Raw genomic sequence first — 113,460 nt, forward strand, 5'->3', positions numbered from 1 at the left:
TTCGAGAGTCATAAGTAATCCTGGTGGTAGTCGCAGATTTCGACCTGCGTGGCGCTGCGCAATTCCAAGCAGAAGCAAAGAGGGTTGCGATCTGCTGCCTAAAGCAGCGCCATCTTCAGCCTCACCGATCCTCTACCGTATCCCCGCGCTCTGCAATAATCCGTCCCAACTCCCGTGTTGACGGCACGCGGCGCATTGGATTCGTGGACCCCAGTTCATCGTCGGCCAGGTTTTCAATCAGCGCCAGCAACACCTTCCGCGCGATCTTGATGTCGTGCTCGCTCAGGCCCACCACGCTGACTTCATTGACTTCCTCGGCGAGCGGAACGAGCTTTTCTTTCAGCGCCCGGCCCTCGGCGGTCAGGAACACGTGCACGTTTTTCTTGTTGTCCGGCATCTGCTGGCGCTCGACATAACCCAGCGCTTCCATGGCCTTGACGGCGGCAAAGGTCGTGGGCTCCATCACCCCCGCCTGCGTGCTCAGCTCGCGCTGCGTCAAGCCATCCGTCTCCCACAGGATCCGCAGGAACGTCCAGTGCCCGTACGATACGGTGTGCTCGGTAAGGCGCATCTGCATCGCGCGCACGAGCGAACGCGCGGCGTCCTTCACGAGGTGGGCGAGCCGGTCGTTGGGCACGGCGTCGTGCCAGTGACGCAGGATTGCAGCGGTTTCGCGAGGCGCGCTGTCCGCAGGTTTCTTTCGTGTCATGACCGTGTTTCCCAAAGCTCGAGATGTTGCCCAGGCCAACATGATAGCCGCTCGGAACGAACCTGAAGAACGGCGCCGCGCGGTCCGGGCGTGAGGGTGACTCAAGTGTCAAAGTGTCATGGACCAGGCGCCTCGCCTGTCACAGCGCTCGCGGGCAGCATCCTCGCAAACGACACAGCCATGGACGCCAGCTCCTGCGCGACCGGCGTCAACGGCACGCCTGCACGGCGCAGCAGACACACGCGCGTACTCAACGCCTGCTCTTTGATCGGGACAATAGCCACATGGTCCCTGAAGAACGGATGTGCCGCGAGACGCACGGGTTCGAGCGATAGATAATCGCTGTTCGCCACGCAATGCAGCGTATCGAACACAGCTTCGGTCGTGGCCGCGATACGCGGCGGTTCAAGCCCCGCGTCCTCGAACAAAGTGGACAAGCGGTTCGCGACATCGCCCGCATGGCGCGGCCGGGTGCTGACCCACTCGCAGTCCTGCAGCGCCCGCAGCGATCGCGCGCGGCCTAGCGGATGACCACGCCGCGCGATGATGGCGACGGGCGATTCAAACAGCGTGGTCGCCTCGAGATCATGGATATCCGCTTCATTCGATACCAGCGCCAAGGCGAAGTCCAGGCTGCCGTCGCGCACCCAGGCCGTCAGGACCCGCGACGTGGCGCTGGTCAGGTGAACATCTATACGCGGGCAGCGCTCGCGAAAACTTGCCAGCAGCGCGGGAAATAATCGCATCATGGCCTCAGCCGCGACGCCGAGCGAAACCTGGCCGGTCAACTCGCCACGCAACTGGCGCATTTCGTTTTCGGTTCGCACGCACTCGCCAAGAATCACGTCGGCGCGAATCCGCAAGCGCTCACCAACCGAGGTCAGGCGCGCGCCGCGATGCCCGCGCTCGAACAAGGGCCCGCCCGCGCCGGTCTCGAGTTTCCTCAACTGTTGCGTCACGCCGCTTTGTGCAATGCCGAGCCTGCGCGCCGCCGCTCTAAGACTACCGGCTTCAGCGACAGCGACGAACACGCGAAGTTGCGTCAAGGTCAGGTCCACGATGTCAGGTCCATAATTTTCACCCGGCCGATAAGTAAAAGTGATCATGATAAGTAAATCGGCCCTGTTTGGTGGCATTTTGCACTCGTACCATGCAGGCGTGTTATCCCCATCACTGCCTTGACCACTGAGTAAGCGCCGATGAAACCCCTCTCTTCGTTGCTGGCCGCCGCCGTGATTGCGGCCGTGACCCTCTCCACGCCAGCCTTCGCGAAAGACGCGAACGTATTGCGCCTGGGCATTGATCCGACGTATCCGCCCATGGACGTAAAAATGCCGGACGGCCACGTGACCGGCTTCGACGTCGATCTCGCCAACGAGATCTGCCGCCGCATCGCGATGCATTGCGAATGGGTCGAGATGGAGTTTTCCGGCATGATCCCGGCGCTGCAGGCACGCAAGATCGACGCGATCATCTCGTCGATGGCAATCACCGAAAAGCGCATGCAGCAGATCGCGTTTTCGACCAAGCTGTTCCAGTTCAAGTCCCGTTTGATCACGAAGACCGGTGCTCCGCTGACGGTCAGCGCAGAGGGTCTGCGCGGCAAGCGCATTGGCGTGCAGAGCGGCACGCAGTTCGAAACGTATGCGCAGAAGAACTGGCAGCCGGGCGGTGTGGAAGTGGTCGCGTATCAAAGTCAGGAGGGCGTCTTTGAAGACCTGACGGCCGGCCGGCTGGACGCGGCACTGCTGGGGTCGGTGGAAGCGGATAACGGCTTCCTGAAGACACCCAGAGGCAAGGGTTTCGGTTTCGTCGGCGGGCCGCTTGAGATGGGTGATCATGGCACGGGCATTGGCTTACGCAAGGACGACGTTGCGCTCAAGGCCAGCATCGATAGCGCGATAGCCGGCATGCGTGCCGACGGCACTTACCAAAAGATCGCCCGCAAATACTTCGACTTCGACGTCTACGGCAACTAACAGATTTTCAGGAGCATTCGATGCGCATCCAAAGCACGCCGCTGGTTTCCACGTCCATCGGCACACGCCGCGAGTTCGTCAGCTTTCACTTCGGTACACCGGGTACGGGCGAGAAGATCTACGTGCAGGCGTCGCTGCACGCGGACGAAATACCCGCAATGCTGACCGCCTGGCGTCTTAAGCAACGCCTGATCGAACTGGAAAACGCGGGTCGCATTCGCGGCGAGGTGATCCTGGTGCCGGTCGCAAACCCGATCGGACTCTCGCAGCATGTGCTCGGACAGTTCCTTGGGCGCTTCGAGTTGAATAGCGGCCACAACTTCAATCGCAGCTTTCCGCTGCCTGCCGCCGCTGCCTTGGTCGAGCGCGTTGGCATCCAGTGGACGCAGGACGCTGACAGCAACACGCGCTTATTGCGGCGGGCGGTATGCGACATGCTCGCCGAGGTGAAGCCGAAGAACGAGTTCGAGTCCTTGCGCCGCGAGATGCTGTTCATGGCAGCCGATGCCGATGTCATCCTCGACCTGCATTGTTCGCTTGAGGCCACCATGCACGTGTACACGAGCCCTGCGAGCTGGCCGGCGGTTGAACCGCTCGCGCGTTATCTGGGCGCAAGCGGCGTATTGCTCTGTGCGGATTCGGGCGGACAGTCGTTCGATGAAATCTACGCGCCGCTGTGGAACGACGTTCGTGCGCTTGTGGGCGAGGGCACGCCGATCGCCGCGCCTAACATTGCACTGACGGTCGAGCATCGCGGCCAGCGCGACGTGTCCTATGAGTTTTCCGAGCAGGACTCCGAAGCAATTGTCGATTACCTGACGTATCGGGGGGTGATCGACGGTGAGGCGCGTGAACTGCCGCCGCTCAACCACCCCGCAACGCCGCTGGCCGGCAGCGAGCAGTTCATTGCGCCCGCAAGCGGTGTGGTGGTGTATCGCGCACAGGTGGGGGCCCATCTGAAAGCGGGTGATCCGGTCTTCGATATCGTCGATCCGATCACGGATGAAGTGACCACGCTCACGACGAAAAACGACGGCATCTTTTATATGCGCCGGGCGATTCGCTTCGTGATCGCCGGCGCACCGATGGGCCGTGTAACGGGTGCAGTCCCGTTCAGGACCGGGGTGTTGATCGGCGCGTAAATAGCGTTCGTCACTTGACCTCTTCCGCGCGACCCCGTGCGGACGCTCGCGAAGCAGAAATCCCGGCCCCTGCTTCAGCGGGCATCCGCAGGAACATCGGATAAGAAGTCATAACCACGAGCGCGGTAACAATGAACGCAGAGGCCAATTGCCATCGTTCGGCATGCGCGCCGGGGGCCACGATCATGGTGACTTGAATGGTCCCCGCCGCGACCGTCACACCGACCGCCTTCATCAATTGCTGAGCAGTGCCCTGGAATGACGTGGCGGCAGCAAGCCTGGTCTTGGGCACATCGGCGAAAGCGAGCGCGCCCATGGTGGCGAAGCTGAGCGAGCGCGACAAGCCGCCCACAAGCAGCAACAGGAAGATGGCGCCAGCGGGCCAGTTCTGCGACATGAACGAGCACACCACGAGCACGGCAGCAAACGACACACTCCCCGCGCACAGGACGGTCCGTACGGAGAAGCGCCTAAGTGCAAGCGATGTCATGGGGCGCATGCAAAATGATCCTAGCGCGCTGGCAAATGTGACGAGGCCGCTAGCGGAAGCGCTATAGCCGAAGCCGGTTTGCAACGTCAGCGGCACGAGAAAAGGCAGCGCGCCGGCACCGGCACGAAACAGACTTCCCGCAATAGTCGCAGCATGAAAAGTCGGAATCGCAAGCAGCGAGAAATCGACAGCAGGGTTGTCCACGCGGCGGCAGTGCCTGACGGCCATCCAGAACGTCAGCACGCCGGCAGCGACGCACGCAGGCGCGGCAAACGGCGGCAAGACCCCACGTCCTGCACATTCAATGCCGATCATGAACAGCGTCAGCGACCCGCCTATCAACATCATTCCACGCACGTCGGGCGGCGCATGATGTTCGGGAGGCGCGGCCGGCAGCAAGCGCCACGTCAGCAGCAAACCCACGATGCCTACCGGGACGTTGACCCAGAAGATACTGCGCCATGAGAGTGTATCGGTGAGAAAACCACCTAATGGCGGACCCATCAAGGGGCCGATAAGAGCCGGCATGGTGAGCCAGGTGGTGGCCTGCAACAACTCCTCGCGTTTGACGCCACGAAACAGGATCAGGCGTCCGACCGGCACCATCATGGCTCCGCCGATTCCCTGCACGATGCGCGCAGCAATCAACTGCGGAAGGTTCGCGGCCGCCGCGCACGCGAGCGAAGCCAGCGTGAAGGTTGCGATCGCCCACATGAAGACGCGCTTCGCACCGAAGCGATCAGCCACCCATCCGCTAGCGGGAATGAACACCGTCAGCGCAACCAGATAAGCGGTAATGGCGCTGCTCAAATGCACGGGGTCGACGCCAAGATCGCGGGCCATGGCAGGCAGGGCCGTCGCGACGATCGTACCGTCCATGTTTTGCATAAAAAGCGCGCTGGCTACAACGGCGGCGGTGATGCGGAAGTTGGCAGGTTTCACGAGGCGGTGAGCGTATTTCTGGTAGACCCAACGATGCACCTGCCAGCAAGGTGCCGAGGGTTCGATCGATTGCGTGGCACCAGAGTCTACTTGAACCGGCGGATACGATGCGAGAGCATTGCCGCGCCGAGTTCATTACAAAAGCCGTACAGGCACGGGGTGGGCGTGAAGCTTCAGTGCCTGTTAGCGGCGCGTTGCCACTCGATGAGAACCGATGAGACCGTTAGCCACTAGCGGCAATTGCTCTCTGGTTTACTTAGTGCTGGAACGTTAAACCCGGCGCCGGGAGTGCCAAGTCAGGGTAATTACTATGAATAACACCGTCGCGCGCGTCACGCTAATAGGACTAGGATGGCGTATGAAACTCAATTTTCCGAACCCAAGCCGTTCCTACGACGACTCCAGGCACTGCGTGTGCTTCTGGGGATATGACGGTTCACGCGAGATCTCATTCCAGATAGACGATGCGGCCCTCTCGAGTTTCAATCCGCAAATGGGGTCGGGCGAATCCGCCGTGCTCGCCGCCTTCGATCTGTATCGTGAACGCATTCTCCTGAAAGCCGAGGGCCTGTACGTACGCGGCTCGCAAAACATCTTCAAGATATCCTGAGCTTGATTGCACGCATTTGTTCCAGCTAGTTGCCGCGCGCTTTGGATCTGCGCTCTGCAGCTCTGTCTTGTCGCGTATAAAATCGCGGCATGTCCAAGCCGATTTCCTCGCAGCCTGAAAGCCGCACCCACCGCCAGATGCAAAGCCCGCCACAAGCGGGGGCAGAGCACGCGTTGCCTTTGCATACGCCGGGAACGGCGTCGTTATTGCTGGCCGCGTGCATTGCGGCAATAGCGTGGCTGGCGCTCGCTGCGCAAACCGATATCACGGTCCATCGAATGCTGGCCAGGGGCTTTAGCGTATTCGATGGATTTGAGCGCCTCAGCAGTTATCTGACGAACCTGACAGTATTTGCTGTTGCCCTTTGTTTTTCGTTTGTCGCTGCGCTTGGCCGCTCGCCGCTCGGGCGATTTTTTCGCAAGCCGCCGGTGGTGACAGCGGTCGTGGTGTACATCGTGTTTGTCGGACTGGCTTATAACCTGTTGTTGCGTTACCTGTGGACCCCGTCGGGGTATCGGGCGGTGCTCAACGAATGCCTGCACAGCATCATTCCGGTGTTGTCGGCACTCTACTGGGTGCTGTTCGTGCCGCGCTTTCATCTGACTCTGCGGCAATGCCTGCTGTGGCTGATCTATCCGCTAGGTTATCTTTGCATCACGCTTTGGCGCGGCAGCACGTCGGACTTTTATCCCTATCCGTTCATTGATGTCGGCGAACTTGGCTACCCGCATGTGCTGCTCAACGCGACCTTGCTCGTGCTGGCGTTTGTCACGCTGATGGGCGTGTTCATCGCGTTGAATCACAGGCGTGCGCATTAGCGCCGGACCGGATCGCCGCCGCTCGCCTATGGGCATGAACGACGGGTGTCTCCGGTGTCCCAGCGGTATCTCGTTACGTATGCGCGGCGACTACTTCGGCGCGTACTGCATGTCGCCATTGCCGAACGACCAGTCCTCGCGATTCACCTCGACCAGGCTGATCCAGACATCTTCCTTTCGTACGCCCGCCTTTGCGTGTACGCCGTCCGCCACCGCGCGGTAAAACGCTTTTTTCATCTCGATCGTGCGGCCGGTGTTCCATGTCACCTGGATAAATACGATCCCCGGCGTGTAGGTCACGCCCAGGTATCCCTGCGCCGGATAGATCAATTCGTCAGGGGCATGGCGCGTGATGATCTGAAACTTGTCGTGCTCGGGCACTTTGACTACATCGATCATTGCGTCGTACACGACGTCGCTGATTGCCTGAACGACTTCCGGCGACGCAGTCTGCGCGAGATTGATTCGAACGAGTGGCATGGCTTTGACCTCTGCTTAAGTGGGGAATAAGGGAATAGGGATGCGCTCGCCACGACATACGTGACGTGTTGTCGTGGTGAGAATGTGCGCACCGCGTTAAAAGACATCGCAGTCGCGTAGTTCGCCATTGAAGATTAGACTAGGTGGAAACTTGCATCAAGCGCATAGTTTTCATATGAACCATGAGAGTCAAGCATGTTATTCGAAGACCTTAGAACCTTGGTCGCGGTGCTCGACCATAACTCGTTGACGCGGGCGGCGGATGCACTGTCGCTGACGCAATCGGCTATATCGCGGCGGATTCAGCATCTTGAAGCTGTTCTTGGCGCGGAACTTCTGGACCGCAACAGCAAGCCTCCTCAAGCAACCGCGCTTGCGCGCCGGATCTACGAACATGCGGTCCCGCTGATGCGCAGCGTGAATCAACTGCTTGAGATTCCCCGGGAAGAGGCCATGCCGAGCGGGACGTTTCGCTTAGGCCTTTCGCAGGTCATCGCGGAGATTGTCCTGTTCGACGCGGTGATGCGTCTGAAAGCGGCGTTTCCGGCGCTGGAGGTTCAGTCGCATACCGAATGGAGCACGGGGTTGTTTCAGCAGGTCAGCCTTGGGAAACTGGACGCAGCAACGTTGCTGCTGCCATCTCCCAGCACGCTGCCGGCCAACGTGGCGGGCAGGCTTATCACGACGCTGGAAGTGCTGGTGGTCCAGAGCAAACGGCGGCCGGTGGTTGAGCGGCGCTCGACCATCAAGGCGCTGGCGGAGCAGGAGTGGATCCTCAACCCGCTGGGTTGCGGTTACCGCGCCGCACTGGAACGGGCGATGCAAGGGGCGGGGCGCGAACTCAGGTTAAGCGTGGATACACACGGCACCGAGATGCAACTGAAGTTGATTGCTGCGGGACTCGGTTTGGGACTTGTGCCGCGCACCTTGCTTCGCCAGAGTGTTTCGTATGCCGAACTATCTGTTGTTGACGTGAAAGACTTTTCACTCAGCCTTGATATCTGGCTGATCCATGCCGTCCAGCTGGGCAATTTAAAGGGGGCAGCCAGTGTGTTCGGGGATGCCGTAGCCGAGGGGTTCGCGAATGCCGCCGCTGGTCGCAGCCGTTAGGAAGCTGCGACCTTGCCATCGGGCATGCTTGCCGACGGCTTGACGAAACCTAAGGCTTGACGAAACGCAGCGTCATCCGGTCCGACTCGCCAATGGCGGCAAAGCGGGCGCGGTCAGTATCGCCGCCTCGATAGGTCGGCGGCAAGGACCACACGCCGTGCGGATAGTCCTTCGTATCGCGGGGATTGCTGTTGATCTCGCTGCGCGCGGCAAGCTTGAAGCCCGCTGCCTGTGCATGCTCGATCACATAGGCTTCAGTCAGGTAGCCGGTATCGATCATTTGCTGAACCGATGTACCCGGCACAGCGCGGTGCTCTTCCACACCGAGCACGCCGCCCGGTTTCAGGACCGAATAGAACGCACGCAGGTTGGCATCGACCTGACCGTCTTCTATCCAGTTATGAATATTACGGAACGTCAGCACGCGATCAACCTGCAGTCCTGCGGGCAAGCCGCTGAACTGCCCCGATTGCAACGTGCCGACCACAACCGTTCCGTAGATATCGGGCGCAGCAGCGAGCTTGCGCTCGAACGCGGCGTTACCCTTCGCTTCGCCAGCAGGGAGCGCCCCTTGCGGCGGCAGATACTGCGCTTCGTAAAGCGTGCCACGCCCCCGCAGATACGGCGCGAGGATGTCCGTGTACCAGCCGCCGCCCGGCGCGATTTCCAGCACGCTCTGGTTCGGTGCGAGGCCAAAGAATTCCAGCGTGTCTTTAGGGTGCCGGTAGACGTCGCGCGCTTGCGCCTTGTCTCCCCGATACGGCGCGGCAATGGCGGTATCGAGTGATGTCGATGCGGTGGGTGTTGCGCACGACGCTAGCAGCAGGGCTACGGGCAACGCCAGAAAAGCGCGCCGCATGAGACGGGGGGTAGGGAGCATTTTCATGCGGGTCATTATCGGGCAAAGCGCGCCGTTTGTCAGAGCGCGTCTGTTTTACCTCGCGCATATGGCCGGCTCGATATGAACCACGCAATCAAATGCTCAGAGCAACGTCCTGACGTGCCATAACTCGGGAAACAGCACGACATCCAGCATCTTTCGCAAATACAACGCGCCGCTGGTTCCGCCCGTGCCTTGCTTAAAGCCGATAATCCGCTCAACGGTGGTGACGTGGCGAAAGCGCCATTGCCGGAAAGAATCTTCAAGATCGACAAGCTCTTCCGCCATCTCGTAGAGTTCCCAATGCTGCGTCGGCTCGCGATACACCGTGAGCCACGCCGCTTCCACGCTGGCGTCGTGGGTGGTCGGCTGAGTCCAGTCCCGCTCAAGCCTCTCCGGCGCAATTGGGAAACCGCGGCGCGCAAGCAGGCGGATGACTTCATCGTAGAACGAGGGGGCCTCAAGCGTCGCCTTGACCTCGGCGAGCACGGTCGGCCTGTGCGCATGCGGCTTGAGCATTTGCACATTCTTGTTGCCAAGCAGGAACTCGATCTGCCGGTACTGATGCGACTGGAATCCGGACGATGCGCCCAGATAAGGCCGCATTGCCGTGTATTCAGACGGCGTCATGGTCGCGAGAACGCTCCACGCCTGGACCAGCTGATCGAGTATGCGCGAGACACGCGCGAGCATCTTGAACGCGGGCGGCAGGTCGTCGCGACGCACGGCAACGAGCGCTGCGTGCAGCTCATACAGCGCGAGCTTCATCCATAACTCGCTCGTCTGATGCTGCACGATGAACAGCATTTCGTTGTGGTCGGGCGAGAGCGGGTGCTGCGCCGAAAGGAGCGTATCGAGCGAGAGATAATCGCCATAGCTCATCGAACCGGAGAAGTCGAGCTGCGCGTCATGCCAGCCTTCGGGCTTCGGCTCAGCGTTACCGGCCGACCCGTAACCCATGGGACAGCCGCCCGTGCCTTCGCTTTCATGTGATTGTGTCATCGCGCGTTCTCCGCTTGCTCTACACTCGGGTCAGGTAACGGCGCCACGTTCGGCGAACTCGGGTGCACGCCATGCTTCGGTCGCAAGCACGTCGCGCAATGTTTCAACGGCATCCCATACATCTACATAACGTGTGTAAAGCGGCGTGAAGCCGAAGCGCAAAATGCGCGGCTCGCGGTAATCGCCAATCACGTTGCGCGCGATCAGCGCCTGCATGACCTCATAACCATGCGGATGTTCAAAGCTTGCTTGCGATCCGCGTTCGGCATGTGCCCGAGGAGTGACGAGTTGCAACGGGAAATTGCCGCAGCGTGTCTCGACCAGTTCAATGAACAAGTCGCTCAGTGCCAGCGACTTGCGGCGCAACGTTGCCATATCGGTCTGCCCGAACACGTCGAGGCCGCATTCGATCATCGACATGGAGACAATAGGTTGCGTGCCGCACAAGAACCGTCCGATACCGTCATCGGGACGATACTCGGGGCTCATTTCAAAGGGTTTTTTATGGCCCCACCAGCCGGACAGCGGTTGCGAGAATACGTTCTGTAGCCGCTTCGGCACCCAGATGAACGCGGGGGAACCCGGTCCGCCATTCAGGTACTTGTAGGTGCAACCGACGGCGTAATCCGCGCCGGCGCCGTTCAGATCGACCGGAACCGCGCCTGCCGAATGCGCCAGATCCCATACGGCGAGCGCGCCCGCCTGATGGATCACGCGGGTCAGTGCGGCCATGTCGTGCATGGCACCCGTGCGGTAGTTCACGTGCGTGATCATGGCGACGGCCGTGTTCTCGTCAATAGCGGTGGCGAGCTCGGATGCGTGATCCACGAGACGCAGTTCATATCCGCGATCCAGTTGTTCGATCAGGCCTTGAGCAATGTAGAGATCGGTCGGGAAATTCGAGCGTTCGGAGACAATGACACGACGCTTCGGGTCGCGCTCATTGGCTACCCGCAGCGCCGCCGACAGGATCTTGAAGAGATTGCTGGAAATGGTGTCAGTGACAACCACTTCGTCCTCGGCCGCACCAATCAACGAAGCCAACTGGTTGCCAAGCCGCTTGGGCAATGCGAACCATCCTGCCGTATTCCATGAGCGGATCAAACCGTCGCCCCACTCGCCGGTTATGACGGCGGCGGCGCGCGAGGCGGCGGCCTTGGGCGGCACGCCAAGCGAGTTGCCGTCCAGATAGATTGTGTCCTGGCCGAGCGCGAACTGGTCGCGCAAACTGGCTAGCGGATCGTCGCGGTCGAGTGCCGCAGCATCGTTTCTATGGTTCATTGAAGCGTATTCCGGTGAGATATTGTGTCCGTGCCTGACGGAAATCCGCGTCTCGCCGCCGTCTGGCAGAGCGCGTGCCCATGCCTGAAAGCTTAGCCGAGAACGGTCTTTAATTGATTGCGAAACAAACGCGGTGTATGAGTCCCGATGCAATTTTCTTCGATGAAAACCGCGCTTAAGCGCGATAAATTGATTGCCATCTGTTATGGGCGGCATTCGGGTGCGCTCACCAAGCCGCGCGCCGGGTCCGCTAAGCTGACGCCAGCTCGCCTGCAGCCGCGTTACTCGTTACCATGCTGCCAACCCTCAGCTTATTTATTTAGCTTAGTTATTTAGATCAAACCACCGCCCATGACTCACCACGTTCTTGCCTCGACCCTGACTGCCTGCGTCGATTATCACTTTGATCAGGAGGTCCAATTCCTTTCCGCGCTCGTGCAAAAACCGTCGGACAATCCGCCGGGCGATTGCGCGGGGCACGCGGAGATGGCGGCGCAATGGCTTGAAAGGATCGGCTTCACGGTCGAACGCCACGTAGTGCCGGCCGGCGACGTCACACGTGCCGGCATGATCAGCGCGACGAACCTGGTGGTTCGCCATCGCTTTGGCGCGGGACCGGTGATCGCGCTGAACGCGCACGGCGACGTGGTGCCGCCGGGTGACGGCTGGACCGCCGACCCGTACGGCGCCGAGATTCGCGATGGTTTCATGATCGGGCGCGGCGCGGCGGTATCGAAGTCGGACTTCGCCACCTATGCGTTCGCGTTGAAAGCATTGATCGAGAGCGGCGCGACGCTCGGCGGGACGGTGGAGCTGCACCTGACCTATGACGAAGAAACCGGCGGATTGATCGGGCCGGGGTGGCTGTTGAAGAAGGGCATCGTGAAGCCCGATTACGCCATCTGCGCGGGTTTTTCTTATTCGATCACGACCGCGCACAATGGCGCGATCCACCTGGAAGTCACGGTGCGGGGCAAGTCGGCGCATGCGGCGCGACCCGATACCGGGCACGACGCGCTGGAGGCCGCTACGGCCGTGCTGAATGCGCTGTACGCGCATCGGGCGGCATTGCGCGAGATCCACTCGCAGACGCCAGGAATCGATCATCCTACGTTGGTGGTGGGTCTGATCAAAGGCGGCATCAACACGAACGTGGTGCCTGACAAGGTGAGTTTGCGACTCGACCGGCGCGTGGTGCCGGAGGAGAATCCGCAAGACGTGCTCAAGCAATTGAAAACGCTGATCACGGCGTCAGTGAAAGGCTTGGCGGGTATTAGCGTGGAGATAGAAGAGGTGCTGGTGACGTCGCCGTTGCGCTCGCTTGACGGCGCAGAGCGCTTGTCGCAAGCGTTGCAACGCGCGGCCCGGGTTACGTTGCAACGTGACATTCCTACCGAAGGCGTGCCTCTTTATACCGATGCCCGCTTGTACTGCGAAGCGGGCGTACCGACCGTCATTTACGGTGCCGGTCCGCGGACGTTGCTTGAGGCTAACGGACATCGGGCCGACGAGCGCGTTGCGCTTGAAGACTTGAAGGTCGCGACGAAAACAGTTGCGGTTGCGCTTGCCGATTTGCTTGGGCAAAAACCCTAAACGTTTCTGTGTTTCGTTCCTTTGCCGGCTAGCAAAGGAACGAAACCTGTAGTGGTCGTATCCCGCACTGGCGCGGATAAAGGCCAAAGACGTATCGCGCTTTGGAAGCCAATCGCTAGCCTCGGTCTCCCCGATCGACCGGTATTCCTGGCGTCTCCCGCTTGAGTATTCAGCACGTCTTTAAAAACTCGAACATAATCCGCGGTGTCCTTATTTCGAGCTTCGCTACGCCGCCCGGCCGTCGCGAAGTGAGACGGGCCGAACCTCAATCTCGAATCAAACCACTATGAAAACATCCGAAGAGACAACGCATTCCTGGCTTTGGCTGGTCTTGCTCATTCCGTACATCGCCTTGCTCTGGCTGCCATTTTATAACGATACCCGCCCGTCTTTTGCAGGTTTCCCATTCTTCTACTGGTATCAGTTCCTTTGGGTACCGCTGACTTCGCTCATCATTTACATCGTGTATAGAGGTGTCAAATGAGCGATATCGTTCCGGTCAATCCGGTAGCCATGACGGTTTTCATCGCTTTCTTCCTGCTGGTGACGGTAGTGGGATTTTTCGCGGCGCGCTGGAAACGCGGCGACCTGACGCAACTGCATGAATGGGGTTTGGGCGGCCGCCAGTTCGGCACTGTAATTTCGTGGTTCCTGGTAGGCGGCGATTTCTACACCGCCTATACCGTCATTGCCGTACCCGCCCTGGTCTATTCAGTGGGCGCATATGGTTTCTTCGCGCTGCCTTACACCATCATTGTTTATCCGTTTGTCTTTGCCGTCATGCCGAAGCTATGGAAGATCGCTCACGCGAAGAACCATATTACGGCAGCCGATTATGTGCAGGGCGAATATGGCGGCAAGTGGTTCCCGGCGGCCGTGGCGGTGACCGGCATTGTTGCGACCATGCCGTACATTGCCTTGCAACTGGTGGGCATGCAGGTCGTGATCAAGGGTCTGGGCGTGAGCGGCGAGTTGCCGCTGATTGTTGCGTTCGTGATCCTCGCGCTCTACACGTACACCAGCGGCTTGCGCGCGCCAGCCATGATCGCGTTCGTGAAGGACATCATGATTTATATCGTGGTGATCGCGGCGGTCTGGCTGATTCCATCGAAACTAGGCGGCTATGCGCACGTGTTCGATGCCGCTGACCAGTTCTTCAAAGCCAAGGGCGGTGCGACCGGCATCATCCTCAAGCCGACGCAATTCACCGCCTATGCATCGCTTGCGTTGGGTTCGGCGCTTGCCGCGTTCATGTATCCGCATACCATGACCGCGGTATTGTCGTCGTCGTCGGCTGCGACCGTGCGCAAGAACGCTATCTTCCTGCCGGCCTACACGCTGCTGCTCGGCCTGATTGCGTTACTCGGTTATATGGCGATTGCTGCGGGCATCAAGGTGCAATCCGCGTCCGACGTCGTGCCCGCGTTGTTCGGTCAGTTGTTCCCTTCGTGGTTCGTCGGCTTCGCGGCCGCGGCCATTGCGATCAGCGCGCTCGTGCCGGCGGCGATCATGTCGATCGGCGCAGCGAACCTGTTCACGCGTAACCTGTGGCCGCTGATGGCGCGTGACATCACGCCCGAGAAGGAAGCGAAGACAGCTAAGCTGGTGTCGCTGGTTGTGAAGTTCGGCGCGCTGCTGTTCATTGTGTTCCTGCCAACCCAATATGCAATCGATCTGCAATTGCTCGGCGGCGTGTGGATCCTGCAGATATTCCCGGCCATTGTGTTCTCGCTATACACACGTCGCCTGAACACGCCGGGCTTGTTCCTTGGCTGGCTGGCCGGGATCGTGCTCGGAACCGGCATGGCGATCGTACAGGGTTTGAAGCCGGTGTTCGCGCTGCATGTAGGGGGCTCGACGTATCCGCTGTATATCGGGCTGATTGCGCTGGCATTGAATATTGTGGTGGCGTTTGTTGTATCGACGCTCACGCCGCGCCGCGCACACGTTCAGCAGGCGACGTAAGAAGAGGGCAAGCGCGCCATCGCGCAGGTCGATGTGTCAAGATTTTTTGCGCGTCGGCCGAGCCATCTTTACGGCGCTGGCGCGCGTGGTTTGTGCTTTCCGTGTCGGGCCTGTAAGCTTCGGCGACGAGCACTCCGTGCTCGTCGCTCATCCCTGTGATTCGCAACACCTCCGCAACGCTTTCCTCCGTTTTCAATCCGATGCAACATTCAATCGTTTACTCCCCGCGCCGCCGTTCATTGCTGACGGCTGCTGCCATGCTCCCCTTTGTCGGCGCGTGTACGTCGTGGCGTGCGAGCGCCGCCAGCTCATTAGCCGAAGACCAGTTGAAACAACTGGAAAGCACTGCTGGAGGGCGCCTTGGCGTAGCTGCGCTGAATACCGCTGATGGCAAGCAGGTGAACTATCGCGCGAACGAGCGTTTCCCGCTTTGCAGCACGTTCAAACTAGTGCTAGTGTCCGCGGTTCTCGAACAAAGCGCGCTTCAAAAGGGCTTGCTTGAGCGCCGGATCCGCTATACGCAGAGCGAACTCCTGTCGTGGGCGCCCATCACCAAAAAACAGATCGCTACGGGCATGACCGTCGCGGAACTCTGCGCCGCCGCGCTGCAATATAGCGACAACACGGCAGCCAACCTGTTGATGAAACTGGTCGGCGGCCCGGAAACGGTGACTGCGTTCGCCCGCTCGATTGGCGATAACCAGTTCCACCTGGATCGCTGGGAGCCTGAATTGAATACGGCGATACCGGGCGATCCGCGCGACACATCCACACCGGCAGCGATGGCGCAAAGCCTGCAACGCGTAACATTAGGCGATGCGCTAGGCGCTTCGCAACGCGGGCAACTGCAAACATGGCTGCTAGGCAATACCACCGGCGCTGACAAAATCGCTGCCGCTTTGCCGGCGCATTGGGTGATCGGCGACAAGACCGGTTCGGGCGACTACGGTACGACGAACGATATCGGCGTGCTGTGGCCACCCGGAAAACCACCAGTTATCCTGACCATCTACCTCACTCAACGAGAGCAGGATGCAAAGGCGCGTAATGACGTGGTGGCGTCGGCGGCGCGGATCGTCGTGGGCGTGCTTGCGTGAGGGGTGTCTGGCGCACCTCGTCCTGACCTTTCCCTGACCTTTCGATGACATCTTTGTCATCAAGCTTCGACACGTCTCCGGGCGCGCTAACATGACGCAAGAGGACGACGCTTAGGCTCCCGGCAGCCAAACGCCTGGCGGGCGCCTAAGCGTCGTCCTGAAACCCGGAGGCTCTCCATGATTTCCACGAAGCAAAATCCTGCCACGTTCCTGCGCTCACGCGGCGCGGCGCTGTTGGCGGCTATCGGCCTGGGCGTCGGTATCCTGTTCGCATCCATGCATCCGGCGCATTCTTCCGAAGCCGCGGTCGTCATTGCCCCGCCCGCGCTCGACGAACCCGCGAACGGCGCACACCAGGAAACCGCCGTGTTGGCAGGGGGCTGTTTTTGGGGCGTTCAAGGCGTGTTCCAGCACGTGAGCGGCGTGACGAAGGTTGTGTCGGGCTACTCTGGCGGTCAGCCCCAGACCGCGCAATATGAAACCGTCAGCGGGGGCCAGACAGGTCACGCCGAGTCAGTGCAGATCACTTATGACCCGACGAAAATCACCTACGGCAAGTTGCTGCAGATCTATTTCTCGGTCGCTCACGACCCGACGGAATTGAACCGGCAAGGCCCGGACAGCGGAACGCAATATCGTTCGGCAATCTTTCCGGCCAACGACACGCAAAAACGCATCGCGCAAAGCTATATCGCGCAACTCGACAAAGCGCATGTTTTCTCCTCGCCGATCGTGACGAAGACAGACCCGCTCAAGGGGTTTTATCCTGCCGAGTCTTATCACCAGAACTATTTGACGCTGCATCCGGATGCACCGTATATCGCGATCAACGACCTGCCGAAGGTCGAGAACCTGAAGCGCCTGTATCCGACGCTTTATCGCGACAAACCGGTGCTGCTGAGCGTGGCATCGCAGTAATAGACAGGCATAGACCAGGCGGCGGACTTAAAATCCGCCGCCTGACGGCTTGCGGGGTCGTGTTCGATCTCCGTTACCAGCGTCCATAGAGCTTCCGGAGAACGGATGCAATTCCTGGGAAAACAGCGGTGTTTTTTGCCACCGCAGTGAGTGCCGGGGAATTACACCTAGTACCCGCCGCTCACCCAATCGATGTCGCTACTCAGCCGTTGTCAATCAGCTTGTCGACGAGTTCGCGCCCCGCATGATAGGCCGCATCCAGCGCCTTGGCTTCAGTCTCAAAGACGTTGCCGAGTTCATAAAATTGCGTGCGTTGCCCGGCATGACGCAGGTCCGCGCCTGGTCGACATACGTACCCGTTGTAGTGGTAAGGGGTATCTGGCGTGGGAGGTCCGTATGCAAGGATCGGCAGCACCCAGATCTCAAAGCCTTTGTAATCTATTCTTTCCCACATGGAAACCTCCACCATCAGGAGCCGGCGTTAAAGAGTGAGCGCTAGACCGCGCCGCCCAGAACGCGGGCGACGAAGTGTCTACCCCATGCCTCGCCGTGAGCAATGGCGTCCGCCACCGTGACGTAGGGCCCGTGATTACCGGTCAATTCTCCAGAATCTTCCGCGTGCTTCGAACCTCGAACCGGCGTTCCATCATGGCGAGTCACGATCACGCGGACGTTAAAACCAATAATTTTTTCTGCGTCAGGTGGGTCGTATTTCGGCTCGACGTTTATGGTCAGAAGATAGTCGCCAACTTCAACGTCTTGATGCATGGCAGTCTCCCTGTTCGTCCAGGAATGTCATTATGATCGCGAATGCCTTCCTGACCGTGAGTTTGCGCACAGCGGCGGCGGACTTGAAAATCCGCCGCCGCTTTTGCCAAGACCAATACAGACTTACTGCGATGCCTGTGTGCTCTTGCGCAGCTTGGCAACATCAGCCGCCCCGACCGCGGGCGCACCGTTGTTCCATCCAGCGCGAATGAACGTGAGCACGTCGGCGATCTGCTGATCATTGAGCACCGGCGCGTACTTAGGCATTGGGTACGCGGCGGGAATGCCCTGTATCACGAGGTCGTGGGTCCCGTTCAGCGTGACGTTGATCAACGACGACGCGTCCTTCTCCATCACGTTTGGATTGCCCGCCAGCGGCGCGAGCAGTGGTGCGAACGCACGGCCATCCACACCGTGGCAATGCATGCAGTACGCGGTATACACCTTTGCGCCCGCGTCATTGGCCGGATGTTGAAGCAGCGACGCGGTAGCTTTCGGATCATAGGCATAGGCCGGTGCGTTTGTCCCCCCCGCCGCCGGCAACGACTTCAGATACGCCGACATGGCAGCCAGATCCTGATCGTTCATACCCTGTGTACTGTGGTTGATCACATCCGTCATGGACCCGAACGCCGACGCGTGCGCGTTCGCTCCGGTCTTCAGGAACGTGGTCAAGTCAGCATCCGACCAGCGACCCAGTCCGACGTTCTGCTCGCCCGTCAGGTTGGACGCAAACCAGCCGTCGAGCACACCGCCCGTGAGCCACGCGTTGCCGCTTTCATCGAGAGCTTTTTCCTGGAACGCAATACCGCGAGGCGTGTGGCATGCGCTGCAATGGCCCAGGCCCTGGATCAGGTAAGCACCGCGATTCCACGCTACATCCTTACCGTCCTTGTCGCGATAAACGCCTTTGTCGAGGAACACCATGTTCCAGAACTTGAGCGGCCAGCGCATGTTCAGCGGGAACGGAATATCGGATGGTCGGTTCGCCTGGTTCACCGGTGCAACCCCCTTCATGAAGTACGCATAGAGCGCCTTCACGTCGTCGTCGCGGACCTTTACATAGGATGTATAGGGCATTGCCGGATAGAGGTTGTGACCGTCCTTCGCCACGCCCTGGCGCAACGCTTTTTCGAAGTCTTCCTCGCTCCATTTACCAATACCTGTATCGGGGTCGGGCGTGATGTTGGTCGTGTAGATCTTGCCCATGGGTGTGGTCATCGGCAGGCCGCCGGCGAACGGCTTGCCCTTGGGCGCGGAATGACAGGCCACGCAATCGCCCACCTTCGCGAGATAGGCGCCACGCGCAACCAGCGGATCGTCGTTCGCAGCAGCATGAGCCAGCAGGGGCAGGCTGAGCGTGAGCGCAACAGAGGCAACAAGATGTTTGATCATTGTGTGTGCCCTCATGCGCTTTGCAGTTGACGGCCGACGGGCAATTGCCGCAAGCGCTTGCCGGTGGCGGCAAAAATCGCGTTGGTCAGCGCGGGCGCGAGTGCTGCTGTACCCGGTTCGCCGATGCCTCCGGGCGCCTCACCGCTCTTCACGATATGCACCTCGATAGGCGGCGTCTGATCAATCCGCAGCATCCGGTAATCCGTGAAGTTGGATTGTTCGACGCGGCCGTCCTTGATCGTGATCTCGCTATAAAGCGCTGCCGTGATGCCGAAGATAATGCCTCCCTGGATCTGCGCCTCGATGGTGTTCGGGTTGACCACCACGCCGCAATCCACCGCGCAGACCACGCGATTCACGGCCACTTCGCCGTCGCCGTTCACGGTCACATCCACCACCATGCCGAAGAAGCTGCCGAACGCGTGCATCACCGATACCCCGCGCCCCTGACCCTTCGGAGGCGTGTTGCCCCAGCCGGCTTCACGGGCGGCGACGTCGAGCACGTTCTGCGCGCGGGGGGTCTTGCCGAGCAGGTCGTGGCGATATTTCACCGGATCGACTTTCGCCTGCGCGGCCAGTTCATCCATGAAGCTCTCAACTACGAAGGTGCCGCGAGTCGGACCTACGCCGCGCCAGAAGGCGGTAGGCACGTCCATGGGTTCCTGGCGCACATAGTCGATGAACTGGTTCGGGAGGTCGTAGGGAAGGTCGGCCGAAACTTCCACCGCATCCGGATCAAGGCCGTTCTTGAATGCCGGCGGAGCGAATCGGGCCATCACGGACGACCCTACTATGCGATGCTGCCACGCGACCGGCTTGCCATTCGAATCGAGGCCGGCGGAGATAACGTCGTAGTAATACGGGCGATACATGTCGTGCTGGACGTCCTCCTCGCGCGTCCACGTGACCTTCACTGGCGCGCCCACCTGCTTGCCGACCTTCAGCGCCTGGCCGATGAAATCGGTTTCCAGCCGGCGTCCGAAGCCGCCGCCGAGCAAGTGGTTGTGCACGGTGATCTTGTCGGCGGTGAGGCCGGTGATCTTCACGGCCGTATCCACCGCACGCGTGGGGACTTGCGTGCCCACCCAGATATCGCAGCCATCGCTACGTACGGACACGGTGCAGTTCACCGGCTCCATGGTGGCGTGCGCGAGGAAGGGTTGCTGGTACACGGCGTCAACGCGCGTCTTGGCGTCATTGAAGCCTTTCTTCACGTCGCCATCCTTGCGCGCCACGGCGCCATCGCGCTTCGATGCATCGGCGAGTTGCTGGACCACCTTGGCCGTGGAAAAGTCCGCGCCGCGGCCTTCGTTCCATGTGATATCGAGCGCTGCCGCGCCGCGCTTGGCGGCCCACGTATGGTCGCCGATCACGGCCACGCCATTGTCGAGCCGGATCACCTGGCGAACGCCGGGGATCTTCTTCGCGTTGGTGTCGTCGACGGAGGCAAGCGACCCGCCGAATACCGGGCTATTCACGATGGCGGCATAGACCATACCGGGCACGCGGACATCGAGCCCGAACATGGCCGTGCCGTTCACTTTTTCGGGCGAGTCGAGACGCTTGGCCGCGGTCCCGATCAGCTTGAAATCCTTCGGGTCTTTAAGCGGCACGTTCTGCGGCGCGGGCAATTTCGCGGCGGCATCGACGAGCTGTCCGTAACCGATGCGGCGATTGCTCGCGGCATGCACCACTTCGCCTTTCTCCGCGTGGCACGAAGCCGGGTCGACCTGCCATTGCTGCGCCGCCGCGGAAATGAGCATCACGCGGGCGGTTGCACCGGCCTTTCGCATGGGCTCCCAGGCGTAGCGGATCGACGTCGATCCACCGGTCAACTGGCCGCCGAGCAGCGGGTCCATGAAGAGCTTTTCGTTAGGCGGCGCGTGATCGATCACCACGCTATCCAGCGGCACTTCCAGTTCTTCCGCGATCAGCATGGGGATGGACGTATAGATTCCCTGGCCCATCTCGACCTTGGGAATCACTAGCGTCACCTTACCCGTTGCGTCGATCTGAACAAACGCGTTGGGTTCGAATACACCGCTTTGCGGCGCTTCATTGCCGTCGCCGCCGATCACCGACTTGCCCGAGGGTGCTTCGCCCTGGCTTGCCGCTGGAAGGCTGAAACCCAGCATCAAACCGCCGCCAACTGCTGCGCCGACCGATATTCCCAGCTTTAAAAACGTGCGCCGATTCAGGCCGTCGGGTGCGCGGCGGTTCTGTGCTTCGAGTAATCCTCGCGACATGTCACGCCCCCTTGGCGGCGTGCTTGACCGCGGCACGGATACGGTTGTACGTACCGCAGCGGCAGATATTGCCCGCCATTGCAGCGTCGATATCGGCGTCCGAGGGGTTGGGGTTCGAGGCGATCAGCGACGCGGCCGACATCACCTGACCCGACTGACAGTACCCGCACTGCACAACATCGAGCGCGAGCCATGCGTCCTGCACTTTCTTGCCTGCGGGCGTGGTGCTGACGGCTTCGATGGTCGTGACCTTGCGCTCGCCTACGGCTGCGATGGGCAGCACGCAGGAGCGCACGGCCTGACCGTCGAGATGCACGGTGCACGCGCCGCATTGCGCGATACCGCAGCCGAATTTGGTGCCCGTGAGACCGACCAGGTCGCGCAACACCCAGAGAAGCGGCATGTCTGGCGGGGCGTCGATGGTGTGAGATTCGCCGTTTATGGAAAGGGTCGTCATCTGCAACTCCAGTTGTCGTGGGGGGATTTTTATAGTCCTTCTTAATCGCAAACCTTATACAAGATTACGACGATTCGTGCTGAATTGCCTATAACCCTTAGCTGCGCCTGACCGATGCCGTCTTGTACCGGCTGAGAAAAGATCGCGGAATAAATAGTTGCGGAAGGGGGCGGTGCAGGCATTGATGTCTTTCACGGCAGTTCTTCGGGATGAACTGCTATACCTTCCAATTTCATTACGATTCTGCGTGCCCGCTGCATGACTGCCGCTGCGGTCTCTATTGCCGCCGTTGCGTTGGAATCGCTTGAGTTGTTCACGATGAACCCGGCTGGTTCGGCGATCGTCAACGCGATCGGGAAGATCCGTCAGGTAGTCGTGCCGGGTACCGGTCATGCCGCCGACAAACGGCGATATCTGGTGATTGCGTCGCAAGTGTCAGGCAAGCCGGGCGCGCGGGTTCAGAGGCAAGCGCTCTAAGCGGTCTCGTTTTTCTCAAAGCAATTTATGCGGCCGCCGGAGTTCATGCCCCGGCTTTTTTGTTGGTGCCGCTATGTTTGTCTTAAGTGCCGGCGGTGTCGTGCAGGCATGCGTCTATTTAATTTTGACGGTTCAGGAATAAGTCTGGCGGGAAATGGGTTAGCCCTTGTACCAACCCGTTAAACACACTGGAGTCGAAAATGAAGAAACTTGCCTGGCTTACCTTGTCCGCCGCCGTCCTCGTTTCCTCGAGCGCTTTCGCGCAAGGACTGACCCGTTCCGAAGTCCGCCAACAACTGGTGGAAGCTGAGCAAAATGGTTCGGAGTACGTTTCGAATGCATCGTATCCGGATATCAGCCCGGTGTTTCAGGACCAGGCCGCGAATCAACGGAAAGATACGAGCGCGTATGGCGGTGTAGCCGCTGGCTCGAACGCGAGTGCGCCGCGTGCCACACTGAATGGCACGCAAAGTCCTGAAACCTGTGTCGGTCCTGTCAGCTTCTGCAATATCTATGCAGGATCGTGAACAGGGTGCGGCGGGCTGTTGGCTGTCGCGTGAATGCCAAGCGGCAAATGGCCTATACCTGACCAACGCCGGCAAGCCATGTGATTCAGCGTGGGAAGCACGGCGCAAAATGCTTCATCGTCTGCGCCATGCTGGTTTGATCAGACCGGCATCTTGCGGAACGCGATCGCAAAGCGGTTCCAACTGTTGATCTGCGACACCAGCAGCGTCAGGTCCACGATCTCTTCTTCAGTGAAATGCGGCTGCACGGCTTCCCAGACGGCATCGGGCACATGGTCGTGCGAGACCAGCGTGAGCGCTTCGGTCCATTCCAGCGCCGCGCGTTCGCGGTCCGTGAAGAACGGCGTCTCACGCCATACCACCACGGCTGCCAGCCGGCGCTCCGTCTCACCGCCCTTGCGGGCATCGGTCGTGTGCATGTCGACACAGAATGCACAGCCATTGATCTGCGATGCGCGCAGGCGGACTAGTTCCGCCAGCGACTTTTCCAGCGATGACTTACCGATGTACTCTTCCACTGCAACCAGAGTCTTGATGGCGGATGGCTTGGCTTTGTAGAAATCCAGACGAGTTTGCATGGTGGCTCCTTTGATTTAAATGATGCGCGATGCGGCGCGGCATGAGTAAGATTAGACGGTTGACTGGACCTTATAAATAGCCGATTTCGCCTAATTTCAGGTAACCAGCGTCAAAGCCTCCAGACTTCGTTGCCTTATGCGGGCCAGCCGATAGCAGGAGGCGGGCTTGTCCATCAGCCAGCCATCCGCGCTCTAGCAAAATGCTTAAAGAAAAAGCCGGAACCCGCGAAATAGTGCGGGTTCCTTGATGTGGATCATTGAACGTTCAAGCTCACTATTTCGACATGTTGAATCATCTCAATAATGATTAATAATGCGTGAAATCATGTGAATCTTAGCGCTCGGCAAATTGGCTTAAGTGCTTTAAGCTCACCTACCAGAGCAGTCGCGTGGTTATAAAAAATTAGCTGTAGCGAAATACTGCAGACACAAAAACCCGATCGAGGGATACAACGGTGGGCATACGCAGCGTCGTCTTAACACTAGTGTTGCTCGCAAGTTCCAGCCTGCATGCATTCGCCGCTGGCGAGGCGCCGGCCGAGAAGGCGCCTGACACCATGCAGGCGCGCGTGCTTGGTTGCGCGGCGTGCCATGGCGCGCAGGGTGAAGGCACGAGCAACGACTATTACCCCCGGCTCTCAGGCAAGCCTGCCGGTTATCTTTACAACCAATTGCTCGCCTTTAGAGACGGTCGTCGCAAGTACCCGCCAATGAATTATTTGTTGGCCTATCTTCCCGACCCGTATCTGATGAAAATTGCGGAGTACTTCGCCGCCGAGCATCCGCCATTTCCCGCGCCTGCGCCTGTGACTGCCGATACCGCGACGCTTGCGCTAGGCAAGACCCTGGTAAACAGCGGTGCTGCGTCACGCAAGATTCCCGCATGCGTTGCGTGTCACGGTGCGGCGCTGACCGGCATGGAGCCGGCCATTCCGGGCTTGCTGGGCCTGCACTCCGACTACATCAGCGCGCAGTTGGGCGCATGGCGTTACGGTACGCGCACCACGCTCGCTCCCGATTGCATGCATGACGTCGCCACGAAACTAGCCGACCGGGACATCACGGCTATAGCGGCGTATCTGGCTTCGTTGCCCGCGCCGGAAAATCCGGCGCCTGCTGCGGCAGGGTCACTCAAGATGCCGCTCGCTTGCGGCACTGTTCCTAATCAATAGGCGAGGAAATAGACGTGTTCAGTTTCCGTGCCCTAATGCTTGTTTGCGCTTGCATCGTGACGTTGAATGCACGAGCCGCCGATCCCACTGTGATTGCTCGCGGTGAATATCTCGCTCGCGCCGGTGATTGCATTGCGTGCCATACAGTACCCTCCGGCAAACTATTCGGCGGTGGACGTGCGATGGAAACGCCGTTCGGCACGCTCTATACGCCGAACATTTCATCGGACAAAGAGACCGGTATTGGCAAGTGGACCTCGGCTGAGTTCTACACCATGATGCATACCGGCAAGGCGCGCGACGGCGAGCTGCTTTATCCGGCCATGCCGTTTGCTTCCTACACCAAGGTCACGCGGGACGACTCCGACGCGATCTACGCGTACCTGTTGTCCACGCCGGCCATTCATCAGCCTAATCGTGCGCATGAATTGCGGTTTCCGTTCAACCAGCGCTCATTGCTGTACGGATGGCGCATGCTGTACATGAAGCCCGGCGAATACCAGCCTGACACCACGCAATCGGTGGAATGGAATCGCGGCGCTTACCTGGTTGAAGGGCTTGGCCATTGCACGATGTGCCATACCGCGATCAATGCACTGGGCGGTAATTCGCCCTCCAAGCGTTTCGAAGGCGGGTTGATCCCGGTGCAGAACTGGTATGCGCCTTCGCTGACATCGAATAAGGAAGCGGGACTGGGCGACTGGAGCATCGAGGACATATCGGACCTGCTGCAGTCGGGCGTGTCGAATCGTGGGGCAGTGTATGGGCCCATGGCCGAGGTCGTGTATGACAGCTTCCAGTATCTGACAGATCAGGACATTCGCGCGGTGGCTGTCTATCTGAAGACGCTGCCGGCGCGTGCGGGCGAAAAGCCCGTGCCTCCAACCGCCGCGGTCGCGGAACAACAGACCAGCCTTTCGCCGCTGGGGAAAAAGATCTACGACGCCCAATGCGCGCTGTGCCATGCGTCGCAAGGGCAGGGCAGGCTGCCGCATTTCCCGCCTCTGGCGAACAATCAGTCGATCCAGATGACGTCATCGGTGAATCCGATTCGCATGGTGCTGAACGGTGGATATGCGCCGGGCACGAAGAAGAACCCAATGCCCTACGGCATGCCGCCGTTCGCTCAATCGCTCTCCGATGTCGAGGTCGCGGCGGTCGTGACGTATATCCGCACGGCCTGGGGAAATCACGGTACACCGGTGAGCGTCAAGGAAGTCAACACGTTGCGCTCAGCCCCACTTTATTGAGGACGTCATGACTGATTCCGAGAAAGAAGATGCCGCCGTCGATGAGATCGTGCGAGACGGCCCGCACGGCGCCATTGCTTTGGCTGGCGCGGCAACGGCCATTGTGATCGGCTTGTGGTTTGCGTTTTATTTCCTGGTCTTCTTACCGCGCGGCGTTATCCAATGAGCACTGAACACCCGTCGCATGCGTCTGCCGACGTTGCCGCGCGCATCGAGCGCAAGTGGGCGCTTCTTGTCGTCATCATCCTCTGCGTGCTGGTCGCCATGACGATTTTCACCGGCCTGCACTGGGCCATGATGCCGCCATCCAGAGTGGAGACCGTGCGGCCTGAAACGCTCAATGTAAGCGGCGAATTCATTGAAAGCAACCTGGGCAGCGCGGTTGAAGCGGATGGCTCGGTCACTGTGCGAATTGTCGCGCAGCAGTACTCGTTCACGCCGCAATGCCTGCTGATTCCAACTGATACGCCCATCACTTTTCGCGCCACCAGCGCGGACGTCATACATGGATTCCTGATTACGAACACGAATATCAATTCGATGCTCGAGCCTGGTTATATCTCCACCTTCAAGAGTACCTTCACTCAGCCCGGCGAGCATCTGATGCCATGCCATGAGTTCTGCGGCACGGGACATCAGGGCATGTGGGCTCACGTGAAGGTGATCGATAAAACGGCTTTCCTCAAGATGGCAAACGCTAACGGTTCGCGGAGACTCAGCTGTGTTAAATAGCAAGCGACTCGTTCTCGCGCATTTCTGGCTTGGTTTCATCAGCTTCGGCGGCGCGTTGCTGCTCGGCGCGTGGCAAATGTGGGTGCGCAGTCCTCTGCATCCGTGGCTGAAGAATCCGGAACTCTACTATCGCTCGGTCACGGCGCATGGCTCGGCCATGGCCTACGTGTTTCCCACGTTGATCGCAATGGGCTTTGGTTACGCGGTCACCGAACTGGCGTTGAAGAAACCGCTGGTCGGAGCGCGCTGGGCGTGGGCCGGTTTTATCCTCGTGGCCGTGGGTACGGTCACCGCGATGGTCCCCGTCGCCATGGGCCTCGCCTCGGTCCTCTATACCTTCTATCCGCCAATGATCGGCAACGCGTTCTACTACATCGGCATCGTGCTGGTGGTGGTCGGTTCGTGGATCTGGGTCGCGCTGATGTCGATCAACCTTGCCGTGTGGAAGCGCGAGCATAAGGGCGTGCCGGTCCCTCTAGCCATGTTCGCCACCTTGGCCGGGGCCTATTTATGGGGCTGGACAGCGGTCGGTGCGGCCATCGAGATCCTGTTCCAGATCCTGCCTGTGGCGCTTGGCTTCAAGACGACGATCGACGCCGGCCTCGCCCGCGTGTTCTTCTCGTGGTCGCTTCACGCGATCGTCTACTTCTGGCTGATGCCCGCTTACATAGCGTATTACACGATCCTGCCGCGCGCGATCGGCGGCCGTCTGTACAGCGATTCGATGGCGCGCGTCTCGTTCATCCTGTTCCTGGTGGTGTCGATGCCAATCGGCATTCACCATCTGTTCGCCGATCCGCAAGTGGGTTCGGGTTTCAAGTTCATGCATTCGGTATTCACGGCGCTGGTCGCGGTACCGACCATGCTGACGGTGTTCACCATCTGCGCATCGGTTGAAATAGCGGCGCGTTTGCGCGGCGGCCGTGGCAGTTTTGGCTGGATCAAGGCGTTGCCCTGGGAAAATCCGTTGATGCTTGCGCTCGCATTTTCGTTCGTGATGCTTGGCTTTGGCGGGGCGGGTGGCATCATCAACATGAGCTACCAGCTCGACTCGACCATTCACAATACGCAATGGGTCACCGGTCACTTCCATCTGATCTTCGGCGGGGCGATCGTCATCATGTATTTCGCGATCGCCTATGATCTCTGGCCGCATCTCACTGGCCGCGCGATGACGCACTTGAAGCTGATGCGCCAGCAGTTGTGGCTGTGGTTCATCGGCATGATCGTGTTGACGTTCCCGTGGCATTTCGCGGGCATTCTCGGCATGCCGCGGCGCATGGCCTTCTTCGATTACACCGACCCGGAGATCGCTGCACAGGCAGTATCGGTGATCATCTCGACTATTGGCGGCTTGATCCTGGTTGTCTCGGCAGTGATGTTTTTCATCGTGCTGATTCGCAACCATCGTGGACCGCGCACTGTGGTTCCAGAGTACACGTTCAGCACGGCGGTGCATGAATCGAAGACCATTCCGGTCGCGTTGAACAGCTTTGGCCTGTGGCTTGCGCTGATGATCGGCCTGACGCTCTTTAACTACGGTTATCCGGTCGCGTCGCTGTTGTTCCGCTCCGATACGTCCGTCCCCGCGATTCTGATTGGAGGGCCGCAGCGATGAGCGAAGAACGCCTGTTCTCGTTACGCAACCGGTGGTTCACGGTTAGCGTTGGCGGCATGCTCGCGCTGGTCGTATTCTCGGCGGCGGTGGGTTTCATATGGTTGCCTTCGGCGCAAAGCGATCAGCCGTTCCAGGGAGTGTGGAATGCTATCTGCAGTGCGGCGGGCGTGCCGCAACAATGGTTGCGCGCTTCGTCGGCCACGCCGGTGCCGCTGGTGCAAACCAGCACGGTCGCCATGACACCGGAGTTGCTGGGAGAGCCCAGCAGCACGTCGATTGGCCGCGGCGCGACCTTGTCCATGCGTTGCACCATGTGTCACGGTGTACGGGGCATGAGCGATGCCAACTCGCCGAATCTTGGGGGACAGTATTCTTCTGTGATCTACAAGCAGTTGCTCGACTTTCAGTCCGGCGCGCGGCGTAATGCGGTGATGTCGCCCATGGTCTCGAGCCTGAGTGATCAGGACATGCGCGATCTCTCTGCTTATTACGCGTATTTGCCGAGACCGGTGGCGCTTCGCTCCGATGCGGCGCCGGTCGTGGCCGTGCCGGATATTGTGTCCAATGGTGCGCCGATGCGAAACATTGCTTCTTGCGCGTCGTGTCATGGCGGTATTGATCATAAGGCGGGGAGCCCGTGGCTTGAGGGGATGCCGGCGGCATACACCCGGGCGCAGTTGCAGGCGTTCGCGAACGACACACGTCATAACGATATCAACGAGCAGATGCGCAATGTTGCGCGGAATATGACGCCCGGGGAAATCGATGCAGCAGCGGCGTACTATGCTGGGGCGCAACCCTGAGATTGGTTTTTTTGCTCGCGCCGGTGGACGGGTTTTCTGGGGGGCCTATGCTCGGGTGGTCGGTTCCGGGGTTAGTGGTCTGGGTCAATGCCAGGGTGCCAGGTTCCAGGGTTAGCGGTCGGGGTTGATGCCGGGTTGCTGCTTTCGGCCGTGGTGGCGTGCAAGAGTCGGATTTTCTCTTTATCACTATTAGCCACTGTGCGTGGCGGCACGTCATTTCTTTGTCCAAAGCGACAAAGAAACGAAGCAAAGAAAACGCTTTTAAACCACGCTACCCTAAGTGTCCACAGCGTGCAGTTTCTATTCATAGGTGCCCCAAAAGCACGGTGCTCGCCAGAGCCACCGATGTGTGAACCCCTCCTTCTCCGAACACCGATACCCACACGCTTCGCCACCAGTGATTGAACCTGCCCAAGGAGCACCCCGCGCTATCCGCGGACGACCGCCCTCCAAATGTGTACACGCCTCGAACCACGTCGCCAACCCTGCTGGAAACGAGGTCGCGAAGATGCGGGTGGCTGTAACCGACGAAAATAGCTGTACAGAACGCGCAACCAATTCACAAAAACTAAAACGGTAACCACAAACACGCATCAAGCTGTGGCCTACAAATACGGTCGCACAGACCAGGTAGATACCCTGTCAAAGAGCCGCAGCCGTAAATACCCGTGAGGCCGTACGGATTCCTTAGCAATGGTGCTTGCCCGAGAGCGTGCGGGGCGAAGCGTGTTCGTGTCAGGATTCGCGAGAAGGAGGGGTTCAAACATCCGTGGCTCTGGCGAGCACCGTGCTTTTGGGGCACCTATGAATAGAAACTGCACGCTGTGGACACTTAGGGTAGCGTGGTTTAAAAGCGTTTTCTTTGCTTCGTTTCTTTGTCGCTTTGGACAAAGAAATGACGTGCCGCCACGCACAGTGGCTAATAGTGATAAAGAGAAAATCCGACTCACGCAGACCACTAAGGCCGAAAGCAGCAACCCGGCATCAACCCCGACCACTAACCCCAGACCCCCCCATTAACAACGACGCCCTACATCACCTTCGACAAACGCATCTTGAGCTTCTTCATAGCAATATCGATGTCGTTCGACTCAATCCCGCCATAGCCAAATATCAGCCCTTCCTGCGCTGGCCGATTCATGTAGAACCCCGAAATACCATACAAGCCAATAGACGGATCAAGAGCGCCACCGGTAAGCTGCTTCTCCTTCAACGATCCCTTCAACCGCGCACTCATATGAATTCCCGCCGCGGGAATCCGTGGCTCAAACCACTCGGCAAGCTCATTTTGCAGAAACGAAACAAGCGTTCTCCGACGATCTTCATAGTGCTTGTGCATACGTCGCAGATGCTTGGCGAAGTCGCCATCGAGCATGAACTTAGCCAGCGCCGCTTGCGTCAGTGAGCACGTATGCCAGTCGCTTATCTGCTTGGCTTTTTGTATGGCTTCATTCAGCGACGCCGGCGGCACGACATACCCCACCCGCAACTCGGGAAAGATCGTCTTTGAGAACGTGCCGACATAAGCCACCAGACCCGCTCGATCAAGACTCTTGAGCGGTTCCATCGGCCGGCCCTCGAAGCGGAACTCGCCGTCATAGTCGTCCTCAATGATGACCGCGCCCTGGCGCTGCGCCCACTCAAGCAACGCCACGCGACGCTCAAGACTCATCGGCATGCCGAGTGGAAACTGATGCGACGGGGTCACATAGACAAGCCGTGCTTTCTTGGGCAATTGCTCGACGATCAAACCCTGGTCGTCGACAGCCACGCCGATTATCTTGGCGCCAGCCGCTGCAAACGCCGCACGCGCGGGCGGATATCCCGGTTCCTCAACCGCGACCACATCGCCGGGACGCAGCACCACACGTGCGATCAGATCGATCGCCTGCTGCGCGCCATGCGTGACAATCACGTCCTGCCAGTTGCTTGCCACGGCGCGGCTGAACGCCAGATAACGCGACACAGCGAGGCGCAATTCCTGTTCGCCGGCGGGGTCGTGATATTGCCCACGCCCGCGTGCCTGCAATCGCACTGCATGATTGATGCAGCGACGCCAGGTGTCGAAGGGGAACAGGCGCTTGTCAGTCACGCCGCCTAGAAAATCAAACGGGTAAGGAACGTCGTGCCTGGGCATCGAAAGCTGAACGGGCATAGACGACCAGATCGCTTGCGTCCTTGCCTGATGCTTCATTGCGTCGGCGGGATGCGTTGGAACGCGGATCAATCCCTCAGCCACAAACGTGCCGTCGCCGGGACGCGAACGAAGATACCCTTCGGTAGTGAGGCGTTCGAAGACATCGAGCGTGGTCTTGCGCGAGACGCCAAGTTGCGTGGCGAGATCGCGCGTGGAGGGCAGGCGTTCGCCCGCCGCCAACCTTCCCTCGACAATCCCGCTGCGCAACTGCCGGTAGATCTGTCCGCTCAGGTCGTCGCGGCCGCGAATGGTCACGTGGATTTCCATCGCAACGGTATCCTCGATTGGGGTTGATTCGCGGATTTTGGCATACCAGTAAGGCAAGCGGTTTTCGGTATCACGCTAACGCACTGTAAAGTTAGCAAAAACAACGATATGAGCTAAACTGAACTTACCTCGGATGGGCAGAATATGGCAAAAATCCGCATTTAACCGCGATATCGTTTAATTGACACGATCAAAAAACGTAGTCAAAATAACGTTAATAAAACCTAGACGCAATCACCCGCACGCCGGCTCAGCGAGTTTTTGCTTGCTCGTTCAGGCAGTACCTGAGGATTCGAGTGATGGAGACGTATTACCTTGCCATCGACGTTGGCACTGGCAGCGCGCGCGCCGCCCTGGTCAATTCGCATGGCGTCATAGTGAGCATTGCGGCGCGCGAACACGAGCAGATCGTGCCGCGCTACGGCTGGTCCGAGCAGCGCCCGACCGACTGGTGGCAAGGCGTAGCCGGGGCCATCCGCGAGGTCTTGAACAGCACGCCCCATGCTGCCGAAAACATCGCGGCCATCTGCGCGTGCGGCCAGATGCACGGCACGGTTCTTATCGACGCAGACGGTCAACTCACCCGCGAAACCGCACCGCTCTGGAACGACAAACGCACGCTTGCGCAAGTGGCTGCCTTTCGCGCGAGCCACGCTGCCGCATCGTATCTGCCATTGACGGCCAATCCGGCAACACCCGCATGGCCCGGCTTCAAACTGCAATGGCTCAAGCAGAACGAGTCCGATGCATACGAACGTGCGGCAACGGTGTTCATGCCGAAGGACTACATCAACTTCCGGCTGACCGGCGAGCGCGCCTGGGACTGGAGCGACGCCTCCACGAGCTTCCTGATGGACCCTGAAACACGCTCCTGGTCCCAGCCCATGCTCGACACACTCGGTCTCGACGGCAGCAAGCTCCCGCCCATCCGCTCGCCGCAGGAAATACTCGGCACGGTCACCTCCGAAGCGGCTCAGGCAACTGGCCTGCGCGAAGGTACGCCGGTGCTTGTGGGCGGCGCGGACTATCCGCTTTCCATGCTGGGCTCCGGCGTGTACGGACCCGGTCTCGGCTCGGATATCACCGGCACGTCGTCGATCATCACGGTGATCGCGGACACCCCCATGCTGCACCCGGAAGTCTCGAACATGATCTCGGCGGAAGGGCTCTGGGGACGCTTCATGCTGCTCGATTCGGGTGGCGATGCAGTGCGCTGGGCGCGTCGTGCATTCCACGAAAATGCCCTGAGCTACGAGGCCGTTGCACAGAAAGCTGCCGATGCACCCGTCGGTTCCGAGGGCCTGTTCTTCCTGCCTTACCTGAGCGGTGAAAGGCTCGGCGAACATTCGAATTCGCGCGCCCAGTTCTTCGGTATCGCGGCCAAGCATGGCACGGCGCATCTGCATCGCGCGGTATTGGAAGGGGTCGCGTTCGGCGTGCGGCGGCACATTGGCGTGATCGAATCAGCGGGCGTGCACATGGAGCGGCTGGTCGCGGCAAGCGGCGGCGCCAAGGCTGCTCTCTGGCTGGAGATCAAGGCAAGCATGTATCGCACGCCGATCCTCGTGCCGGCTCAACTCGAATGCGGCGTGATCGGCTGCGCCATTCTTGCGGCGACCGCACACGGCCAGTTCGCGCGTCTGGGCGATGCAGTCGCGGCCTTCGTTCAGTTCGAACGCGAGGTCTTGCCGGACCCGCGGGCAAGCGACACCTACGATCGGATGATGCCGATCTTCGAGCGGCTCTATATGAGCTCGCAACAGTTCTACGACGACCTGGATCGTCTCGCCGAGGCTCATGCATGACGACGCAAGTAATCAAAGCTGTCCTGTGGGACATGGACGGCACGCTCGCCGACAGTGAAGCGCTGCATCTGAGCACACTGGTCGCCGTGTTGACCCATCATGGAATAGACGCGGGCGACGACCTGCATGCATCGATATTCGGCAAGACCGGCCGCGAAGTGCACGCGTACTGCTGCGAACGTTTCGGAATCGATTTCGACTACGGTCAATGGTCTATGGCAAGGGCGCGGCACTATCTGTCCGAAGCCCCGAAGATGCAGCCGCGACCCGGCGCACTCGGTGTCTATCACGCCGTGCACGCAGCGGGAACACGGCAAGCGATTGTGTCTAACTCATCGCGTATGTTGCTTGAAGCGGGGCTCCGCGCGCTCGACTTGCAGGACCCGCAACTGATCTCCATCAGCGCTAACGACGTACGCGCCGGCAAGCCCGACCCCGAGCCGTATCAGCGCGCTGCGTGGCTGCTGCGCGTGACTCCTGAGGAAGCGATCGTGGTGGAAGACAGCCCGACCGGCGCCCGCGCCGCTATCGCGGCCGGCATGCGGGTGCTCGCGTGGCCCGAGCATGAAAGCGCTGCTGGCACGTTTCCCGATGGCGTACGCATTGTTCGCACCGAACACGAACTCGCCGATGCGCTCGGCGTTCAACTCACTCCTTTTCCCTGAACCCATCATGCTCCGAACCAGCATCTTCCCCTCGCGATACGTCCAGGGCGCGGGCGCGCTCGATTCACTCGACGCGGAACTCGCGCGCCTGGGCACGCACGCGGCGTGTCTCGTCGACAGTAACGTTGCCGCTTTGCTTGAACCTGCGTTGTCGAAGGCTGAACGCGTGAAGCTCGCCGTGCGTAGCGTCGATGCCGCGTGCACCGAACGCTCCGTCTCTGCAGCAGCTGCATGGATTCGCGAGAGCGGGGCCGACATCGTGGTCTCGTTCGGCGGCGGCAAGGTGGTCGATACGGGTCGCGCCGCCGCTGACGACCTGCGTTTGCCGTTCGTGTGCGTACCGACCATTGCTGCATCGGATGCGCCGTGTTCAGCGCTTGCTGTGATCTACGACGAGGAGGGCCGGGTGGTGCGCGACCGCTTCGTCCGTCGCAATCCGGATCTCGTGCTGCTCGATACCAGCCTGATCGTGCGTGCGCCCGTGCGTTTCTTTATCGCAGGGATTGGGGACGCGCTCGCTACTTTCTACGAAGCCGATGCATGCCGCCGTGCCTATGCGAACAATCTTTGTGGCGGTCGCGGCACGGCGCTGGCTTTCGAGGCAGCGAAGTTATGTCGCGATACCTTGTTCGCGCATGCCGTGCAGGCGGTGGATGATTGCCGCGCACAGATCGTCACGCCGGACTTCGACGCCACGCTGGAAGCGACCGTGCTGCTTTCGGGCATCGGCTTCGAGTCGGGTGGCGTGGCCGCGGCGCATGCCATTCATCACGGTCTTGCGGACCTGCCTTCGTCGCATGGCTTGCTGCACGGCGAGAAGGTTGCTATCGGCGTGCTGGCGTCGCTGTTTTTATCGGCGGTGCCTGACGACGAACGGGCTCGCGTGTTTCGTTTCTGCCGCGCCGTGGGCCTGCCTACGCGTCTCGCGCAGATCAACGTGGACGTGAGCGACGAAGCGGCGCTTGAGACCGTGGCGAAGCGTGCATGCCGGGCGGGCGAGATCATCCACAACGAGCCGTATCCCGTCGATGCACCATTGGTGGTTGCAGCGTTGAAGGCGATGGACCGATACGCAGCACGATCCGATAACCAAATTTAAAAGCGAGACAACACATGACAGGCGAACTCAAAGGCGCGGAAACAGCCGCGTTCCGTCCCGGCCTCTTCGACGGCAAGACGGTCCTCGTATCCGGCGCAACCAGCGGCATTGGACTCGCAATCGCGCGGGGTTTTGCGGCGTTGGGCGCTCAGGTGATTGCAACCGGCAGCTCGGCTGGCAAGCTCGAAGGGTTGCGCGCGGACGTCACGCTCGAAGGCATTCGCTTCGAGCAACTGGATGTCCGCGATAACGACGCCATCAAGCGTTTCGTCGCTACGCTGAGCGCGCTCGATGTGCTGGTGAACGCGGCTGGCGTGGCGCGTCCCGCCGATGAATATCGTGACGATGTCTTTCGCGAAGTGATCGACGTGAACCTGACGGCGGTCATGCGCCTCGCAATGGCCGCTCGTGACAAACTCGAGCAGGCGCGTGGATCGATCGTCAACGTGGCGTCCATGCTGAGTTATATCGCCGACGTGGATGTGCCGGCTTATTGCGCGAGCAAGACCGGCATTCTCGGCTTGACGCGTTCGCTGGCTCACGCGTTCGGCCCGGCAGGGGTACGGGTAAACGCGATTGCGCCAGGCTACCACCGGACCGACATGACACGCGCGCTCTGGGAAGTACCGGCCAGCGCGGAGAAGATAGCGGCGCGCAGCGCGCTCAAGCGTTGGGGCGAAGTGGATGACCTGATTGGCGCGACGTTGTTCCTGGCATCGCCGGCGTCGGCGTTCATCACGGGCGTGACCTTGCCTGTGGACGGCGGCTACGCAAGCGGGGTATGAGGCAAAAAAAGCCTTCTCTCTCCGAAAAAATGGAGAGAGAAGGCTGTGTGCTTCCAGAGACGCTTAGGAGTACCGCCCGAAGCGTCAAACCATCATTTTAGAACTTGTGCGTGATGCCGACGATCGCTGCCAACTGGTGATTGTTGGACGAGAAGGACGAGCCGCTGAAGTCAGCAACAGCCTGTTTGCCCGTCGAATCGACACCCGAAGCGGTCTCGAAGAAGCCGATCGCGTAAAGCGTCGTACGCTTGGACAGCGAGTAGATGGTGCCCAGGTTGAACTGGTTGTACTTCGCGCTGCCTACGTCGTCGGCGCCGCTGTTATGCGTGTAGATGTACGCGCCGGCCAGCGTCAGAGCCGGGGTCAGTGCGTACTTCACGTTCACTTCGCCCGAATTGAACGTAGCGGTGCCGCCGTTGTACTTGGTGCCAAAGCTGCCCGGAGGATTGCCGAGTGAACCCAGGTTCTGGAACTGGGTGTTCGAGTACAGCAGCGCGATCGTTGCCGGTCCCACTGCGTACGAACCGCCGGCGGTGATGATCTGCTGCGAGCCTGCCGACGCGTAGCCGCCGTAAATACGGCTCGGCATGTTGTTGGTGCCGCCCGCGGCCGACGTCGGCGTCGACGAGTTGCCCTGGTCGCCAAACGTCGAGAAGTACGGGTCCTTGGTGAAGTTGTAGCTTGCACCCAACTTGATCGGGCCGTTTGCGTACGACACGGCTGCGTCGGTGACCGCGTTTCTCGAGAACTGGCCGGCCTGGCCGCCCAGGCTGTACAAGACGCCAACCGTCACGCCACGGTAGTTCGGGCTCGTGTACTTGAGGGCGTTCTGAATGCGGTTCGACGTATCCACGTTATCGACGTCGCCTGCGCGCGTACCGTAGCCGAGGCCGGATGCAGCCCAGTCAGCACCCGATGCAAAGGTGGCCGTGGCGTCGTTACTTGCCGAGTACTGGCGGCCCAGCGTCAGCGTACCGTACGTGCTGCTCGACAGACCGACGAAGGCCTTGCGGCCGAATTCCAGGCCGCCCTGGCTCAGCGCGCCGGTGCCGAGGGTATAACCGTTTTCCAGGTCGAAGATTGCCTTGAGGCCGCCGCCCAGATCTTCAGAGCCGAGCAAGCCCCAGCGCGATGAATTGGCGCTGGATAGCGCATATTGCTTCGCACCCTTGACGTTGTTGTTAAAGAGAATGCCGCCGTCGGCAACGCCGTACAGGGTCACGCTGCTTTGTGCGTGTGCAGCGCCAGCAAATGCTCCGATAGCAAAGATGGCAGCCGCGGTTTTCTGAATTTTCATTTTGTTGTGCTTCAGTTGTTGTAAAAGAAGGAGACATCCTATTTGAACGGGTCGAAAAGTCCCACTGATGTTTGATTGTTTGGTTATTCCGTTGCTTTCTAAACCAACATGCCAAAAATTCATATAGCCGAAATAATTAGCATTCCAAACCGTCAGACATGAGGCCGACCGAATCACAAATAGGCTAAAAGCCCTATACCCACCGAGTTGTAAGCTTTTCGAAGGGTACTGAACGTCTGGCTCGACGAACCATAGTCTGGCCCGATTTCATTTTCGTGAATGATATTTATCTTTTTGCCGACAAGGAACATTCAATCGGCATGCGTATTATTTGAACAACAAGTTATTGAAAAGCTGGCAATTTCAGAGGAATTCAGGCTTGTCTGTCTTAGCAGACTCTTAAGCCCGTGGCAGGCGCCATGTGCAAAGGCCGGGGGTGGCCTTCCTGATGTGTACGAGTAGCGAGGGTTACTGCTTATTAAATGACGCCGGTCGAGCGCATGTCGGCCAGGCGCTTTTTCATGTCGAGCACGGCGAGCGTATGAGCGTCGCCTTTGCGCAGCGCGACACTGGTCGAGAGGATATCGATAATGACAAGTGCGGCTAGCCTCGACGTGGTCGGTGTATAGACATCTGTATTTTCCAGCGTCTCCGCTATCACGGCGACGTCGGAGAAGCTTGCGAGCGGACTATTCGATCCAGTGATCACAATGACGCTTGCGCCGCGTTCGCGGGCGGTCCGCGCGACCTCGATCAGCGAACGGGTAGAGCCGGTGTTCGAGATGGCCACGACCGCGTCGCCCGGCTTGAGCATGGACGCCGCAATGAACTGCTGGTGCGAATCCTGATGCGCGACGCATGGCACGCCGAAGAGCGGAAACTTCTGCTGCGCGTCCAGCGCGACAATGCCCGACGCGCCAAAGCCGAAGAACTCGATCCGCCGCGCTTTCGCCAGCAAGTCCACCGCCCGCCCGATAGCCGCGAAATCCAGCTTCTTGCGCGCCCAGTCGAGGCTGGTGATGGTGTAGTCGAAGATCTTGGTGGCAATGGTCTCCGGGTCGTCGCCCTTGGCGAGCACCGAGTGCGTCGCCGGTGCGCCGAGCGCCAGGCTCTGCACCATGCGGATCTTGAAGTCCTTGAAGCCGCTGCAGCCTAGCGTCGCGCAAAATCGCAGCACGGTCGGCTCGCTGACCTGCGCGTTGCGGGCGAGCTCGGCCAGGTTGATGTCGGAGATCGAAGCGAGGTTTGCAAGGATGTACTCGGCCACTTGCCGGCTGCCACGGCGAAGGTTGGGACGCGCGCGGTCGATCAGTTCGAGGATGTTGTAATCGGGCACTCGATGTTCCTTCGTTCATTGTCAACGGGGCGCCGCAAGCGGCGCCCCGTGCAGGCCTGAGGCCACGTTGCCAAGTGTATCGGATCGCCCTCTGCTAGCGGCGCCAGAAACGGGCACCGCGTTGCGACAGGACAGCCGCCACGATGATCACGCCCATCACCACTTGCTGATGGTAACCCGGCACGCTGGCAAGGTTCATGATGTTGCCGATCACCCCCAGGATCAGCACGCCCATCAGCGTATTCACGGCGCCGCCTTTACCGCCCGCCAGACTCGCTCCGCCGATCACGACCGCGGCAATCACGGTCAGCTCGTCGCCTACGCCGACCGTCGGTGCACCCACTCCTGCACGCGACGTCGAGATGATGCCGGCAAGCGCCGCCAGTAGTCCCGAGCTGACATACGTGCCGAGCACATGGCGCGCGACCGGCACGCCCGACAGCCGCACGGCTTCCTCGTTCGATCCGATCGCGCGGACCACGCGGCCTGCACGAAGCCAGTTCAGCGCAATCCCGCCAATCGCGAACACGATCAGCATCACGAGCGTCGGGCCTGGTATGCCGAAATACGAATGACGGCCGAAGTCGAGCAGCGCCTGACCTGGATCGTCGACGAGGATAGGCGAGCCATTGGAGACGATCATGGCCACACCGCGCGCAACGGTCATCATGGCCAGCGTGACGACAAACGGCGTGAGGCGGAACCACGCGATCAACGCGCCGGATACAAAGCCGCATAGACCACCGACCAGCAGCGTGACGAGCAGGGCGACGCTCAGGCCGTACTGGGGAATGAGCATGGCCGAAACCACGCTGCCCAGCGCCGCGATGGAGCCGACCGACAAGTCGATACCGCCGGTCAGCACGACCAGCAGCATGCCCACCGACATGATGCCGACGCCCGCGACCTGACGCGAGATGTTGGACAGGTTAGCCACCGAGAAGAAGTCGCTCGATACGAACGACGCGGCGATCACAAGCACGATCAAAATGGCGACCGTGTTGAAGCGGCGGGCGACTGACCACCAATGTCTTGCGTGTGCGTGGCCGGATTGCGCCTGACGCGATTTCTGAGTGACGGCGCTGGGATTCATGATGCGAGTCTCCGTGTCTGGTTTAGTGGGTGAGCGCAGCGGGCGCTTCGTCCGGCGCTTCGTTCGGCACACGTTGCAAGGAGAGCGAGAGGATCTGCTCTTCGCTGAAATCGGCGGGTTGGAGTTCGCCGCGAATCTCGCCTTCGCCCATCACGAGAATGCGATCGCACAAGCCCATCAACTCCTGATGCTCGGACGAGATCACGAGCACCGCCTTGCCGCGTTCCGCGAGCTGATTGATCAGCGTATAGATTTCCACCTTGGCGCCCACGTCGACACCACGTGTAGGTTCGTCGAGGATGATCAGGTCGCCGTCCGCATGAAACCACTTGGCGAGCACGACTTTTTGCTGGTTGCCGCCTGATAGCGTGGAGACGTCGGCGTCCATCGAACGGGCCTTGATACGTAGTTGTTCCATCAATTTTTGAACGAATGCACGCTCGCGGCCGAACGCGAGAACACCGCCCGGAAGGCTGACGGATTTAAGCGCGGCGAGCGTGGCGTTGACGCGGATGGGCATCGATAAAACCGCGCCCTGGCCCTTACGGTCTTCAGGAACGAAGCCGATGCCGGCCTTGACCGCTTCCATTGGCGAGCGAATCGCCAGCAGCTTTTGCTTCAGTTCAATGGTGCCGGAATCGCGGGTGTCCGCGCCGAAGATCAGCCGGGCGACTTCCGTGCGGCCCGAGCCGATCAGGCCGCCAAGCCCGACCACCTCGCCGGCGCGCAGCGTGAACGAGACATTGCGCACAGCATGGCCGCGTACGAGGCCCGTTACCTTCAGCACTTCGTCGCCGAGCGTCGCGTGACGTTGCGGGAACAGCACTGAAAGCGGGCGGCCGACCATCTTGCGAATGAGTCCGTCCATGCTGATATCCGCAGGCTTGACGGTGTCCACGCGCTTGCCGTCCTTGAGCACCGTGATGCGGTCCGCTATGGCGAACACCTCATCCAGCCGATGCGAAATATAAACAATGCCCACGCCGCGCGAGCGCAGCCCGCGTACGATCTCGAGCAGTTTGTTGGCATCCGACGGCGCGAGGGCGGCGGTGGGTTCGTCCAGCACCAGCAGCTTCACTTGCCGGCTGAGCGCCTTGGCAATTTCAATCACCTGGCATTGCGCCGCGGACAGGCCGCTGACCAGCGCGGAAGGGTCTATGTCGAAGCCGAGGCTCGCGATCAATTCATGCGCTTGCCTGCGCAGCGAACGCCAGTCGATCACGACCGGCAACGCGCCGAGGAACACGTTTTCAGCTACCGAGAGATCCGGCGCCAATGCCGTTTCCTGATGAATCACCGCAATGCCTTCTTCCATGGCCGCATGCGGATTGCGAAAGAATATCTCTTGTCCTTCGACCTTGATCGTACCGGCATCGGGTTGATGGCCGCCGCCGATAATGCGCATCAGCGTCGACTTGCCCGCGCCGTTCTCGCCGACGAGCGCATGGACTTCGCCGCCAAGGACATCGAAGTCGACGCCTTCAATGGCGTGAATGCCGCCGAAGCGTTTGTCGACGCCGGTAAGGGCGATGAATGGAATCATGAAGGTGTCTCCAGAATGCAGGCGCACCGGCCGGGCCGGTGCGCCTGCATGAACCCGCGCGTCTTTAGAAGATCGCCTTCGGGTTGTAGAACTTGTCGACGTTGCTCTGGTTGATCACAGCGGACGGTGTGTACGAAATCTTCGGCACGTTGGTCACTTCACCCTTCGCCGCTTTCATCCCGATGTCCACCGCCGTGCGCGCGACGAGTGCCGGATCGTTCAGTGCGGTCGCGCCGTACTTGCCCTGCTTGATCAGGTTGAGCGCTTCCTTCTGGCCGTCGGCTGCGGCAACCAGCGTAATGCCCGTACGGTTCGCGCTTTCGATTGCACGGCGTGCGCCGAGGACCATGCTGTCGTTTTCGCCGAGCACCATGTTGATGTCCTTGTTGGCAACCAGCAAATCTTCCATGGCCTTCAACCCGCCTTCATCCGACCAGTTGCCCCAGCCCTGACCGACGATCTGCATGTTGACCTTGCCGGTCTTGGCGAGCTGCGCTTCGACAATCCCGTCGATCACGCCGTCACGCCGTTCCTTGCCGACCGGATTGCCTTTCTCGCCGGAGATCAGCGCGATCTTCAGCGGCTTGTCACCCATCGTGTCGACAACCCATGAGCCGACCAGCGCACCGTTCTCGCGATTCGACGATTGCACGAGCGTCAGGTAGTTGGCCTTCGGGTCGAGCGTACTGTCGATCACGACCACTTTCACGCCGGCGGCCGTGGCTGCGTTCACGGAGTTGACGAGACCTTTAGGATCGGCCGGGTCGATGATCAGCACCTTGATGCCACGCGTCAACATGTCTTCCACGTCCGAGATCTGCTTGCCCATCTTGCCCTGCGCGTCGGCCGTAATGACGTCAGCGCCGAGTTCCGTAGCACGTGCTTTGGCTGACTCCATGGCAGCCGAGAAGTAAGGCGCGTTGAGCACCTTCATGGAAATGCCTACTTTCATCTTGTCGGCAGCAAACGCCGGGGCCGTTGCAACCACGCTTGCCACTGCCAGCGCTACACCACACATCACCTGCTTCACGAACCGCGTCATGTCTCCTCCTTTTGTTGGGGTTTGGCGGTTTTAAAAAAACATAAGAACTGTTGAATCAGTGCGGCAACAACTTTCCGGGATTGAGGATGTTCAGCGGATCCAGGGCGGCCTTGATCGCGCGCATGGCTGCAAGTTCGGCCGGGGTACGCGACAACGCCAGCACCTTCAGCTTCTTCGTGCCAATGCCGTGTTCCGCCGATACCGAGCCGCCCATCTCGCCGGTCACGCCGTACACCACGGCTTGCACCTTGGGCGCGGTATCGCGCGGCCAGTCGGGTTCCTGAACGACGATATGCAGATTGCCGTCACCGAGATGTCCATAGATCAGGATGGTCGCGTCGGGCCAGTGTTCGCGAAGCTGCTGTTCGCATCGGCGAGCGGCTTCGCCCACGTCGGCGATCGAGAAGCTGACATCGAAGGAAACGCGGCCTGGAATCAGCCGCTGATACTCGCCGGGCGCGTCGCGAATCGCCCAGAACGCGGCTGCATCCGACTCGGATGAAGCCAGCGCGGCATCGCTAAGCAGTCCTTCTTCGAGCATGCCCGAGAGGAAGTCTTCGAAGGCACCGGCCTGACGTTCGGGATCGGCGCCGCTGCTTTCCAGCAGCACGTAGAAGGCATGTTTCCCTTCAAGTGGCGCGCGTAATTCGGGCAAGCGCGACAGCACGAAATCGTAATAACCCGGCCACATGACTTCGAATGCGGAGACACCCGCCGGCAGGCTTTCTTGCGCGCGCCGCAACAACGTGGTCACGGCGTCGTAGTTCGGCAGGCCGCACCATGCCGTGGATACCGCGCGGGGCTTCGGCCGCAAGCGCAGCACGGCGCGCGTGATGACGGCCAGCGTTCCTTCGCTGCCGATCAACAGGTTGCGCAGGTCATACCCCGTGTTGTTCTTGATCATCTTGCGCAAGCCGCCGACGATGCTGCCATCCGCCAGCACGGCTTCTATATCGAGTACCTGGTCGCGCATCATCCCGTACTTGATCACGCGATTGCCCCCCGCGTTGGTCGCGAGATTGCCGCCGATCGTGCAGCTTCCGCGCGCACCGAGATCGAGTGGAAACATGAAGCCCGCAGCGTCCGCGGCTTCCTGGACGATCTGCAGCGGCGTGCCGGACAGCACGGTCATGGACGCGCTGACTGCGTCGATACTTTCAATGCCGTTCATCAGTTCCAGGCTCAACGCCACTTCGCCGCCGAGGAAAGTCGCGCCCCCGGCGAGTCCCGTCAAGCCGCCTTGCGTGACGACCGCCTGTCCGTGCTCGTGGCAGATCCGCAGCGCAGTGGCAACGTGTTCCGTATTGCGCGGCCGGATCAACGCAAGCGGCTCCTCGCACGGCATGCGGCTCGAGTCCGAATTCTTCCTTCCGGCGAACTCGTGCGGCAGGCTGACTACATCGGCTCCGAGCGCCTCGCGCAGCGCGTTCACAACGTGCTGGGAAGGGTTGCGCTCAGGGGACGGTTGTTCGTGCATCGAATCTCTCCAGCGGGTTGGCGTGCGGCGCTCTTGAAGCGCCGCCTTGCCTTGCGGTCGAATTTGCGTATGACGCAACGTTAGCGGGGATAACGTTGTGTCTGCACATCATGAACGATAGTATAGCTATCATTGAACGGAAAAACAGAGCTTGTTATTTGGGGAAAACCCCCATGTTTTGAAATTTCGTTAAAGTTATCATTATTAAAACTAACGTTTAGCCTTTGATGATTTCACGCTGATGGCTCATCAAGGCGAAGCGGCTTGCAATTTCAAGGAGATGGACCCGATGCAATGGCCTGAACCGCGTTCCTTCGATGTCGACTTGCAGACCGGCTTGATGACCGGCACTGACTCGCGCTATCAGAAATTCCTGCGCGACCTGGGCGGGTTGTATGCCGATCCCGCTGCGTTCGACGCGCTCGCAGCCGCTCGCGGCGATGAGGTGGTGTATGAAGTCACCGATCACCGGCCCAACAGCAACCCGGGCGACCTGATCACGGGCGTAACCCGCATGAGTCCCGGCAAGGTAGGCGACGAGTTCTTCATGACGCGCGGCCACATTCATGCGGCTATCGACAGGCCCGAGTTGTACTTCGGCCTCAAGGGGTTCGGTGTGATGGTGATGGAGTCGCCGACGGGCGATACGCGTGTGGTCGAGATCAAGGCAAACACGGCCTGTTATGTGCCGCCGAGGTGGATTCACCGGTCAGTGAATCTTGGGCAGGACGACTTCGTGATGCTGTTCTGCTATCCGGCGGATTCGGGTCAGGACTACGCGATCATCGAGCAGTCGAATGGCATGAAGCTGCGCATTGTTGATGATGGCGCGGGCTCATGGCGCAGCGTACCCAACCCGCGGTACAAGCCGCGCACGGAGCAGGAAGTCGAGACTTTGCTGGCGCGTGGCGTCATGGCCGCGGAAGGAGCGACGCGATGACGGCTTATCGACCTGCTTACCAACCCGCCACCCGGCCCACGTTCTATTTCATCGGCGTGACGACCGGGCAAAGTTCGATCATGCGAGTGTTCCCCGAGTGGGCGAAACATCTCGGTCTTGGCGACGTGGAAATGAAGGGCATCGATTTCCAGCCGCATGCGTCGCTCGACGCGTACCGGGAAGCGGTCGAATTCCTCAAGCATGATCCGCTGTCGCTTGGTGCATTGGTCACCACGCACAAGATTGATTTGTACGCTGCGTGCCAGGATCTCTTCGATGTCATCGATCCGACCGCGCGGACCATGGGCGAAACGAGCTGCCTCTCGAAGCGGAATGGACAATTCATCTGTCATGCTAAAGATCCGATCACGTCGGGTTTTGCGCTCGATGGTTTCCTCCACAAGGATCACTTCGCCACCACCGGCGCGGAAGTTTTTTCGATGGGCGCGGGCGGCTCGACCATCGCGCTGACCTGGCATCTGATGCAAAAGGAACGTGGCGCAAACCGGCCGTCGAAGGTCATTGTGTCGAATCGGTCGGCTGGCAGGCTGGAGGAAATCGAACGTATCCATCGCGAGCTGAAATTCGATGTTCCATGCGAATATGTCGTTGCGCCGAAGGCCGAAGATAACGACGCTGTCTTGCGGCGTTTGTCGCCGGGTGCGTTGGTGATCAACGCCACCGGACTGGGCAAGGACGCGCCGGGTTCGCCGTTGAGCGACGCGGCCGTATTCCCGGAGCGTGCGGTCGTGTGGGATCTGAACTATCGCGGCAACCTGGTTTTCCTCGATCAGGCGCGGGCTCAGGAAACCGCTCGCGCGCTGCAGATTGAGGATGGCTGGACCTACTTCATCTATGGCTGGACCCGCGTGATCGCCGAAGTCTTTCATGTCGAGATTCCGGTGCGCGGCCCCGAGTTCGACGAGATCAGCCGGATCGCAGCCCAAGCCGGCAAGCCGGCGCCCGCCAAACCCATCTAAGGATCAATGCATGTATCTCGACAAGTTCAAACTGACCGGCAAGATTGCCGTTGTCACCGGCGCGGCGCGAGGCATCGGTCTCGCTACCACCGAGGCGCTGGTCGAAGCCGGCGCGCTCGTTGTTCTCACGGACATGGACGCTGACCTGCTTGCCAAGGCTGCTGAAACGCTGGCATCGAAGGGCTTGCGTGTGGAGACCGAACGCTTCGATGTCACCGACCCGGGCGCTGCCCAGCGTGTCAACGACGCCGTCGTCGCGCGCCACGGGCGTGTGGACGTGCTGGTCAACAATGCGGGCATCGCGATCTCGAATCATCCGGCCGAAACCATGGCCGACGAGGTCTGGAACAAGGTTATCGACGTCAATCTCAATGGCGTGTTCTGGGCCTGCCGCGCGTTCGGCAAGGGCATGCTCGAGCGCGGTTCAGGGAGCATTGTGAACGTGGGCTCCATGTCGGGGTTTATCGTCAACCGGCCGCAGGAGCAGGCGAACTACAACGCGTCGAAGGCGGCGGTTCATCATCTGACGAAGTCGCTGGCAGCGGAGTGGGGCGCGCGGGGCGTGCGGGTGAATGCCGTCGCGCCGACGTATATCGACACCGAGATGAATAGCTATGTCTACCAGGACAAGGAAAAGTTGCGGCACTGGGTTGGCGGTACACCGATGAACCGGATGGGACGCGTTGATGAAGTGGCGTCGGTCATTCTGTTCCTCGCCAGCGATGCAGCAAGCCTGATGACCGGATCGATCGTCCTCGCCGACGGCGGTTATGTCTGCTGGTGATTCTTCTACGTTGCCAAGCCTTCGCGTTGAAACCTTCGATACGTCCTTGCGTGACCGGCTTCTTGATCCCCGCTCGGGGCCGGGAACTGATGAACTGACGTTGCACTGGTTGGGGCAGGCGGGGTTTGTGATCGAGTTCGACCGGTTCAGGATGTTGATCGATCCGTACCTGTCGGATTCGCTGGCGGAGAAATACCAGGGCACAAAATTTCCGCACGCGAGGATGATGGCGGCGCCCATTCTGCCCGATGAACTGGACAGGCTGGATATCGTGCTGTGCACGCATCGGCATACGGATCACATGGACCCGGGGACGTTGCAGCCGCTGGCGCGGAGATTTCCGCAAGTTCGTTTCGTCGTGCCCGCTGCGGTGGTCGATGAAGCGGTCAAACGATGCGGAGTTGGCATCGACCGGTTGATTGTGGTGAATGCGGGCGACCGGGTGGAGATTCTGGACGGTTGTTTCGTCTCGCCCATAGCGTCTGCGCATGAGACGCTGGACCGGGACGCGAACGGGAATTATCCGTGGCTCGGTTATGTGATCGATACCGGGGGCGTTCGTTTGTATCATTCGGGCGATTGCATTCCTTACCCGGGTCTTGAGGAAGCGGTCGCTGCGCATGCCCCGCATGTCGCGTTGCTGCCGGTCAACGGACGCGATGTGCAGCGTAGCGGTAATGGCGTGCCGGGCAATTTCACGCTTGATGAAGCGGTGGCGTTGGCGCGCAACGGTGGCGCTCAAGCGATGATCGCGCATCACTACGGCTTGTTCGATTTCAACACGATATCGGCTGAGATGGTTGATCAGCGGATCGCGACTGAGAAGGCCAAGGGGTTCGAGATGTTTCGTGCGCAAGAGGGGTATGGCTGGCGTTTGCGGTCGCACGCCGAATAGCCCGGAATCTCACAATCCGTGAATAGCTGAAGAAAACGGCTGGAACCTGCCATTTCCGGGGCCGGCTGCCCATGATATTCTAGGTGCACTTGTACACCATCTGTAAGAGCTATGAACGAGGTTCTTGATAACGGCATTGCACTGCGTGCGCTTATTGAGCAGGCTGGTATTACGCAGGCTGACGCGCTTGCGGCCCTTAATAAGGGACAAGCATTCCCCATTGCGCTATCGACATGGAAAGCGTATCTCGCGGCACCAGATAGCGCGCGGCGCCGGGTATGCCCCGACAACGTTCTTGATCATGCTCGAAAAACTATCTTAAAGGTCGTGAAAGGGCGTTGACGTGGTGCACAAGTGCATCAATAATCTACTCATTGTCTCGATACGGAACAATCATGGGAACGAGATACGAACAAGACGTGGTGGCGTGGGCCAACGAGCAAGCAGGGCTATTACGCGCGGGCAAGCTAACCGCTATCGACGTTGAGCACATTGCAGAGGAGATTGAGGACCTGGGCAAAAGCGAGCAACGCGAACTGGCGAGCCGCATGCCGGTGCTGCTGGCTCATCTTCTGAAGTGGCAATACCAGCCGGGACGGCGTAGCAAGAGCTGGCAGTTCACGATCCGTACGCAGCGCAAAGAGGTGGCCTACGTGCTGAGTGAAGCGCCGAGTTTGCACGGCAAGTTCGGCGACGAGGCGTGGCTCGACATTGTTTGGTCCAAAGCACGGAGCATAGCGAGTAACGAAACTGGCCTGGACCTCGACGCGTTCCCCGAGGCGTTCCCGTGGCAAGTCGATGAGGTATTGTCGTCAGAGTTTTACGCTGAATAGCGGAAAAGACCATGGCGCAAGCTGCGCCCCGCATGACGGCTGGTAGCCGAAAATTTGGAGGGTGGCGGTGAACATATTTGGACGTTGTGTGACGATGTTATCGCTCGTCGTTACGTTGCTTTCGTTGACAGGGTGTAATACCGTGGCCGGAGTCGGTGAGGATATCTCGGGTTCAGCCCGTACTGTTCAACACGCCCTGTAGCGCTTGACGGCTATATCGACAACCGCCTCGTGACTGGTAACTGTCAAGGCACATTTGACGTGCTGGAACACACAGGGCAGCAATGGTGGCGTGGATTAATCGCCTCATGTGTTATCCGTTATACAAAGGCAAGGCGCAAGAACGTGACGACCCCCCAACGGCAGCCACTGCTGCAAGCAATCGATGCCGATAAGGCCAAGCTGGACGCAGCGCGTCCGCTGCCCGCTCACACGCTCGCGTCGCTACGCGAAAAACTGATGCTGGAATGGACGTATCACTCGAATGCGATCGAGGGAAACACGCTCACGCTTCGTGAGACGAAGGTGGTGCTTGAGGGCATCACGGTTGGAGGCAAGTCGCTGCGCGAACACTTCGAGGCCACGAACCACCGCGACGCGATCCTTTTTGTGGAGGAGATCGTCGGGAAGAACGAGGTGCTCACGGAGTGGCAGATACGGAATATTCACAGCCTCGTGCTGAAGACTATCGACGACAAGGGCGCTGGCCGCTATCGGCAGGAGAACGTGGTGATCGCTGGTGCGAGCACGACACCGCCCGATTTTCTCCATCTTCCGCAGGAAATGAAGTCGCTGATCGAGTGGCACGAAAAAGCAGGGCAAATGCACGCGGTCGAGCGTGCGTCCGAACTGCACACACGATTCGTCAAGATCCACCCGTTCGTCGACGGAAATGGCCGGACCGGGCGCCTGCTTCTCAACTTCGAGTTGATGAAGGCCGGCTATCCCCCCGCAATCATCCGGAAAGAGGACAGGTTGGACTACTACGATTCGCTAGATGAGGCGTGCGCGAATGGCGATTTCAGCGGCATTACGCAACTGGTAGCGAACTCGGTGCAGCGTTCGCTCGACACGTATCTCGACGTTTTGGGGTTGCGTAAAGCGTAACGTAACGAACACCGGCGATAACGAGCCGCGGATCGCGGACCTGTTCCGACAAATTGATTTCCGGTCGAATCCGGGGCGCTGGCGACCACCAACCTTAACCGCCCGACGGTCTTCAATCCGCAAGCCCCTCAAGCAACGCAACCGCAAGACCTGCCGGCGCCGCCGCAATGCCATTCGCATTCGAGCCTAGCGGCGCACCGGCAAGGTCAGTGACCTGACCTCCAGCTTCCCGGACCAGCAGCGCACCCGCGACCCAGTCGTATAAATCGTTGCCGGTTTCCCAATAGGCATCCAGCCGTCCCGCAGCCACATAAGCCAACTGCAGCGACGCGGAAGCCATCTGCCGCACGACAAACACACGCCGGGACATTGCGCCAAGCAACGCAACCGATCGACGGTGTTCGTCCTCGTCGCCGTATCCAAAGGGAGGCAACGCGGTAGCAACAACCGCAGTGCGTAAATCCGACTTTCCCGATACCCGCAAGGGCGCACCGTTAAGTGCCGCACCGCCGAATTCTGTCGCGACGAAAAGCTCATGCAGCGATGGTTCGTAGACGATTGAAAAGACCGTGCGGCCCTCGCTGATCAAAGCCAGCGAACTGGACCATAGCGGCAATCCCTGAATATAGTGATACGCGCCGTCAATCGGGTCATAGACCCAATACGGTCTCGCAGCAGCTTCATCAGGGCTATCCGGCTGCGCCTCCGAACCGGACCATCCAATGTCCGGATAATGTTGGCTGAGCGCCGTTTGCATCACCGTTTTGGCCCATGTGCTTGCTTGAGTGACGCGTTGTATGAGGTGGTTGACTGTCTCGTCCGGCTTGGGCGGCACGGCCGATGCGGCCAACTGATCGGTGATGCCACGGATCAAGGCGGATAAAAGATAAGGATCGCTAATTGTCATGAAATAAGGGCGGTGGTCAGGGGCAGGCTTTCAACCCGGAAAGGAATCGATCAGCACATTTGTCGATATGTTTGATAGATAATACGAGCACAAGCTCACATCGGCTACTCGCATTCCGGACATGACGCCACCACGCTCCGCTACCCGCCTCAACCCCAGGAAACAACCGGCTCAGCCACGTTCGAGCCGGACCGTGGGCATTATTCTCGAAGCGGCGGCTCACATTCTGGAGCAGCAAGGTTTCGAGGGTTACACGACCAATGCAATTGCCGAGCGAGCAGGCGTGAGTATCGGCTCGCTTTACCAGTACTTCCCCGGTAAGGACGCCATCACCATCGCGTTGATCGAACAAGAGTCTGCTGTCTTGCTCGACGCCCTAGTGAAGGCGGCTCGCATGGACGACTGGGCAGACGCGCTAAGGTCAATGATTCGCGCGGCGACCGAGCATCAACTCACACGTCCGAAACTCGCACGGCTACTCGATTTCGAGGAGGCCCGATTGCCGTTTCCAGCGCATGCCGTGCGTGTCGGAAGCGCCATTCATGCAGCCATTGCCGAGGTGCTGAAGAAGCGCCCGGAGCGTGTGCCCGAGGACGTTTCCGTCCTGGCCTATGACATCCTGGCGATCACCCGCGGGCTGACCGATTCCGCAGGAGAGCGCGGCGAAACGGACATCGGCGAACTGGAACGCCGGGTGATCCGGGCGGTCTTCGGTTATGTGGAGCGGCTGTAAGCCAGCGGTTCGCTATCCCTCAGCTTATTCAGCGCTTCACTTCTTCCGGTTCGTTCCAGCACGGGCTCACCCGCGCCTTTCTCCTCCTCCCTAACCCCATCCATATGTGCATCTAATATTATGGAATACCATAATATTGAAACGCTTGATTTGCGACATTCGATGGAATACCGTAATACCAGCCGCAACGTTCAAGCGGTCGACACGAAGCGGGACGCCAGGGTTCATCGCGCCCGCAGCAAGACGGACGGTTTCCTTGGCACATAGGTCGATAATGAAATTCTCGCTGTTTCTGCATATGGAGCGTTACGACGCGCATACCTCGCATCGGCAACTCTTCGACGAACTCACCGAACTTGTCCAGATCGCGGAACAGGGCGGCTTCGAAACTGCGTGGGTCGGCGAGCACCACGCGATGGAATTCACGATCGCGCCGAACCCCTTCATCAACCTTTCATACCTTGCTGCGCGCACCGAACGCATTCGTCTCGGCACCGGCACGGTGATCGCACCGTTCTGGCATCCGATCCGCCTTGCGGGCGAAGCCGGCATGGTTGACGTCGCGAGCAACGGGCGCCTCGACCTCGGCATTGCGCGCGGTGCGTACTCCTTCGAATACGAACGCTTGCTACCGGGCCTCGACGCGTTCGGCGCGGGCGCACGGATGCGTGAACTCGTGCCGGCACTGCGGAACCTGTTCAAGGGCGACTACGCGCATCAGGGCGAGTTCTGGTCGTGGCCTTCGACCACGCCGGTGCCGCGCCCGGTCCAGCAGCCCAATCCGCCGATGTGGCTCGCCGCGCGCGATCCGAATTCGCATGAGTTCGCGGTGAGGAACGGCTGCCATGTGCAGGTCACGTCGCTGGCGGCGGGTGACGGCGAAGTGGTGAACCTGATGGACCGTTTCAACGCGGCCTGCATGGCGAACCCCGACGTGCCGCGTCCACAGATCATGATGCTGATGCACACCTTCGTGGGTGCGGACGCTGCGGAAGTCGATGCCGCCGTGGCGGACCTGAGCCGCTTCTATTGTTATTTCAGCAAGTGGTTCAAGAACGAGCGGCCGGTGGGGCAGGGCTTCATCGAGCCGCTGACAGAAGCCGACATCGCGTCGTTCCCGCAGTACACCCCGGAGCAGATTCGCAAGAACCTGGTGATCGGACAGCCCGCCGATGTCATCGGGCGGTTGAAACAATATGAAGAACTCGGCTTCGATCAGTACAGCTTCTGGCTCGACAGCAACATGAGCTTCGAGCGCAAACGCCGTTCGCTGGAGCTGTTTATTTCCGGCGTGATGCCCGCGTTCGATGCCCGCTAACCGGAGCAGATGACATGTTGCAGAAGTTCCAGCATTACATCGATGGCGAATTCAGCGACGCCTCGCAGACCTTCGACAGTATCAATCCGGCAACCGGCGAGGTTTGGGCGAGCATGCCCGTGGCCAGCGCGGCGGATGTCGACCGGGCAGTCAGAGCGGCCGATCGCGCGCTGTTCTCGGCCGAGTGGGCCAACCTGAATGCAAGCCAGCGCGGCAAGTTGCTGTACCGGCTCGCTGATCTGGTTGCGGCCAACGCGCAGGATCTGGCTGAGCTCGAGACGGCCGACACCGGCAAGATCATCCGCGAGACGCGCAGCCAGATTGGTTATGTCGCTGAGTATTACCGCTATTACGCGGGCGTCGCGGACAAGATCCAGGGAGCCTATCTTCCCGTCGACAAGCCGGACATGGAGGTGTTTCTGCGACGCGAGCCGGTGGGTGTCGTCGCCGGAATCGTGCCTTGGAACTCGCAACTGTTTTTGTCGGCGGTGAAGATAGGACCGGCGCTTGCGGCAGGTTGCACGATCGTCATCAAGGCGTCGGAAGAGGGCCCGGCACCGCTGCTCGCGTTTGCGCGGCTGATCCATGAAGCTGGCTTTCCGGCAGGCGTGGTGAACATCCTGACGGGTTTTGGCGCCGATTGCGGTCACGCGCTCACCACTCATCCGCTCGTCGCGAAAATCGCGTTCACCGGCGGTCCCGAAACGGCGCGCCATATCGTGCGGAATTCGGCTGAGAACCTGGCGGCGACCTCGCTGGAACTGGGCGGTAAATCGCCGGTACTGGTCTTCGACGACGCCGACGTGGAAAGCGTCAGCAACGCGGTCATCGCGGGGATTTTCGCGGCGACCGGTCAGAGTTGCGTCGCGGGTTCGCGGCTACTCGTGCAGCGCGGCATTCGTGACCAGCTGCTGGCGAAACTGGTCGAGAAAGCGCGGGCAATCAAGATAGGCGATCCGCAGAATGTAGATACGGAAATGGGCCCGCTGGCTACAGCCAAACAACGCGACCATATTGAATCTGTGCTGGCGGCAAGCCTCGCCGCGGGCGCGACGCTGTTGACCGGCGGCCATCGTCCCGAGGGCATGGGTGAAGGGTTTTTCTTCGAGCCAACCATTGTCGAATGCGCTGCGTCAGATGTGCCAAGCGTCGCGCAGGAACTCTTCGGTCCCGTGCTCAGCGTGATGAGTTTCGATACCGAAGAGCAAGCAATTGCGCTTGCAAACGACACGCGATACGGCCTCGCTTCAGGCGTATTCACGCGCGACCTGACGCGCGCACATCGGCTGATTCGCAGGCTTCGCGCTGGCATCGTATGGGTGAACACCTATCGCGCGGTTTCACCGATCGTCCCGTTCGGCGGTTACCAGTTGAGCGGTCTCGGACGCGAAGGCGGGCTCGACGCCGTGCTCGACTACACCCGAACCAAATCCGTATGGATCCGTACCTCGGACGAGCCGATCGCCGATCCCTTCGTCATGCGTTGAAGACATACAAGAACGAGCCGCCATGTACTACGAAATTCGCACTTACAAGATCCGCACCGGCGCGGTTCCCGCGTACCTGAAACTGGTTGAGGAAGAGGGCATCGTTTTACAGAAGCAGCATCTGGGAGAACTCGTGGGCTACTTCTTCTCCGAGATCGGGCCACTCAACCAGATCGTCCACATATGGGCCTATACAAGCCTCGACGATCGCGAAGCTCGCCGTCAGCGGTTGGCGGAAGACCCCGCGTGGCAGACCTTCGCACCGAAGATTCAGGCGCTGCTGGAAACGATGGAAAGCAAGATCATGAAGCCCGCTGCATTTTCGCCGCTCAAGTAAAACCAGCCGTTGAAGGTTAATCCTCTCGAAGCCAGCCGTTTCCTTTCAAGGAGCAGTCGTCATGCAGCAACCTTTACATTTGCACGCCCTGGTGCGCGCATTGATCGTCACCGCTGCCGTTTCGGTTACCGCGCCCGTGTTCGCGGCCGCCGCGCCGATCGTGTTCGCCAGTTGGGGCGGCACGACGCAATCGGCTCAACAGAAGGAGTGGGCGGCGCCCTTCACCCAGGCATCGGGAATCCAGGTGCTGATGGACGGGCCGACCGATTACGGCAAGCTCAAGGCCATGGTCGACAGCGGTAACGTACAGTGGGACGTGGTCGACGTGGAAGGTGATTTTGCGTATGCCGCATTGCGCGACGGGCTGGTCGAGCCGATCGATTATTCGGTGGTGAACAAGAGCCAGCTCGATCCGCGTTTCATGTCACCGGGTGCGGTCGGGAGTTTCTATTATTCGTTCGTGCTCGGGTACAACAAGGCTTCGTTCAAGAACGGCAGTCCTGCTAACTATGCAGATCTCTTCGACACCAAGCGCTTTCCCGGCAAACGCACGTTCTACAAATGGTCCGCGCCGGGGGTGCTGGAAGTCGCGTTGCTTGCCGACGGCGTCGCGCCCGACAAGCTGTATCCGCTCGACCTCGACCGTGCGTTCAAGAAGCTCGACACCATCAAGAGCCAGATCGTCTGGTGGAGCGGCGGCGCGCAGTCGCAGCAGTTGATGGCATCGGGCGAGGCGCCGCTCGGTGTATTCTGGAACGGCCGCTTGCATGCATTGCAGCAAACCGGTGTGGATGTGGGTGTGTCGTGGAACCAGAACCTGACCGCCGCCGACATGCTGGTGGTGCCGAAGGGCGCGAAGCACAAGGACGAGGCGATGAAGTTCCTCGCCACCGCGACCAGTGCGCAGGCGCAGGCGAATTTCGCGGCTGAAACCGGCTACGCGCCGGTCAACCTGAAGTCGGCCGCGCTGCTGCCCGCCGATGTCGCGAAGACGCAGCCGGACCAGTACAAGGCGACGCAGATCAACCTCGACATGAAGTACTGGGCCGATCATCGCGATGAAATCGCCAAGCGCTGGTATGCGTGGCAATCGAAATAAAGCCGAAATAAAAGCAATGGCGGCCGATCATCTTGAAGGAGTTGTCATGTCGAACGCATTGAGCACTGTCGCGGAGCCTGCGGTGATCCTGCCGAAGGTGAGCGCCGGTTTCAGGAGGGCGCGGCTAGTGTTGCCGGCCCTGCTGTTGCTGATCGTGTTCTTCCTGTTGCCGGTGCTGTCACTGCTGCTGAGGAGCGTGCTGGACCCATCGCCTGGCCTGCAGAACTATGCGCAGTTATTCGGCTCGACGACTTACCTGCGTGTGTTCGGCAACACCTTCTTCGTGGCGTCGGTGGTAACCGCAGTGACGCTCGTGATTGGTTTTCCGACCGCATGGCTGCTTGCCATCGCACCGCGCTGGATCAGCAAGCTGGTGTTCGCAATCTTGTTGCTGTCGATGTGGACCAACCTGCTCGCACGCACCTTCGCCTGGATGGTGCTGTTGCAGCAGACAGGTCCGATCAACCGCTTGCTGATGTGGCTGGGCGTGATTCATGAACCGCTGACGCTGGTCAACAATTTGACCGGCGTCACGATCGGCATGACCTACATCATGTTGCCGTTCCTCGTGATGCCGCTGCACGCGACCCTGCGCGCCATCGATCCCACCACGCTGCGTGCGGCTGCTATCTGCGGCGCGAGCCGCTGGCAGGCGTTCTGGCGCGTGCTGGTGCCCCTCGCCATGCCCGGCATTGCGAGCGGTGCATTGATGGTGTTCGTGATGGCGCTCGGGTACTTCGTGACGCCTGCGTTGCTTGGCGGTCCGGAGTACATGATGCTCGCCGAACTGATCGCGCAACTCGTGCAGCAATTGCTGAACTGGGGGCTCGCGGGCGCCGCCGCCTTCGTCCTGCTGCTCGTGACGTTGTCGCTCTATGCGGTGCAACTGCGCTTTTCCGGCCGCGCGCCGGGTGCTTCCGGAGTCCACTGACATGCTGCTCGATTTCGATCGTCTCGGACCGTTGCGCTGGGCGCTGCTGGGTGTCGGCGCGGCCGTGTCGCTGTTCCTGCTGCTGCCGGTGCTGTTCATCGTCGCGTTGTCGTTCGGTGATTCGCAGTGGCTGATGTTTCCGCCGCCCGGCTGGACGTGGCGCTGGTACAGCATGCTGTTTTCTGATCCGGGCTGGCTCGACTCGCTGATCACCAGTGTCGAACTGGGCGTGGTCGTGATGGTGTTGTCGGTCGTGCTCGGCCTCTTTGCTTCGCTTGCATTGACGCGTGGCAGCTTCCGGGGACGTGCGCTGCTGAAAGCGTTTTTCCTTACGCCGATGGTACTGCCCGTAGTCGTGCTCGCCGTTGCGTTGTACGCCTTTTTCCTGCGCATCGGCCTGACCGGAACGCTGGTCGGATTCGTGATTGGGCACCTGATCATTGCGTTGCCATTTTCGATCATCGCCATCAGCAATTCGCTGGAGAGTTTCGATACCGCGCTCGAAGACGCTGCGCTGATCTGCGGTGCAAGTCCGTTCGAGGTGAAGTGGCGCGTCACGCTGCCCGCCATTCGACTCGGCCTGTTCGCCGCTGCCATCTTCTCGTTCCTGGCGTCCTGGGACGAGGTCGTGGTGTCGATCTTCATGGCGAGCCCGACCTTGCAGACGCTGCCCGTGCGCATCTGGAGCACGTTGCGGCAGGACCTGACGCCTGTGATTGCCGCGGCGTCTTCATTGCTGGTCGGCCTGACTGTCATCCTGATGTTGCTGGGGCTTGTTCTCAAGAGAGGTAAATCGTGAGCGCACCGTTTTTGCAAATTCAACGGCTTCGTAAAACCTACGACCAGGTGGTCGCTATCGACCATGTTTCGCTCGATATCAAGAAGGGCGAGTTCATGACCTTCCTCGGACCGTCGGGCTCGGGCAAGAGCACGACTTTGTACATTGTCGCGGGCTTTCAGTCGCCCACCGAAGGACGTGTGCTGCTCGACGGCAAGTCGCTGCTCTCGGTCGCGCCGAACAAGCGCAACATCGGCATGGTGTTTCAGCGCTACACACTGTTCCCGCATCTCACGGTTGGAGAGAACGTCGCGTTTCCGTTGCGCGTGCGGCGTTTGCCCGATGCCCAGGTGAAGTCGAAGGTCGAGCAGATGCTCAAGCTCGTGCACCTCGGCGATTGCCGCGACCGCATGCCGGATCAGCTATCGGGCGGGATGCAGCAGCGCGTGGCGATTGCCCGCGCGCTCGCCTACGATCCGCCGGTCCTCCTGATGGACGAACCGCTTTCCGCGCTCGACAAGAAGCTGCGCGAGGAACTGCAGACAGAACTCCGGCGCATCCACCAGCAGACCGGCGTGACGATCCTGTATGTGACCCACGACCAGGAAGAGGCGCTGCGCCTGTCTGACCGCATCGCTGTGTTCAACAAAGGGCGCATCGAGCAGGTGGGCAGCGGCGAGGAGCTTTATGCGAAGCCGGCGTCGCGTTTTGTCGCGAGTTTCATCGGCAACTCTAATTTCTTGCCGGTTACGCTGGCAGGCAGAAACGGCTCGTCGCAGGCGGTGTTTCCGAACGGCAAGCCGGTATCGGTCGGCGGGTTCGATCATGCGCTAAACGATGGCGACAACGGCGCGCTGATGCTTCGGCCCGAACAGATCCGGATTCGCGCGCAGCCGTCGGAGGCTTCGGACGGCGGCTTGCAGGTGGTCGTTCGCGATGTCACGTATCTCGGCGATACCATGCACTACGCGGTCGCTACGCCCTGGGAACAGGAGATCGCGGTACGGACGTCCATCAGTTCGCGCGAGCCGAGCCTGGCGGTCGGTGCGCGGGCGTGGCTTGAATGGGAGAACGAGAGCGCCCGGGTGTTCGCTGCTTGATGAACGCGTGCCCTGCGAGGCCGACGAGAATACGGCACGTGTGTGCAATACTATGGGATTCCAAAAACCAGGGATTCCGGATATCAGACCGGAGACAACAAAACCATGATCGATCAAATGCGTGTCGACCGAAGTGCACCGACGTTGCGCGAGCTGACGCTCGCGAAGTTGCGCGATGCAATTTCACAGGGCATCTATCATCCCGGCGACCGCCTGATCGAGCGCACGCTATGCGATCAACTGGGCGTCAGCCGGACCGTGGTGCGCGAAGTGCTGCGCCACCTCGAGACAGAGGGCCTGGTCGAGACCGTCGCGCATTCCGGGCCGATTGTCGCGCGGCTCGACCCGGAGCAGGTTCAGGAGATCTATGAAATTCGTGCGTTGCTCGAGTCCGAGGCGGCGCGCGCTTGTGCGGAGCATGCAACCCCGGCGCTGGTGAAGCAGCTACGCGAAATTCGCAAGGAGATTGAAGAGGCCTTCGACCAGTCGGACTTCAAGCGCGTGTTGACCTACACGGAGCGTTTCTACGAAGCCATGTTCACTGGCGGCCAGAAGCTGATGATGCATCAGGTGGTCAAGTCCTTGAATGCGCGCATCAACCAGTTGCGATCCGTGACCATTGCTTCGCCGGGAAGGGGTGCGGACTCGAATCGCGAGATGAACAAGCTGCTGGCTGCTATCGCCAAGAAAGATGGCGATGCCGCCGCTGCGGCATCGCTCGAACATGTGCGGCGCACAGCCGGCATTGTGATGGCCATGCTTGCCGAGAGGGCGGCTGAAGCCAGCGTGATTGATTGATATGTAAAGGCGGTTCAAGAGCGACAGCAACCGTCACAAGGACGTCAACTGCGAGGCACACTACATAGCCTTCATCTCGCGAGGACGCTCAAGCTGCATTCGCGGCTGTTTTAAGAGAGGGCATTGACTGATTGGCAACGGCTTGTGCGACGTGCCGGACGGTAGCATCACGTAGCGAGCCATCAAGTTCCTCGGGCAGGAATTCATTAAAATGAATCTGCCCGTCCACCACGCGGGCGCGACGCAGAAACACTTCGAGATGTGAACCCGGCCGGTTGTAGTGACGACAAAATTTTTGAGGCGTGAACCAAACGTCGAAGCATTCGCGAAATGCAGTGTTGAACACCGTATCCTCACTACCTAGCTTGCCGCGAAAGGCTTCGCCCTGAGGGAATCCGCCGGCGAGCCAGAATAGCGGCCTGCGCATCGCAAGATTCCACGGTGCGGAAAACACCGCAGCCATATAACGAGGATCGCTATCCTCGCACGACAAATCATCCGGTAAATCGACAATCTGTATGCCTGATTTCAGGCCAGCCCATTGCGGATTGGCCGCAAGGTTTGCCTTTGCAAAGGCGTAATAGCCGGGCAAGTGTTCATCGTCTGCATCGAGAAAGCACAGGATGTCAGTAGTCGCCGCCGCAGCGCCTAAATTACGCGCCAGCGAGGGTCCACCACAAGTGGCAAGACCGATGGCGCGCACGCGTGGATCGCTTTGCGCGAACTTCTGCGCGACCAGCAGGCTATTGTCGCTAGCTCCGTCGACCACGATTACCAGTTCGTCCAGTTCAGGCTGGATCAGCGCGGAATAAATCGCGCGTTCCAGAGTATCGGCGTTGTTGTGGCAAGGAATAATGGTTGCGAGGGTAGGGACAGCGACCTGTTCACTCATCTTTAAAAGATTCCTGATAAAACGATAGCTGAAAAACTGTGAGACTACATTTAATGCCATTAATGACATGACAGGTTGTGGAGTTTTACAGAACGTGCAGATGATGATTCCTTGCCATAAAACTTCAAGATAAAATGCAGAGTTTTATCAGGATCGCAATAATTACACCAGCAGGGACACCGAACGTCCTGCCGCGAATGATTGTATTTAAATCTTCATCGAGCAGGAATTCGTCACGTCGGTGGGCCCAGATTGTCTTTAACGCCAATGGCCTCGCATTCAAAAGAATTATAGAGATGATTCCCGCTGCCAGCACCTGTTCGAATGCATTAAGGGTCGCGAGAAGCGGCCAGTAGGTGCTCCCATAGTCAAGCATTAGCAGGATGCCGGCCGTGACCACGGTGCCGACAAAAAAACTACCCATGAATCTATTTGCTGTACTGAAATTGTCCAATTTAATACCTCATCTCGTTTAGCCTGACAAAGCTTGTCCAAGGCAAAGAATTTATGTTGATTGAATTTTATTCGTTATCTTGCAGAATAAGAATCCGTCGAAGGCGATCAATCTTGACCAAGACTCTGTGACACAGTTCGCGCTACGCCTGACCAATAGGGTCTTCCATGTATTATGAGTCCGCACAGCAACAGGATTTCGAGCCGCATTTTAAATGCGTGATCCGGGCGTACTCCGAGGGAATCCTTTGTAGCGATAAGCGGAACCAAAAGTGGAACAAAATCGACAGGGATAAGTGTATTTTTTTTATGCTCATCGGTATATCGGCATATTCTTAATATTGATGAGACAAATCCTAATGGGCTGCTGAAACACCGCCCAGAGGAACGCCTATTTCCAGACCGTCCCAAGAAAAGTGTGTGGTACGTGCATCCCACGCTGACGGGAAGGGAGCACTTGAGCATCGTGATACCGTTTCAGGGAGTCACGGCCATAGAACTCAACCGGTTCTGCCAGCGGGGCGCTCGATACAATCACAGGTTGCCCGTATGAAACTGGGCGCTCGCTGCCAACTGTCGGAGCGTGGGCTTCCCGGTTGGATGGGGCCGCCCGTCCTGCGGCACGAATTGCTGCTGCAAGGCCGTAGCGACGTGGGTCAGCACCTCGTCCCAGTCGCCCCGCTGCCGCTGGTTGAAGAGTCGGATGGTGGGATACCACGGGCTGTCATCCCGTTCGCGCAACCAGCGCCAGCAACCGGCGAAACGGTTGAGCAGCCATACCGGCTTACCCATTGCCGCGGCCAGATGCGCCACGGACGTATCGACGGCGATCACCAGGTCGAGATTCTCGATCAGGGCAGCGGTGTCCGCAAAGTCCGTGACTTCGTCCATCCAGTCGGTCAGCCTTGCCTCGCTGGCGGCATCAGCGCGCTTCGCCGGGTTATCGGTCTTCTGAAGACTGATCCAGCGGATGTCTCGCAATGCGAGCAGCGGCGCAATTTGCGCGGGCATCAGGCTGCGCTCTTTGTCCCCCATCGTGTTCGCATCGCCGCCGGCCCAGACCACGCCGACGCAGGGCAGTCCGGGATCAGGCAATGCGGCGAGTTTGGCATGCCACAGGGCGGCGCGTGCGGGATCGGCAAAGAGATAAGGCATGGCGGCCGGAACGTTGTTGAGGCGGGTGCCGAACGCCATGGGTAGCGACATCATGGAGCAGTGGCAGTCCCAGTGATCGAGGGCAGAGAGTCCGTCATCAAGCATGACGAGGCCCGGCCAGCGGGAACAAAGCGACTCTTCAAACAGGCGGCGCAAGGAGGGCGGACAAATGAGACCTACCTGCGAAAAGCGCTCGAGCGCCAGGGGCAGGTAGCGGACAAACTGCAGGCTGTCGCCATGACCTTGTTCTGGAACGACCAGCAGACGTGCTCCTCGTGCGGGGTCGTGTTCCGCGCGAATGACCGACTCCGGACGTTCACCTCGCCATTGCGGGAGTGGGACTCGTGGGCGTGCTTCTATAGATGGGCTTCCGTCGGCGTGCACAAAATTGGCCCAGCGGTCCTCGTAACAGAGCCACCCTTCTTCGTAACGCCCCGTTGCCAGCAAGACCGTCCCGAGATGGCCGCGAGCGCTGCGAGAATCCGGTGATAACGCGATTGCGCGGCGCAGGTGCCGCTCGGCCTCCTCTAGCTTGTCCAGAAACTGGGCAACAACGCCAAGGTTAGCGAGCACCTGCAGGTTATCCGGTTCGAGCGCGAGCAGCTTGCGATAGCTGACGGCCGCGTCGTCGAGAAACCCTTGCATGAACAGCGTGCCCGCTTCGTAGAAGCGTAGCCCGATCGAATCGGGCTGGCGCGCAAGACCCTGCCGGGCCGTTTGCAGCGCGCTTGCGTAGGCATTCAACTTGAGTTGAATGACGCACAGCGTGGTGTAGAAGTCCAGGTGAGGATGGACCTCGATAGCGCGCTCAACCCAGCTTTGCGCGGCTTCGAACTGGTTCGAATCGAGCGCCAACAGCCCGTGCAAGTAAAGGGCGCCGGCACGCCTCGGGTCTTGCTCAAGGATTCGCTCGACGGCGGCTTGCGCCGTGGCGATATCGCCGGCTTGACGCGCTTTTTCGGCCTCGCCATACCAAGTTTGAATGTTGTCCGATGGCGAGCGCGAGAGGTTGGGCATGTTGGGAAAAGCGGTGTGCGTTACGCGGTTAAGCGGTGGCTGTGCACGATTAAAACGACGCTGCACTGTACGACGACGGCGAGGCTAGACCGGCGCTCTGCCGGGAGGGGTGGTACACACAAGGATGCGTGCGTTCTATCGGGCGTCGATTTTCTGCGCAGCGGCGCGACAGGTCTGTAGGACTGTTCCGAAAACGTCCGATGCGAAAACGACGGGTGACCGCGTGGGAAGCGACTGTCGCTGTCGGCTCAGGGCGATTGCATGAAACGTTGCAGATGGTGGCGAAATGCTTGTAAGCCCGGTTTCCTGGCGTGCTCTCGTAAACCCCTCAATCGTCAAAAATTCTTGCGTACAGTAATATGGAATACCATAATATGTAGACGGCGCCATCGCACGAAGCCACGGCGTTTTTGCCTACGGAGAACAACCCCATGAAACTCGAGATTCGCAAGCTGGTTACCTATGTGGAAGACACTTTCATCGAAGGCGGTAAGGCGGCTGAGCGGCCGTTGAAGCTGTTCGCGGCAGCGGCCGTGCTGCGCAATCCGTGGGCGGGGCGTGGTTTCGTCGATGACCTGCGCCCCGAGATTCAAGGCCTCGCGCCGCAACTGGGCGAGCTTCTGACCGGCGAGATCCTGCGGATTGCCGGATCGGGCGAAGCGGTGGAGGGTTACGGGAAAGCGGCGATTGTGGGGACGTCGGGCGAAGTCGAACATGCGTCGGCGTTGATTCACACGCTGCGCTTTGGCAACAAGTTTCGCGAAGCGGTGGGTGCGAAGAGTTATTTGAGTTTCACGAATTTGCGTGGTGGTCCTAACTGTCCGGTCACCATTCCGCTCATGCACAAGGGTGATGAAGGGATGCGGTCGCATTACCTCACCATCCAGTTCTCGATCATCGATGCCCCCGGCCCCGATGAGATCGTGATTGCGCTGGGTGCGTCGATTGGCGGGCGGCCGCATCATCGGATTGGTGACCGATATCAGGATCTGAAGGAGCTAGGGTCCAATGAAGCATGAAACGGTGACTGGCCGTGCGTCGATCAGCGGCGTGTTCGACGGCACCGCGTACAGCGTGGCGGGCGAGGGGCCGGCGCTCGTCCTGATCCATGGCGTGGGCATGAACCGCAGCGTGTGGGCGCCCCAGGTGAGCGCGCTGCGGGCGTGTTTTCGGGTCGTGTCGTATGACATGCTGGGCCACGGCGTGAGCCGCTTGCCGGCGGCGTCCCCCGCGCTCGATGAATACGCCGGACAGCTTGCTGCGCTCCTGGATCATTTGCGGATTGATGCAGCGCATGTAGTCGGTCACTCGATGGGCTCGATGATCGCACTTGAGTTTGCGTTGCAATATCCGCAGCGGGTGGCAAGCGTGGTTGCGCTGAACGCGGTGTACGACCGTACGCCGACGCAGCGGGCGGCAGTGATGCAGCGCGCGGCATCGCTGGAGGGCGGGGGGCTTGAACAGCCGAGTATTGATGCAACCGTTGCTCGCTGGTTCGACGATCCGGTGCCGGGTCATCTCGCCCAGGTGGCCGAGCTTGTGCGTTCGTTGCTGGCGACGGTGAATCCGGAGGGGTATGCGCGGACTTACCGGTTGTTTGCGAGTTCGGACCAGGCGCATGTCGGGCGTTTGCCGCAACTCGCCATGCCTGCGTTGTTCATGACCGGCGAGTGCGATCCGAATTCGAGTCCCGCGATGTCGCATTCAATGGCGGCTGCTGCGCCGCGCGGACGAGCGGAAATCATTGCGAATGAACGGCACATGATGAACGTCACCGCGCCGACGATTGTGAACCAGCGGTTGGTGCAGTTTATTCATGAAGCGAGTGGCGCCTGAGTGCTTGATTGAGTGTCTGAGCCAACTCGGATCTACGTATCAGCCGCTAATTCAAGGAGCAAAAGCATGAAAGAGCATTCCTTCAATACTAGCGAGTTTCGCCGTGCATTGGGCGCATTCGTGACGGGTGTGACTGTGGTGACGACCATTCAACCCGATGGTTCGCCGCGTGGTTTTACCGCGAATTCGTTTACGTCCGTGTCGCTTGATCCGGCGTTGATCCTGGTTTGTATCGCGAAGACGGCCTCCAGCCATCCGGTGTTTTCGCAGACGCAACGTTTTGCGGTCAGCGTACTTGCTGAAGATCAACGGCCGGTATCGGGCGTGTTTGCGTCGAAGAGTGCGGACAAGTTCGCGCAGGTCGGCTGGCATGCACGCCGCACGGGCAGCCCGGTGATGGATGGCGCGGCGGCGAGTTTCGACTGCGAGACGCATCAGGTGGTGGATGCGGGGGACCACATCATCCTGATCGGGCGCGTGGTGGATTTCACGCATACGAGCGCGACACCGCTAGGGTATTGCCGTGGCGCTTATGTGGATTTCAGCTTGTCGCAGGAGGCGTTGGCCGCGACCGGTCAGCGAGCTCAGGTTGGGGCGATCCTCGAGCATCCTGCGGGTCTTGTGTTGATCGAGACGGCATCCGGGGCGTTGCAATTACCCATTGGGACGCGCCTGGAACCGCTTGCGGATGCGGCTAGTTTGCGCGGCGTGCTGGAGCGGTATCGGCTGAATGCCAATCTGGATTTTCTGTTTGCGGTGTTTGAGGAGAAGGGCGTTACCCATATCTATTATCGGGGGCGCATTGTCGATGATGCACCTGCAGGCGCGGATGTACGGTATGTCCCGCTGGGGGCGATTCCCTGGGACAGGATCCGCGACCCCGCGGTCGAGTCGATGCTGCGCCGCTATGTGAAGGAGAGAACGGAGGATGCGTTCGGTATTTATGTAGGCGATGTGGAGAAGGGGATGGTGCAAGCGCTAGGGTGATTCGTTCGCAATCGCTTTGGGGCTTGGGTGGGTGCTGGGGAGTCCGACTTCTCAGTGTGCAGCGCTGGGATCGAAAGGCTGGATACCAAGCAATTCAGCCTTGCGGACAAGGTCCGGCATCGAGCGTGCGTTGAGCTTGCGCATCACTTGTCCACGGTGGACCTTCACCGTAATTTCGCTCAGGTTCATCTCCGCGGCGATCTGTTTGTTCAGCAAACCTGACAACACAAAGACCAGCACTTCCTTCTCGCGCGGCGAGAGCGAGTCATGCAACGCGCGTAATTCAGCCACGGCCGCATCTGCCGCGAGACGGGCCTTGTCCCGGGCGAGTGCCTGACTCACGGTGTCCAGCATGTCCTGGTCACGAAAAGGCTTGGCAAAAAAATCCATCGCCCCAGCTTTCATCGCCTTGACGCTCATTTCAATATCGCCATGGCCCGTCATGAACACAACGGGAATACGCATGCCGCTATTGACGATTTCCTGATGGAACGTAAGCCCGCTCTTGCCGCGCAGCCGCACGTCGAGAATCAGGCAGCTCGGGACTTGGGAGCGGGGACGCTGAAGAAATTCTTCCGGCGACGAAAATGTCTCAACGAGCAGGTCGACTGATCGCATGAGCGTCGCGAGGGCGCGGCGGATTGCTGCGTCGTCGTCGACCACATAGACGATAGCGCCATCGCGGCCGGTGGTGTCGTGCGCTGACGGAGAGGACGGTCCAGCAGACATCTGGTCACCTCGATTTGAGCCGACGACTGAGCCGATTGAGCCAATTGACGTCGCCTTGCAATGGCCGATATTACGCGCATGTCGATAACCCCGCCTACGCGTCGATCGACGGCTTTCCCGAACAAGCGGCGCACGTCGAGACCGCTCACCGGCACGATCCATCCCCTTGGGCGGCCGTAGCGAACCTCGCCGGATTGTCAGGGCGCGCCTGACGGATCGCGACGATACTCGATACGTCAGGCTTAAAAGCAAACCACAGACAAACAAATGGCGAACAATCAGACGGAACTGCCCTTTCCGAAAATAACCGGGCGGACGGGGGCGGACCATTACCTAATCTTCGGATAGTGCTGCTCAAGTGCCGCGCAGGCACGCGTCGCCCGCTGCCGCAAGGCATGCGGGGCGCTGCTATTTATTTGCATCAATGATTCCCACCGGGTCCTGGCGAGCGGCTTTAAACCCGGTAAAACTCGATATCCTGCCCGGCATGCACGGCGCGTTTTAACCATTCTGGCATGTCGCCCGTCCCGTCCCATGTGTCGCCGCTAGCGTTTCTAAATACTGGCGCGGTGCCGTTGATGCTCTCCGGCAACGAAGGCATTGACGGCAGCGCGCGTCTGGACGCCGCGCTCGAACCGTTGGTCATTGGAGGAGGGGTGACGGAAACCGGCACGTCGGCCAATGCTTCGGCCAGCGCTGTTTCGGTAATGCCAAACTCAGCCATTCGGCTGCGCAAATAGGCAATGATGCTGTCTCGCTTTCTTTCGTCCACGGCTGTCCTGATTCAGCTTTTACTTTCTTGAAGGCGAGCCATCTGCCCGCGCGGACCGGGGCGGCTCGAGGAATGTGTGGGTTGACTAAAATCGTGGCGCGCCGAGTGACGCGCGTCAATTAGTGTAATACCGCAAATTGCCGCTTTAACCCGCAGCGCCCGATAATCGGACTTCTGCCAAGCGAGCGGCTCGACAAACTGGTTACTGTGTTTGAGATCGGTGCGAGATGCGTAAGCCGCCGAATCAGCGGCTGTAGCTCACGCGACCAGATCGGTGCACGGCTGGCGGCTGCTCATGTTTCAAAAGCACCATGCATGCAGCCGCTAATTCAACAATTCGTCCAGACAACCGCGGGCGCCACGAAGAAATGATAGCGCCGAATGCCGCTATTGTATGCCTAAATCATTTTAGCGATTATGTTGCTCGCCTGGCAACTCCGCGCCGTGTGCACGAATTGCCGCAATGAGTTCGGCCGGCGTGATTTCATAGCGCACCTCACGATGGATGCCGGCCTTCCTTTCATCAATATCTATCAGCAGGACGGCCTTGCCGTCGGGTGCAGGTTCGAGGCGCAACGTCCGCACTTCCTGACCGGTGGCTTCATCGCGCTCCGTCAGCAAGGTCATGGATCCTGTGGCGGGACTTCTGATCATTCATTTTCTCCCTTGCAATATCCAACATCCTTCTTGTTGAGACCCTTCGAACGGCTTACCCGCCATTGCCGTTCACAGGAAGGCACTAAAAGCGGGCGCAGGACGGCGGATCTCAAAGCCGCCGTCCTCATTATTGCTTGTCAAAACGATACCCGTCCAGCGTCCGAATGCGTGTTCGCCGCGCCGCTTAACTGTTGACATTCCCTTGACATCCGCTTGATACCCGGAAAGCGATTCAGCCGGCGTTACCCCGCCACCGCCGCGCGAGCCTGCGCCGTGATCTCGAACGAGCGCAGGCGGGCCGCGTGATCGTAAATTTGCGCGGTGACCATCAACTCGTCGGGCTGGGTTTGTTCGATCAGCGAGGCAAGTCCTGCCTCCACCTGACCCTGGTCGCCGATCACCGAGCATGCGAGCGAATGGTCCACGCCGGCGCGTTCGGCCTCGTTCCACGGAATCTGCCTGACAGGCGGCGGCAACTGGCCCGGCGTGCCGCGTCGCAGGTTGATGAATTGCTGTTGCAACGATGTGAAGAGAAACTCCGCTTCTTCCGTGGTGTCGGCGGCAAAAACATTCACGCCGACCATCGCGTAAGGCCGGTCGAGTTGCTTCGAAGGGCGGAATTGCGTCCGGTAAACCTGCAAAGCGGTCAGCAGGTAGTCAGGCGCGAAATGCGAAGCGAAGGCGAACGGCAGGCCGAGCGCGGCGGCGAGCTGGGCGCTGAAGGTGGACGAGCCGAGCAGCCAGATCGGCACGTTCAGCCCGGCGCCGGGGACCGCCCGCACGCGCTGGCCTTCTACCGGATCGGCGAAATAACGCTGCAATTCCACGACGTCATCGGGGAAATTGTCCGCGCTGCCCTGGAGATCGCGGCGCAATGCGCGGGCCGTCGTCTGGTCGGTGCCGGGCGCGCGGCCGAGGCCGAGATCGATGCGTCCGGGAAACAGCGACTCCAGCGTGCCGAACTGCTCGGCGATCACAAGCGGCGCGTGGTTCGGCAGCATGACGCCGCCCGAGCCGACGCGGATCGTGCTCGTTCCCGCGGCAACGTGCCCGATCACCACGGACGTCGCGGCGCTGGCAATCCCGGTCATGTTGTGATGCTCGGCCAGCCAGAATCGCAGGTAACCGAGTTTTTCGACATGCTGGGCCAGTTCGCGCGAGTGGCGGAACGCGTCGGCGGCGGTCGATCCGGCGGGGATGGGGGATAAATCGAGAACTGAAAACGGGATCATTGCGGCTTCCATGGCTTCGTGCACTGGCGGCGCGCGGGCGCCGGCGATCCGGCTCCCGTCAAACGCCAATCCCGGATGAAAATCCAGGACGCTCCTTACACGCGGGTAAAAGCCGATTGTGCCGAAAGTCAGGAAAGTCTGCCGCGACCACGCTTAGGCGAGGCGGGGATAGCCCTGTTTGATGGCGTCTGTTTCGATGTCAAGAATGCTGGCATAGTCGTCGAGCGGACGCCTCGCAAAACCGTCGAGCTTGAGGCGTTTTGCCAGCGGACGATCGTGCGCGATGGCATCGGCGAGTGCGTCCGCCAGTGCGTCGATACCCTCCGGCGGCACCCGTTTCGATGCAATCAGCGGCAAGCCCGGCGCGCTTCGTGTCGTGCCGATCTCGATCAAACCATCGGCAAGATACGGAAGGTGATCGAGTACGAACGCGAAGCTCACGCAGTCGATGGCGGCAACATCGGCCCGGTCGTCCTGCAGAGCTTGCAGCGACGCCAGGTGCCCACCCGTTTCGATCACCGACGCGAAGAATGGTTGCTCGCCGGCAAGCGGTGCGACGGCACTGCGCAGCAGGTTCATGCCGCTGTTCGAATCGGGGGTGTTGTACGCCGCGCGCAGACCGCGGCATTGCGCGAGCGACGTGACGTTGGCCGCGGCCCGGGTGACCAGAACGCTGTGATAATCGCCGGCCTCGCAGCCATCGACCGTGAAAACGGGCGTAGTGACTAGTTGCACGCGTCCGGTGAGCGCCCGCACCAGCGGATAGCCGCACGTCTGCGACAACAGCAGATCGTCACGCAGCCAGAATTCCTGCAGGGATGTCGCGGGATCGACTATGGCGAGCGTGTCACCGCGAGCGTCGAGCCATGGCCGCAAGCGCCCGTGAACATGATCGAGCAAAACGCGCCAATCGCCGGCGAGTGCTGGCGTGACGTTGTACATCGGTAATGCGGCTACCCAGTTCATCCAGATTCTTTCCCATTGCGCCGGTCAATACCCATGCCCGTACCGATACCGATACCCATACCAGCACCCGGCCGGAAAGATACGTCAGACAGGCTGCGCCGCGTCGCCGCCAAGCGTTGCTGAGCCGGCGGACCCGGCCTGAGCCTGTGCAATCTGATCGGCGGCGCGTGCATGAAGCGGATGCAACGCGGGCGCAATCGGTTGAACGCCGTGCCGCACAAGCCATTCCTGGTAACCACGCACGATAAAACCGCCATTGCGCGCCAGATACGCATCGCGATACCCATGATAAACGCTCGCCACCGCAAACCACGGCACGCTCGGCAGTTCGTGATGAACGGCGTGAAAATTGTTGTTGAGGAACAGAAGGCGCCAGGCCCACGATGCTTCGTTGATGACCGTGCGTTCCGCGACGTGATCGGCTGCGCGATGTTCCTGGAACGAACGGATCGCACTCAATGCGAGCGCTGGATACCCAACCCCGAATATAAAAAGGGCGGGACTGATGCCGCAGCGGCGAGCAAGCCAGGTCGCGAGCAGTCCGAGCAGGACGAGATGCAAGGCCCACGCCCCTGCGATACGGACATTGCCCCGCGCAATCTGGGTGCACGCTGACAGAACCGTTTCCACGATGGAAAACCAGGGGCCGAGCACAATGCGCCCCAAGAACGTGTTGCGGATAACCAGCAGGAACCGCACAGCCACGCCGGCACCGCGCCAGCGTTCGGCAGAAACGAAATAGCTTTCCGGATCGAGATCGGGATCGGTGAGATGAACGTCGTTATGGTGGCGCAGATGCGACTCGCGATACACCGCGTAAGGGAACCAGACGGCGAGCGGGGCGACGCCGAGCAGCGCGTTGAACAAGCGGAAGCGCGTCGGATGGCCGTGCAGGAGTTCATGCTGCAATGACAAATACAGGCACGACAATACGGCGAGAATGCTTACCGCCAGCGGTAAGCCGATCGACCGCGCGTTAAGCGCTGTCGCGAACCAGCCGCCATAGACGGCAACGATCAGGAGCCAGGTGGGCCATTCGCTGCGCCAGCGCCAGGACGTGCGCAGTTGCTGTATTTGATGGCGTTGAGCATCGTCTATGTACAGGCTCATGGCAATTCAGTGACGGAACGAGCCACGATCTTAGCGACGCTTCGCCGCCTGCCAAACCAAGCATTCCCGCTAAGCTTGTTCCCGTGTGAAGAATCGTGGCGTGATCGGTTGCACGCGATGAGAGTCAGCGGATCGGGCCATCTCCATGCGGCTACGAAGCGCTACGAAAGCCTGCGAAAACGCTGGAACGCACAGCGTCGCGCGTTGAGGCCCGGGAGCGTCTCAGGCTTCGGGATAATTTGAAAGCTTATAGTAGGGATTTTTATCGTCAGGTCGGGAGAAGCGCGATAGGTCGCAGGCGATCATGATCGGAGCAACAAGCGTGCGGGATCTGCTTGTATTCGCTTGTATCCCTGACGCCCATGTTCATTGGCGAATGATCGGCGGGGAATTATTGATGGCAGTCATCAAACACGCCGCGATCGCGCCGGAATTTGAATGACAGTGCTGGTTCACTGGCCCGAACGATGACCTGGGCGCTCCCCCGCAATCGCGGCTAACCGCCTGAAGCCCTGCGAACGTTTGATCGGTAGCCATGCTTGAAACACGACATCTGGCGGCCTGAAGGCCGCCGTCGATTACGCGCACGATGCGCGATGGCGAAAGCGCCGTAGTTACGCCGCTTTCGCCCAAAGCCTGTTGGTTGTTCTTTTGCGCCCGGAGCCGGGGTCGCCTTGTGGTTGCGAGAACGAATCCAGCACTTTGCGTAATGCATCTACCCGACGCCTTTGCGCCGGCACCAGCACGTAGCCGGTGCAGACAGCGGTCAAGCGTTCGTGCCAGTACTCGACGTTAAGCGTCCCGGCCGATTTCTGACTCATCGCGCGCAACTGGCCTATTGCCCGTTCGATGTGCTGAAGTTCCGCATCGGCCTGTGTCGACGTTCGTGGGCCTTCTGACGTCGGCGATCTTTTGGCTTTCATCCTGCGCCCCCATTCTTGCCGGCCAGCTTGTGAGCGCGTTGTCGATTTTATCGATGACTGGTGCGTTCATTGCTGCGTCCAGCTATACCCCTTCGCCTGCGCGTTGATGGTTGCGCTGGGCGGTCCCCGGTTTGATTCGACCGTTGATGCATAGTCGCAAGGGCTCGGCGCACGCACCGTCTGAAATCGCACATTGAAGGCACCGAGCGCGCGATTATTCGGGCCATGCAAACGTTTTCCGTGTGCCAGGGCACGAAGTGAGCGCGCCGAACGACGCTAATTCCCGGCGGAACAATGCTTGGAAGTGGCAGTGGGATGCCGTGGAGGGCGGGAGGGCGATCGAGGGACCGTTACGAAGCGAGTTCGAGGTAGCTTTGAAGCAGCTTTGAAATGGCTTCGAAGCGGGCCTCGTATCGGTATCGGTTTCGACAGCGCCGGAGTATTGACCACGTCCAGAGACATTGAGTGACGTGCTCGAAATTGCGTTACTCGTCGTCTGAAGTCCGGGCCTTGCCGCTGCGTTTTATCTGCTCGTCCATGGCCAGGTCGAGCTTGCTGACGCGTCGCGGTTTCTCTGGCTTGAGCGAGTTCACAAAGGCCACGAAATCATCCATGGTCTGCGGTGCGGAAAGTTTTTGCTCACCACTTGCCGCCCGGTCGACGAGATAGAACAGGCCGCCGCTCAGGCTGACGGCGGCATAGTGCGGGTTGCCGGAGCGTGTCTTGAGACGCTCCACGGCGTTGATGGCTTTAGTCGAGCGCACGATCAGCCCGGTAAAAAAGCAAGCGCGAAGATGTCATGAAACCGGCGTCATGAAACACCTCGCCAAACTGCTTCAAGGTCAAAGTTGAGATCGAAGCCAAGCTTAAGCTTAGGGTTAAGGCGCGCATTTCTTGCTCGCGCCTTCGAGCCACAGGTTCGACATATGCCGCTCGCCCGGATAAAACCGGTACGACGTTTCGCCGTTATCGAAGCGGACCTTGATCACGTTGGAATCGCCGAATTCGAGCATCGTGCCTTGGGGAATGGGTGTTTGCTTGAACGTGGCGTTGTGTTTCTTCGCTTCGTCCGTCAGGCACTGGACAATGCTCGCCACAGACGCGTTCGGCGCTGTTTCGACTTCGGGCTGACCGGCATCGGCGTTGTGGAACTGGGTGGTACAGGCTTGCAACAAGAACAGCGGAAGCGCGAGAGCGCAGGCAATCTTTTTCATGGTGTCCTTTCAAGGTTTGCGACCGCTCTTTCGACGAAGTGTTCGACGAAGTGTTCGACTACAGCAATCCAACATTACAGCATAGCGGTCTTACGTTTTCCGTCCGCTCGGGTCCCTGCTGGTCTCTGATGAGCGAGACGAAAGCCTGCCACCGCTCACCGGACGTAGCGGACCGTCGCGGACGTTCAGGCATCCGGCGGCACACCGAGAAGCTGCATGGTGCCCCCGACCACCCCCGAAAACACCGGCCCGGCCACAGTCCCGCCGTAGTAAGACCCGGCTGACGGCTCATCAATCATCACGGCAACAATCACTTGCGGGTCGCTCATCGGCGCCATGCCGACGAACGACGCGCGGTACTTGTTCGCCGCATAGGTACGCCCGATCTGTTTGCGCGCCGTGCCGGTCTTCCCACCTACGCGATACCCCTCCACCGCTGCCGCACGTCCCGTGCCACGGGGTCCCATCGCGAGTTCAAGCATGTCGCGCACAGCCGCTGCAGTCGCGGGTTTCGTGACCTGCACGGGCGCCCGCGTTGCCTGGCCGCGAATCAAGGTGGACTGCCGGAACTCGCCATTGCCCGCGTAAGCCGTATAAACCTGTGCAATCTGCAACAGCGACAACGACAGGCCATAACCATAGGCCATGGTCGCCTGCTCGATCGGGCGCCAGCGTTCGTATGCCCGCAGGCGGCCGGTGGCCGCGCCCGGAAAAGTCAGGTCCGGCGCCTGGCCAATGCCGTATTCGCGATACTTGTCCCATACCGTCTGCGGGCGAAGGTTGAGCGAGAGTTTCGTCAACGCGATATTGCTCGACATCTGCACGGCTTCGGAGACCGTGATGACGCCGTGATTCGACGTATCGTGGATCACGTTCGGCCCGAGCTTGAACGTCCCCGGCGATGTATCGATACGCGTGTCCGGCCGCACGTGGCCAAGATCGATAGCCAGCGCCGCCACCAGCGGCTTGATCGTCGAGCCCGGCTCGAAAGTGTCGGTCAGCGCGCGATTGCGCAACTGTTCGCCGGTCAGGCGCGCGCGGTCGTTGGGGTCGAAGGTCGGATAGTTCGCGAGCGCGAGGATCTCGCCGTTCTTCGCGTCCAGCACGACCACGCTGCCCGCCCGCGCGCGATGCTTCGTGATGGCGGCCGCCAGTTGCGTGTGCGCGAGTTGCTGGATACGGCGGTCGATAGTCAGATGAATGGTCTCGCCATTCTCCGGCAACGCCGCTTCGCCGATCTCCGACACCACGCGCCCCAGCCGGTCGCGGATCACTTCACGCTGGCCGTGCTCGCCGGTCAGCCTGTCGTTTGCCGCGAGTTCAATGCCTTCCTGGCCCTTGTCTTCGTTATCGGTGAAACCGACCACGTGAGCCGCCGATTCCCCTTCGGGATAGAAGCGTTTCGTGTCGGCCACGAGCGTTATGCCTGCAAGGCCGGTTTCAGCGATACGCGTGGCTGTGTCGGCATCGACTTGCCGTTTCAACAGGACGAACGAGCGCGAGGCATCGATACGGCGCGCCAGTTCCTTCTCGGGCATATCGATCAGGCGAGAGATGACAGGCAGGGTCTCGCGATCAAAGCGCGATGGCGTGGCCCAGATCGCATAGGTCGCGAGACTCACGGCCAGCATCGCGCCGTTGCGGTCGACAATGCGTCCGCGCGTTGCGCTGAGTTCCAGCGTGCGTTGATAGCGCTTTTGCCCCTCGCCGATATAAAAGTCCTGGTTCACGACCTGCACCCACAGCGCGCGTGTGGCTAGCGAAGCGAACGCGGCGAATATCAGCATCACGACCAGCGTGGAGCGCCATCGTGGCAGCCGGCTTTCGAGCACTGCGTTTTTCACGGGCGTCCGATAAGATTCATGGGCGCGCTTGACGGTTTTACGCATCGTGACGATCAGGACGTAGTGGACGTGACGGACGAGGACAACCGGGCGATGCGCTCGAGCACGGCATCGAGTCCGCCGGCCGGGGTTTCACGGTGGGTGTCGGAATCGTTGCTGGGCAGCGCGAGCCCGAACGTGTCTTGCAGCACGCCGCGCAGCTCCGCGGCGCTTGTGAGTTCGCGTGTGGATTCGGTATTGCCGCGCTGGGTCAGGGTTGTATCGAACAAGGTCTGCCGCTCTCCGGGTATAACCCGCGCCACGATCAGGTGGTCCAGGAAGATCGACCCGGGATACGTCGATACATAGTGGTTCGCCATGTCGTAGTCGGCGGGAAATTGCGGCTCGAGGTCGAAACGGTAGATCGGCCTCCACGTATCGCCGAGCTTCACTTGCAGGAGGAAATCGCCGCGCTCGATCAGGTCGAGACGAAACGGCTCGTGCGGCGTCGCCTGTTCGCGGCCTGTGTCGAACAGCAGCGGAGCGCTGAGCGTCATGCTGCCGAAACCGACGTCCGCGAGCCAGGTGTCATCGGGCGTTTCGACCAGCAGCATCATGTGAGTGCGCGGCGACATGCCAGCCGGGTCGTTCCACAGGACACGCGCGGCGAGTCCCGTGGTCTCGAAGCCGAGCGTGTCGAGCACGGCGCGAAACAGCAGGTTGTGTTCATAGCAATACCCGCCGCGCCGCGCGCTCACGAGCTTCGCGAACACGGACGCGAGATCGAGGCGCGGCGTGCGCCCGAGCAGCGTGTCGAGATTTTCGAACGGGATCGCTTGCGGATGCAGCCTATGCAGCGCGTGCAGCGTCTCTGATGTAGCCTGCTGGGGTTCGCGACTGGGCTCGCTATAGCCGATGCGGTCGAAATAAGCGGCGAGCTGCGCCGGGGAGAGTGTCTGATTCATGTGGAACTCCTGCACGGATAATGGTAACGAGGCCGGGCGAGCCGCCGCGAGGTGCCGACATTCTACGGCACAGCCCACGCGCCGATTACATATTGCATACGCCACGCATCAGTCGAAAACGCAGAAGCAGACCGTTTGGGCAGGATTTTGAACTGTGACGTGCCCAACATGGTCTTTAATAAGCAGTGCGCTCAACTCTTCTTTTAAAGAACCCTATGTCGATCCCACTCGCTACCGCAACTTCGTCCCCGCAGGCCCCTGGCAAGCATCCCGCACCGCCGTGCACACTCGTCATCTTCGGCGCGGCCGGGGACCTGACCAAACGGCTGTTGATGCCGGCGCTGTACAACCTGTCGTCCGATGGCCTGCTTGACGACAAGATGAAGATCATTGGCGTGAACCACGGCGAGCTCGAGACGAGCGCCTGGCGCGACCAATTGACCGAGTCGCTGAAAACATTCGCCGCCGACAAAGCGGGCGCTTTTCATACCGCCAAACTCGACGATAAGGCCTGGAACTGGGTCGCGGATCGCCTGCAATACGTGGCGGGCGAGTTCGAAACCGACGACGTATTTAACAAGCTCAAGCAGACGCTGGGTGACAATGGAAATGTCATTTTTTATCTCGCTGTCAGTTCGCGCTTCTTCAAGCCGATCGTGGAGCGGCTTGGCAAGGTGGGTTTACTGAAGGAAAGCGACCAGGGTTTCCGGCGCGTGGTGATCGAAAAGCCTTTTGGGCACGACTACGCATCGGCGAAGGATCTCAATGAGAGCATTCTCAAGTTCGCCGGCGAGAACCAGATTTATCGTATCGATCACTTTCTCGGCAAGGACACGGTGCAGAGCATCCTCGCGGTACGCTTCGCGAACGCCTTTTTCGAGCCCATTTTCCGGCGCGAATATATCGATCACGTGCAGATCACGGCGGCGGAAACCATTGGCGTCGAAGCGCGCGGCGGGTTTTACGAGCAGACGGGCGCCTTCCGCGACATGGTGCCGAACCATCTGTTCCAGTTGCTCGGCATGGTCGCCATGGAACCGCCGAATTCATTCGACGCGGAAGCCGTGCGCGACAAGAAAGCCGAAATCTTCGACGCGATCCAGCCGCTGAAACCCAATGACGTGGTGCTCGGGCAGTACGAAAAATCCGGGACCATGGCGGGGTATCGGGAAGAAGCCGATGTCGCGCCGGATAGCCAGACCGAAACGTATGCGGCGGCGCGGGTGTTCGTCGAAAACTGGCGCTGGGCCGGGGTACCGTTTTATCTGCGCACTGGCAAGCGGATGACGGCGCGGCGCACGGAAATATCGGTGCAACTGAAAGCCGTGCCGTTCCTGCTGTTCCGCGACACGCCCGTGGACACGCTTGTGCCGAACGTGCTGACCTTGCGGATTGACCCGGAACACGGCACGACCTTCGATTTCAACGTGAAGGTTCCCGGTCCGGTGATGCAGGTCGGGGCCGTCAAGTCATCGTTCAAATACGGCGATTTCTTCGATGAGAAGCCGAACGTCGGTTACGAAACGCTCCTGTACGACTGTATGCTCGGCGACGAGACGCTGTTCCAGCGCGCCGATAGCATCGAAACAAGCTGGGCGGCGGTCGACGGCGTGCTGCATCCCGAAGGCGGCCGGTTGCCGGTACATGGCTACACTGCGGGCAGCGCGGGACCGAAGGAAGCCGACGATCTGTTGAAGGCCGACGGCCGCGCCTGGCGCCCGCTGGCTGACGAACACACGCAAAAAACCGATCACGACGACAAGAACTGAGGAGAACAGTATGGGGACAGCAGCACGCAAGGCAGCAGTGAAGAAGACAACCGCAGGGAAGACAACCAAACGCTCGACAGCGAAAGAGCGAATTCTCGCCATCGATGTGGGCGGCACGGGCCTGAAGGCCGCGATTATCGACGCGCACGGGAAGATGGAAACCGAGCGCGTAAAGGTGGCCACGCCTCATCCGTGTCCGCCGGACGTGTTGGTGCAGAAGCTGGTGGAACTGGTCGGGCCGCTGTTGACGCCGCTGCCGGCCACCCATATCTCGATTGGTTTTCCGGGCGTGGTGCGGGACAACCACGTGCTGACCGCGCCAAACCTCGGCAACGAATTCTGGCGCAACGTGCCGCTCGCGCAGTTGCTGGCCGTGCATCTGGGGAACCTGCCGGTGCGCATTATCAACGACGCCGAAATGCAGGGGCTTGCGGCTATCGAAGGGAAAGGCATCGAGTTCGTCCTGACGCTCGGCACGGGCGCGGGCACTGCGCTTTTCCGCGATGGCGAACTCATGCCGCATCTCGAACTGGCCCATCATCCGGTGAGCAAAAACAAGACGTACGACGAATATCTCGGCAATGCGGCGCGCGACAAGGCGGGCAACAAGCGCTGGAATCGCCGGGTGGAGAAGATCATCGGCATCCTGAGTTCGCTGGTGAACTACGACCGCCTGTGGATTGGCGGCGGCAACGCGGCCAATCTCAATTTCGACTTGCCGGATAACGTGAAAGTGGTCTCGAACGAGGCAGGGATTGAAGGCGGAGCGCGGCTCTGGCACCCGCGTTCAGTGCGCGAGACGCGGCAATTACCTGCTGGAGAGTTTGAATGACCTCCATCGGCGCTACCGGTCTGAAGCTCAGTCCCGGTCATCGCGACCCGGAGCAGGCGCTGGCGGCGCTGGCGAAGGTCGAGTTGGTGATTTCGGATTGCGATGGCACCTTGCTCTACACGGACAAATCGCTTGGTGAGCCCGCGAAGGAAGCCGTGCGCAATCTCACCGCCGCGGGTGTGCGCTTCACGGTGGCGAGCAGCCGGCCGGGCAAGGGCATGCATTCGATCGTCGAAACGCTCGGGGTCCACTCGCCGTTTGCCGCTTTCAACGGCGGCAAACTCGTCGATCCCGCCGGCTGGAAGACGCTGAACGCCCACTATTTATCGCGCGACGCCGCGCAAACGGCCCTGGAAAGCCTGGAACGCGACGGCGTGGACGCGTGGGTGTTCATCAACGACCAGTGGTACATCACGAATCCCGGCGGCGAATACGTGCCGCTGGAGCGCCGGACGGTGGGATACGACGCGGTGGTGGTCAAGCGTTTCGAGGATATCGACCTGGACTCGATCGAAAAGATCGTGGCGTCGACGAAAGACGCGGCGCTGCTTCAGCGTAAGGAGGCCGAGTTCCAGGACACGCTCAAGGGCCGCGCCGAGGCGATGCGTTCACAAGCCTATTATCTCGACATCACGCATCCGCTCGCGAACAAAGGCGAGGGCGTGCGCGAACTGGCGCGGCTGGCGGGCGTTGCATTGGAAAACGTGGCGGTACTGGGAGACATGGGCAACGACGTCGCCATGTTCGATGTGGCGGGTGTTTCCATTGTGATGGGGCAGGCGTCAGCAGACGTTCAATCGCACGCGACGTTTGTGTCGGCCACGAACGATGAAGACGGCTTTGCCGCAGGCCTCAACGGATTGTTGGCGGCCCGGAAGGGAACATGATGATGCGGGAGGGTTGAATGCGCGTAAGTTGAATACGCGTGAGAGAGCGACATCGGCGCCATGCGATGCTGACTGGCAGCATCAAGCGGTGGCGCCGACGAAGCGTTGCTCTCGACTCCGGCGAGCAGTGCCGTGCGGGACTCGCTTTAACAGCGCGTCACGACAGCGTTCTGCTTAGCGGCGACGCATTTGCGGACGCTGACCGCCGCCCGTTGCGCGTTCGTCCTTGTGCCGGAAGTTGATCCGGCCTTTCGTCAGGTCATACACCGACAATTCCAGCGTCACACGGTCGCCCGCGAGAATCCGGATGTGGTTCTTGCGCATGCGGCCCGATGCGTACGCGCCCACGACCACGCCGTTGTCCAGCGTCACGCGGTAGCGGCTGTCGGGAAGCACTTCGTCAACAATGCCGTCCAGCTCGAGTAACTCTTCTTTCGCCATATAAAGCTCCTTAAATCATCTATTCGTTGCGATTGTATGCGAGACCGGCCCGACCCCGCGATGCCTTTTAACGCCTAACTATCGCGTCTAGTCACAGATCTGCAACAGTCTGGCCGTCGATCTGGCCGTCGATCAGTTTTTCCGCATGCAACAAGCACGCCCGGCGAGCCTGGCCGCCGTTTTCAAACGATCCGGTCTGCTCAATGCGGAACACGCGGCTTTCGCCCGTGGCTTCCTCGCCTGCCGGCGGCGCACGGCGGATGCGCACCGACGCTTCGTAGCCGGTATCCGCTGCACGGACAGCCGCACCGCCGTCGCGGGCGCCACGGGGGTAAATCAGCGGATGAATTTCATAACCTTTGTACGTCTTAAGCGGCTTGACCAGTTCTTTCATGTTTCCTGAGTTCCTGTATTGCGCCCGCCCGGGCATCGAAATAATGCGGCCGATGCCTTGAAAACCACTCCGGCGACCGTTCAGCGCCCCTTGGCACGTGCGATCGACCAAGCGTTTACGAGCAAAAAATGACGCGCGGCGCACACATGGCGCAGCCGCTCGCTGGGCTGTAGGTGTTGAAGAACGTCGCGGTAATACGTGTGCCGCCGCATGTCGCGCTGCCCATGCCGCTACGCACGTATTACCCATGCAACCATGCGCGGTACAACGCGTGGATACAAGCAACCGTCGACGTCGCTGCTGTTTAAACTTTGAAGACGAATGCAGGGCCGCGACCGGTTGCGGAGCCCACACTGCCGGGGCGATGACATTCAGCCAAGGCGTTGCGCTGAAATGTTGGGTGGATCGCTGTTGCCGTGGCGAACACGCTGCGCCAGAAGCGCACTATGTAAATTAGACAGCAAATCAGAAAAAAGTTCCGCTGTCGCCGGAGGCCCCGCCTCTCGATGCTGCAATGCTGACATGTCCGCTGCCGGCGTTCGCCGCCGTTCCCGCGCAGTTTCCGTCGAGTCGGCTATGTCATCCAACCGCCTTCCAGCGGCACCGAAGGTTCTATTATAACCATCATAGCCATCCTGCCTTGCGGAACCGCCAGTAAAGGCCAATGTCCACCGCGAGCATCACGCAGATCACCGCCGGATAACCATAGACCCAGTCGAGTTCCGGGATGCGATGGAAGTTCATGCCGTAGATCCCGGCGATCATGGTGGGTACGGCAAACAGCGCCGCAAACGAGCCCAGCCGCTTGGTCACTTCGCTTTCCGCCAGCGAAATCAGGCCCAGGTTGACCTGGATCGCAGTCACGATCATTTCGCGGCGTCCCTCGATCGTTTTCACGATACGCAGCAAGTGGTCGTAGACATCGCGGAAATAGTCCTGCATGCCGGTACAAATTCCCGGTGCGCGGCCACCGTAGAGTTTGCTCACCGCTTCCAGCAGCGGCGCGGTGTGATGCTGAAGCAGAACGAGCCGGCGCTTCAGGGAATACAGGTCTTCAATGATTATCCGCGACGCCGCGGACCCGTTGCGCGTGAAGATGCGTTCCTCGAGTTCGTCGAGCTCTGCGCCGAGCGTCTCCAGAATGGGGAAATAGCGGTCCACGACGTTGTCGATCAGTGCGTACATCACGAACGCCGGGCCATGTTCCAGCAAATGCGGCTCGCGCTCGCAGCGCTTGCGCACATCCTGGAACCCCCGGCTCGTCCGGTTGCGAACGGAGAGCACATAGTTGCTGCCCACGAACACGTTGATCTCGCCGACCACCAGCTCGTTGTCGGTATCGAGTTCCACCGTGTGGAGCACGCAAAACAGCGAGTCCGCGTATTCGTCGATCTTCGGGCGCTGGTGTCCCTTTTGGGCGTCTTCCACAGCGAGTTCGTGCAGCCCGAACTGATGCGCCATATGCGCGAGTTCGCCCGGTCCGGGCTCTTTCAGCGCGACCCACACGAAGCAGTCGGGGACGTCCCGATACGCGGAAATGTCGTCGATAGCGACGTCGGCGAGCTTGCGGCCTTTCTGGTAAGCCGCACAATTGACCAGCATGGATTCCTGCCCCTCTCGCACGGTGATGGAACCGGCGCATGCCGCCGTTCGCGAGCGTCTTTCGCAAGCGTCTTTCGCAAGGACAGGCAGCGCGTAACGGGGCATGGCCGGACTTGCCGTGAATCTTAGCGGATTTGTCCGGCGCTTACTGTGCGAGAGCCGTATTCGTCGTCTTGCAACGCAGCCGCCGCGCGAGTCAGGTGTCAGGTCTCGCTATGCGAGTAGTCCGAGGTCAGTTCGGAACTGAGCCGTGGCGTGTCCACCTGCGGCGCCAAGGTGCTGTCGCGTTTCGTGAGCTTGCCTTCCACGGACGCCCCCACGTCCATGCGCAATTGCTGGTAATAGATGTTGCCGTTCACATGCGCATTCGATTGCAGCTCGACAAAATGTTCCACCGTGACGTCGCCGGTGATGGTTCCGTTGATCACGATGTCGTAGGCAGTGACGTTGCCCGTGATCGAACCCTGGTCGCTCACGACCAGCAACGTCTGTTCGCCCGCGCGGCCGGTCACGTTGCCCTTCACGTGGCCGTCCATGCGCAGGCCGTCGCTGAATTCGAGGTTGCCCGCTATCTGGACATCGTGTGCGATCAGCGTAGCTAGCTTGGCTTGACTGACGCCGGGAGATTTTTTCTTGAACATGGGAAAACCCCTTCTGGTCTGGATTGCAAAATGGTTGCCGGTAATGGACAGGTGGACAGGTACGTACCGGCGTGTGGATGGGTTCCGGGATCGGTCAGTTGGACTTATCCCGCTGACGCTTGAGGAAAGTCAGGTCAGTTCGCATTTGATGAATTTCCGCCAGGCTTTCGGACGCTTGTTGCTCCATGACGAGCCGTGTCGCCACTTCGTGATCGAGCGCGATGCGCGCCTTCGAAAGTTGCTGGCGGATCTCGCGCTCGGACATGGGCGGCGCGCACAGGGCGTCGGCCTTCTTGCTGTTATCGCGCGACGTGACGAGCGCGAAGCCGGCCGCGGCCAGCGCCGCTGCTGCGCAGGCCGCGGCAATCGTGCCGAGCAGCAGCATGGGCCAGGTCGGGCCGCGCCGCGACGTCAGGGAATAGGTGCGGCGCGTGAGCTTGTGCGTCGGCCTGTTGCGATCAGCTTGCGGCATTGGATTTCAGCTTGAAGAGCGCGAGATAAGGTTTGGGATTGACCTGCGTCCCATCGATGATGACCTCGAAGTGCAAATGCGGTCCGGTCGAGCGGCCGGTCGAGCCGATTTCGGCAATCTTCTGGCCGGGCATGACAAGATCGCCTACCTTCACGAATATCTTCGATGTATGCCCGTAGCGGGTGACCACGCCGCTGCTGTGCTGGATATCGACGGCGTTGCCGTACCCGCCGTGCGGTCCCGCCTGCACCACGCGGCCACCGGCGCTCGCGAAGATGGCCGTGCCGGTGGGGGCGACGAGATCGATGCCCGGATGAAAATTCAGGTGTCCCGTGAACGGGTCGATGCGGTTGCCGAACGGCGAGCCGAAGCGCGCGCCGGGGGCAGGCAGCCGGCCCGGAAACGCCATGTATGACGCGTAATGCGCGAGCACGGCGTCATCGAGGACACCGATGGTTGCATCCAGGCAATCCAGTGCGCTTTGCGTGTGCTTCAGGCGCTGCGGCGCGGTACCGGTAAGCGCTGCACGCTGGGCGTCGCAGAGCCGGGGCGGCAGGGACGGACCGCCCGACGCGCTGCTGTCGAGCGGCGATTCATCGTCGTTATCGGGAAGCGGCGGAACCACGTGAATGTCCGGGTGATCGGCCGCGCGTCGCGCTGCTTTCAATTGTGCTTCGAAGTCCTGAAGTTCATTCACTTGTTCCACAAGTTCAATGACCCGCGGTTCGATATGCGTGAGTGTTGCGCTGATCTTGCCGAGCTCATCGATTTCATAGGAGCGCCGCTCCGTTTGCATCTTCTCTTCGGCTGCGTGGGTGTTGCCCATTGCCGCACCAATGGCGATGCCGAGCGCGAGCGCGGCCAGGATCATCGCAATGACGGCGACGATCACCATGGTGCGGACAGTGCGCGCTTCGACGAAACGCACGCGCTGATGCGACACGTTCCTGCGTGACCAGATGACGAACGCCATCAGTGCACCGGGCGCGGCAAACACGCGGGCAAGCGCGTGGCCACAAAACGACGCGCGGGCGGTGGATTACCGGTCTGTCTGCGAGTGTTAATAATGAGATGGATAAAGATCACGTCCATGTGAAAACGCCGCAGCAGGGCTACGGCGGAAAGCCTTTATGGGCGGACGATTATGCACCCGTTACGCGAATGCGTATCTCATATATAAGGGGAGCTGAACAAACGCGAAATTCACGGCCTCACCGTTTCGCTCCATAGCATCTCGCGCGCCTCGCCCATCAGCAGCGGACGATTGATTTCGGCCACTGTGCGCAGAAAATCCCACACTGCCGTGATGCGTTTCAATTTGCGCAAATCTTCGCGGCAGGACAGATAAAACGCGCGCGTGACGACGATGTCATCGGCGAGAACGGGCACGAGGCGCGGGTCCTGCGCCGCCATGAAACACGGCAGGATCGCGAGCGAGCGGCCCTGCAGCGCGGCGTGATATTGAGCGATCACGCTGGTGCTGCGCCAACGCGATACAGCGCCCGGAACCGCGCGTTCGAGATAGAGCAGTTCGTAGCTGAACGCGAGGTCATCGATATAACTCGCGAAGCGATGCGTCGCGAGGTCTTCCACTCGGCTTAACTGTTCGTGTTGATCGAGATACTCGCGCGTGGCGTAGAGGCGTAAGCGGTAATCGCAGAGTTTGGTGTAGACGGTCTGGCCGTGTTCCGGGCGCTCAAGCGTGACGGCTATGTCGGCCTCTCGCTTGGACAAACTGACGAAGTGCGGCACCGGCAACAAGTCGATGGAAATCTGCCGGTGCGCGTCCTGAAAGCGCGCGAGTTGAGGCGCAAGAAAGAAGCAGCCAAAACCTTCGGTCGAGCCCACCCGTACGTGTCCGGACAGCGCGTGCCCCGAGTTGGCAATATGCTCGGTCGCCGACTGAACCGTGGTTTCCATGGCGTCGACGTACGCAAGCAGGCGCTGCCCTTCGGCGGTCAGGATGAAACCGCCGCTGCGGGATTTATCGAAGAGCAGGGTGCCGAGCGCGTCTTCCAGCGCCCGCACGCGGCGCGCGACGGTCGTGTAATCGACCCCCAGACGCTTCGCCGCGCCGCTTGCACGCTGGGTTCGCGCGACTTCCAGGAAATACCGGAGGTCGTCCCAATTCAGGTTGCTGAGACCAGGAGCCGTGCTTTTTTGCATATTGGATGAGTATTTGTATCCATACTTCGTAGAGATTTGCATAACTATACTGAATCTTGTGGACTTGCCTTGCACGCGTTCTGTCCCTACGCGTAATGAGCGAGCCGACAACATTCAAATAATCCGGAGACGACATTTCCCCTTGGCGACCCGCGCGGTATTTCGCGTGCGTCCGCGTCTCTGTCATCCCGTTCCCGCCAGGAACGTTCCCGTCTCAAGGAGCTTCTCTCATGAATACTGCTGCTGCTGACCGTCCGGCGCAGGCCGAACAATCCAACGCCGGCGTGCGCACGGCCAAATTGCTGATCGATGGCAAGTTCGTTGAATCGACGACGCAAGAGTGGCGCGATATCGTTAATCCCGCGACCCAGGACGTGGTCGGCCGGGTGCCGTTCGCGACCAGGGCAGAAGTCGATGCCGCCGTGGCGTCGGCGGCAAAAGCGTTCCAGACGTGGCGCCTCACGCCGCTTGGCGCACGCATGCGCGTGATGCTGCGGTTCCAGGATCTGGTGCGCCAGAACATGAAGCGGATCGCGCAGACGCTGACGGCCGAGCAGGGCAAGACGCTGCCCGATGCCGAAGGCGATATCTTCCGCGGCCTTGAGGTGATCGAACATGCGTGTTCGATCGGCACGCTGCAGCAGGGCGAATTCTCCGAGAATGTCGCGGGCGGCGTGGACACCTACACGCTGCGCCAGCCAATAGGCGTGTGCGCCGGCATCACGCCGTTCAACTTCCCCGCGATGATCCCGCTGTGGATGTTCCCGATGGCGATCGTTTGCGGCAATACGTTCGTGCTGAAGCCGTCGGAACAGGATCCGTTGTCCACCATGGAGCTGGTCGAGCTGGCGCTCGAGGCCGGCATTCCGGCGGGCGTGCTGAACGTGGTGCACGGTGGCAAGGACGTGGTCGACGCGATCTGCACGCATCCCGACATCAAGGCGATTTCGTTCGTCGGATCGACGCATGTGGGTACGCATGTGTACAACCTTGGCAGCCAGCACGGCAAGCGTGTGCAGGCCATGATGGGCGCGAAGAATCACGCGGTCGTGCTGCCCGATGCGAACCGCGAGCAGACGCTGAACGCGCTTGCCGGCGCGGGTTTTGGCGCGGCGGGACAGCGTTGCATGGCGACGTCGGTCGTGGTGTTCGTGGGGGCATCGAAGGACTGGTTGCCGGAGTTGGTCGAGCGTGCGCGCGGCTTGTCCGTGAACGGTGGTACGGAGGCGAATACCGATGTGGGCCCGGTCGTCTCGCGAGCGGCGAAGGAACGGATCCTGGGGCTCATAGAAACCGGTGTGAAAGAAGGCGCAACGCTTTCGCTGGATGGCCGCGATGTAAAGGTCGAGGGTTATGAGAAGGGCAATTTCATTGGCCCGACGGTGTTCTCAGGCGTCACCACCGACATGACCATCTACAAGCAGGAGATCTTCGGTCCCGTGATTTGTGTGCTGGAAGCTGCAACGCTTGACGATGCCATTGCATTGGTCAATCGCAATCCGATGGGCAACGGCGTCGGCCTCTTTACGCAGAGCGGCGCGGCGGCGCGCAAGTTCCAGAGCGAGATCGATGTCGGCCAGGTAGGGATCAACATTCCCATTCCCGTGCCTGTGCCTTATTTCAGTTTTACCGGCTCGCGCGGGTCGAAGCTGGGCGATCTTGGCCCGTACGGCAAACAGGTCGTGCAGTTCTACACACAAACGAAAACCGTCACGTCACGCTGGTTCGACGACGCCACCGTCAACGACGGCGTGAACACCACTATTTCGCTGCGCTAAAGCCACTTATCCGGTGAAATAAAAAAGGGGAACGCAATGGAAATCGGCTTTATCGGACTGGGCAACATGGGCGGGCCCATGGCCGCCAACTTGCTTAAAGCAGGGCATTCGCTGACGGTGTTTGATTTATCGAAGGCGGCGTTGCAGGCGGCTGTCGACGCAGGCGCGCGGACCGCTGTTTCGCCCCGTGAGGCGGCGCAGACAAGCGAGGTGGTGATCACCATGCTGCCGGCCGCCGCGCACGTGAAGGCCGTGTATCTGAATGCCGATGGCGTACTCGCCGGGGTTCGTCCGGGCGTGCCGCTGATCGACAGCAGTACGATCGATCCGGCGACCGCGCGCCTGGTCGGAGAAGCCGCATTGAAGCAGGGTAATCCGTTCGCCGATGCTCCCGTGTCCGGGGGCACCGGCGGCGCGCAGGCGGGCACGCTGACGTTCATGGTCGGCGCCGATGCGGCGTTGTTCGACACGCTCAAACCGGTGCTCGCCGGCATGGGCAAGAACATGGTTCAGTGCGGCGAAACAGGGACGGGTCAGATCGCGAAAATCTGCAACAACCTGCTGCTCGGCATTTCGATGATCGGCGTGGCGGAAGCGATGAAACTTGGTGCGTCGCTCGGGATCGAACCCAATAAGCTTGCCGGAATCATCAACACATCGACGGGTCGTTGCTGGAGTGCCGATACGTGTAATCCCTACCCGAACGTTTTACCTAACGCGCCTTCTTCACGCGGGTATACCGGGGGGTTCGGGGCCGATCTCATGTTGAAGGATCTGGGACTGGCGGTTGATGCAGCGCGTCAAGTCAAACAGCCCATTTTGCTTGGCGCGCTCGCGCAACAGCTTTACCAGACCATGAGCATGCAGGGCTTGGGCGGGTTGGACTTCTCCGCCATTATCAAGCTGTACGGTAGCGAGGATGCCTGATTAAAACTCGCTGATCGCGAATTGCTGCAGCGCATTTTATGTGACCTATTAAGCTGCGTTGCAGCATCGCAAGTCGCTCTGCCATGCTAACCAAGGACATGGGGAATACGATGATTCGCTTCTTCTGATTTTGGCCTATTCTCAGAGCACGACGTTCATGTCTTCATTCTAATTAGTAAGTAACTTATGAACCGAGTTACGAACTGAGTGATGAAGACAGCGAAGCCGCTTTGAGGTAACTCATCAGGTGAGTTAAATGAGTTAAAGCCAGCGAAATGCTGGCGGCAAATAGTCAGGATCAAGGAGAGCCAGATGCAAACAACTCGTCACTTTCATATGGAATTGCGGCACGCAACAATGCCGACCTACGTGTTCAGCTACCTGTTCCCGTTGGCGCTGCTGGCGTATGAGTTATGGCGCGTAGGTTCATGGGTGGCCATGCGTGGTTTCAACTTCTCGGACTTCAATTCGATGGGGTATGAGTTCGCGCTGATGCTAGCCGTGTTTGCAATACAGATCGTGGTGGAAATCGCATTTATGGCTGCGGCCATGTTGACGAAACACCATGACGTTGCACATCGTGCGGCTAACTTGCTGCTCGGCGTATTCTGCTCGATGGTCGTGCTTGGGTTCGACCTTGCGCTCCAATATGCAATGTAACGGGCAATATAAATAAATGCGTGCGCGCTGTAAGCGGTAGCGCTATTCAGGTTCTCGCAGCAATAAAAAGCCTGTTCGAATGGTTTGTTCGAGCGGGCTTTTTACGTTGGTCTTTTTAAGCGCGGGTCAGCAACCTGCCGCGTTGGGCAATTCGGGTGCGGTCTGCGCGCGTGATTCAAAACATTTCTTGTTCGCTTCTTTGAGCGCCGTGCGCAATCCTTCCTCGATCACCGGGTGATAAAACGGCAGCTTCAGCATGTCTTCCACGGACAGTTCCAGTTGCAATGCCCAGGCAATCAGATGGCCGAGATGTTCAACGGCGGGTCCACACCCTTGGGCTCCCAGCAACTTGCCGGTCTTGGCGTGGGCATAGACATGCAGCAAACCCCGGTTTTGGCGTAGCACGCGACTGCGCCCCTGCGTTTCAAACGACACGGTTCCGGTCACTGTCATCTGCTTGTCGAGGTCGTCGTAGGACGCACCTACGCTGGCGACTTGCGGCTCGCAGAACACGATCGAAAACGGCACCTTGCGTTTGACCGATTGCACATCCGGGAAACGCGCGGCATTGTCGCCGGCGAGCTTGCCTTCGTCGGCGGCATCGGAGAGAAAGGGACGCGTGCCGTCGCAATCGCCGGCCATGAAGATGCTGCTGTCGCCACACTGCATCGACTGCTCGTTGAACAGGGGAACGCCCTTGTCGTTGAGCTCGATGCCGGTCTTTTCAAGCTGCAGTGAAGTCAGTACCGGTTTCCTGCCGGTCGCCACGAGCACCCGGTCGAAGCGCTCGGTGCGCTCGGTTCCGTCCAGGGCTTTAAAGCGGATCGTTGGCTCGCCATCCTGCATCGATTTTTCGAGGATGGTCGCGTCGGGGTCAAAGTAAAACTCTTGCTGCAGCGCTTCAATCAAGGCTTCGCGCACAGGGGTATCCGTCAACGCGCCAACCTGGTTCTTCTGGCCGAACATGAATACGTTCACGCCGAGCCGCGCGAATGCCTGGCCGAGTTCGAGGGCGATAGGGCCGGCGCCGAATACCGCGCAGCGATTGGGCAAGGTCTTCAGGTCGAAGACATCGTCGCTAGTAATGAGACGGTCGCCGAACAGCTTGAAGTCGTCCGGAATAACGGATGCCGAACCCGTCGCGATGACCACGCTCGTGGCTTCCACGCAGGCGAAGTCATCGATAAGAAGAACGTTGCGCGATTCGAAGCGGGCAAAGCCGCGGATGATCGTGTCCTGCGGAAACGAATCCGTTTCCTTCAGCACGCCCTTGACGAAATAATCGCGCTCGCTGCGGACATAAGCGAGCACATGCTCACCGTTGACTTCAAGCGCATGCGTGCCTTCAATGCCCCGGGGCGCCTGCGCCTTCGCGTCGTGCAGGCCATTGGCGGCAGCGAGCAGCAGCTTGGACGGCATGCAGCCCACGCGCGCGCAGGTCGTGCCGAGTTCGGCGCCCTCTATCAGCACGACCTGCTTGCCCGCTAGCCGTGCTGCGCGATACGCGGCCATGCCGGCCGTCCCTGCACCAATGACGGCAACGTCCACCTTGATCTGCTTCATCGATACCCTTGGTTGGATGCGCTCGAGCCTGTGCGCGAGCCTGTCTTCACGACCACTGCGGATGTGCCCCGTCCAGGCTCCGGTCAAGCTGGAACGCGGTGCTGATCAGCGCAAGATGGGTTAGTGCCTGCGGGAAATTGCCCAACGCTTCGCCACTGATGGCGACCTCTTCAGAGTAAAGGCCGACATGGTTGGCATAAGCCAGCATCTTCTCGAATACAAGCCGTCCTTCGTCCACTCGCCCCGCGCGCACGAGTGCTTCCGCATACCAGAACGAACACGCGCTGAACCCGCCTTCCTCGCCGGGAAGGCCGTCTAGCGAATCACCGCGCGTATAGCGGAAGATCAGCGGATCGACGCCTAGCTCTCCGCCGATTGCATCGAGCGTGGACAGCCAGCGCGGGTCCTTCGGGCCGATGAAACGCACGAGCGGCATCATCAGCGTCGATGCATCGAGGGTCTTCGAATCGGGCGTCTGAACGAAGCTCTGTAGCTCGTCGTTCCAGAAGTGCGCGTAGATATCTTCGTGAATGGCATCGCGGACCGCGTTCCATTCAGCGAACGGCGCGGGCAGCGAACGTTTTTGAGCGAGGCGTATCGCGCGGTCCATCGCGACCCAGCACATCAGTCGCGAATGCAGCAGGGGCCGCTCGCCGTTGCGAAATTCCCAGATGCCCTGGTCTGCCTTCTGCCAGTTTTCCGCCACGAAATGCACGGTGCGCGTCACGTGGCGCCAGCCGTCGTAGGAAATTGCTTCGCCATATTTGTTGTAGAGATAAATTGCGTCCAGCAGCGCGCCGTAGACGTCGAGCTGCGTCTGGTCGCGCGCGGCATTGCCGATCAGCGGAGGCTCGGCGCCGCTGCCGTACAGTTCCGGGACAACTTCTTCTTCCGGCGACTCTTCGCCGTCTACCGCGTACATCACGCTCAATGAGCCGTCCGAGTCGCAGTGTTTGTTGCGCTCGGCGATCCAGTTCTTGAAGTTGCGCGCCTCGCCCGTATAGCCGAGCCGAAGCAGCGCGTAGACGGAGAATGCTGCGTCGCGAATCCAGGTGTATCGATAATCCCAGCGGCGTCCGCCGTCCGATGTCTCCGGCAGCCCGAACGTGGGCGCGGCGACGATCGCACCGGTTGCGCGCGAGCTCAGCACCTTGAGCAGCAGGGCCGAGCGCATCACCACTTCACGATAGCGGCCACGGTAGGTGGATTGCCGCGACCATCCGCGCCAGAAGTCGATGGTGTCGGACAGCGCTTGCTTGCAAGGAAGCGTCTTGCGCATCGCGTCGGATTCCGCGCCGAAGATGAAGCAGGCCATCTCGTCTTGCTTGAGATCGAAGCTGGCGACGGCGTCTTGATGATCGATCGCCAGCGGCACGGTTGCATCCAATGTGAGTGCTTCCGTCGGAGCGCCGGCTGCCTCGCCTGCAGGCGTGAAACGCAACGTATTGGCGTCGACCTGCGCGGTTTCATGACTGCCGCGGGCATAGTCGAAACGCGGCGCGCAGCGCATTCGCACTGACATATCGCCGTAGATCGCACGCACTATCCGCACCACGCAATTGGACGTCGCCTTCGCGTCGTCATCCGAGTCCGCGACCGGCATGAAGTCGACGACCTCGCACACGGCCCCCGCCGACATGAAGCGCGTGAGCAGCACGTTCGTTTCCGGCAGGTACATCTGCTTCGCGCGCGAGACTTCGAACGCCGGCATGATGCTGAACGCACCGCCTCGTTCCGGATGCAGCAGCGACCCGAACACGGTCGGCGAATCGATGCGTGGAAAACACATGAAGTCGATCACGCCTTCGGTCGACACCAGCGCGGTCGTGCGCATGTTGCCGATCAGTCCATGCGCGTCGGAGCGGTTTTCCCGAGGGCTAACCATTGTCCGCAAAGCCCGGATACAGGGTCATGCCGCCGTCGACGAACAAGGTGGTGCCAACCACATAGTCGCTGTCGTCGGAGGCCAGCCAGACCGCTGCCCGGCCGATATCCTCGCTCTCGCCAATCCGGCCGTAGGGCACGAGTTCGAGCAGCGCCTTCAGCGCTTCGGGGCTGTCCCACGCGGCCTTGTTGATCGGCGTGCGGATGGCGCCCGGCGCGATCGAATTCACGCGGATCCTGTGCGGCGCGACTTCCTGCGCGAGCGATTTCATCATCATCTGGATGCCGCCCTTCGACGACGCATAGTTGACATGTCCCGCCCACGGAATGACTTCATGCACCGAGCTCATGCAGATGATCTTGCCCAGCGCCCGGGACACGGGACGCGGGCCGCGCCGGAGAAATTCACGCACGGCGCGTTGAGCGGTGAGGAACTGGCCCGTGAGGTTCACGTTCATCACGGCGTTCCAGTCGGCGAGCGTCATGTCGACGAACTTCGCGTCCTTCTGCAAGCCGGAATTCGCGACGACGATGTCCACCGTGCCGAAACGCTTGATCAGCGTGTCGAACATGGCGTCGATATCGGCTTCGTCCGAGACGTCGGCCTGAAGCGCGATAGCCTGGCCGCCGGCTTTTTCTATCGATGCCGCGAGCGTTTCAGCGGCTTCGCCATGCGAGTGATAGTTGATGGCGACGCTCGCGCCGGCATTAGCGAGCGCTTGCGCGACTCCGTAGCCTATGCCCGAACTGCCGCCGGTGACGAGTGCGACCTGACCTTCGAGTACTGGGTTCATAACGTTCCCGATGGGATGCGAAGCGCGTCGCGTGCGCCGCCTTGTCACTGCGTAGCGCCTGCGAGGGCCGGCCTGGGCCGGAGACGTCAGGGGATGGAGCAAGCGCCGGTCCTGCCCCGGGAACGGGTTCACAGTCCGGAACCAGCAGTCCTACTCGGCATCCACCCCAATCGCGGGAAAACGTTCCGTGGGATACGCGATTTCGTCCTGCGACGCGACGATCTCAAGTTCGTAGCGCCCGGCCTGGAACGTGGTCCTGACCACGGCGTTCACCGCGGCAAGCGTGTGTTCCAGCGCGGCACGCACCGAGTCGCCCAGTAGCGTGCGCGCGAGAAATACCGCGCTGGTCAAGTCGCCTACGCCGACCGGTTGCCGTGCGAACGGGTAGAGCGGCCGTTGCGCGAACCACGCTTCGGTCGCGGTCACGGCGAGCATGTTGAAGGTATCGGCGCGGCTGTTTTTGTCGATCAGATGTTTGACAAGCACGACTGTCGGACCGCGGGCGATCACCTCGCGGCACGCGGCGACCGCTTCGTCGACCGTCTCGATGGTGCGCCCCGTCAGCTTCTGCAATTCGATGTGATTCGGTGTCATAGCATCGGCGACTTCGGGCATGGTATTCACCAAAAATTCCTGGATGCCGGGTTCGACGATGCAGCCGCTGGTGGTGCCCATGACCGGGTCGCAGAAATAGCGCGCTTTCGGGTTGACGGCTTTCACCATCCTGACAATTTCCACAACTGCGGCGCCGTGCTCGGGCGAGCCGAGATAGCCCGACAGGATCGCATTGCAGCGCGACAGCACGCCGATAGCACCAATCCCCTCGATCACGCGCGTCAGTTCTTCAGCATCGACAACACTGCCGGTCCAGCGGCCGTATTGCGTGTGATTCGAGAACTGCACGGTGTTGAGCGGCCAGACGTTGACGCCCATGCGGCGCATGGGAAAGACAGCCGCGCTGTTGCCTGCGTGGCCGAAGACCACATGTGACTGGATACTGAGGACGTTTTGCATGATTGGTTTTTAGCGAGGTGCAGGACAGCGGCCAAGGGCCGCGCACGAAAACCGCATGCATGTTAGGCATGCCAGACATCATTGTGCCGTGGTTTTTGCCCCGGCCGGAAGAACCGGTTCGCAAAACGTTGCCGCAGGGGAACTGCCGTCGGCGGAACCTGCTTGGCATGAGGATTGCTACGCCACATCGTTTTCTTATACCTGCTGCGAACACGAATCAATCCGCGGACAGAGTCCATCGGATTGCGAAGCGATTTTGACGGTCACGCACGTCAATTTCCGAAAAGCAGGTGCGAACTATTCACCTTTGCAGCAAAATCATCCCAGCCGCTCCATTAATTGTCGTTCCAATCCTCTGGAGAAAACCACCCCAATCCAATTGAGTCATTCGCCAGCAAGCACCCGGTAAACAGCTAAAAACAGCTGAAACAAGCTACAAAAGGCCAGAGACAGGCCGCAAAACAGGAGGTCGGTATGGAGACGCTGACAGGAAATCGTACGGATCTGCAGAAGAACACGCTGGCTATTGTCCTGGCGGGCGGCCGGGGTACCCGACTCGGACCGCTTACGAATAAACGCGTCAAACCAGCAGTGCATTTTGGCGGCAAATACCGGATCGTGGATTTCGCATTGTCGAATTGCCTGAATTCAGGCATCCGGCGTATCGCGGTCGTCACTCAATACAAGGCGCATTCGCTCTTGCGCCACCTGCAGCGCGGCTGGGGTTTCCTGCGCGGCGAGTTCAACGAGTTCATCGATATCTGGCCGGCCCAGCAACGCGTTGATTCAAGCTGGTACAGGGGGACGGCGGACGCGGTTTTCCAGAATCTCGACATCATCCGGTCGATCGGGCCCGAGTACATCATCGTGCTGGCGGGAGATCACATCTACAAGCAGGACTACACGCGCATGATTCTCGATCACGTCGAGAGCGGCGCGGATTGCACGGTCGGCTGTATTGAAGTGCCGCGCATGGAAGCGACCGCGTTCGGCGTGATGCACGTCGACGCGCAGCGCCGCATAACGGATTTCCTGGAAAAGCCGGAGGACCCTCCCGCGATGCCGGGCAAGCCCGACGTCGCGCTCGCGAGCATGGGCATCTATGTGTTCAGCGCGAAGTATCTGTATCAATTGCTCGAAGAGAACATTGAAACGTCGGATACGGATCATGACTTCGGCAAGGACATCCTGCCACGCGTGGTAACGAGCGGCAAGGCGATCGCGCACCCGTTCGGGATGTCGTGCGTGACCTCCGAAACCGATCCGAACGCGCCCCCGTACTGGCGCGACGTGGGCACCGTGGACGCATACTGGTCGGCGAACCTGGATCTCGCGTCGACCATTCCCGCGCTCGACCTCTACGACCGAAAATGGCCCATCTGGACGAACCAGGAGCAATTGCCGCCGGGCAAGTTCGTGCGTGACCTGCACGGGCAGCAGGGCGCAATTAACAATCTGCTGGTGTGCGGCGGCTGTGTGATATCGGGTTCGCAAGTCGCGCGATCGGTGTTTTCATCGGCGGTGCGGGTGCATTCGTTCTGTCATATCAACGAAGCCGTGCTGTTGCCGCAGGTGACCGTTGGACCAAGTTGCCGCCTGAAGCGCGTGGTGATCGACCGGGGTTGCACGCTGCCCGAGGGGCTGGTCATAGGCGAGGATCCCGATTACGATGCCGAGCGGTTTTTCCGGACTGAAAATGGCGTGGTGCTCGTGACACAGGATGCACTGACACGTCTCGGACAAGCCAGGTAGTCATAATTCGGGCGACCGGAAACAAGCCAATGGGGAATCGATGACCGTATGCGTGCTGCATGTTGCAGCGGAGATGTATCCGCTTTTGAAAACCGGCGGCCTCGCCGATGTCGTTGGCGCATTGCCGCCGGCCCAGACGCAACTGGGCACGAATGCCCGCGTGATCCTGCCGGCGTTTCCTTCGGTGGTGGCGGGCCTGACGCAGATCGAGCCGGTAGCCGACCTTGGCTGGGCGTTTGGCATAGACAACGTGCGACTCGAGCGGGGTTTGCTCGAACCGCACGGAATCGTGGTCTACGTGGTGCGCGCGGACGCGTTCTACGATCGGCCCGGCAATCCGTATCTGGACGGCTCGCATACGCAATATGCCGATAGCGACCGGCGTTTCGCGCTGCTCGGCTGGGCGGCGGCGCGCGTGGCGACGGGTGCCGACCCGGCGTGGAAACCCGACGTCCTGCACGCGCATGACTGGCACGCCGGCTTGGCGCCCGCGTATTTGAGGGCACGCGAGCGGGAGACGGGCGTGGCGCGCGTGCCGTCGGTCATGACGGTCCATAACCTCGCGTATCAGGGCGTCTTTCCTGCCGCGGAATTCGGTGTGCTGCAGTTACCGGCGGATTTTTTCTCCATCGATGGCGTCGAGTTCTACGGTCATCTGTCGTTTCTCAAAGCCGGGCTGTTCTACGCGGACCGCATCACAACCGTGAGCCCGACCTACGCACGCGAGATTCAAACCCATGCGCAGGGCGCCGGGCTTGACGGATTGCTGCGCACCCGCACGCACGACATCAGCGGCATTCTCAACGGCGTCGATCAGACGGTGTGGAATCCGGCGACCGATACCACCATCGACACGCAATACTCGATCGAAAAATTCACTGGCAAAGCGAAGTGCAAAGCCGCGTTGCAGGAACGGGTCGGCCTCGCGCGTGAGCCAGATGCCTTGCTGTTCGGCGTGGTGAGCCGGCTGACGGAGCAGAAGGGGATTGATCTCTTGCTGTCAGTCATTCCGGATATCGTCCAGCGCGGCGGTCAACTCGTCGTACTGGGCACCGGCGATCCGGCGCTTGAAAACGGCCTCAAGAACGCCGCGCTGGCGCATCCGCAAGCGGTTGCCGTAGAGCTGGGATTCGACGAAACGCTTTCTCATTCGATTATCGCGGGCAGCGACATCGTGATGGTTCCGTCGCGCTTTGAGCCGTGCGGCCTGACGCAGTTGTACGCGCTGGCATACGGTTCACTGCCGCTCGTTCATTGCGTGGGCGGTCTTGCCGACACCGTGACGGATGCGTCGCTGGAGAATCTCGCTGACGACCTGGCTACCGGTTTTGTGTTCGAGAAATTCGACCGGCCATCGATTGTTGCCGCGATCCGGCGCGCGTTCGCATTGAAGCAGCGGCGGCTGGAATGGAAGGCCGTCGTGCGTCGCGCGATGGAACAGGACTTCGGCTGGGAAGCGTCCGCGTTGCGATACGTCGATGTGTATCGCGAGCTGATCGGGGCGAAGGCACGTTAGTCGGAGTTAGTCGTTCAGGTCGCGTGCGAGCGCATGAATCGCGATCTGCACGCGGCTCGACAGATTGAGCTTGCGAAGCACGTTGCGCACGTGGATCTTCACGGTGCTTTCGGCCAGGTCGAGTTCACGCGCAATATCCTTGTTGCTCGCGCCGCGCGCCAGGATCCGCACGATGTCGCGTTCTCTTGGCGTCAATGCAGGCGACTCCGGCGAGCCGCGTGGTTCAAGTGACGGCGGCGGCGCAGTATCTTCTGCGCGCACCGGTGTTCTCATTTGCGCGATCAGCCGCTGAGTCATGCTCTCCGCGATCACGGATTCGCCCTCGGCCGCGCGGCGGATCATGGTGGCAAGTGCGTCGGCTTCCATGTTTTTCAACAGATAGCCGCATGCACCTTCACGCAGCGCGCGAGTCAGTTCATCCACATCTTCCGATACGGTCAGCATGATGACCGCGGTGTCCGGCAAATCCTGCTGGAGCAACTGCAACGTTTCGATACCCGACAACCCCGGCATATTCAGATCGAGCAGGACCACGTCCGGCCGATGCTGCTTCGCGCGCTTGAACCCTTCGATACCATCGGCGGCGTCGTCCACGACTTCGAAGTCGGGCTGACGCTGCAATAACGCGCGCACACCGGAGCGAAACAGCGGTGGTCATCGATTAAAAGAATGCGGATGGTCATGCTGCCTGCCGTTCGCTGACGGGCAGCAGAAGGTGGACGCGTGCGCCCTTGCCAGGTTCGCTGCTCAGCTCTAATTGCGCCCCGAGACGCGCTGCGCGTTCACGCATGATGTGAAAACCGACGTGGGCTTCGCCTCGACTGGCGATATTGGCGGGATCGTAACCGTCGCCGTTGTCTTGTATCGTCAGTTCAAAATCACGGGCGTTCGTGAGCGCAATGTGGACCTGCGTAGCCGACGCATGTTTGCGAATGTTCGACAACGCCTCCTGAAGAATGAACAGCACCTGTAGCTGCTGGTCGGGCGGCAAGGGCAGTCCGCCCGCTTCGTCGTAGTCGAGGCTGACTTGTGTCTCCGTTTGCCGTTCGAAGCGCGTTACCGTCTCGTCCACGGCGTCGCGAAGGTTGCCGGTCGCGAACTTCGTGCGGAAATTGACGAGCAGTTCACGCACGTCCTCATAACTTTCCTCAAGACCTCCGCGTAACAACGGCGCGATCTCGCGCACTTCGTTCATGTCGTCGCGGCTTGCGGCGTTATCGAGTAAATGCAGTTGCAGCTTCAGGAAATTCAGGCTCTGCGCGATGCTGTCATGCAGCCCCTGCGCGACCAGGTGACGTTCCTGCGCGACCGCAAGCTGACGCGCGGCCGTGGCAAGCCGATGGTTCTGCAAAGCCGTGCCCAGATGTTTGCCGAGCGTTTCAAGCAGGCGCGTTTCCGATGGCAGCACCGGGCGGTCGCCGCGAAAGTGCAGCGAGAACGAACCCAGCGCAAGCTCATGCGAGACGATACCGAAGGCCGCGACCGCATCGAAACCTGCCTTGCCGCAATGGGTCGCGGGACCGCTGTCTACCATCTGCTGCATGCGTAGATCGCGCACGACCGAGAGACCGCCGGTGGCTGCCGCGCCGCACACGCAGGTGCTTGCCGGCATGCAGCGCTCCGCGTTCAGCAGCGGCTCCGGCAAACCTTCGGACACGACTACGTGCAGGTTGTCCGCGTCTTGAGCGAGCACGCGGACGGTGCCTGCGTCGGCGTTGAACTGACGCATCACGCGCGCAAGAAAACCGCGGCACAGCACTTCAACGTCATGCGCGCCATGCAGGAACGCGGTCATCTCGTAGAGTGCGACCAGTTCGCCGTTGCGGGTGGCAAGTTGCGCGGTTTTGCTCGTCACGCGTAGCGCGAGGTCCCGGTACAAACTCTGAAGTTCGCTTGCCATCCGGTTGAAACCCTCCGCAAGATGACCGAACTCGTCGCGCGACTCGACCGGCAAACGGGCGCTGAATTCGCGTTGTTCGATACGGGACAGCCCACGCTCCAGACGTCGTACGGGCGTCACGAACCACGCGTATAGCAGGTACACGATTGCGATCGTGCCCACGCACGCGAGTGCCGCAAGGGCCATTTGCCAGCGCCGCAACCAGGCTGTCTTGCGGGCGTTTTCGCGTTCGATCATGCGCACCAGTGCATCGGCTTCGGCAACGAATGCGGGCAGCCGGGCGAGATACAGCGAGGGGGTATCGATGGAACTTGACGCGTCGTGCGTGATCGCCTGCTTCAACGAGTCGTGCCACGCCTGCGACACGGCATCCAGCTGAGCGTGGATCGCAGGCATGGCAGGAAGGAATAATGGCCGCGCGGGGTCCCCGCTTTTCAACTGGGCCAGCGTGAGATCGAGCAGGGCGCTTTGCGAATTCACGTCGGCTTTACGGCCGGCCCGTGCTTCGTTGAGTTGAATGGCGATGTTGCCCGCCCGCATGCGAAGGCTGCCGGCGTCGTTGATCGCTGCGCCCGCGCCTTCGAGTTGCCACGAGAGCCAGAGCGTGCCCGCGATCATGGAAAGGACTAACGCCAGCGCAACGCCGGACAACGCGACAATGCGCGTGGATAACCGGTAACGGAACGGCGTGGCGAGCAGGGCCGGGGATGAGACCGGGGGTGAGACCTCGGGTGTGGCCGCGGGTGCAGCCCGATGAAGCGGATGATCGGACATGGAACTGCGTGCTTGCGCGACCGGAATGCAAAGGGTGCTAATTATCCGGTGTGCTGGCGTCCAATAGTGAGAGTCCGACTGTTTTACATATGAACTCACCAATACGGTCAACGTCCGCCAGAGGCAGAAGCGGGATCGCGGGTGCGTCATGAAGACGCGGGGCGTCGTTGGTCGCGATCGCGAGGATGGCCATGTCGGTCAGATACAGCGGGTCCCGGCCCGCCTCGGGACGCACGACTTCGAGGCGCGGCAAGACCTCGCGCGTGAAGCCTTCCACCAGCGTCAGGTCGGAGGGTGCAAGCCGTGCGACAAGTTCCGTCAACGGCGGCTCGGGCGCGTCATGCAGTTCGCGCACGATGGCATACCTGTACGGCGAGGCAATCAGCACCTCGCCCGCGCCGGCCGCCCGGAAACGTGCGCTGTCCTTGCCTGGCGGCTCGAGATCGATTGAATGATGGCTGTGCTTCACGACGTTCACCACCAGGCCGCGCGCGCGGAACCAGGGCAGGAGCGCCTCGATCAGCGTTGTCTTGCCCTGTCCCGAACGCCCGCAAATACCGAATATGCGCAGCTTCGCCGCTGCTTCTGTCATGTCGCTACCCCGTCTTTCCAGCCTTGGATATTAGCGCGTGCCACCGCTTCCATCACATAACGCCGCTCCGCAAGATCGCGCAGCGCCTGCGACATGGCGACGCGAATACGCAGCTCAACCTGCTCGAACGGCAACACCAGGCCCGGCGATTTTTCGTGAACCCGGATGATATGGAAGCCGAACTCCGTTTCCACAAGCACAGGGCAGAGGGTACCAGCAGGCGCGGCAAACACCGCACGTTCGAACGCCGCCACCGTATCGCCGCGGCCTATCTCGCCGAGCGCGCCGCCATCGATCCCCGACGGGCAATTCGACAAGGTACGCGCAAAATCAACGAACCGCAGTTCGAGGTCGTCGGCGTGAAGCAGTTCATCGAGTGTCTGTTGAGCGCGTTGACGCAGCGCCACCAGATCCACTCTTTCCGTAACCTGGAACAGGATATGGCTTACCCGCGCGCGCTCGTTCACCCGCCAGCGTTCCAGGTCAGCCAGGTAGTGGCGCTCGCACTCTTCATGCGTGGGCGCGGCCGCCTCGGCAAGCTGATGATCGAGCAACGCTTCGATCATCAGCTCGTCGCCCTGAGCGGAGGCGATGTGCAACTGAGCGGCTTCATCGAGCAGGACGCGGCGCAGGACAGCCGCGGTCAGCGCCGCCCGCTTTACATCCGGCGCGTCTGCATGAGCCGGCATTTCGCGCTCCAGGTCCGTGTCCGCGAGCTCCACGCCGTTAATGATGATCGCCATGATGTTCTCCTTGAACAGGTTAGCGCGGCCGCACGAGTTGCCATGCGCGGTTCAGGTACGTGACGGAAGCGAAGCCGCTCCAGACGTGCACGAGCCGGGTGAACGGGAAGATGACGAAGAGCGACATACCCATGAACAGATGCATCCGGAACACAAACGGTGCGGCCGCCACGTATTGCGCTGCGTCGCCTCGGAAGGTGACGACGTGCTGCGCCCAGGTCATGAGCTGGACCATCATGTGGCCGTCCATGTGACCCGCTGATTCCCGGATTGTCGACAAGCCGAGCAGCAGGGTAACGAGAATCCACAACAGCAGCACCTTGTCGCCGGTACGGGTCACGGCGGAAATACGCGCGTTGCTGACGCGCCGGTGAATCAGGATGACGAGACCGACGAGACACAGGGAGCCCATCACGCCGCCCGCGATCATCGCCACGGCTTGTTTCGTGCCGTGCTCGATCCCGAGCCAGTCCCAAACAGCAACCGGCGTGAGCAGGCCGCCAAGATGCCCGAAGAACAGCCCCAGAATACCGACGTGAAACAGGATGCTGCCTAGCCGCAGATTGCCGCGATGAAGCAACTGCGAACTGTCGGCTTTCCATGTGTACTGTTCGCGCTCGAACCGCGCGAAGCTGCCGAACAGGAAAATGGCGGCCGCAATATAGGGATAAATGCCGAACAAGAATTGATTGAGCATGAACGTGATCCCTGAACTCAGTTGGCCGTGGCCGGCGGCCGCGGATGGAAATGCATCGGCTGAGCCAGCGGCGTGGTGGTGGATGGGGCCAGCAATGGTTCGACGCCGTCAGCGCCCGGGCCGAAGCGTTCAAGTGCTTCGTCCATGTCGCGGATAGGGGGCACCTCGGCGGGTATCGGCACCACATCTGTCATTGACCGCAATACGGTGAATACACCCGCGTACGGGCTTTCATCGCGTGCGAGACGATCGCCCAATGCAGCGAGAACGTGAATGGCCTCGCCCAGCAGCGTGCGTGCCTCGGTCGCGTCGATATTGCCCAGCACCTCGAGAAACAGCGGCACGTGATCGGGCAGTTCGTTGGTCGCCATTTCAAGACCATGCCGGCGATATTCATCGAGCAGATCGACCATCGCCTGTCCGCGGTCGCGGCTTTCGCCGTGAACGTGTTCGAACAGATGCAGGGAGTGCGCGGGGTTCCGGTCGAACGTGGCGACGTAATTCTCCTGCAACTCGATCAACGGATGCCCGTTCAGCAACGTCAGCAGCGGCTGCAACGCGACTTGTGCGGTTTGGGGAAAGGCACTGAGCGCTTGCTCGATCTCGTCCATGGCTATAAGCAATTCGGGCTCGGGATAGTCGAGCAAGCTTGCGAGCAGCGTATAGATGGATAGGGGTTTCAGTGTGTCGTTCACGACGCGGACTCCGTTTTCTTGCGTGACTTGGGCATGTCGGCGAACACCACGCTGCCTTGTGGTTTCTTGCCGAACAACGATCCTTCCGACACCCCGCCCGAGCAGCCGTTGCCAAAGGTAAAGCCGCAACTGCCCTTGTCGTTGAAGCTGTCTTCCACGAGTTCCTTGTGCGACGAAGGCACCACGAAGCGATCCTCGTAGTTCGCGATGGCCATGGTCTGGTACATGTCCTCCACCTGGGCGGGCGTGAGGTTGAGGCCGTCCAGAAGTTCGGGTTCCGCGCGGCCGTGCACGACTTCGGCACGCTTGAACGCGCGCATGGCGAGCATGCGTTCGAGTGCGGACGTGACCGGCGCTTCGTCGCCGGCGGTCAGCAGGTTCGCCAGATACTTCACTGGAATACGCAGGCTCTTCACGTCGGGAATAATCCCGTCCATGCCTATATGTCCCGCGTCTGCCGCCGACTGGATAGGAGAAAGTGGGGGGATGTACCACACCATTGGCAAAGTCCGGTATTCCGGATGCAGCGGGAACGCCACCTTCCATTCCACGGCCATCTTGTAGACGGGCGATTTGACTGCGGCGTCGAGCCAGCTTTGGGGAACGCCTTGCGCGAGCGCTTCCGCCTGCACAGCGGGGTCGTGCGGATCGAGGAACACGTCCAGTTGCGACTGGTATAAGTCCTGTTCGCGTTCAACCGACGCCGCTTCGCCAATTTTGTCGGCGTCATACAACAGCACGCCGAGATAGCGGATACGCCCGACGCACGTCTCCGCACAAACGGTCGGCTGACCGGCTTCAAGACGCGGATAACAGAAGATGCACTTCTCCGCCTTGCCGCTCTTCCAGTTGAAGTAGATCTTCTTGTAAGGGCAACCGGAGATGCACATGCGCCAGCCGCGGCACTTGTCCTGGTCGACCAGGACGATGCCGTCGTCCTCGCGTTTGTACACCGAGCCCGACGGGCACGACGCCACGCATGCAGGGTTCAGGCAGTGCTCGCACAGCCGCGGCAAGTACATCATGAAGGTGTTCTCGAAGGTCGAGTACATCTCTTTCTGCACGTTCTCGAACAGCGCGTCACGACCGCGTGACGAGAACTCGCCTCCAAGGTCATCCTCCCAGTTCGGGCCCCATTCGATCTTCTCCATCTTCTTGCCGGTGATGACGGACACGGGCCTGGCTGTTGGCGGCGTTTCAGATAGCCGCGCGTTCTGCAAATGCTCGTAGTCGAACGTGAAGGGCTCGTAGTAGTCGTCGATAGCGGGCAGATTGGGGTTCGCGAACAGGTTCGCGAGGACCTTGAGCTTGCCGCCCTGACGCGGATGGAGCTTGCCGCTGGCGTCGCGGGTCCAGCCGCCTCGCCACTTCTTCTGGTTCTGCCATTCCTTCGGATAGCCAATGCCTGGTTTGGTTTCAACATTGTTGAACCACGCGTACTCCACGCCGTCTCGCGAAGTCCACACGTTCTTGCACGTGACGGAGCAGGTATGGCAACCGATGCATTTGTCCAGGTTCAAAACCATTGCGACTTGCGCACGGATTTTCATGATGCCGCTCCTTCGCTTTCATTGAGCGGGCCTTCGAGCCACGCTACTTTTTTCATCTTGCGCACGATCACATACTCGTCGCGATTCGATCCCACGGTCCCGTAGTAGTTGAAACCATAGGCCTGCTGTGCATATCCGCCGATCATGTGCGTCGGCTTGAGCACCGTGCGCGTGACCGAGTTATGAATGCCGCCGCGCATGCCGCTTGTCTCCGCGCCCGGCACGTTGATGATCTTTTCCTGAGCGTGATACATCAGGCACATGCCGAGTGGCACGCGCTGACTCACCACCACGCGCGCAGTCAGCGTACCGTTCACGTTGAACACTTCCACCCAGTCGTTATCGATGAGACCGGCTTGCTTCGCCTCCGCTTCCGAGACCCACACGTGCGGTCCGCCACGCGAGAGCGTCAGCATGCGCAGGTTGTCGGAATACGTGGAGTGGATGCCCCATTTCTGGTGTGGCGTGATCCAGTTGAGCACGAGCTCGTGCTCGCCGTTCGGCTTCGCGCCGAGCATCGCGGTGACGGTTTTCGTGTCAATAGCCGGGCGATACACGCACGAACCCTCGCCGAAATCCAGCATCCAGCGATGATCCTGATAGAACTGCTGGCGGCCCGTGAGGGTGCGCCATGGGATCAGTTCGTGCACGTTCGTATAACCCGCGTTGTAGCTGACCTCTTCGGATTCGAGCCCTGACCAGGTCGGCGCCGAAATGATTTTGCGCGGCTGCGCCTGGACATCGCGGAAACGGATCTTGTCGTGCTCGCGGCCTTCGGCGAGGTGTGCATGTTCGCGTCCCGTGATCTTCGACAACGCTTGCCATGCCTTCACTGCAACGTGGCCGTTGGTTTCGGGCGCGAACGTGAGGATCATTTCAGCGGCGTCGATGGCGCTATCAAGCCGCGGACGTCCATGGCTCACGCCCGGATCCGTGACCGTGTGCGTGATGTGCGCGAGTTCATCCACCTCATGCGCGCTGTTCCAGTTGATGCCCTTGCCGCCATTGCCCTGTGTATCCAGCAACGGACCCACGGACGTGAACTTGCGATAGACATCTTTGTAGTTGCGTTCGACCACCGTCATGGACGGCGCGGTCTTGCCGGGGATCAGGTCGCATTCACCGGCGCGCCAGTCCTTCGGCTCGAACGGCTGGCCGAGTTCGCCCGGGGTATCGTGCATGAGTGGCGTGCAGACCAGATCGGTACGCGTACCGAGATGCGCACCGCCAATCTCCGCAAACTTCTCTGCAATGCCCTTGTAGATTTCCCAGTCGCTCTTGCTCTCCCACAACGGCTGCACGGCTTCCGACAACGGGTGAATGAACGGATGCATATCCGATGTATTCAGGTCGTCTTTCTCGTACCACGTCGCGGTCGGCAGCACGATGTCGCCGTAAAGACAGGTCGTGCTCATGCGGAAATCAAGCACGGTCAGCAGGTCGAGCTTCCCTTCAGCCGCTTCGCGCACATGAACCTGGCCCGGCATGATGGCGTCGTTCTCATCGGAGAAGAGGGCGTTCTGCGTGCCGAGCAAATACTTCAGGAAGTATTCGTGACCCTTGCCCGAACTGCCCAGGATGTTCGAGCGCCAGACGAACATGTTGCGCGGGAAGTTGACGGGGTTGTCGGGGTCGTCGCAAGAGAATTGCAATGCGCCCGACTTCAGGCGGTCGACCACGTAGTCCACCGGCTTCATGCCGGCACGGGCTGCTTCGTCGGTCAGATCGAGCGGATTCGCGCCGAGTTGCGGCGCGCTCGGCAACCAGCCCATGCGCTCGGACTTCGCATTCAGGTCGAGCATGGCGAGGTTCGCATAGTTCGCCTTGTTCGCGGTCGGCGAAAGCACTTCGTTCAGCCCGACCTTCTCGTGACGCCACTGACTGGTGTGGTTATAGAAGAAGGACGTGCCGTTCATCTGACGCGGCGGCTTCGACCAGTCGAGCGCGAACGCAAGCGGCGCCCAGCCGAATTGCGGCCGAAGCTTTTCCTGACCAACGTAATGCGCCCAGCCGCCGCCGCTCTTTCCTACGCATCCGCACATCATCAGGAGGTTGATGATGCCGCGATAAATCATGTCGTTGTGATACCAGTGATTGAGCGCGGCGCCCACGATCACCATGCTCTTGCCCTGCGTCTGATGGGCGTTCGTTGCGAACTCGCGGGCCACCTGGATCACGAGATTGCGCGGCACGGTGGTGTGCTTTTCCTGCCATGCGGGCGTGTACGGAACGTCGTCGTCGTAACTGCTGGCAACGTTCGGGCCGCCGAGTCCCTGGTCTACCCCGTAGTTCGCCATTTGCAAGTCGAACACGGTGGCGACAAGCGCGCTCGTGCCGTCCGCGAGCGTGACGCGCCGGGCGGGGACGTGACGTTCCAGCAGCGCGTTGTGCTCGCTGCCGAAGTAGGGGAAGCCGACTGTGACCACTTCGTCATGCGTGCCCGCAGTGATCATCGAGAGACGGGGGTCGATCGGCCGCCCGCTACCGCCGTCTTTCAGTTCGAGATTCCAGCGGCCGACCTTGCGGCCGTCGTTGTGCGCAGCTTCATTCCAGCGAAAGCCTACCGTGCCGTTGGGCGCGACGATCTGGCCGCTGTCTGCATCGATCAGGAGCGTCTTCCATTGCGCATTGTTCGCTTCGTCGAGGCTATCGGCGAGATGCGATGCGCGCAGGAACTGATCGGGCACCAGCATGCCGTCGTTGTCGCGCAGTAGCACGAGCATGGGCATGTCGGTGTATTGCTTCACATAGTCGCGGAAATAAGCGGATTGGTTCGATGCGTTCGCTGCGTGGAATTCCTTCAGCACGACGTGCCCCATCGCCATTGCAAGCGCGGCGTCGGTACCTTGTTTCGGCGCCAGCCAGATGTCACCGAACTTGACCATCTCGCCGAAATCCGACGATACCGCTACCGTTTTCGTGCCCTTGTAACGCACCTCGGTATAGAAATGCGCATCGGGGGTCCGGGTCTGCGGAATGTTCGAACCCCATACCATCAGATAGGTGGAGTTGTACCAGTCCGCGGATTCCGGTACGTCGGTCTGCTCACCCCAGACCTGCGGCGAAGCGGGCGGCAGGTCGCAGTACCAGTCGTAGAACGACAGGCACACTCCGCCAATCAAGCTGAGATAACGCGAACCTGCTGCGTACGAGACCATGGACATGGCAGGAATCGGCGAGAAGCCAACCACGCGATCCGGCCCGAACTTGCCTATGGTGAACGCATTAGCCGCAGCGATCATTTCGTTAGCGGTGTCCCAGTCGGCGCGCACAAAGCCACCGAGGCCACGCACGCTCTTATAGCGTTTTGACTTGACCGGGTCCTGGCTGATCGACGCCCACGCGGCGACCGGATCGAGCGACTTGCGCGCCTCGCGCCACATTTCCATCAGGCGGCCGCGGATCATCGGATACTTGACGCGCTGCGCCGAATACACGTACCAGCTATACGACGCCCCACGCGGACAGCCGCGCGGTTCGTGATTCGGCAGGTCGGCGCGGGTGCGCGGATAGTCGGTCTGCTGCGTCTCCCAGACAATCAGCCCGCTCTTCACATAGACCTTCCACGAACACGAACCCGTGCAGTTCACGCCATGCGTGGAGCGCACGATCTTGTCATGTTGCCAGCGGGTTCTATAACCTTCTTCCCACTTGCGGTCTTCATTGACCACCGCACCGTGTCCGTTCGAAAACGTCGACTGCGTGCGCTTGACGAACTTCAGGCGATCCAGAAAATGACTCATTGTTGTGTCCTGTGTCGAAGGGGGCGCGTCAGCAAGGCATGCTCGCGTTGCGGCGTGCGTAGCAGAACCACGTGATGGCGACGCACGTCACGTAGAACGCGATGAATACGTACAGCGCGGGTATGGCGGAACCGGTCATGTCGAGTGCGGTGCCGAAGGTCTTTGGAATGAAGAAGCCGCCGTACGCGCCAATAGCAGCGGAGAAACCGAGCACGGCCGCGGACTCCTTGCCGGCGTCGTGCATGGCCTGGCGTTGGGCGGCGGCATCCAGCCCCTTGGCGCGGCGCTGGTGCTCGGTCATGAAGATCACCGGGATCATGCGGAAGGTCGAACCGTTGCCAATGCCGGTCAGCATGAACAGCACGATGAACATGGCGAGGAAGCCCGCGAAGTTGCCTGCGTAGTTACCTGATACGCCCGTGGCGGGCATGAACGAGATCACGCCGAACACGGCGGCGATCATGCCGAGGAAAGTCCAGAGCGTCACGCGCGCGCCGCCCAGATGATCAGAGATCCAGCCGCCTACCGGACGCGCCAAGGCGCCCGCGAGCGGGCCGAGGAACGCATAGGCAGTGGGGTTGATCGACGGGAACTGGCTCTTGGTCAGCAGTGCAAAGCCTGCGGAGAAACCGATGAACGAGCCGAACGTGCCGATATAAAGCCAGCACATCAACCAGTTGTGCTTGCGCGTGAAGATCACGGCTTGCTCGGCGAAGGAGGCCTTTGCGTCGGCGATATCGTTCATCCCGAACCATGCCGCCAGCGACGCCACCACGATGAACGGTACCCAGATAAAGCCCGCGTTCTGCAGCCAGATACCTCGTTCGACCCCGTTCGCGAGGAACGTCTGACCATCCCCTGCGAGCGAAGCGAAGGCGGCCGTGGCGATCACGAGCGGCGTGACGAACTGCACCAGCGACACACCCAGATTGCCGATGCCGGCGTTCAATCCCGTCGCCAGTCCTTTGCGTGCCTTGGGAAAGAAGAAACTGATATTCGACATTGAAGAACTGAAGTTCGCGCCACCAAAACCGCACAGCAAAGCGAGCACGAGCAGGGTGGTATAGCTGGTCGACGGATCGCGCAAGGCGAACCCCATGCCGAGCGCGGGAATCAGCAGCGTGGCCGTAGAGACGGCGGTGAAGCGCCGGCCACCGAAGATGGGCACGAGAAACGAATAGAAAATGCGCAGCGTCGCGCCGGACAGGGCGGGTAACGCCGTCAGCCAGAACAGTTCGTTCTTCGTGAAGTGGAAGCCGCCTTTGTCCAGGTTGACGACAACGACGCTCCATAGCGACCACACGGCGAAGGCAAGCATCAGCGCCGGGATGGAGATCCACAGGTTGCGGTTGGCAATGGCCGAGCCGCGTGTTTTCCAGAACGCCGGATCTTCCGGCTCCCAGTTCTTGAGAAGATAGTCGGACATGTTTTTATCGGTTGGATTAGACAGGGGCGCGCGGAAGGACAGCATCGCCATGCGAGCGGAAAGAGAAGGTCATCCAGATGAGGCTGACGGCGGTAGCGCCGAAAAGCAGCATGAAACAGGTGCTGCTCACGCCCGTCAGGTCGGCGAGCAACCCGAACAGAATGGGTAGCGCGAAGCCGGCCAGGCCGCCGGCGAGACCGACTACGCCGGAGACCGCGCCGATGTTGCCGGTATATTCATCGGAGACGAACTTGAATACGGAGGCCTTACCAATCGCCATTGCAATCCCTACGGTGAAAATCAGGACCGTGAACACGGTGGGCGAGAGCGCGATGTGAAACGCGAGCGGACCATGGGTCGATTGCACGATGAAGCCCGCGTCCGGATAGCTGAGCAAAAAGAAGCACGTGAGCACGGTCCACATCACGACCCACGTTGTTTTCTTCGCGCCGTAACGGTCGGACAGCCATCCGCCAGCAGCACGAAGGACGCCGCCCGGCAGCGAGAAGCATGCAGCGAGCAAAGCCGCTTGTTCAATATGGAATCCATAATGATTGACGTAGTAATGCGGCAGCCACAACGCGAGCCCAACGTAACCGCCGAACACGACCGAGTAATACTGCGAGTAACGCCATGCGCGACGGTCTTTCATCACGCGCAACTGGCTGGCGAAGCTCGGCGGATTGGCAATGCGATGGGCGGGATTCGTCGCCGATGTCATCCAGAAGAGAATGGCGGTAACGAGCATGGCGATGGCATACACCTTAGGCACGATCATCCACGTGCCGGCTGTCACGATCAACACGGGTGCAACGAATTTGGTGAGCGCAGCCCCCGAATTGCCGGCACCGAAGATGCCCATCGCGAGGCCCTGGCGTTCCTTCGGGAACCAGCGCGCCACATAGGGCGTACCGACCGAGAAACTGGCGCCGGCGAGACCGACCAGCAGTCCGAGCGCGATGAATTGCCAGAACTGCGTAGCGTAGGTGAGCATCCAGATGGGTATGACTGTCGCGAGCATCGTCAGGAAAAAGACGATGCGTCCGCCGAAGCGGTCGGTGCAGATGCCGAGCGGGACGCGCGCCAGCGAGCCCGAGAGCACTGGCGTCGCGGCAATCAGGCCGAATTCTGTATCGGAGAGACCCAGCTGGGTCTTCAGCGGAATGCCTAGAATCGCGAACATCATCCAGATCGCGAAGCAGATGGTGAAAGCGAAGGTGCTCGACCACAGCACGCGCCAGGCGCGCGGATCGGCGGTTGCGTCATCGTGGGTGGCTTGGGACTTGCGTACGGCAGTCATATTGCTTGCCTGTCGATTAAATTTGCGTTGAGTTGGGAAATCACTGCAAGATTAGGAACTGCGCGACGTGCCGCCCATTCGCCGATGGGAGGACGCGACTCCATGTCGCTCCTCCGGCGGGACTAGTCCGAAAGGTGTAACTTGGGATGGGATACGTCCGGCCAGCGCGGCCGGCGAGGCATGCTCCGCCACTCCGATGCAACGCAGCAAACCGCTGGACATGAGGACAGAACATGGCTGAAGACGACTTGAAGATCACCGTTTCACCGCAGCAGTTTTCCATCGACGTCATGCTGGAAAAGTATGCGAAGGGAGATGAAACAGGCATTGACGATATTTATCGCCGGGTTGCGCGAGGCGTGGCAATGGCTGAGCCCGAGGCGCTGCGAAAGCAGGTCGAGACCGAATTCTTCGAGAATTTCCAGCGTGGCGCCCTGGGCGCGGGCCGCATCATGAGCGCGGCCGGCACGGGTATCCAGGCAACGCTCATCAACTGCTTCGTGCAGCCGGTGGGCGACGCCATCCAGGGCGTGGACGAGGACGGTTTGCCGGGCATCTACGTTGCCTTGCTGCAGGCAGCCGAAACCATGCGGCGCGGCGGCGGCGTGGGCTACAACTTTTCCGCGATCCGTCCGAAGGGTGCACGCGTGCATTCCACGGGATCGTCGGCGTCGGGGCCGTGCAGTTACATGGATGTTTTCGACGCGTCATGCAGGACCGTTGAAAGCGCCGGGTCGCGGCGCGGCGCGCAGATGGGCATTCTGGATTGCTCACATCCTGACCTGCTTGAATTTATCGCGGCAAAGCATGTGAAGGGGCGCTGGAATAACTTCAACGTATCGGTCGCGGTGACCGACGAGTTCATGCAAGCCGTTGCTGACGATACCCCGTGGCAGCTCGTGCATCGCGCCGAACCTTCACCTTCGGTCAAGGCATCGGCCGATGCCCGGCAGCGCGAAGACGGTCTGTGGGTTTATCGCGAAGTGCGGGCACGGGAAGTGTGGGACACGATCATGCGCTCGACCTATGACGTCGCGGAGCCGGGGGTGGTTTTCGTATCGCGCATGAACGACGACAACAACCTGCGAGCGGTGGAGACTATTCGCGCCACCAATCCGTGCGGCGAGCAGCCGTTGCCGGCCTACGGGTGCTGCAATCTTGGGCCGTTGAACCTGACGCGTTTCGTGCGTGAACCGTTCGCGCAGCGTCATGGAGGAACGCCGGTATTCGACTGGGATGGCTTGGCGAAAAGCACCCGCACGCAGGTTCGTTTTCTCGACGATGTGCTCGACGTAACGCTCTGGCCGCTACCCGAGCAAGACAGGGAAGCGCAGGCGAAGCGGCGCATAGGCGTGGGTTTTACGGGGCTCGGCGACACGCTTGTCATGCTCGGCGTGCGCTACAACTCGCAGGAGGGCCGCGATTTTGCGATACGTGTGGCGCAGACCATGCGCGACGAGGCGTATCGCGCGTCGGTGGAGCTGGCTCGCGAGCGTGGCGCGTTCCCGCTCTTCGATGCAAAAAAGTACCTTGAAACAGGTACTTTCGCGTCGCGCCTGCCGGATGACATCAAGGCGGAGATTCATCGCGACGGCATTCGCAACAGCCACCTGCTTTCCATTGCGCCGACCGGCACCGTGAGTCTGGCGTTCGCTGACAACGCGTCGAACGGCATTGAGCCGGCGTTCTCGTGGACTTACCAGCGGACCAAGCGCATGGCCGACGGCAGCCGGCAATCATTTTCGGTGGAGGATCATGCGTACCGCTTGTATCGCGAACTGGGCGGCGACGTGAAGGCGTTGCCGGAGTATTTCGTGAGCGCACTCGATATGTCCGCGAACGATCATCTGGAAATGATGGCGGCGGTGCAGCCTTTCGTCGATACCTCCATTTCGAAGACGGTCAATGTACCGGCCGATTATCCGTTCGACGCGTTCAAGGACCTTTACTTCGACGCATGGCGCCGCGGCCTGAAGGGGCTGGCTACCTACCGGCCGAACGACACGCTGGGTGCGGTGTTGTCGGTGACGCCGGAGACACCCGCGATCGTTGCATCCGATCCATCGGACGCGGCGGACGCAGAGGTTCAACTGGACCCGTTGCGCATTGCCATCGATCATCGTCCGCGCGGCGAGTTGCCGGCGATCATCGAGAAGGTGGAGTACCTCACGCAAGCCGGCAAGAAGTCGCTTTACGTAGCGGTGTCGTTCATGGAGATCACCGGGCGGCTGGGTGGCGAAGATGTCACTATCGAGCGGCCCATCGAGTTCTTCATACCAACGGGGCAACGCGACGAATCGCAGCAATGGATTACGGCGACGATGCGGTCATTGTCGCTGGCGGCGCGGGGTGGTTTTGTCGCGCGCAATCTGCAGGATATGCGCAAGGTATCGTGGGATCGTGGACAGGTGCGGCTGGGTGACGTCGAGCGTCCCGGTGGCCACAAAGCACCACGCTGGCACGATTCGGAAGTCGCGGCGCTTGCGTATGCGATCCAGCAGATCCTGTATCGGCGAGGTTTCCTCGATATCGAGGGCGGTCAAGTGCCGTCGCGCTTGCTTGCGCAGCGTCGGCACGAGAGTGCGCAGGCGGGGCTTGTATCGGCGTCATCCGAATCCAGCGATGACGAGATCACTGCGGTTGTGGAGGACAACGCGGACGCTGGCAACCCGCATGCGCTACTGCCCATTCCCGGCCGCAAGTGCCCGACTTGTGGTGCCAACGCGATGATCCGCAAGGACGGTTGCGACTTCTGTACAGCGTGCGGCGAGATAGGCGCGTGCGGTTAAAGCGTGAATGCCCCGCATGAGTGCCTGATCACTTTCACCCGCGATCAGGCACTCAGCCGGATTAATGCACGCTCACATTCAACCTGTTGATTGCCACCAGCAATTGCCGCCAGCGCGGACTTGATGAGTCCGCGCTGGCCAAGCGTTGAATCGTTCAACCTGCCGCAGAATCTGCCCATTCCGCTGCCTGACGCTCGCTCGTTGCTTGCGGCCGGTATGGGCGCCATTGCGGTGCTGCCGGAAGCCAGTCGTCGAGCGCGGAGAAGTCTTCAAGGGGTACTGATTCATTCATGATGGACTCCTTTATTTACTGGGCGTTGGCGTTGCCGCTTTGTGTCACCGATCCGTTCGCGAACTCCACGATAGAACGATTGCGTTGTTCTGCAGCTGCTGCGTCGCGTGCACGTTGTTCGTGCTGCTCGGCAATGGCGATTCCCGCCATGCTGCGCTCAGGGTAGGTGTTGCGGTTCAGCGCGGGCAGCGTGCCGTTGGCATAGGATGCCGCCAGTTCGGCGCGGACTTGCGCGCGAGTCATGGTGCTTTGGCTGGTTACTGCGGTTTGATAAGTGCCTGCGTGCCCAATGCCGCCGTCAGCGAATGCGGTAGTGGAGACAATGGCTGAGATAGCGGAAAGCGAGAGTGTTGCGATAGCGGTTTTCATGGGTGCTGCTCCTGTCGATTCATTCGATAAGCATCGAGCGGAGTCGATGCAATCGGACTGATAGCGGGGCAGCGGGCGTCGATCCAGGCAATGAG

Annotated in this window: 109 protein-coding genes and 1 pseudogene (1 of these 110 running past the window's edge); 51 read left to right on the top strand and 59 right to left on the bottom strand. The window is 60.3% G+C overall.

Going from position 1 to position 113,460, the window contains the following annotated elements:
* The 3 genes from ACSQ8V_RS22200 to ACSQ8V_RS22210 all read right to left on the bottom strand — a co-directional run.
* Window positions 1-12: the beginning of a HigA family addiction module antitoxin gene (locus ACSQ8V_RS22200; RefSeq protein WP_436207174.1), read on the bottom strand. The gene continues 309 nt to the left of window position 1, outside the view; the window shows 12 of its 321 coding nt (coding positions 1-12); it begins with the start codon at window positions 10-12; its stop codon lies beyond the left edge, outside the window.
* Between the two features lie 109 nt (window positions 13-121).
* Window positions 122-709, bottom strand: coding sequence for a MarR family winged helix-turn-helix transcriptional regulator (locus ACSQ8V_RS22205; protein WP_213762090.1), 588 nt, complete (start codon window positions 707-709; stop codon window positions 122-124).
* A gap of 116 nt (window positions 710-825) precedes the next feature.
* The gene (locus tag ACSQ8V_RS22210; protein ID WP_436207175.1) at window positions 826-1,815 is read right to left on the bottom strand and encodes a LysR substrate-binding domain-containing protein; all 990 of its coding nucleotides are present in this window, start codon (window positions 1,813-1,815) and stop codon (window positions 826-828) included.
* 93 nt (window positions 1,816-1,908) lie between these two features.
* Between ACSQ8V_RS22210 and ACSQ8V_RS22215 the strand changes: the two genes are divergently transcribed.
* Entirely contained in the window at window positions 1,909-2,688 is a 780-nt protein-coding gene (locus tag ACSQ8V_RS22215) for a transporter substrate-binding domain-containing protein (protein ID WP_213762092.1), read from the top strand.
* A 20-nt stretch (window positions 2,689-2,708) separates the two neighbouring features.
* A complete protein-coding gene (locus ACSQ8V_RS22220; protein ID WP_436207176.1) occupies window positions 2,709-3,830 on the top strand; it encodes a succinylglutamate desuccinylase/aspartoacylase family protein in 1,122 nt (373 codons plus the stop codon).
* Window positions 3,831-3,840: 10 nt separating this feature from the next.
* On the opposite strand, the gene ACSQ8V_RS22225 is transcribed toward ACSQ8V_RS22220, so the two are convergent.
* The gene (locus ACSQ8V_RS22225; RefSeq protein WP_213762094.1) at window positions 3,841-5,262 is read right to left on the bottom strand and encodes an MFS transporter; all 1,422 of its coding nucleotides are present in this window, start codon (window positions 5,260-5,262) and stop codon (window positions 3,841-3,843) included.
* 358 nt (window positions 5,263-5,620) lie between these two features.
* Between ACSQ8V_RS22225 and ACSQ8V_RS22230 the strand changes: the two genes are divergently transcribed.
* Together ACSQ8V_RS22230 and ACSQ8V_RS22235 are read left to right on the top strand one after the other, a co-directional pair.
* On the top strand, window positions 5,621-5,872 hold the full coding sequence (locus ACSQ8V_RS22230; RefSeq protein WP_031360797.1) for a DUF1488 domain-containing protein: 252 nt from the start codon (window positions 5,621-5,623) through the stop codon (window positions 5,870-5,872).
* A gap of 137 nt (window positions 5,873-6,009) precedes the next feature.
* Entirely contained in the window at window positions 6,010-6,690 is a 681-nt protein-coding gene (locus ACSQ8V_RS22235) for a Pr6Pr family membrane protein (protein ID WP_213762282.1), read from the top strand.
* Window positions 6,691-6,780: 90 nt separating this feature from the next.
* Here the strand turns inward: ACSQ8V_RS22235 and ACSQ8V_RS22240 are convergent, their stop codons facing one another.
* Window positions 6,781-7,170: a tautomerase family protein gene (locus ACSQ8V_RS22240; protein ID WP_436183726.1), complete on the bottom strand. Its 390-nt coding sequence runs from the start codon at window positions 7,168-7,170 to the stop codon at window positions 6,781-6,783.
* 195 nt (window positions 7,171-7,365) lie between these two features.
* Here ACSQ8V_RS22240 and ACSQ8V_RS22245 point away from each other — a divergent pair, with 195 nt between their 5' ends.
* Window positions 7,366-8,280, top strand: coding sequence for a LysR family transcriptional regulator (locus ACSQ8V_RS22245; RefSeq protein WP_436183727.1), 915 nt, complete (start codon window positions 7,366-7,368; stop codon window positions 8,278-8,280).
* A 49-nt stretch (window positions 8,281-8,329) separates the two neighbouring features.
* Here ACSQ8V_RS22245 and ACSQ8V_RS22250 read toward each other — a convergent pair whose 3' ends face one another.
* The 3 genes from ACSQ8V_RS22250 to kynU all read right to left on the bottom strand — a co-directional run bounded on the left by ACSQ8V_RS22250 (window position 8,330) and on the right by kynU (window position 11,443).
* A complete protein-coding gene (locus tag ACSQ8V_RS22250) occupies window positions 8,330-9,166 on the bottom strand; it encodes a class I SAM-dependent methyltransferase (protein ID WP_436207177.1) in 837 nt (278 codons plus the stop codon).
* A 96-nt stretch (window positions 9,167-9,262) separates the two neighbouring features.
* Window positions 9,263-10,120 carry a tryptophan 2,3-dioxygenase gene (gene kynA / locus ACSQ8V_RS22255; RefSeq protein ID WP_436207987.1) on the bottom strand — a complete coding sequence of 286 codons (858 nt, stop codon included), beginning with the start codon at window positions 10,118-10,120 and terminating at the stop codon, window positions 9,263-9,265.
* A 72-nt stretch (window positions 10,121-10,192) separates the two neighbouring features.
* On the bottom strand, window positions 10,193-11,443 hold the full coding sequence (kynU, locus tag ACSQ8V_RS22260) for a kynureninase (protein ID WP_436183729.1): 1,251 nt from the start codon (window positions 11,441-11,443) through the stop codon (window positions 10,193-10,195).
* 351 nt (window positions 11,444-11,794) lie between these two features.
* Here kynU and ACSQ8V_RS22265 point away from each other — a divergent pair, with 351 nt between their 5' ends.
* The 5 genes from ACSQ8V_RS22265 to msrA all read left to right on the top strand — a co-directional run bounded on the left by ACSQ8V_RS22265 (window position 11,795) and on the right by msrA (window position 17,016).
* A complete protein-coding gene (locus ACSQ8V_RS22265) occupies window positions 11,795-13,036 on the top strand; it encodes an ArgE/DapE family deacylase (RefSeq protein ID WP_436207178.1) in 1,242 nt (413 codons plus the stop codon).
* Between the two features lie 286 nt (window positions 13,037-13,322).
* Window positions 13,323-13,520, top strand: coding sequence for a DUF3311 domain-containing protein (locus ACSQ8V_RS22270; RefSeq protein ID WP_213762101.1), 198 nt, complete (start codon window positions 13,323-13,325; stop codon window positions 13,518-13,520).
* Entirely contained in the window at window positions 13,517-15,001 is a 1,485-nt protein-coding gene (gene mctP, locus ACSQ8V_RS22275; protein WP_436207179.1) for a monocarboxylate uptake permease MctP, read from the top strand. Before ACSQ8V_RS22270 ends, mctP begins: the two co-directional genes overlap by 4 nt.
* Before the next feature lie 200 nt (window positions 15,002-15,201).
* The gene (gene bla / locus ACSQ8V_RS22280) at window positions 15,202-16,098 is read left to right on the top strand and encodes a class A beta-lactamase (RefSeq protein WP_436207180.1); all 897 of its coding nucleotides are present in this window, start codon (window positions 15,202-15,204) and stop codon (window positions 16,096-16,098) included.
* A gap of 177 nt (window positions 16,099-16,275) precedes the next feature.
* Complete coding sequence (gene msrA, locus ACSQ8V_RS22285) at window positions 16,276-17,016, top strand: peptide-methionine (S)-S-oxide reductase MsrA (protein ID WP_436207181.1); 741 nt, start codon at window positions 16,276-16,278, stop codon at window positions 17,014-17,016.
* A gap of 202 nt (window positions 17,017-17,218) precedes the next feature.
* On the opposite strand, the gene ACSQ8V_RS22290 is transcribed toward msrA, so the two are convergent.
* The 5 genes from ACSQ8V_RS22290 to ACSQ8V_RS22310 all read right to left on the bottom strand — a co-directional run bounded on the left by ACSQ8V_RS22290 (window position 17,219) and on the right by ACSQ8V_RS22310 (window position 21,882).
* Window positions 17,219-17,470, bottom strand: a complete 252-nt coding sequence (locus ACSQ8V_RS22290; protein WP_213762104.1) for a hypothetical protein — start codon at window positions 17,468-17,470, stop codon at window positions 17,219-17,221.
* A 41-nt stretch (window positions 17,471-17,511) separates the two neighbouring features.
* A complete protein-coding gene (locus tag ACSQ8V_RS22295) occupies window positions 17,512-17,784 on the bottom strand; it encodes a hypothetical protein (protein ID WP_436183732.1) in 273 nt (90 codons plus the stop codon).
* 123 nt (window positions 17,785-17,907) lie between these two features.
* Entirely contained in the window at window positions 17,908-19,179 is a 1,272-nt protein-coding gene (locus tag ACSQ8V_RS22300) for a c-type cytochrome (RefSeq protein ID WP_436207182.1), read from the bottom strand.
* 11 nt (window positions 19,180-19,190) lie between these two features.
* On the bottom strand, window positions 19,191-21,425 hold the full coding sequence (locus tag ACSQ8V_RS22305) for a molybdopterin cofactor-binding domain-containing protein (RefSeq protein ID WP_436207183.1): 2,235 nt from the start codon (window positions 21,423-21,425) through the stop codon (window positions 19,191-19,193).
* 1 nt (window position 21,426) lies between these two features.
* Window positions 21,427-21,882: a (2Fe-2S)-binding protein gene (locus ACSQ8V_RS22310; protein ID WP_213762108.1), complete on the bottom strand. Its 456-nt coding sequence runs from the start codon at window positions 21,880-21,882 to the stop codon at window positions 21,427-21,429.
* Between the two features lie 258 nt (window positions 21,883-22,140).
* On the opposite strand from ACSQ8V_RS22310, the gene ACSQ8V_RS22315 reads away from it, so the two are divergent.
* Window positions 22,141-22,359, top strand: coding sequence for a hypothetical protein (locus tag ACSQ8V_RS22315; RefSeq protein ID WP_436207184.1), 219 nt, complete (start codon window positions 22,141-22,143; stop codon window positions 22,357-22,359).
* Between the two features lie 200 nt (window positions 22,360-22,559).
* Window positions 22,560-22,886, top strand: coding sequence for a DUF4148 domain-containing protein (locus ACSQ8V_RS22320; RefSeq protein ID WP_213762109.1), 327 nt, complete (start codon window positions 22,560-22,562; stop codon window positions 22,884-22,886).
* Window positions 22,887-23,026: 140 nt separating this feature from the next.
* Here ACSQ8V_RS22320 and ACSQ8V_RS22325 read toward each other — a convergent pair whose 3' ends face one another.
* Window positions 23,027-23,464 (bottom strand): carboxymuconolactone decarboxylase family protein, encoded by a 438-nt coding sequence (locus tag ACSQ8V_RS22325; protein ID WP_436207185.1) that lies wholly within the window; start codon window positions 23,462-23,464, stop codon window positions 23,027-23,029.
* A 557-nt stretch (window positions 23,465-24,021) separates the two neighbouring features.
* Here ACSQ8V_RS22325 and ACSQ8V_RS22330 point away from each other — a divergent pair.
* From ACSQ8V_RS22330 to ACSQ8V_RS22355, 6 genes are read left to right on the top strand one after another with little or no spacing between them, the layout of a single operon-like run.
* Window positions 24,022-24,636, top strand: a complete 615-nt coding sequence (locus tag ACSQ8V_RS22330) for a c-type cytochrome (protein WP_436184925.1) — start codon at window positions 24,022-24,024, stop codon at window positions 24,634-24,636.
* Window positions 24,637-24,671: 35 nt separating this feature from the next.
* A complete protein-coding gene (locus tag ACSQ8V_RS22335; RefSeq protein WP_436207988.1) occupies window positions 24,672-25,886 on the top strand; it encodes a c-type cytochrome in 1,215 nt (404 codons plus the stop codon).
* Window positions 25,887-25,893: 7 nt separating this feature from the next.
* Entirely contained in the window at window positions 25,894-26,052 is a 159-nt protein-coding gene (locus ACSQ8V_RS22340) for a hypothetical protein (protein ID WP_089164460.1), read from the top strand.
* Complete coding sequence (locus ACSQ8V_RS22345; RefSeq protein WP_213762111.1) at window positions 26,049-26,618, top strand: cytochrome C oxidase subunit II; 570 nt, start codon at window positions 26,049-26,051, stop codon at window positions 26,616-26,618. The genes ACSQ8V_RS22340 and ACSQ8V_RS22345 overlap by 4 nt, the downstream gene beginning before the upstream one ends.
* Complete coding sequence (locus tag ACSQ8V_RS22350) at window positions 26,608-28,236, top strand: b(o/a)3-type cytochrome-c oxidase subunit 1 (protein WP_213762112.1); 1,629 nt, start codon at window positions 26,608-26,610, stop codon at window positions 28,234-28,236. The genes ACSQ8V_RS22345 and ACSQ8V_RS22350 overlap by 11 nt, the downstream gene beginning before the upstream one ends.
* Complete coding sequence (locus ACSQ8V_RS22355; protein ID WP_436207186.1) at window positions 28,233-29,039, top strand: c-type cytochrome; 807 nt, start codon at window positions 28,233-28,235, stop codon at window positions 29,037-29,039. Before ACSQ8V_RS22350 ends, ACSQ8V_RS22355 begins: the two co-directional genes overlap by 4 nt.
* Window positions 29,040-30,069: 1,030 nt before the next feature.
* Here the strand turns inward: ACSQ8V_RS22355 and ACSQ8V_RS22360 are convergent.
* On the bottom strand, window positions 30,070-31,503 hold the full coding sequence (locus tag ACSQ8V_RS22360; RefSeq protein ID WP_436207187.1) for a PLP-dependent aminotransferase family protein: 1,434 nt from the start codon (window positions 31,501-31,503) through the stop codon (window positions 30,070-30,072).
* Window positions 31,504-31,802: 299 nt separating this feature from the next.
* On the opposite strand from ACSQ8V_RS22360, the gene ACSQ8V_RS22365 reads away from it, so the two are divergent.
* Genes ACSQ8V_RS22365 through ACSQ8V_RS22380 form a run of 4 tightly spaced genes read left to right on the top strand, consistent with a single transcriptional unit; the run spans window position 31,803 to window position 35,857 of the window.
* Window positions 31,803-33,308 (top strand): xylulokinase, encoded by a 1,506-nt coding sequence (locus ACSQ8V_RS22365; protein WP_436207188.1) that lies wholly within the window; start codon window positions 31,803-31,805, stop codon window positions 33,306-33,308.
* The gene (locus ACSQ8V_RS22370; RefSeq protein ID WP_436207189.1) at window positions 33,305-33,973 is read left to right on the top strand and encodes an HAD family hydrolase; all 669 of its coding nucleotides are present in this window, start codon (window positions 33,305-33,307) and stop codon (window positions 33,971-33,973) included. Before ACSQ8V_RS22365 ends, ACSQ8V_RS22370 begins: the two co-directional genes overlap by 4 nt.
* A 7-nt stretch (window positions 33,974-33,980) precedes the next feature.
* Window positions 33,981-35,072, top strand: a complete 1,092-nt coding sequence (locus ACSQ8V_RS22375; RefSeq protein WP_436207190.1) for a glycerol dehydrogenase — start codon at window positions 33,981-33,983, stop codon at window positions 35,070-35,072.
* Window positions 35,073-35,086: 14 nt separating this feature from the next.
* Window positions 35,087-35,857: an SDR family NAD(P)-dependent oxidoreductase gene (locus tag ACSQ8V_RS22380; protein WP_436207191.1), complete on the top strand. Its 771-nt coding sequence runs from the start codon at window positions 35,087-35,089 to the stop codon at window positions 35,855-35,857.
* A gap of 97 nt (window positions 35,858-35,954) precedes the next feature.
* Here ACSQ8V_RS22380 and ACSQ8V_RS22385 read toward each other — a convergent pair whose 3' ends face one another.
* From ACSQ8V_RS22385 to ACSQ8V_RS22410, 6 genes are all read right to left on the bottom strand, one after another.
* A complete protein-coding gene (locus ACSQ8V_RS22385; protein WP_218627157.1) occupies window positions 35,955-37,154 on the bottom strand; it encodes a porin in 1,200 nt (399 codons plus the stop codon).
* A gap of 478 nt (window positions 37,155-37,632) precedes the next feature.
* Window positions 37,633-38,490 carry an SIS domain-containing protein gene (locus ACSQ8V_RS22390; protein ID WP_436183745.1) on the bottom strand — a complete coding sequence of 286 codons (858 nt, stop codon included), beginning with the start codon at window positions 38,488-38,490 and terminating at the stop codon, window positions 37,633-37,635.
* A gap of 94 nt (window positions 38,491-38,584) precedes the next feature.
* On the bottom strand, window positions 38,585-39,583 hold the full coding sequence (locus ACSQ8V_RS22395) for an ABC transporter permease (protein WP_436183746.1): 999 nt from the start codon (window positions 39,581-39,583) through the stop codon (window positions 38,585-38,587).
* Window positions 39,584-39,605: 22 nt separating this feature from the next.
* Window positions 39,606-41,126: a sugar ABC transporter ATP-binding protein gene (locus ACSQ8V_RS22400; protein ID WP_436207192.1), complete on the bottom strand. Its 1,521-nt coding sequence runs from the start codon at window positions 41,124-41,126 to the stop codon at window positions 39,606-39,608.
* A 64-nt stretch (window positions 41,127-41,190) separates the two neighbouring features.
* Window positions 41,191-42,168, bottom strand: a complete 978-nt coding sequence (locus tag ACSQ8V_RS22405) for a sugar ABC transporter substrate-binding protein (RefSeq protein WP_213762121.1) — start codon at window positions 42,166-42,168, stop codon at window positions 41,191-41,193.
* A 55-nt stretch (window positions 42,169-42,223) separates the two neighbouring features.
* Window positions 42,224-43,645, bottom strand: a complete 1,422-nt coding sequence (locus ACSQ8V_RS22410) for an FAD-binding oxidoreductase (protein ID WP_436207193.1) — start codon at window positions 43,643-43,645, stop codon at window positions 42,224-42,226.
* 289 nt (window positions 43,646-43,934) lie between these two features.
* Between ACSQ8V_RS22410 and ACSQ8V_RS22415 the strand changes: the two genes are divergently transcribed.
* From ACSQ8V_RS22415 to ACSQ8V_RS22445, 7 genes are all read left to right on the top strand, one after another.
* A complete protein-coding gene (locus tag ACSQ8V_RS22415) occupies window positions 43,935-44,585 on the top strand; it encodes a glucose-6-phosphate isomerase (RefSeq protein WP_436207194.1) in 651 nt (216 codons plus the stop codon).
* Window positions 44,582-45,565 (top strand): shikimate dehydrogenase family protein, encoded by a 984-nt coding sequence (locus ACSQ8V_RS22420; RefSeq protein ID WP_436207195.1) that lies wholly within the window; start codon window positions 44,582-44,584, stop codon window positions 45,563-45,565. Before ACSQ8V_RS22415 ends, ACSQ8V_RS22420 begins: the two co-directional genes overlap by 4 nt.
* A 10-nt stretch (window positions 45,566-45,575) precedes the next feature.
* Window positions 45,576-46,349: an SDR family NAD(P)-dependent oxidoreductase gene (locus ACSQ8V_RS22425; protein WP_436207196.1), complete on the top strand. Its 774-nt coding sequence runs from the start codon at window positions 45,576-45,578 to the stop codon at window positions 46,347-46,349.
* Complete coding sequence (locus ACSQ8V_RS22430; protein ID WP_436207197.1) at window positions 46,336-47,244, top strand: MBL fold metallo-hydrolase; 909 nt, start codon at window positions 46,336-46,338, stop codon at window positions 47,242-47,244. Before ACSQ8V_RS22425 ends, ACSQ8V_RS22430 begins: the two co-directional genes overlap by 14 nt.
* A 111-nt stretch (window positions 47,245-47,355) precedes the next feature.
* Window positions 47,356-47,586, top strand: coding sequence for a hypothetical protein (locus tag ACSQ8V_RS22435; RefSeq protein WP_213762127.1), 231 nt, complete (start codon window positions 47,356-47,358; stop codon window positions 47,584-47,586).
* A gap of 53 nt (window positions 47,587-47,639) precedes the next feature.
* On the top strand, window positions 47,640-48,077 hold the full coding sequence (locus tag ACSQ8V_RS22440) for a DUF29 domain-containing protein (RefSeq protein ID WP_436207198.1): 438 nt from the start codon (window positions 47,640-47,642) through the stop codon (window positions 48,075-48,077).
* Window positions 48,078-48,422: 345 nt separating this feature from the next.
* Window positions 48,423-49,184 (top strand): Fic family protein, encoded by a 762-nt coding sequence (locus tag ACSQ8V_RS22445; RefSeq protein ID WP_436207199.1) that lies wholly within the window; start codon window positions 48,423-48,425, stop codon window positions 49,182-49,184.
* Between the two features lie 112 nt (window positions 49,185-49,296).
* On the opposite strand, the gene ACSQ8V_RS22450 is transcribed toward ACSQ8V_RS22445, so the two are convergent.
* Entirely contained in the window at window positions 49,297-50,091 is a 795-nt protein-coding gene (locus ACSQ8V_RS22450) for an inositol monophosphatase family protein (protein ID WP_436207200.1), read from the bottom strand.
* A 193-nt stretch (window positions 50,092-50,284) separates the two neighbouring features.
* Between ACSQ8V_RS22450 and ACSQ8V_RS22455 the strand changes: the two genes are divergently transcribed.
* The 9 genes from ACSQ8V_RS22455 (at window position 50,285) to ACSQ8V_RS22495 (ending at window position 58,672) form a co-directional block, all read left to right on the top strand.
* Complete coding sequence (locus ACSQ8V_RS22455) at window positions 50,285-50,824, top strand: TetR/AcrR family transcriptional regulator (protein WP_436207201.1); 540 nt, start codon at window positions 50,285-50,287, stop codon at window positions 50,822-50,824.
* Between the two features lie 274 nt (window positions 50,825-51,098).
* Entirely contained in the window at window positions 51,099-52,142 is a 1,044-nt protein-coding gene (locus ACSQ8V_RS22460; protein ID WP_436207202.1) for an LLM class flavin-dependent oxidoreductase, read from the top strand.
* Window positions 52,143-52,156: 14 nt separating this feature from the next.
* On the top strand, window positions 52,157-53,629 hold the full coding sequence (locus ACSQ8V_RS22465) for an aldehyde dehydrogenase (protein WP_436207203.1): 1,473 nt from the start codon (window positions 52,157-52,159) through the stop codon (window positions 53,627-53,629).
* A gap of 22 nt (window positions 53,630-53,651) precedes the next feature.
* Window positions 53,652-53,966, top strand: coding sequence for an NIPSNAP family protein (locus ACSQ8V_RS22470; RefSeq protein ID WP_213762134.1), 315 nt, complete (start codon window positions 53,652-53,654; stop codon window positions 53,964-53,966).
* Between the two features lie 61 nt (window positions 53,967-54,027).
* Window positions 54,028-55,065 carry an ABC transporter substrate-binding protein gene (locus ACSQ8V_RS22475; RefSeq protein ID WP_436183757.1) on the top strand — a complete coding sequence of 346 codons (1,038 nt, stop codon included), beginning with the start codon at window positions 54,028-54,030 and terminating at the stop codon, window positions 55,063-55,065.
* 46 nt (window positions 55,066-55,111) lie between these two features.
* Window positions 55,112-55,996, top strand: a complete 885-nt coding sequence (locus ACSQ8V_RS22480; RefSeq protein WP_213762136.1) for an ABC transporter permease — start codon at window positions 55,112-55,114, stop codon at window positions 55,994-55,996.
* 1 nt (window position 55,997) lies between these two features.
* Window positions 55,998-56,795 carry an ABC transporter permease gene (locus ACSQ8V_RS22485; protein WP_436207204.1) on the top strand — a complete coding sequence of 266 codons (798 nt, stop codon included), beginning with the start codon at window positions 55,998-56,000 and terminating at the stop codon, window positions 56,793-56,795.
* A complete protein-coding gene (locus ACSQ8V_RS22490) occupies window positions 56,792-57,874 on the top strand; it encodes an ABC transporter ATP-binding protein (protein WP_436207205.1) in 1,083 nt (360 codons plus the stop codon). The genes ACSQ8V_RS22485 and ACSQ8V_RS22490 overlap by 4 nt, the downstream gene beginning before the upstream one ends.
* Before the next feature lie 108 nt (window positions 57,875-57,982).
* Complete coding sequence (locus tag ACSQ8V_RS22495) at window positions 57,983-58,672, top strand: GntR family transcriptional regulator (protein WP_213762288.1); 690 nt, start codon at window positions 57,983-57,985, stop codon at window positions 58,670-58,672.
* 88 nt (window positions 58,673-58,760) lie between these two features.
* On the opposite strand, the gene ACSQ8V_RS22500 is transcribed toward ACSQ8V_RS22495, so the two are convergent.
* The 3 genes from ACSQ8V_RS22500 to ACSQ8V_RS22510 form a co-directional block, all read right to left on the bottom strand.
* Window positions 58,761-59,564: a glycosyltransferase family 2 protein gene (locus ACSQ8V_RS22500; protein WP_436207206.1), complete on the bottom strand. Its 804-nt coding sequence runs from the start codon at window positions 59,562-59,564 to the stop codon at window positions 58,761-58,763.
* 124 nt (window positions 59,565-59,688) lie between these two features.
* Complete coding sequence (locus ACSQ8V_RS22505) at window positions 59,689-59,988, bottom strand: hypothetical protein (protein WP_436207207.1); 300 nt, start codon at window positions 59,986-59,988, stop codon at window positions 59,689-59,691.
* 563 nt (window positions 59,989-60,551) lie between these two features.
* Window positions 60,552-62,189 (bottom strand): tetratricopeptide repeat protein, encoded by a 1,638-nt coding sequence (locus ACSQ8V_RS22510; protein WP_436207208.1) that lies wholly within the window; start codon window positions 62,187-62,189, stop codon window positions 60,552-60,554.
* 431 nt (window positions 62,190-62,620) lie between these two features.
* On the opposite strand from ACSQ8V_RS22510, the gene ACSQ8V_RS22515 reads away from it, so the two are divergent.
* The 3 genes from ACSQ8V_RS22515 to ACSQ8V_RS22525 all read left to right on the top strand — a co-directional run bounded on the left by ACSQ8V_RS22515 (window position 62,621) and on the right by ACSQ8V_RS22525 (window position 65,012).
* Window positions 62,621-63,208 (top strand): amino acid synthesis family protein, encoded by a 588-nt coding sequence (locus tag ACSQ8V_RS22515; RefSeq protein WP_436207209.1) that lies wholly within the window; start codon window positions 62,621-62,623, stop codon window positions 63,206-63,208.
* The gene (locus ACSQ8V_RS22520; protein WP_436207210.1) at window positions 63,198-64,025 is read left to right on the top strand and encodes an alpha/beta fold hydrolase; all 828 of its coding nucleotides are present in this window, start codon (window positions 63,198-63,200) and stop codon (window positions 64,023-64,025) included. Before ACSQ8V_RS22515 ends, ACSQ8V_RS22520 begins: the two co-directional genes overlap by 11 nt.
* Window positions 64,026-64,091: 66 nt before the next feature.
* Window positions 64,092-65,012: a flavin reductase gene (locus tag ACSQ8V_RS22525; RefSeq protein WP_436207211.1), complete on the top strand. Its 921-nt coding sequence runs from the start codon at window positions 64,092-64,094 to the stop codon at window positions 65,010-65,012.
* Window positions 65,013-65,063: 51 nt separating this feature from the next.
* Here the strand turns inward: ACSQ8V_RS22525 and ACSQ8V_RS22530 are convergent, their stop codons facing one another.
* A complete protein-coding gene (locus ACSQ8V_RS22530; RefSeq protein ID WP_436183765.1) occupies window positions 65,064-65,741 on the bottom strand; it encodes a response regulator transcription factor in 678 nt (225 codons plus the stop codon).
* A 35-nt stretch (window positions 65,742-65,776) separates the two neighbouring features.
* Here ACSQ8V_RS22530 and ACSQ8V_RS22535 point away from each other — a divergent pair, with 35 nt between their 5' ends.
* Window positions 65,777-65,953, top strand: a complete 177-nt coding sequence (locus ACSQ8V_RS22535; RefSeq protein ID WP_436207212.1) for a hypothetical protein — start codon at window positions 65,777-65,779, stop codon at window positions 65,951-65,953.
* Window positions 65,954-66,195: 242 nt separating this feature from the next.
* Here the strand turns inward: ACSQ8V_RS22535 and ACSQ8V_RS22540 are convergent, their stop codons facing one another.
* The 10 genes from ACSQ8V_RS22540 to ACSQ8V_RS22585 all read right to left on the bottom strand — a co-directional run bounded on the left by ACSQ8V_RS22540 (window position 66,196) and on the right by ACSQ8V_RS22585 (window position 75,403).
* Complete coding sequence (locus tag ACSQ8V_RS22540; protein ID WP_436207213.1) at window positions 66,196-66,513, bottom strand: H-NS family nucleoid-associated regulatory protein; 318 nt, start codon at window positions 66,511-66,513, stop codon at window positions 66,196-66,198.
* Between the two features lie 408 nt (window positions 66,514-66,921).
* On the bottom strand, window positions 66,922-67,140 hold the full coding sequence (locus ACSQ8V_RS22545; protein ID WP_436183766.1) for a hypothetical protein: 219 nt from the start codon (window positions 67,138-67,140) through the stop codon (window positions 66,922-66,924).
* Between the two features lie 272 nt (window positions 67,141-67,412).
* Entirely contained in the window at window positions 67,413-68,402 is a 990-nt protein-coding gene (locus ACSQ8V_RS22550; RefSeq protein WP_436207214.1) for an LLM class flavin-dependent oxidoreductase, read from the bottom strand.
* 153 nt (window positions 68,403-68,555) lie between these two features.
* Window positions 68,556-69,368 (bottom strand): phosphate/phosphite/phosphonate ABC transporter substrate-binding protein, encoded by an 813-nt coding sequence (locus ACSQ8V_RS22555; RefSeq protein ID WP_436207215.1) that lies wholly within the window; start codon window positions 69,366-69,368, stop codon window positions 68,556-68,558.
* 84 nt (window positions 69,369-69,452) lie between these two features.
* Window positions 69,453-70,478, bottom strand: coding sequence for a fatty acid desaturase (locus ACSQ8V_RS22560; protein ID WP_436207216.1), 1,026 nt, complete (start codon window positions 70,476-70,478; stop codon window positions 69,453-69,455).
* Between the two features lie 614 nt (window positions 70,479-71,092).
* The gene (locus tag ACSQ8V_RS22565) at window positions 71,093-71,401 is read right to left on the bottom strand and encodes a hypothetical protein (RefSeq protein WP_213762151.1); all 309 of its coding nucleotides are present in this window, start codon (window positions 71,399-71,401) and stop codon (window positions 71,093-71,095) included.
* A gap of 485 nt (window positions 71,402-71,886) precedes the next feature.
* The gene (locus ACSQ8V_RS22570; protein ID WP_436183769.1) at window positions 71,887-72,165 is read right to left on the bottom strand and encodes a hypothetical protein; all 279 of its coding nucleotides are present in this window, start codon (window positions 72,163-72,165) and stop codon (window positions 71,887-71,889) included.
* A 114-nt stretch (window positions 72,166-72,279) separates the two neighbouring features.
* Entirely contained in the window at window positions 72,280-72,615 is a 336-nt protein-coding gene (locus tag ACSQ8V_RS22575) for a hypothetical protein (protein WP_213762153.1), read from the bottom strand.
* 185 nt (window positions 72,616-72,800) lie between these two features.
* The gene (locus ACSQ8V_RS22580) at window positions 72,801-74,504 is read right to left on the bottom strand and encodes a peptidoglycan D,D-transpeptidase FtsI family protein (RefSeq protein WP_436207217.1); all 1,704 of its coding nucleotides are present in this window, start codon (window positions 74,502-74,504) and stop codon (window positions 72,801-72,803) included.
* 8 nt (window positions 74,505-74,512) lie between these two features.
* Window positions 74,513-75,403, bottom strand: a complete 891-nt coding sequence (locus ACSQ8V_RS22585; protein WP_436207218.1) for an arylamine N-acetyltransferase family protein — start codon at window positions 75,401-75,403, stop codon at window positions 74,513-74,515.
* A gap of 215 nt (window positions 75,404-75,618) precedes the next feature.
* Between ACSQ8V_RS22585 and zwf the strand changes: the two genes are divergently transcribed.
* The 3 genes from zwf to ACSQ8V_RS22600 are packed head-to-tail and all read left to right on the top strand — an operon-like array spanning window position 75,619 to window position 78,891.
* Window positions 75,619-77,172 (top strand): glucose-6-phosphate dehydrogenase, encoded by a 1,554-nt coding sequence (gene zwf, locus ACSQ8V_RS22590; protein WP_436207219.1) that lies wholly within the window; start codon window positions 75,619-75,621, stop codon window positions 77,170-77,172.
* A gap of 10 nt (window positions 77,173-77,182) precedes the next feature.
* Entirely contained in the window at window positions 77,183-78,004 is an 822-nt protein-coding gene (locus ACSQ8V_RS22595; RefSeq protein ID WP_436183773.1) for an ROK family protein, read from the top strand.
* Complete coding sequence (locus ACSQ8V_RS22600; RefSeq protein WP_436207220.1) at window positions 78,001-78,891, top strand: HAD family hydrolase; 891 nt, start codon at window positions 78,001-78,003, stop codon at window positions 78,889-78,891. The genes ACSQ8V_RS22595 and ACSQ8V_RS22600 overlap by 4 nt, the downstream gene beginning before the upstream one ends.
* 174 nt (window positions 78,892-79,065) lie before the next feature.
* Here ACSQ8V_RS22600 and infA read toward each other — a convergent pair whose 3' ends face one another.
* The 7 genes from infA to ACSQ8V_RS22635 all read right to left on the bottom strand — a co-directional run bounded on the left by infA (window position 79,066) and on the right by ACSQ8V_RS22635 (window position 84,607).
* Window positions 79,066-79,332, bottom strand: a complete 267-nt coding sequence (gene infA / locus ACSQ8V_RS22605) for a translation initiation factor IF-1 (RefSeq protein ID WP_031361766.1) — start codon at window positions 79,330-79,332, stop codon at window positions 79,066-79,068.
* A gap of 91 nt (window positions 79,333-79,423) precedes the next feature.
* On the bottom strand, window positions 79,424-79,717 hold the full coding sequence (locus ACSQ8V_RS22610; RefSeq protein WP_174254562.1) for a hypothetical protein: 294 nt from the start codon (window positions 79,715-79,717) through the stop codon (window positions 79,424-79,426).
* A 633-nt stretch (window positions 79,718-80,350) separates the two neighbouring features.
* Complete coding sequence (gene corA / locus ACSQ8V_RS22615) at window positions 80,351-81,328, bottom strand: magnesium/cobalt transporter CorA (protein ID WP_436207989.1); 978 nt, start codon at window positions 81,326-81,328, stop codon at window positions 80,351-80,353.
* A gap of 203 nt (window positions 81,329-81,531) precedes the next feature.
* A complete protein-coding gene (locus ACSQ8V_RS22620; RefSeq protein ID WP_436183775.1) occupies window positions 81,532-81,969 on the bottom strand; it encodes a bactofilin family protein in 438 nt (145 codons plus the stop codon).
* A gap of 94 nt (window positions 81,970-82,063) precedes the next feature.
* Window positions 82,064-82,354 (bottom strand): hypothetical protein, encoded by a 291-nt coding sequence (locus tag ACSQ8V_RS22625; protein ID WP_255631149.1) that lies wholly within the window; start codon window positions 82,352-82,354, stop codon window positions 82,064-82,066.
* 73 nt (window positions 82,355-82,427) lie between these two features.
* On the bottom strand, window positions 82,428-83,414 hold the full coding sequence (locus ACSQ8V_RS22630) for a M23 family metallopeptidase (RefSeq protein WP_213762162.1): 987 nt from the start codon (window positions 83,412-83,414) through the stop codon (window positions 82,428-82,430).
* A 230-nt stretch (window positions 83,415-83,644) separates the two neighbouring features.
* The gene (locus ACSQ8V_RS22635; RefSeq protein WP_436207221.1) at window positions 83,645-84,607 is read right to left on the bottom strand and encodes a LysR family transcriptional regulator; all 963 of its coding nucleotides are present in this window, start codon (window positions 84,605-84,607) and stop codon (window positions 83,645-83,647) included.
* Window positions 84,608-84,837: 230 nt separating this feature from the next.
* On the opposite strand from ACSQ8V_RS22635, the gene ACSQ8V_RS22640 reads away from it, so the two are divergent.
* From ACSQ8V_RS22640 to ACSQ8V_RS22650, 3 genes are all read left to right on the top strand, one after another.
* On the top strand, window positions 84,838-86,385 hold the full coding sequence (locus tag ACSQ8V_RS22640; protein ID WP_436183778.1) for a CoA-acylating methylmalonate-semialdehyde dehydrogenase: 1,548 nt from the start codon (window positions 84,838-84,840) through the stop codon (window positions 86,383-86,385).
* Between the two features lie 36 nt (window positions 86,386-86,421).
* Entirely contained in the window at window positions 86,422-87,312 is an 891-nt protein-coding gene (gene mmsB, locus ACSQ8V_RS22645) for a 3-hydroxyisobutyrate dehydrogenase (RefSeq protein WP_436183779.1), read from the top strand.
* A gap of 312 nt (window positions 87,313-87,624) precedes the next feature.
* Window positions 87,625-87,972 carry a hypothetical protein gene (locus ACSQ8V_RS22650; protein WP_436183780.1) on the top strand — a complete coding sequence of 116 codons (348 nt, stop codon included), beginning with the start codon at window positions 87,625-87,627 and terminating at the stop codon, window positions 87,970-87,972.
* Between the two features lie 126 nt (window positions 87,973-88,098).
* Here the strand turns inward: ACSQ8V_RS22650 and ACSQ8V_RS22655 are convergent, their stop codons facing one another.
* The 4 genes from ACSQ8V_RS22655 to pdxY all read right to left on the bottom strand — a co-directional run bounded on the left by ACSQ8V_RS22655 (window position 88,099) and on the right by pdxY (window position 93,227).
* On the bottom strand, window positions 88,099-89,535 hold the full coding sequence (locus ACSQ8V_RS22655; protein WP_436207222.1) for a dihydrolipoyl dehydrogenase: 1,437 nt from the start codon (window positions 89,533-89,535) through the stop codon (window positions 88,099-88,101).
* 46 nt (window positions 89,536-89,581) lie between these two features.
* A complete protein-coding gene (locus ACSQ8V_RS22660) occupies window positions 89,582-91,420 on the bottom strand; it encodes a glycoside hydrolase family 15 protein (protein ID WP_436207223.1) in 1,839 nt (612 codons plus the stop codon).
* A complete protein-coding gene (locus ACSQ8V_RS22665) occupies window positions 91,413-92,213 on the bottom strand; it encodes an SDR family oxidoreductase (RefSeq protein WP_436207224.1) in 801 nt (266 codons plus the stop codon). Before ACSQ8V_RS22665 ends, ACSQ8V_RS22660 begins: the two co-directional genes overlap by 8 nt.
* 150 nt (window positions 92,214-92,363) lie before the next feature.
* Window positions 92,364-93,227, bottom strand: coding sequence for a pyridoxal kinase PdxY (gene pdxY, locus ACSQ8V_RS22670; RefSeq protein WP_436207225.1), 864 nt, complete (start codon window positions 93,225-93,227; stop codon window positions 92,364-92,366).
* A gap of 474 nt (window positions 93,228-93,701) precedes the next feature.
* Here pdxY and glgC point away from each other — a divergent pair, with 474 nt between their 5' ends.
* On the top strand, window positions 93,702-94,979 hold the full coding sequence (glgC, locus tag ACSQ8V_RS22675) for a glucose-1-phosphate adenylyltransferase (RefSeq protein WP_436207226.1): 1,278 nt from the start codon (window positions 93,702-93,704) through the stop codon (window positions 94,977-94,979).
* Between the two features lie 40 nt (window positions 94,980-95,019).
* Window positions 95,020-96,495 carry a glycogen synthase GlgA gene (glgA, locus tag ACSQ8V_RS22680; protein ID WP_436207227.1) on the top strand — a complete coding sequence of 492 codons (1,476 nt, stop codon included), beginning with the start codon at window positions 95,020-95,022 and terminating at the stop codon, window positions 96,493-96,495.
* A gap of 6 nt (window positions 96,496-96,501) precedes the next feature.
* Here glgA and ACSQ8V_RS22685 read toward each other — a convergent pair.
* The 10 genes and pseudogenes from ACSQ8V_RS22685 to ACSQ8V_RS22730 all read right to left on the bottom strand — a co-directional run bounded on the left by ACSQ8V_RS22685 (window position 96,502) and on the right by ACSQ8V_RS22730 (window position 109,915).
* Window positions 96,502-97,178, bottom strand: a pseudogene (locus ACSQ8V_RS22685) (response regulator).
* The gene (locus ACSQ8V_RS22690) at window positions 97,175-99,169 is read right to left on the bottom strand and encodes a type IV pili methyl-accepting chemotaxis transducer N-terminal domain-containing protein (RefSeq protein WP_436207228.1); all 1,995 of its coding nucleotides are present in this window, start codon (window positions 99,167-99,169) and stop codon (window positions 97,175-97,177) included. Before ACSQ8V_RS22690 ends, ACSQ8V_RS22685 begins: the two are co-directional and overlap by 4 nt.
* A 37-nt stretch (window positions 99,170-99,206) precedes the next feature.
* Entirely contained in the window at window positions 99,207-99,761 is a 555-nt protein-coding gene (gene mobB / locus ACSQ8V_RS22695) for a molybdopterin-guanine dinucleotide biosynthesis protein B (protein ID WP_213762174.1), read from the bottom strand.
* Window positions 99,758-100,504: a peptidylprolyl isomerase gene (locus ACSQ8V_RS22700; protein ID WP_436207229.1), complete on the bottom strand. Its 747-nt coding sequence runs from the start codon at window positions 100,502-100,504 to the stop codon at window positions 99,758-99,760. Before ACSQ8V_RS22700 ends, mobB begins: the two co-directional genes overlap by 4 nt.
* Window positions 100,505-100,523: 19 nt before the next feature.
* On the bottom strand, window positions 100,524-101,201 hold the full coding sequence (gene narI, locus ACSQ8V_RS22705; protein WP_436207230.1) for a respiratory nitrate reductase subunit gamma: 678 nt from the start codon (window positions 101,199-101,201) through the stop codon (window positions 100,524-100,526).
* Between the two features lie 17 nt (window positions 101,202-101,218).
* Window positions 101,219-101,896, bottom strand: a complete 678-nt coding sequence (gene narJ, locus ACSQ8V_RS22710) for a nitrate reductase molybdenum cofactor assembly chaperone (protein WP_436207231.1) — start codon at window positions 101,894-101,896, stop codon at window positions 101,219-101,221.
* Window positions 101,893-103,446 (bottom strand): nitrate reductase subunit beta, encoded by a 1,554-nt coding sequence (narH, locus tag ACSQ8V_RS22715; protein WP_436207232.1) that lies wholly within the window; start codon window positions 103,444-103,446, stop codon window positions 101,893-101,895. Before narH ends, narJ begins: the two co-directional genes overlap by 4 nt.
* Window positions 103,443-107,189, bottom strand: a complete 3,747-nt coding sequence (locus tag ACSQ8V_RS22720) for a nitrate reductase subunit alpha (RefSeq protein WP_436207233.1) — start codon at window positions 107,187-107,189, stop codon at window positions 103,443-103,445. The genes narH and ACSQ8V_RS22720 overlap by 4 nt, the downstream gene beginning before the upstream one ends.
* 28 nt (window positions 107,190-107,217) lie before the next feature.
* Entirely contained in the window at window positions 107,218-108,615 is a 1,398-nt protein-coding gene (locus tag ACSQ8V_RS22725) for a NarK family nitrate/nitrite MFS transporter (protein ID WP_436183793.1), read from the bottom strand.
* Between the two features lie 16 nt (window positions 108,616-108,631).
* The gene (locus tag ACSQ8V_RS22730) at window positions 108,632-109,915 is read right to left on the bottom strand and encodes an MFS transporter (protein WP_213762180.1); all 1,284 of its coding nucleotides are present in this window, start codon (window positions 109,913-109,915) and stop codon (window positions 108,632-108,634) included.
* Between the two features lie 233 nt (window positions 109,916-110,148).
* Between ACSQ8V_RS22730 and ACSQ8V_RS22735 the strand changes: the two genes are divergently transcribed.
* Window positions 110,149-112,704, top strand: coding sequence for an adenosylcobalamin-dependent ribonucleoside-diphosphate reductase (locus tag ACSQ8V_RS22735; protein WP_436207234.1), 2,556 nt, complete (start codon window positions 110,149-110,151; stop codon window positions 112,702-112,704).
* Window positions 112,705-112,858: 154 nt separating this feature from the next.
* Here the strand turns inward: ACSQ8V_RS22735 and ACSQ8V_RS22740 are convergent, their stop codons facing one another.
* Together ACSQ8V_RS22740 and ACSQ8V_RS22745 are read right to left on the bottom strand one after the other, a co-directional pair.
* Window positions 112,859-112,996 (bottom strand): hypothetical protein, encoded by a 138-nt coding sequence (locus ACSQ8V_RS22740; protein ID WP_213762182.1) that lies wholly within the window; start codon window positions 112,994-112,996, stop codon window positions 112,859-112,861.
* 15 nt (window positions 112,997-113,011) lie between these two features.
* Window positions 113,012-113,365, bottom strand: coding sequence for a DUF4148 domain-containing protein (locus ACSQ8V_RS22745; RefSeq protein ID WP_213762183.1), 354 nt, complete (start codon window positions 113,363-113,365; stop codon window positions 113,012-113,014).
* Window positions 113,366-113,460 lie beyond the last annotated feature (95 nt).

The organism is Caballeronia sp. LjRoot31 (assembly GCF_964253885.1).
In the GTDB taxonomy this organism is placed as follows: domain Bacteria; phylum Pseudomonadota; class Gammaproteobacteria; order Burkholderiales; family Burkholderiaceae; genus Caballeronia.

Bases quoted from the DNA above. Each gene is read 5' to 3' on its own strand.
- ACSQ8V_RS22265 (WP_436207178.1), top strand. From the start codon at position 11,795: ATGACTCACCACGTTCTTGCCTCGACCCTGACTGCCTGCGTCGATTAT.
- ACSQ8V_RS22370 (WP_436207189.1), top strand. From the start codon at position 33,305: ATGACGACGCAAGTAATCAAAGCTGTCCTGTGGGACATGGACGGCACG.
- ACSQ8V_RS22730 (WP_213762180.1), bottom strand. From the start codon at position 109,915: ATGACTGCCGTACGCAAGTCCCAAGCCACCCACGATGACGCAACCGCC.
- ACSQ8V_RS22725 (WP_436183793.1), bottom strand. From the start codon at position 108,615: ATGTCCGACTATCTTCTCAAGAACTGGGAGCCGGAAGATCCGGCGTTC.
- ACSQ8V_RS22330 (WP_436184925.1), top strand. From the start codon at position 24,022: ATGCAGGCGCGCGTGCTTGGTTGCGCGGCGTGCCATGGCGCGCAGGGT.
- ACSQ8V_RS22650 (WP_436183780.1), top strand. From the start codon at position 87,625: ATGCAAACAACTCGTCACTTTCATATGGAATTGCGGCACGCAACAATG.
- kynU (WP_436183729.1), bottom strand. From the start codon at position 11,443: ATGAACCATAGAAACGATGCTGCGGCACTCGACCGCGACGATCCGCTA.
- ACSQ8V_RS22480 (WP_213762136.1), top strand. From the start codon at position 55,112: ATGTCGAACGCATTGAGCACTGTCGCGGAGCCTGCGGTGATCCTGCCG.
- bla (WP_436207180.1), top strand. From the start codon at position 15,202: ATGCAACATTCAATCGTTTACTCCCCGCGCCGCCGTTCATTGCTGACG.
- narH (WP_436207232.1), bottom strand. From the start codon at position 103,446: ATGAAAATCCGTGCGCAAGTCGCAATGGTTTTGAACCTGGACAAATGC.
- ACSQ8V_RS22470 (WP_213762134.1), top strand. From the start codon at position 53,652: ATGTACTACGAAATTCGCACTTACAAGATCCGCACCGGCGCGGTTCCC.
- ACSQ8V_RS22475 (WP_436183757.1), top strand. From the start codon at position 54,028: ATGCAGCAACCTTTACATTTGCACGCCCTGGTGCGCGCATTGATCGTC.
- ACSQ8V_RS22410 (WP_436207193.1), bottom strand. From the start codon at position 43,645: ATGCACGAACAACCGTCCCCTGAGCGCAACCCTTCCCAGCACGTTGTG.
- ACSQ8V_RS22720 (WP_436207233.1), bottom strand. From the start codon at position 107,189: ATGAGTCATTTTCTGGATCGCCTGAAGTTCGTCAAGCGCACGCAGTCG.
- ACSQ8V_RS22740 (WP_213762182.1), bottom strand. From the start codon at position 112,996: ATGAATGAATCAGTACCCCTTGAAGACTTCTCCGCGCTCGACGACTGG.
- ACSQ8V_RS22235 (WP_213762282.1), top strand. From the start codon at position 6,010: ATGCAAAGCCCGCCACAAGCGGGGGCAGAGCACGCGTTGCCTTTGCAT.
- ACSQ8V_RS22560 (WP_436207216.1), bottom strand. From the start codon at position 70,478: ATGAGCCTGTACATAGACGATGCTCAACGCCATCAAATACAGCAACTG.
- ACSQ8V_RS22420 (WP_436207195.1), top strand. From the start codon at position 44,582: ATGACGGCTTATCGACCTGCTTACCAACCCGCCACCCGGCCCACGTTC.
- ACSQ8V_RS22520 (WP_436207210.1), top strand. From the start codon at position 63,198: ATGAAGCATGAAACGGTGACTGGCCGTGCGTCGATCAGCGGCGTGTTC.
- ACSQ8V_RS22735 (WP_436207234.1), top strand. From the start codon at position 110,149: ATGGCTGAAGACGACTTGAAGATCACCGTTTCACCGCAGCAGTTTTCC.
- ACSQ8V_RS22510 (WP_436207208.1), bottom strand. From the start codon at position 62,189: ATGCCCAACCTCTCGCGCTCGCCATCGGACAACATTCAAACTTGGTAT.
- glgA (WP_436207227.1), top strand. From the start codon at position 95,020: ATGACCGTATGCGTGCTGCATGTTGCAGCGGAGATGTATCCGCTTTTG.
- ACSQ8V_RS22305 (WP_436207183.1), bottom strand. From the start codon at position 21,425: ATGTCGCGAGGATTACTCGAAGCACAGAACCGCCGCGCACCCGACGGC.
- ACSQ8V_RS22430 (WP_436207197.1), top strand. From the start codon at position 46,336: ATGTCTGCTGGTGATTCTTCTACGTTGCCAAGCCTTCGCGTTGAAACC.
- ACSQ8V_RS22415 (WP_436207194.1), top strand. From the start codon at position 43,935: ATGCAATGGCCTGAACCGCGTTCCTTCGATGTCGACTTGCAGACCGGC.
- ACSQ8V_RS22640 (WP_436183778.1), top strand. From the start codon at position 84,838: ATGAATACTGCTGCTGCTGACCGTCCGGCGCAGGCCGAACAATCCAAC.
- ACSQ8V_RS22440 (WP_436207198.1), top strand. From the start codon at position 47,640: ATGGGAACGAGATACGAACAAGACGTGGTGGCGTGGGCCAACGAGCAA.
- ACSQ8V_RS22360 (WP_436207187.1), bottom strand. From the start codon at position 31,503: ATGGAAATCCACGTGACCATTCGCGGCCGCGACGACCTGAGCGGACAG.
- ACSQ8V_RS22460 (WP_436207202.1), top strand. From the start codon at position 51,099: ATGAAATTCTCGCTGTTTCTGCATATGGAGCGTTACGACGCGCATACC.
- ACSQ8V_RS22575 (WP_213762153.1), bottom strand. From the start codon at position 72,615: ATGAAAAAGATTGCCTGCGCTCTCGCGCTTCCGCTGTTCTTGTTGCAA.
- infA (WP_031361766.1), bottom strand. From the start codon at position 79,332: ATGGCGAAAGAAGAGTTACTCGAGCTGGACGGCATTGTTGACGAAGTG.
- ACSQ8V_RS22595 (WP_436183773.1), top strand. From the start codon at position 77,183: ATGGGGACAGCAGCACGCAAGGCAGCAGTGAAGAAGACAACCGCAGGG.
- ACSQ8V_RS22405 (WP_213762121.1), bottom strand. From the start codon at position 42,168: ATGACGCGGTTCGTGAAGCAGGTGATGTGTGGTGTAGCGCTGGCAGTG.
- msrA (WP_436207181.1), top strand. From the start codon at position 16,276: ATGATTTCCACGAAGCAAAATCCTGCCACGTTCCTGCGCTCACGCGGC.
- ACSQ8V_RS22700 (WP_436207229.1), bottom strand. From the start codon at position 100,504: ATGGCGATCATCATTAACGGCGTGGAGCTCGCGGACACGGACCTGGAG.
- glgC (WP_436207226.1), top strand. From the start codon at position 93,702: ATGGAGACGCTGACAGGAAATCGTACGGATCTGCAGAAGAACACGCTG.
- ACSQ8V_RS22435 (WP_213762127.1), top strand. From the start codon at position 47,356: ATGAACGAGGTTCTTGATAACGGCATTGCACTGCGTGCGCTTATTGAG.
- ACSQ8V_RS22745 (WP_213762183.1), bottom strand. From the start codon at position 113,365: ATGAAAACCGCTATCGCAACACTCTCGCTTTCCGCTATCTCAGCCATT.
- mctP (WP_436207179.1), top strand. From the start codon at position 13,517: ATGAGCGATATCGTTCCGGTCAATCCGGTAGCCATGACGGTTTTCATC.
- ACSQ8V_RS22585 (WP_436207218.1), bottom strand. From the start codon at position 75,403: ATGAATCAGACACTCTCCCCGGCGCAGCTCGCCGCTTATTTCGACCGC.
- ACSQ8V_RS22515 (WP_436207209.1), top strand. From the start codon at position 62,621: ATGAAACTCGAGATTCGCAAGCTGGTTACCTATGTGGAAGACACTTTC.
- mobB (WP_213762174.1), bottom strand. From the start codon at position 99,761: ATGACAGAAGCAGCGGCGAAGCTGCGCATATTCGGTATTTGCGGGCGT.
- ACSQ8V_RS22385 (WP_218627157.1), bottom strand. From the start codon at position 37,154: ATGAAAATTCAGAAAACCGCGGCTGCCATCTTTGCTATCGGAGCATTT.
- ACSQ8V_RS22550 (WP_436207214.1), bottom strand. From the start codon at position 68,402: ATGATCCCGTTTTCAGTTCTCGATTTATCCCCCATCCCCGCCGGATCG.
- ACSQ8V_RS22635 (WP_436207221.1), bottom strand. From the start codon at position 84,607: ATGCAAAAAAGCACGGCTCCTGGTCTCAGCAACCTGAATTGGGACGAC.
- ACSQ8V_RS22365 (WP_436207188.1), top strand. From the start codon at position 31,803: ATGGAGACGTATTACCTTGCCATCGACGTTGGCACTGGCAGCGCGCGC.
- ACSQ8V_RS22625 (WP_255631149.1), bottom strand. From the start codon at position 82,354: ATGCTGCTGCTCGGCACGATTGCCGCGGCCTGCGCAGCAGCGGCGCTG.
- ACSQ8V_RS22530 (WP_436183765.1), bottom strand. From the start codon at position 65,741: ATGTCTGCTGGACCGTCCTCTCCGTCAGCGCACGACACCACCGGCCGC.
- ACSQ8V_RS22215 (WP_213762092.1), top strand. From the start codon at position 1,909: ATGAAACCCCTCTCTTCGTTGCTGGCCGCCGCCGTGATTGCGGCCGTG.
- ACSQ8V_RS22210 (WP_436207175.1), bottom strand. From the start codon at position 1,815: ATGATCACTTTTACTTATCGGCCGGGTGAAAATTATGGACCTGACATC.
- ACSQ8V_RS22485 (WP_436207204.1), top strand. From the start codon at position 55,998: ATGCTGCTCGATTTCGATCGTCTCGGACCGTTGCGCTGGGCGCTGCTG.
- ACSQ8V_RS22425 (WP_436207196.1), top strand. From the start codon at position 45,576: ATGTATCTCGACAAGTTCAAACTGACCGGCAAGATTGCCGTTGTCACC.
- ACSQ8V_RS22400 (WP_436207192.1), bottom strand. From the start codon at position 41,126: ATGATTCCATTCATCGCCCTTACCGGCGTCGACAAACGCTTCGGCGGC.
- ACSQ8V_RS22630 (WP_213762162.1), bottom strand. From the start codon at position 83,414: ATGGCGTTCGTCATCTGGTCACGCAGGAACGTGTCGCATCAGCGCGTG.
- ACSQ8V_RS22355 (WP_436207186.1), top strand. From the start codon at position 28,233: ATGAGCGAAGAACGCCTGTTCTCGTTACGCAACCGGTGGTTCACGGTT.
- ACSQ8V_RS22300 (WP_436207182.1), bottom strand. From the start codon at position 19,179: ATGATCAAACATCTTGTTGCCTCTGTTGCGCTCACGCTCAGCCTGCCC.
- ACSQ8V_RS22375 (WP_436207190.1), top strand. From the start codon at position 33,981: ATGCTCCGAACCAGCATCTTCCCCTCGCGATACGTCCAGGGCGCGGGC.
- ACSQ8V_RS22580 (WP_436207217.1), bottom strand. From the start codon at position 74,504: ATGCGTAAAACCGTCAAGCGCGCCCATGAATCTTATCGGACGCCCGTG.
- ACSQ8V_RS22345 (WP_213762111.1), top strand. From the start codon at position 26,049: ATGAGCACTGAACACCCGTCGCATGCGTCTGCCGACGTTGCCGCGCGC.
- ACSQ8V_RS22545 (WP_436183766.1), bottom strand. From the start codon at position 67,140: ATGACCTTGCTGACGGAGCGCGATGAAGCCACCGGTCAGGAAGTGCGG.
- pdxY (WP_436207225.1), bottom strand. From the start codon at position 93,227: ATGCAAAACGTCCTCAGTATCCAGTCACATGTGGTCTTCGGCCACGCA.
- ACSQ8V_RS22340 (WP_089164460.1), top strand. From the start codon at position 25,894: ATGACTGATTCCGAGAAAGAAGATGCCGCCGTCGATGAGATCGTGCGA.
- ACSQ8V_RS22395 (WP_436183746.1), bottom strand. From the start codon at position 39,583: ATGAATCCCAGCGCCGTCACTCAGAAATCGCGTCAGGCGCAATCCGGC.
- ACSQ8V_RS22565 (WP_213762151.1), bottom strand. From the start codon at position 71,401: ATGAAAGCCAAAAGATCGCCGACGTCAGAAGGCCCACGAACGTCGACA.
- ACSQ8V_RS22250 (WP_436207177.1), bottom strand. From the start codon at position 9,166: ATGAAAATGCTCCCTACCCCCCGTCTCATGCGGCGCGCTTTTCTGGCG.
- ACSQ8V_RS22295 (WP_436183732.1), bottom strand. From the start codon at position 17,784: ATGCATCAAGACGTTGAAGTTGGCGACTATCTTCTGACCATAAACGTC.
- ACSQ8V_RS22270 (WP_213762101.1), top strand. From the start codon at position 13,323: ATGAAAACATCCGAAGAGACAACGCATTCCTGGCTTTGGCTGGTCTTG.
- ACSQ8V_RS22655 (WP_436207222.1), bottom strand. From the start codon at position 89,535: ATGAAGCAGATCAAGGTGGACGTTGCCGTCATTGGTGCAGGGACGGCC.
- ACSQ8V_RS22205 (WP_213762090.1), bottom strand. From the start codon at position 709: ATGACACGAAAGAAACCTGCGGACAGCGCGCCTCGCGAAACCGCTGCA.
- kynA (WP_436207987.1), bottom strand. From the start codon at position 10,120: ATGGGTTACGGGTCGGCCGGTAACGCTGAGCCGAAGCCCGAAGGCTGG.
- ACSQ8V_RS22380 (WP_436207191.1), top strand. From the start codon at position 35,087: ATGACAGGCGAACTCAAAGGCGCGGAAACAGCCGCGTTCCGTCCCGGC.
- ACSQ8V_RS22465 (WP_436207203.1), top strand. From the start codon at position 52,157: ATGTTGCAGAAGTTCCAGCATTACATCGATGGCGAATTCAGCGACGCC.
- zwf (WP_436207219.1), top strand. From the start codon at position 75,619: ATGTCGATCCCACTCGCTACCGCAACTTCGTCCCCGCAGGCCCCTGGC.
- narI (WP_436207230.1), bottom strand. From the start codon at position 101,201: ATGCTCAATCAATTCTTGTTCGGCATTTATCCCTATATTGCGGCCGCC.
- ACSQ8V_RS22230 (WP_031360797.1), top strand. From the start codon at position 5,621: ATGAAACTCAATTTTCCGAACCCAAGCCGTTCCTACGACGACTCCAGG.
- ACSQ8V_RS22620 (WP_436183775.1), bottom strand. From the start codon at position 81,969: ATGTTCAAGAAAAAATCTCCCGGCGTCAGTCAAGCCAAGCTAGCTACG.
- ACSQ8V_RS22290 (WP_213762104.1), bottom strand. From the start codon at position 17,470: ATGTGGGAAAGAATAGATTACAAAGGCTTTGAGATCTGGGTGCTGCCG.
- ACSQ8V_RS22555 (WP_436207215.1), bottom strand. From the start codon at position 69,368: ATGAACTGGGTAGCCGCATTACCGATGTACAACGTCACGCCAGCACTC.
- mmsB (WP_436183779.1), top strand. From the start codon at position 86,422: ATGGAAATCGGCTTTATCGGACTGGGCAACATGGGCGGGCCCATGGCC.
- ACSQ8V_RS22660 (WP_436207223.1), bottom strand. From the start codon at position 91,420: ATGGTTAGCCCTCGGGAAAACCGCTCCGACGCGCATGGACTGATCGGC.
- ACSQ8V_RS22310 (WP_213762108.1), bottom strand. From the start codon at position 21,882: ATGACGACCCTTTCCATAAACGGCGAATCTCACACCATCGACGCCCCG.
- ACSQ8V_RS22245 (WP_436183727.1), top strand. From the start codon at position 7,366: ATGTTATTCGAAGACCTTAGAACCTTGGTCGCGGTGCTCGACCATAAC.
- ACSQ8V_RS22335 (WP_436207988.1), top strand. From the start codon at position 24,672: ATGCTTGTTTGCGCTTGCATCGTGACGTTGAATGCACGAGCCGCCGAT.
- ACSQ8V_RS22690 (WP_436207228.1), bottom strand. From the start codon at position 99,169: ATGTCCGATCATCCGCTTCATCGGGCTGCACCCGCGGCCACACCCGAG.
- corA (WP_436207989.1), bottom strand. From the start codon at position 81,328: ATGCTGGTCAATTGTGCGGCTTACCAGAAAGGCCGCAAGCTCGCCGAC.
- ACSQ8V_RS22315 (WP_436207184.1), top strand. From the start codon at position 22,141: ATGACTGCCGCTGCGGTCTCTATTGCCGCCGTTGCGTTGGAATCGCTT.
- ACSQ8V_RS22500 (WP_436207206.1), bottom strand. From the start codon at position 59,564: ATGAGTGAACAGGTCGCTGTCCCTACCCTCGCAACCATTATTCCTTGC.
- ACSQ8V_RS22320 (WP_213762109.1), top strand. From the start codon at position 22,560: ATGAAGAAACTTGCCTGGCTTACCTTGTCCGCCGCCGTCCTCGTTTCC.
- ACSQ8V_RS22665 (WP_436207224.1), bottom strand. From the start codon at position 92,213: ATGAACCCAGTACTCGAAGGTCAGGTCGCACTCGTCACCGGCGGCAGT.
- ACSQ8V_RS22450 (WP_436207200.1), bottom strand. From the start codon at position 50,091: ATGACAATTAGCGATCCTTATCTTTTATCCGCCTTGATCCGTGGCATC.
- ACSQ8V_RS22240 (WP_436183726.1), bottom strand. From the start codon at position 7,170: ATGCCACTCGTTCGAATCAATCTCGCGCAGACTGCGTCGCCGGAAGTC.
- ACSQ8V_RS22505 (WP_436207207.1), bottom strand. From the start codon at position 59,988: ATGGGTAGTTTTTTTGTCGGCACCGTGGTCACGGCCGGCATCCTGCTA.
- ACSQ8V_RS22220 (WP_436207176.1), top strand. From the start codon at position 2,709: ATGCGCATCCAAAGCACGCCGCTGGTTTCCACGTCCATCGGCACACGC.
- ACSQ8V_RS22325 (WP_436207185.1), bottom strand. From the start codon at position 23,464: ATGCAAACTCGTCTGGATTTCTACAAAGCCAAGCCATCCGCCATCAAG.
- ACSQ8V_RS22525 (WP_436207211.1), top strand. From the start codon at position 64,092: ATGAAAGAGCATTCCTTCAATACTAGCGAGTTTCGCCGTGCATTGGGC.
- ACSQ8V_RS22600 (WP_436207220.1), top strand. From the start codon at position 78,001: ATGACCTCCATCGGCGCTACCGGTCTGAAGCTCAGTCCCGGTCATCGC.